Below are 115343 nucleotides of genomic sequence, written 5' to 3'. Positions count from 1 at the left end.
GGTTCGTACATCAGGCTCGCGGCCAGCGCGATCTGGTCACGCAGTCCGGCGGAGTCCCGGGCGTCGGCGAAACTCACCCGGATGTAGGCCCTGGTGAGTCGTCCCGGTGCCTCGGCCTCCGCGTCGGCGGCTCGCTCGACATCGGCGCGGAACTGGGCCATCAGGTCGGCGGCGAGTTCCTCGAGCAGACCCTCCTTGGCGGGGAAGTGATAGAGCAGCCCGCCTTTCGACACCCCGGCCGCGGCGGCGATCTCGGACACCGACACCGCGGCACCCTGCCGCGCGACGAGCCGGGCCGCGGCGTCGAGGATCGACCGTCGCGTATCGGCGGCGGTGCGTCCGGACGTGCGTGCCATGTCGGGCCCCCTTCGGATGTGAATCGGCAGGGCATTCGTTGACCTCACCTAATACTGTACCGTCCAGACGGTACAGTTTCAACCCCGGGGGAGTGCGAGGAACCTGGCGGCCTCGCGCCTTCCGTCGACTGTGCGGCCGATCGCGTCGAGTGTGCGTCGACATCAAAATCGACCGTGCACTGGAGAGGTGGGGTGGTGCTCAGCTGCCGGCGTGGACACCCAGCATCCGCGCGACCGAATCGGGCCAGCGGTATTGGGTGGCCCGGTGGCGGGCCGCTCGTTCGCGATCGAGCCGAGGGAGGCTGAGCACCTGCCGGATCGCGCTCGCGAAACCCGACCCGGAGTCCTCGGCGGCCGCGCCGCACGTGTCGTCGACCAGGCTCGCGACGGCTGACGACCGTGATCCGATGACCGGTGTGCCGGCGGCGAGCGATTCCAGCGCGGACAGGCAGAACGTCTCGTGCGGTCCGGGGGAGAGCGAGAGGTCAGCGCTGGCAAGGAGGGCGGCGACGTGTCTCCGCTCGGAGAGATGGCCCAAGAATGTCACCGGGAGTCCGCGGGCCAGGTGCTGCAGCGGTCCGCGCATCGGCCCGTCCCCCGCGATCACCAGACGCGCGGGCGTCCCGGACCGGTGGAGCCTGTGGAGCGCGGCGATGCTGCGGTCGGCACGCTTCTCCACCGAGAGGCGACCGCAGTGGGCGATGAGTGCCCCGGTGCCGTCGGACCACCGCGCACCCAGATCCGGGTCGAGGTGACGCGGGTCGAAGACGTCGAGGTCGACACCCAGCGGGGCGCGGACGACGTTGGTCGCCGCCACGCGGTCGAACTCGGCGGCCGCGAAGTCGGTGGTACACACGACGGTGTCGTAGTCGCGGGCGGTGGCAGCGTTGGCTCGGTCGGCGAGCGCGCGCGCCGTCGGACCCGGCATGACCTGGCCCAGCAAGCGGTCGAGGCGTTCATGGGACACCATCGTCGAATGGATGTCCCGGGCGCGCGCCCACCGGCCGAAGCCGCGGAGGGTCAGGCGGTCGGAGACCTCGAGGGCCTCGGGGCGGAGATGACTGAGTACGTCGGCGACCCGACGTGCAGACGCCAGGCGGTAACCGCCTGAGCCCGGAATGCGTGGTGCGGCGACCGCGATGCGGGTGACGCCGGAGGGCAGGGTCTCCTCGCCGCGGTCCGCACCGGGGACGATCAGGACGACGTCGTGACCTGCCTCCACATAGCCCGCGCCCCAGCGGTCCACCGCCGTGCGCAGACCGCCGGAGCGTCCGCCATAGAAGTTCGCGAGCTGGACGATCCGCACGGTGTCCAGTGAGCCGGACCCGGGTGAACGGACGTCCAGCGTGACCTGATCAGAGGTTGAACTGCGCCTTCACTTCCCGGGTGCGCTTGTGCTCGAACCAGAAGGACAGAAAGGGAATCGTGCCGGCGATCGCGGTGATGATGGTCTTGCCCGCGCTCCAACGGACCTTGATCGCGAGGTCGATGGCCATGATCAGGTAGACGAAGTAGACCCAGCCGTGCACGAACGGCACGAAGTCCAGGGCGTGGTTGTCGAAGCCGTATGTGAGGACGAGCTCGACGACGAGCAACAGCAGCCACACGCCGGTGATCCAGGCGAGGACGCGATACCGCAACAGCGCGCCGCGGACCTTCTCCACCGGGGCGGCGAGGGCGGGGGCGGTGGAATCGGTCTCGGTCACTGCTGGCCTTTCGATGAGGGGGTGGTTGTCGTGTCGGTCGGGTGGGCGTCGGCGTCGCGGAGTTCGGCCAGATAGCGGTTGTACTCGGCGAGGGCGACATCGTTCGCGGGGTCCGACGTGGTCAGTGAGGATGCGCTGGGGGTCGTCGGACGTTCGGGAAGGATTCCCTCGGGGATCTGGGCCACGGACGTGCCGGCGCCGACCCTGCGTGCCTCGTCGGGATCGTTCTCCAGGATGACGAACTTTCGGTAGGCATAGATCACTGCCGCCGCGAACGCCGGCCACTGCAGGGCGTAGCCGAGGTTCAGTCCGGAACCAGACGCCGACTCGTACCGCGACCACTGCCACCACGCGAGTACCAGGCACACGACGGCGGCGGATACGGCGAGCACCGTGAGCGCGGGCCGGTGGGTGCGGCGACGGGTGGAGGACATGCCTACGACGGTACCTGGCCTGCGATGATCAGAACGCGGCCGGTAGGGTGGTCGCCGTTACACCGCGTGACTCCCCGACTTCATGGGCGTCGCGCCCACGCGCGAGTGGCGGAATTGGCAGACGCGCTGGATTTAGGTTCCAGTGTCTCAGGACGTGGGGGTTCAAGTCCCCCCTCGCGCACTTGATCGTCCGGCGCGGTCCTGCGTTATGCGTCCGTCGACAGAAGGGGCGGCCGAGATGGCGCACGACGAGAATGCGACGCCGTCGACGCGGCCCTGGACCACCGCGCTGGTGCTCGTGTCGGTTGTCGCTCTCGGGTTCGTTGTCGCCGGGCTTGTGCTGCCGTCACCGGACCCCGAGCTCACGACAACGCCGCCGGCGTCGTCCGGCGCCGAGCAGGCCGATCCCGCTGCCACCGAGACGCCGATCGTGGTCGATGAGCCGGTCGACCACGACGCGCCCATTCCCGGATGCGAGGTCGTCGAGGTTCCCGACGAGTCGGGCTACACCGCGTTCGCCGGATCGGGGGAGCCGCCGACGTACGACAATCCGGAGTTCCCCTGGTTCAACGGACCGAAGGCGACCGCGATGTCAGCTGCGCTGGCCAGAGCGCTCCCGGCCCGGGCCGACATCACCTTCGCGAGCCCGCGGCAATCGTTCATCTTCCAACCGATCACCTCTTTCAATGCTCCGGCCCCGGAGCCCCGTGGGTCGACGTACGCCGGGGGTGAGCTGATCAACGGAGATGCCAGGGGCTCGGTGTCTGTCGATGTCGAACGCTCGTCACTACCGATTCCGCCTTGTGTGGCAGGGCAACTCGATGAACGCCGCACGCTTCGCGACGGCGTGGTGGTCGATCTCCACGACACCTGGCAAGAAGTGGACGGGATCCGGACGCTCACGCGGACTGCCCGCGCCTACGTGGCCGACGGATCCTGGATCACCGCGCGGGCCAGTGACGCGACCGGTGCGAACCAGCAAGACCACAGCGGCTCGGTGCCGTTGTCCATCGACGACCTGGTGCGCATCGTCGACGACCCGGGACTTCGCGTCAGCGCCCCGGTCGCCCCGGGTACGCCGACGCCGATCGAACACTGTGAGAGCCCTTTCGAGTCGTACAAGGGCACCCCGGTGACGCGCGAGGAGGCACGCAAACTCGACGCCGTACTCGCCACCGTCGATCTGGGCGGCGCGCGGTTGCCGCCGATGGTGCCGGTGGGTCCACCTGCGGAAGGCATGCTGTGCGCCGGCGTCGCGGATCTCGGAGATGGTGTGGCCATAGACATCACGATCATCGGTGGCCAGCCGAGGCCGTCCGGAGAACGCCCGGTCCCGGGCCGGGGTAGCCCGAAGACGCTGCGCGCCCTCCCCGATGGGACCGTGGTGCAGACCGACGTCGTGTGGCAGTCGAGGTCGTCGACGACCGACCCACGGGATCAGATCAGGGAGGCGACCCATTCCGTGGTGGTGACCCGACCGACGGGCACCCGCATCTCGGTCAGTTCCACGGCGGACTCGCCGGCCGAGCCGATGTCGGTGCAGGAGCTGGAACAGATCGCCCTGACACCAGGTTTGGAGCTCTGACCGATGCGGGCCCGGAGTACCTGGACGCTGGGTGTCGCCGCGGTGGTCGCGGTCGTGACGGTCTCCGCGGCGACCGTGGTGTGGGTGGACCGCGTTCCGTCGACGGTCAAGAAGATCACCGGAACCACGGCGGAGACGCCTGGTCTCGCCTGGTCGTTCGATCCGGCCGAGTCGCTGGGTCGTCCTTTCGCCGCGTTCGCCGACCCGCGCGGAGGAACCGCGTTCACCGCAGGCGAACCGGGGGTGATCCGGTCCGGCGACACGCTTCTCACCGTCGTCGGCACCCCGAATGAGGGCACAACCCTCGGTGATCCCGTGATGATCGGCATCGACGCGGGCAGCGGAGACGTGCGCTGGCAGGCTCCCGCGCACGATCTCGTCAGCTGCAGTGATGTTCCACTCCATGGCAAGATCTACTGCCACGCCCTTCGGAAGGGTTCCGAACTCGTCACCTACGACATCGACTCGGGGGAATCGGCGCGACGCACGGTGTCCGAGAGCATCTTCGCCATCACGACCACGTCTGACGCACTGTACGTCGCCGAGGGCAGCGTCGAGGAGAACGACGTGCGAGTCCACTCGGGCACCTTTGACGATGTGTCCGCCCACTGGACCCGCCGATTCGACGTCGGCGCCTCCTACGAGGAGGTGTACAGCAGCGAGGCGCTCACCGTGATCGACGGGGTCGGCCTGGTGCGCACCGGCGGCGACCTCGCCCTGTTCGATGCCGGATCGGGCGCCCAATTGTGGAGCAACGGAACACAATGCGTCGGAACCTCGACACTGCTGCCGGGCGGGTATCTCGTCCACACCGACACCGGCTGCGAGTCGGCCGGCAATGCGTCCGAGCAACTGCTCAGGGGGCCGGACGGGAAGGTGGTCGCGTCGAGCTCGAATCCCACCGTCCAACGACCGGGTTTCGAGGCCACGACCGACGCCGACCCCGTCCTACTCGGCGACTCGGCCTACGACCGTGCCACCGGCGACCGACTGTGGACCAACAGCGACCTCATATCGCGCGACAGCAACGCAACCGGAACCGTGACAGCGGTCGCCGGTGGCGTTGTGTACCTGCTCGACACGAACAGCAAGATCCGCAGCGAGAGTGGTATCGACCTCCACACAGGTGAACGTCTGTGGCACAAGGTGTGGAGCGAGTATGCGAACGCCACGGTGAGTCCAGATTCGTACCGTGACGGTCTATTGGCCGGCAGCGATGGCGTCGCCCTCACCGCAGTCGACGTGACCACCGGCGAGATCGCGTGGACGGCACCGTTCCTCGCCATCGATTCCGACCCGGAAGCATTCATCACCGGCAGAGCACTCGAGCCCTACGGCGACGGGTGGATCTTCTCGTCGGACCGTCGAATGATCAGGCTCGCGCCCCTCTGAGTCACAGCTGGGCCGAGATGACCTCGACCGCGTCGTCGTCGGCGAAGACGATGTCGTGATCGTCGGTCGAGATCGCCCAGCGGCGTAGGCGCGCGGTGTGCTCGTCGTCGATGCGGGTTTCGATGGTCGTGTCGCCGGCCAGGTCCGCGAAGTCGTCGACGACCTCGCCCTCCCTGGTCGAACCGTCGTCGAGCGTCACCCTGACGCGGGCCGCCACGGCGACCTCCTCTGGGGCCTCGCCGCCGGCGCCGTCGTGGTCGACCGGCTCGTTCTCCGTCGTGCTCATCCGATTGTCCTGTCCCCCTCGGGGTGGCCTTCGACGGTGAACTGCTCCGCACGCCGTTGGCACACCGTTCGTGTGCATCAGCGTACCAAATGAGGCCATTGACAGAGTGAATGTTGTGGGTGTGCTACCCGTGCGACGGAACCCGCCCGTCGTCTCGATTCGACGCCCCGGCAGTGGATTTCTGTTGCGTGTACCGAATGATCTGCGGCGCAGAGCGATACGTATTCATGACGACCGGCCCGGCGAAACGACAAATCGCCAGAGTCCGTGAAATCGGACTCTGGCGATCAATCAGACAAAACCGCCGACTGGATCAGTGGGCGGCGTTGTAGGCCTCGACGATGTCGTTCGGAATCCGGCCGCGGGCGGACACCTCGTAACCGTTGTCGGCCGCCCATTCTCGAATAGAAGCATTCACCGACGGGTTGGTCGCGCCAGAATTCGTCTTCGTTCGTGCTGATGGTGACCGCCGACGGCCGCCGACTCGGGTCGACGCCTTGAGCAATTTCGCTACGGTCACTTTTCCCTGCTCGATCTTGTCGAGATTGGTCGAGGACACGTCGAGTTCGTAGTCGACGCCGAGCCACGACCACGAAACCGTTTGTGCGTCTTGGGGATCGAGTTCACGACCGTCAAGGTCGTCGACAAAGGTCACCGTCTGAATTTTCGACACGCTGACCACGGTAGTCGATACCCGGACCGGAATCATGGACGTCTGCATTCCAGTGTCGAGACTCACTCCGGTTTATCGCGCGGCGAGTCCGTCGAATGCGGACTCAATTCAGGCCGGGAATGCTGAACCGAGGCGCTTCGGGACGCGGAATGGTGCTGGTGGCACGCGACGGTTTCGCTGTTCTCGACGCGGACGGCCGGGGTGATTCGCGTTTCCGGGTCACACCGACTTGCGGAGTGGAGTCCGTTGTCATCCGCCGGTTCGCCTCGGCGCCCAGCCCGCCACCCGTGGTGTCGTCGACGCGCAGGCACATCGATCGGATCACATGGTGTGCGGTCACCAGCCCATAGGTCATCGGCAGTCCCAGGACGGTCACCAGCAGGCGGGTCGGACGCAGTGGGCTGTCGCCGAGGATGGACGGCTCGACGACGTTGCCGACCTCCCGGATCAGGTGGAGGGCGAGTTTGTACGCGTAATGCGCCGCGGTGATCGGTTTGCTGACGGTGAGCTCGTCGAGGGACACGGTCTCCCAGGGATCCGCGCCGTGGCCGAGGTTGTGCCCGATGCCGAGCAGGATGTCCAGCGGGGCGCCGCCGAAGATCGGGATCAAGGAACCGAAGAGCGAGACGCCCAATTCCCCGACGGAGCGATCCTCCGCCGGATCGAGCGGGATCAGGTTGTGGTGGACGCGGATTCCGCGCATGACGCTCAGGATTCGCGTCGTCTCGGCGCGAATGCGGGCCGCATCGGCGGGGTTGTTCTCCTGTGCCTGTGCGGACACGTAGCGGACCAACCGACCGAGCGTGAGGGAGCCGATCGGCGTGCAGGTCTCGACGTCGGCCAGCGCGAGGTGATCGGCGATCTCCGCCACCATCGGCGGGATCGGGATGTCGAAGCGGACGGTGTCACTCGGGCGCCCGGCCTGGGCGCGCTGCTCGTCGGTCACCCGTGCGACGCACTGATCGAGAACGGTCTTCGCCGTGGCGCGCAAGAGTGCCTTCACCGCGAACTCGGAGGAGAAGACGAAGGCGGACAGCAGCCAGTTGTAGGTGACGAACTGTGCCAGGCCGTCGGCGTCGGTGCCCGCGAACGGACTACCGAGGTCGGGTGCCGACCCGACGAGGAGCCGGGCCGGGATCAGGACGGTGGTGAACATGTACAGCCACACCGTTTCGACGGCTTGGATCACGGTGATGTTCCCGAGCGGGATCGCCTCGGTGTGCCGGCCGTCGCGGATCTTGAGGAGGTTCGAGACGAGGAGCTGCGAGATCGGGTCGCGGTAGTCGAGGGCGGGGTCGTCGTCGTCGGCCCCGAGGGTGAGCGGGTGCTCGGTCACGGCGAGGGTCGAGATGTGCAGCCTGCGCATGTCGCGATGCGCGGCAACCCGGCTCGCGCGTGCCGACGCCTGCAATGAGGGCGGCAGGATGTCGTACACGGACTCGAAGATCGAGTCGTACACCACCGAAAGGGTCGTGAAATCGCCGCTCGCGCATCGTGTCTCGACACCGTCGAGGGCCTTCGGCGTCGGCAACAGTGGGCGGGTCAGGGTCTCGATCCGCTCGAGGCGTTCCGGGTAGGTCTCGGTTTCGGGATCGACGGTCGGGGTCAGCTCGTGGACCGGCGTGGCACGCAGCGGAGCTGCCGAGAACGGTGCCGTAGTGCCGACGATCGCGGCAGTGCCGGTCCCGGCCGCCAGAGTGGGAAACGACATCGTCACTGTGAACACCGCGACGAGTCGCAGTAGCCATGGCTGTACGCACCGTGCTGCATTGCCCCGACCTGAACTCATGCACCCACTACCCGAATAGTCGTCTGGTACCCCGGCGACAGTGTCGGCGCCCGCCGCCATCACGGCATCGTGCGCGACCAGAGCAGTCCGCGACGGGGAAGTTAGTCGAACGAATCTTAAGGTGCGCGGCGGAAGTCCGCGCACCGGGTGGACCAGAAGCGCTGTCGGTGCGTCGTGCAACGATCTCGAGGTGAGACGTCGAGCGGCATGGGTGTCGGTGATGATCGCCGCGGTGTCGGTCGTCGTCGGGTTCGGAGCCCTGTCCGTCGCCGGGACGGACACCGACGCCGGGTCGGGAGCGGGGCTTCGCACACCGACTCCGAGCGCCACCGCGTCGGCGCCTGCGCTGCCGTCGGGAGAGCTCCAGACGCGGGCGCCCGGCGTCGATCGTGCCGTGGCCGACCTGGCATCCCTCCCGGTGAAAGGTCGTGCGCCCAAGACCGGTTATGCCCGGGCGCGGTTCGGCAAGGCGTGGGACGACGCGGTCGACGTGCAGTTCGGCCGTAACGGATGCCGGACCCGGGAGGACATCCTCCGGCGAGACCTCACCGCGATTACGGTCCACGCCGACGGGTGTCGGGTCCTCGCCGGCACGCTGGCCGACCCCTACACCGGAACGATCATCCCGTTCACCCGAGGTGAGGACACGTCGGCACGCGTGCAGATCGATCACGTTGTCGCGCTGTCGGACGCATGGCAGAAGGGCGCTGCCGGGTTGACCGCGACCGAACGCATCGCGTTCGCGAACGATCCGCGAAATCTGCAGGCCGTCTCCGGGACCGTCAACCAGCGGAAGAGCGACGGCGACGCCGCCACGTGGCTCCCGCCGAACAAGGCCTACCGATGTACCTATGTCAGCCGGCAGATCGAGGTCAAGAAGTCCTACGGCCTGTGGGTGACCCCGGCCGAACGCGACGCCATGCGCCGGGTCCTCGCATCGTGCTGAACCCGTCGGGTGGCCGGCGCCGGTCTCGTCGGTAGCCTGACGACCGTGACCGCGGACCAGGGACGACCCCAGCCACTCGACGACGCCGCCGGCCATCCGCTGACCGACGACACCGTCGTCGCGGCGCTCGGTGCCGACCTGCGGTCGGCGGGGTACACGAACGACGGCGTCACCCGTCTGCTCGGTGGCGACGCCCACGATGCACTCGTCCGGGGTGTCTGGTGGCCGGCGCTCGCCGCCACGCGCGACGCCGCCGGCGAGGACGGTCGGCTGGCCACTCTCATCCGCCTGTTCCTGTTGGGCTCGGACGAGCCCGAAGACGCTGTTGCCGCGGCGTTCCCGACGACCGGAACGGACGCGCTGATGGCACAGGGGGTGCTGGCGCGAGTCGACGAATCGCGGCTCCGCGCCCGCCTGGACATCCGGCCGCACGCCGACGACACCCGCGACTACCTGGTGGTCGCCGATCAGGACGCCGCGATGCGGCCCGGACCCGTTGCCCGTGACCACGTCCTGGGGATCGGCGGCGCGTCGATCTCGCTGGCCCGAGCGGTCATCCGCGAGCCCGTCCGGCGTGCACTCGACATCGGTACCGGGTGCGGCATCCAGGCGCTGCATCTCGACGCGCACTGCGAGCAGATCGTGGCCACCGACACCAACGACCGAGCGCTGGCGCTGGCCGCCGCCACGGCCCGCCTCAACGGGATGTCGTGGGATCTGCGCGCGGGCAGCATGTTCGAGCCTGTCGCCGGGGAACGGTTCGATCTCATCGTGTCCAACCCGCCGTTCGTCGTCGGCGCCGGCGGGCAGGACTACATCTACCGCGACTCCGGTGTCGTCGGGGACGGGCTCTGCGAGCAACTCGTCCGCGAGCTGCCTGCGCATCTGAATCCTGGTGGCACCGCACAGATCTTGGCCAACTGGATCATCCGCGACAGCGAACCGTGGGCGGAGCGGGTCCGGTCGTGGCTCGCCGGCACCGGACTCGACGCGTGGGTCGTGCAGCGGGAGGTCGCCGACCCCATCAGCTACATCTCCCTGTGGCTGTCCGACGCCGGTGAGGACGAGTCCAGCGCCGCGCAGCGGGGAGCGGAGTGGCTCGAGTGGTTCGAGGCCAACGGCATCGTCGCGATCGGGATGGGCTCGATCACCGCCCGGCTTCCGATGCCGGCGGAGACCCGCGATCCCGACGTCGTGATCGAGGAGATCACCGGCGCCGGTGAAGAGGTGACCGGGTACGAGGCGCAGGCGTTCCTCGCGCGACGGCGCTATCTGCGGGAGACCTCCGACGGCCGGCTGCTCGCGCAGCGGCTGTCGGTGGCGCCGGTCATGCTCGAAGAGCACTCGCTCCCGGGCGACGAGGGCTGGCACCAGGTGTCGGCCGCGGTTCGCCGGCCCGGAGGTCCCGGCGCCGTTCTCGGCGTCGACGAGATCTCGCGCGCACTGCTCGCCGGTTGTCGCGGACAGGTTCCGCTGGGCGTCCTGCTCGAGCTCCTCGCCGACTTCCACGGCGTCGATACCGACGCCCTGGCCGAGGCCGCGCTGCCGGTCGTCCGGGAGGCGATCGGCCGGGGGATTCTGTACGAGGCGACCTGAAAGTGGTTGCGGGGGGAGCCGGCTCAACCAGCGGTGGAGGCCGGAAACGTCGCGTCCAGTGCGGCGGCGAGATCGGCGATCAGGTCGTCGGCGTCCTCGAGGCCCACCGAGAATCGCAGATGTCCCCACTCGCGGAAAGGCTCCGGGTATGCGGCAACCCGTGGCCCGTCGGCACCGACGTGCACGAGCAGCGACTCGTCGTGACCGAGTGACACCGCCGAGGTGATCGTCGTCAGGGCCGAGACGAAGCGATTCTGGGTGGCCGGATCGCCGCGGACCGCGAACGCCATCATGCCCCCGAAGCCGCGACCGCCGAATTGTCGCGCGGCGAGGTCGTGTTCGGGATGCGACTGCAGTCCCGGATATCGGACGTAGGCGATACGCGGGTCGTCGTCGAGGAAGGCCGCGACCCGCTCGGCGTTGCGTTGGTGCTGGGCGAACCGCAGCGGCAGGGTGATCGCGCCGCGGGCGATCAGCCACGCGTTGAACGGCGAGATCACGCCGCCGACGTCGACCATCGCCTGCTCCCGGACCTGCGCGATCAGGTCCGGCCGACCGAGCACGGCGCCACCCATCGCGTCGCCGTGACCGTTGATGTACTTGGTCAGCGAGTGGACGACGAGGTCGGCGCCGTCGGCGAGCGGGCGATACAACACCGGTGGGGTGAAGGTCGAGTCGACCAGTAGCAGGGCTCCGGCGTCGGAGGCGATCTGTGCGAGAGCGCCGATGTCGGCGACCTTGGTGGTCGGGTTGGCGATCGTCTCGGCGATCAGCATGCGGGTGGTGCCGGGACGCATGGCGGCGCGGGTGGCATCGAGGTCCCCGACGTCGACGAAGGTCGCCTCGATCCCGTACTTCCTCGGCAAGAGATCCGACCACAGTTTCCACGTGGCCTCGTACGTCGTGTCCGACACGACGACGTGGTCACCGGCGGACAGGAAGGTGAAGAACACGGCGTGCAGTGCGGCCACCCCCGAGGCGAGGACGACGGCGTCGTCGGCGTCTTCGAGTGCGGCGAGCTTGTCCTGCAAGGCGACCTGATTGGCGCCGGTGTTGCGTGTGTAGAACAGCTGCTCGGTGCCCGACCAGCTCATGGCCTCGGGATCGGGCGGCAGGTGATACGAATTCGCCATCGTGATGGGAGTCCGCACCGACGGACCCGACGCGTCGTTCCCGGCGTGGACGCTACGTGTCATCTCACCTGTCACGGATGAACTCCCATCGGTTCGTCGATGCGTGCCCCGGCCCGTTCGACCACGTCCCGATGATCTGCCCCGGACGGTTCGTCGGCCGGCAGGTCGCCGGCGGGCACCACACCGGCGGGCCGGGCGGCATCCGGTTCCTCGGAGGTGGGTACGCCGGGCCCGGGTCCGGGGGCGACCTCGGCTCGGCGTGGGCGGACGAGGGCGACCACGCGTACCGGGAGCTTGTGCAGTTTGTCGATGTGGGCGAGGTGGCGGAACTCCGCCCAACCCCAGCAGGCGGCGAACACCAGTAGCGCCACGGCGTCCATCGTGACCGAGTTCCACGGGCGGTGCGCGATGTGGATGGGAACCACGACGAGGGCGATCGCCTGGATCACATAGGAGTCGAGGCTGCGGGTCCCGGTCATGACCAGCGGCCGCAGCCAGTCGTGGTGCCACCACGTGAGCAACAGGCGGAAGAGCCCGTAGACGGCCGGGATGGCCAGGTATGCGCCGACGGCCCGGGCCGGGCGGAAGTCGAGTTTGTCCGCGACCGTCGGTTCGAGATGCGCCCACGGCCCGTGGTCGATGCCGAAGTGGAAGAACAGCGCCACGCCGAGGGCGACGACGACGATCGCGACGATCCACCGGTCGACGAACTCCGGGACCTTCCACGTCGACCAGTTCCAGCCGATGACCAGGGCCGGGACGAACATGATCTGCCATCCGGCGACGTTCTGGATGTGGGGCGCCGCCTGGTAGGCGCTGAGGTAGAACCAATCGGGGGAGTAGACCAGCGAGACCGCGTACAGGGCGAGCGATCCGGCGAGCACCCAGCGCCACCATCCCATGCGCAGCAGCGGGAAGAGTGCGAAGGCCGAGATCAGTAGGACCATGTAGAGCAACAGGATGTTGCCGCCGCTGGGTAGGTAGTCCATGGTCAGCGCGAGGCGCAGGCCGTCGCCCCAGCCGTCGACCGGTAGCAGGAGCGTCAGCCAGCGGTGGCCTTCCAGAGCGGCCGCGACCGCGACGAGCGCGATGACCAGCTGGCACAGGTAGAGCACGAGGATCCGCTTGGCCAGTCGCTTGTAGGCGAAGACCAGGCCGTGTCGCGTGACCCACCGCTGGTAGACGAGGCCGAGGACGATTCCCGACAGCATCACGAACGCCGACATGCCGTCGACGTAGGGAAAAGCGTGAGTCGGGGTGGCCAGCATCGATTCCTGCGCGAAGTGCGCCGTGATCATGCTCCAGATCGCCACACCACGGGTGGCATCGATGGCCAGGTCTCGTTTCATTGCCTTGCACGATAGACAGCGCCGCGGCCCGGGGGCATCCCGGGCCGCGGCGAGTCGTGCGGAGTTCTGCTCAGGTGTAGAGGTCGGCGATCGCTTCCTTGTGCGCGTCGTGGATCACGTTGCGCTTGAGCTTCATCGTCGGCGTGAGCTCACCGGTGTCGATCGTGAAGTCGGTGTCGAGGATCGAGAACTTCTTGATCGCCTCGGCGTTGGACACCTTGGTGTTCGCCTCCTTCACCGCGGCGTCGATCTCCGCCTTCAGGTCGGCGTTGTCGACAAGATCGGAGATCGGGGTGTCGGCGGGCAGGCCGTGGCGCTCCAGCCATCCGGGAACGGCTTCGGCGTCGATCGTGATGAGCGCCGCGATGAACGGCTTGTTGTCGCCGACGACGAGGCACTGGCTCACCAGCGGGTGCGCCCGGATGGTGTCCTCGAGCTGGGCGGGGGAGACGTTCTTGCCGCCGGCGGTGACGATCAGTTCCTTCTTACGGCCGGTGATGAACAGGTATCCGTCGTCGAGTGTGCCGATGTCACCGGTGTGGAACCAGCCGTCGCGGATGGCGTCATCGGTGGCGGCCTGGTTCTTCCAGTACCCGCCGAACACGACCGGTCCCTTGAGCAGGACCTCGCCGTCCTCGGCGATGGCGACGGTGACGCCGGGGATCGGTCGGCCGACCGAGCCGACCTTCTGGTTGTCCTCGTTGTTGGCCGTGACCGCAGCGGTGGTCTCCGACAGGCCGTAGCCCTCGTACACCGGGATGCCCACGCCGCGGAAGAAGTGGCCGAGGCGCGCGCCGAGCGGAGCGCCGCCGGAGATCGCGCCTTCGCACTGGCCGCCCAGGGCGTCGCGCAGCTTGCCGTAGACGAGCTTGTCGAAGACGGCGTGGCGGAGCTTCAGACCCAGCCCGACCTTGCCGGCCTCGGTCGCCTTGCTGTACTCGATCGCCGTGTCGGTGGCCTTGTCGAAGATCGACCCCTTGCCGCCGTCGTAGGCCTTCTGTTTGGCGGAGTTGTACACCTTCTCGAACACGCGGGGCACCGACAGCACGTAGTTCGGCTTGAACACGCCCAGGTCGGCCACGAGGTTCGTCAGGTCGTTGGTGTGTCCGAGGATCACGCCGTTCTCCACACAGCCGACGGTGACGACCCGGGCGAAGATGTGTGCCAGTGGGAGGAACAGCAGCGTCGACTTGCCCTCGCGCATCCCGGCGCCGACCGCGTCACGGGTGGCGGCGGTCTCGGCCAGGAAGTTCGCGTGCGTCAGGACGACGCCCTTCGGGCGTCCGGTGGTGCCCGACGTGTAGATCAGCGTGGCGGCGTCGGAGGACAACGCGTTCGCCTGCCGCTGGTCGAGATCCGCATCGGCGATCTTCGCGCCGCGCTTGGTGACCGTGGGAAGCGCATGGTCGTCGATGACCAGGGTTTCCTTGAGGGTGGGTGTCTCGTCGATCACCCGGAGGTGGCGGGTGTAGTGCTCGTGATCCTCGACGAACAGCAGCGTGGCGCCGGAATCCTCCAGGATCCACTGGACCTGGTCGGGGGCGGAGGTCTCGTAGATCGCGACGGTGCATGCCCCCGCACGCCAGATCGCATAGTCCAGGACGGTCCACTCGTAGCGGGTCGAGCAGAGGATGGCGACGCGGTCCCCGGCCTGCACGCCCGAGGCGATGAGGCCCTTGGCGACGGCGTCCACCTCGTCGGTGAAGTGCTTGGCGGTGACGTTGACCCATTGGTTGTGCGAGCGCTTGCGGAAGAGCGGCATCGTGGGGCGCTCCGCGCGGTAGCGCAGGATCGTGTCGACGGTCGTCGCCTTGTCGTCGATCGTGAGATCGGACGGGGTGGCGTACTGCTGCTGCATGGCACTCCTGAGACGGGAGAACAAATGGACATTCCGGACATCGGTATGCGTGTGACCGGGACCGATGGCCGGATGAGTGGCACTGACAGTACCAGTATTCGTGGGATGCATCACACCGGTCGACGATCGTGGTTCGCGCCCTGATCAGGGGGCTGTTGCGACCCCGCCCGGGCGCGATGCCGACATTCTGGTGCAGGGCCATTACAGTTGAGGGCGATGAATGAGACTTCCGCCGCATGAGTACTTCCGATCACGGCGAGCACGACGCCCCCGCCGACCCCACCGTCGGCACGTTTGACGACCTCGAGATCGATCCGCGCGTCCGCGCCGCCGTCACCGACGTCGGCTATGAGACGCCCTCACCGATCCAGGCGGCCACCATCCCGACCCTGATGTCGGGGCGCGACGTGGTCGGTCTGGCGCAGACCGGTACCGGTAAGACCGCGGCCTTCGCCATCCCCATCCTGTCCCGGCTGGACACCTCCGCACGGACGCCGCAGGCGCTGATCCTGGCACCGACTCGGGAACTGGCCCTCCAGGTGTCCGAGGCCTTCGGCCGATACTCGGCCCACATGCCCGAGGTGAAGGTCCTGCCCATCTACGGCGGGCAGTCCTACGGCGTCCAGCTCGCGGGTCTGCGTCGTGGCGCACAGGTCATCGTCGGCACCCCGGGGCGCGTCATCGACCACCTCGATCGCAAGACCCTCGACATCTCCGGGCTGGAGTTCCTCGTCCTCGACGAAGCCGACGAGATGCTGACCATGGGCTTCGCCGAAGACGTCGAGCGCATCCTCGCCGAGACCCCGGACACCAAGCAGGTCGCGCTGTTCTCGGCGACGATGCCCAGCGCCATCCGGCGTCTCGCGCAGCGGTACCTCAACTCGCCGCAGGAGATCACGGTCAAGGCGAAGACCGCGACCGCACAGAACATCACCCAGCGCTATCTGCAGGTCTCCCACCAGCGCAAGCTGGACGCGCTGACACGCTTCCTCGAGGTCGAGACCTTCGACGCGATGATCGTGTTCGTCCGCACCAAGCAGGCGACCGAAGAGCTGGCCGAGAAGTTGCGCTCCCGCGGCTTCTCCGCGGTGGCCATCAACGGTGACCTCGCCCAGGCGCAGCGCGAACGGACGATCAACCAGCTCAAGAACGGTTCGATCGACATCCTCGTCGCGACCGACGTCGCCGCGCGCGGACTCGACGTCGACCGCATCTCGCACGTGGTCAACTACGACATCCCGCACGACACCGAGTCGTACGTGCACCGCATCGGGCGCACGGGTCGCGCCGGCCGGTCGGGCAACGCGCTGCTGTTCGTCTCGCCGCGCGAGCGTCACCTCCTGCGCGCCATCGAACGTGCCACGCGACAGACGCTGACCGAGATCGGCCTGCCGAGTGTCGATGACGTCAACGCCCAGCGAGTGGCGAAGTTCGCCGACTCCATCACGCAGAACCTGTCGTCGGACAACCTCGACCTGTTCCGCGGCCTGATCGAGAACTACGCGCGGGACAACGACGTCGCGATGGCCGACATCGCGGCCGCGCTGGCGCTCGAGACGCGTGACGGCGGATTCCTCATGACCCCGGACCCGCCGCAGTCGGAGAGGCGTCCCGAGCGCGAGCGTGCTCCACGTCGCCCGGGCGCGAGCTTCGCGACGTACCGGATCGCCGTCGGACGCAAGCACAAGGTGTCACCCGGTGCGATCGTCGGTGCCATCGCCAACGAGGGCGGTCTGACCCGCGCCGACTTCGGCAACATCAGCATCCGCGACGACTTCAGCCTCGTGGAACTGCCCGACGACCTCGACAACGAGACCCTCTCGTCGCTGCGGCACACGAAGATCGGCAAGAACCCGATCGACATCCGCAAGGACATGGGGTCACCGCGGACACGAGGCGGCGCGAAGCGGGGGGCCGGCGGCCACGGTGGTGGACGCGACGGCCGTCGCGGCGACAGCTGGGGCAAACGTCCCTCGCCGCGCGTGGCCGGTCGCGGTCGTCATTCCTGACCCACCCCGACTGTCCCGCCCCCGAGGCGCCGGATACCAGAAACCGCGCACTTTCGCGCACTTCTGAGAGCTGCGTGAGAAAACTTGTCAATTCGAGATCGTTCCGTAACCTGGTCGACGGGGGTCATCCAGTCGCTGGATCACCGGATGGTGATCATCGCGACACACGATGCACACGGACGAATTCGAGCAACAGGATTGGTGAGTCACCGGTGTCAGTGGTGAATGCGATTTCAGCAGCAGAGGCAATGAATCACAGCCGCGAGGGGAACGCGGTGGTCGTCGATGCGCGGCCGCAGGTCGTGCGGCATCAGGGCAGCCTCCCCGGCGCTCTCGTGGTCGATCCGACCGAGGTGCCGACGCGGTTCACGCCCACGCCGTCGGGCACCTTTCCGGTCATCCGGGACCGCGACACCGAGATCGCCGTGGTGTCGGTCCGCTCGGAGGCGCCCCGGATCGCCGAACAGATCGCCGATTGCGGTTACACCAACGTCCGCTACGTCGACGGGGACTACCGGGCCCTGCGTTCGCGCACCGTCGGCTGAGCGGCCGGCAGAGAATCCGACGCCGTCCCGCGCGACCGCGCGGGTCCCTCTGACCAGCGTCTTGTAGCGTAGGAGTCGCCGGCGACGAGAGGAACACATCGGTATGCAGGATGACGCTCGCGAGATGCTGCGCGATCAGGTCACCCGGCTGATGACGTTTCTGGCCGATCTCGTCCGGTCCCGTTCAGGGGACGTCCACGACATCGCCGATCATCCCGGTCACGTCTGGGTCGGCCCCGCCACCTCCCTCTCCATACGCTCGAACGCAGCTCCGGGCCAGGTCGTCCTGGAGCTCCGCCCGGGGGACAGCGGTGCCGGGCGACCAGACTCCGCCGACTCGGTGACGGCTGACCCGGTCTCCGCCGACCCGGCCTCGGCCGTTGCCGATCTCGGCGCGCTCGTCGACGCGCTCGGCGACAATCCCGAGGAGCTCGAGCTCGTCGTCGCGTCCGCCCTGGTCACGGTCCGACGCGCGGCGGACGACGCGGGGGCGCCGCTCATCCGGGAGCACCTGCTCACCCAGGCTCTGGTAGCCGATCGCGGCGAGGACGACACGATCCGGTTGTCCCTGGGTGCGGGTTCGTCGCCGGCCGTGCGCGACACACATCTCCTGGCTGCGCTGGACGGTCTGGATCTTGCGGGAGCGGTCAAGATCCGCGGCAAGCTGGCCGCGCAGACCTCGGTGTTGTCGCCGAAGACCACCGAGCTGATGGCGGAGTGGCACGAGGCGATCGACGTCGACACCGAGCGCGTGACCCTGTCGGTCGAGACCCGGCCTGCGGTCGTGCTCCGCCGACGAGGCGTGGAGAGCTCGCTCGCGTTCTACGACGCGATCATCGACGACCTGCGGGACGAGAGTTCAGAGGTCCCGGTCGGACTCGCGCAGCTCGTCCGCCCACTCGAGGCGGACGAGCGACTCGCCGCCCTTCGGGGGCGCGGCGTCCTCGAACCCGCGGAGCTGGTCGCCGATGCACTGTTCCCGCTGCCGTCCAACGTCGAGCAGCGCGACGTGCTCGCCCGTCTCGGCGTCGACACGGGTGTGGTCGTCGAGGGTCCGCCCGGCACCGGGAAGACGCACACCATCGCCAACGTGACATCGGCGCTGCTGGCGAAAGGTCAGCGCGTCCTCGTCGTGAGCGAGAAAGCCCATGCGCTCCACGTGCTCCACGACATGCTGCCACCCGCGCTGCGGGCTCTCACGGTGTCGATCGCCGATGTGTCCCAGGACAGTGCCGAGGGCATCGTGGACGCGGTGAGCGAGCTCGCCGAACGCAAGGCGTCGTTCACTCCGGGGGTTGCCGACGCCGAGATCGCCGATCTCGCTGCTCGCCGGGATCACGCTCTGCGGCAACGGGATCAAACGCTCCGCGAACTCTGGGACCTGCGTGCGGAGGAGACCGAGATCCACGAATGGGTCGCGGGGGACTACCGCGGATCCCCGGCGGAGATCGTTCGGCAGGTGCGGGCCGACGCCGCCGCGTTCGACTGGCTGCCAGGCCCTGTCCACGGTGCCGTGCCGCCGCTGGATTCCGCCGAATTCGTCCGGCTCGCGGAGCTGCTCGCGAGTACCGGGGGCTCCACGTCGCGACTCGCACAGCGCTTCGTCGACCTCGACGATCACCTGCCCGGCCCCGGCGAGATGGACGCGATCTGCGATCGGATCGCCGCCCGGCCGGGTCAACAGCCGGCCGGTGCCGGGACCCTGCTGTCCGTGCTCGACGGCGTCGACAGCGCGCGGTTGGTCCGCATCAAGGACATCTGCGATGACCTGGCAGTGGCGTCCGGTGAGGTGGCCTCGTACCCGGATCCGATCATCGACATGGCCGACCGGCTGCTCGCCGGCCGGGCCGCGCACCTCTGGTCACGGGTGACGACGCTGTCCCCGGTGATCGCCGAAGCTGCTCGCCGGGACCGGGACCTCGGCGCGCACTCGGTGGTCGTGGAGGGCAACCGGCCCGGGGATGCCGCGTTGTTCGACGCCGCCGCCGACTTCCTACGGGACGGCGGTCAGTGGCGGGGAAGGCTGCGGCGCTCGCCGGAGCAGCGCGCCGTGGAGGACGCACCGGTGCGGGCCACCGTCGACGGCCGCCCGCCCCGAGACGAGGCGTCGCTGCGGCGGGTCGCCGACCACCTCACCGTCGTCGATGCCACTCACCAGGTGCATCGCATCCTCGCCGACCTGCACGTCCCGGTCGACGCCTCGGGCTCGCGGTCGGCACAGCTGGATCACCTCGTACGTCTCGACACCCAACTGGCGTGGATCTCGCGGCTCCTCACCGGGCGTGAACACCTGGTGCGCGAACTCGAGGCGATCAGCCCAGGCGGGCCACGGCCGTGCACGGTCGCCGAGGTGGCCGAGGTGGCGCATCAGGCCCGGTCGGTCGCCGCGGCCAACGACGCGGTCCTGGCCGAGCAGGAACTGGCCGACGGCGTGTACCGGCTGACGACCGAACTCGAGAAGGGGCCGTCGCCGGAGGGTGACGCGCTGCTCTCGGCGTTGGGTACGGCCGATCCCGCCGCGATCCGGGATGCGCGCCGTGCCTTCGCCGCAGCCGCGGCCGACGCCGACGAGCAGAATGTCCTGGAGCTGCTCGGACTCCGGTTACGAAGCCGCGCACCGGAACTCGCGAAGACCATGTGGGCGAGCGCGCAGGACCCGATCTGGACCGAACGCGCTCGGGACATGGGTGCGGCGTGGGCGTGGCGGTTCGCCCACACCTGGGCGCAGGACCGTAGCGACCCGTTCGCCGAGGACCGCCTGCAGTCGGCCCTCGACGCCATCGAGGTCGACATCGCGGCCCTGACCACTCGTCTCGCGTCCGCCCGCGCCATCCGAGAGCTGCTGACGCGCACCACGGCCGGCGAACTGCAGGCCGTCCAGTCCTACCGCGACCACATGATCAACCTCGGCAAGGGATCGGGCAAACACGCCAATCGCTTCCGGCGCGCGGCGCGCGAGGCCATGGTCGAGGCGCAGAACGCCGTCCCCGCCTGGATCATGTCGATCAGCCAGGTGGCCGAGACGTTGCCGCCGCGCCGCAACTCCTTCGACGTCGTGATCGTCGACGAGGCCTCGCAGGCCGACATCACGAGCGTCTTCCTCCTGTGGCTGGCCCCCCGGGTGATCGTCGTCGGCGACGACAAGCAGTGCGCGCCCGCCGGTCTCAGCGGCACGACACTCGATTCGGCGTTCGCCGAACTCGATGCCGCGCTGCCGGACCTACCGACGTATCTGCGCGACGGGCTGACGCCCCGGTCGAGTTTGTTCTCGTTGTTGCGCAGCCGCTTCGGTAACGTCGTCGGCCTGCGCGAGCACTTCCGTTCGATGCCCGAGATCATCGAGTTCTCGTCGCGCCAGTTCTACGGGTCGGCGCCGCTGATCCCGGTGCGCCAGTACGGTTCCGACCGGCTCGAGCCGTTGCGGGCGGTCGCGGTCGACGGGACGGCGACGGGAACGGGCAGCGGTGTCACCAACGACGCCGAGGTGGCCGCGATCATCGAGGCGCTGCGAGGGTGCCTGGCCGATCCGGCCTATGACGGGTTGGACTTCGGCGTGATCGCGCTGCAGGGCGTCAAGCAGATCGAGGCGATCGAGAAGGCGCTGCGCACCGAGATCGACACCGACACCTGGCGTGCCCGGCGGATTCGGGTCGGGTCACCGCCGGACTTCCAGGGCGATGAGCGACGCGTGGTCTTCCTGTCGATGGTCGTCTCGGACGCCGGAGCGATCTCGGCGTTGACCCGGGCGGAGTCGCAGCGCAGATTCAACGTGGCGGCGACCCGTGCCATGGACCAGCTGTGGCTGTTCCATTCGATCGGTCTCGACGAGTTGCGCCCCAACGACCTTCGCTACTCGTTGCTGTCCTATGTCACGGCCAACGAGGGACCGTCGATCGGGGCCATGCCGAGCGACGTCCCCGACGATCGTCGCGTGCCACCGTTCGACAACCTGCTCGAGCAGCGGGTGTTCAACCGGCTCGCGGCACTCGGCTATCACGTGACGCCGAAGGTCACCGTCAACAACCGGGTCGTCGACCTGGTGGTGCTGGGGGCCGACGCGCGCATGGCCGTCGAGTGTGATGCCGACGAGTTCGCCGGAACCGGACAGCAGGCTCGATCGGACCTCGAGCGCGAGCGCGAGTTGCGCCGGTGCGGTTGGCAATTCGTGCGAGTGCGTGAGTCGGAGTTCGAACTCGATCCCGACCGCGTCCTGGATCACGTCGCGACCGTGCTCGACGAGCGTGGATGCAAGCCGGGCTCCCTCGTCGCGGTTCCGACCCCGGACGGTGCCGGCCCGGACGCCGTTCGGTGGCAACCGATCGATCTCAGTGCGGGGGAGTGACCCCGGCGCGCCGGCCACGCCCGGGCGCCACCGGTCAGCGCACTGATGCGAGAAGCGCGGGCAGGCCGACCGCAGCGGGCATCCGCAGGCTGTGGGTCACGACGTCGGAGAGCGCGGACGGTGCCGGGTTGAATTCGATGACCGGGATGCCCGCCCGCACCGCTCGCTCCGGCAACGCGGCTGCCGGGTAGACGATCCCGCTGGTACCCACGACGAGCACCACCTCCGACGCGCGAAACGCCTGATCCGCACGCTGCCAATCCGATTCGGGCAGCGCTTCGCCGAACCAGACGATGCCGGGGCGCACGGCCCCACCGCAGCGCGGGCAGGTGGGCGGGTCGACTCGTGGGTCGGCGTCCGGCGTCGCATCGGGCTGGTGGTCGGCGGGGTCGGGGAACGCCCCGGGACCGTCGTAGGGAGTGCCGCAGATCGAACACCGGGGGGCGAACAGGCTGCCGTGCAGGTGGCTGACGACGTCGCTGCCCGCCCGCTCGTGGAGGTCGTCGACATTCTGCGTCACGACCATGACGGTGCGTGAGGTGGCGAGCTCGGCGAGTGCGAGGTGCCCGGCATTGGGCTGCGCGGCAAGCACTTCGCGTGCTCGCCAGCGGTACCACCCCCAGACCAGGGCCGGGTCGCGTGCCCACGCCTCCGGGGTGGCGAGTTCGGCGTGGTCGAACTTCTCCCACAACCCGGTCTGGGCGTCCCGGAAGGTCGCGATGCCGCTCTCGGCCGACATACCCGCTCCGCTGAACACGGTGATCCACTCCGCGCGACGCACGAGGTCGGCGACCGCGGGCGGGATGAGTGTCGGGGAGTCGGGATCGGGTGGCCCGGCCAGGCTCATCCGGCGGACTCGATGCAGGCGCGCACCTGGGCGGCGGTCTCGTCGGGATCGGGGTCCCGGCGGACGAGGAAGCCCTTGGCGAAGCTCAGCTTGTCGCCGTCGTGTCGGGGCACGACGTGCAGATGGGTGTGGAAGACGGTCTGGAAAGCAGCGCGGCCGTCATTGAGCGCCAGGTTCACGCCGTCGGCCGACACCGGCCCGGTCTTCATCGCGGCGGCCAGTCGCTGACCGGCGCGGAAGAGCGCGGCGCCGATCGCCGGGTCCAGGTCGTCGAGTCCGGAGGAGTGGACGCGGGGCACGAGGAGGGTGTGGCCGCGAGTGACCGGCCGGATGTCGAGGAAGCCCAGCACGTCGTCGTCGGCGTAGACGATGCGCCCCGGGGAGGTGCCGGCGACGATGCCGCAGAAGATGCAACTGCTCATGGGGCCGACTCTAGGGCACCCGGGTCGGCGGCCCTGTCGGGTCACGACGCGCGGTCGTGCTCCACATCACATAACGGTTTGGTAACGGTTGACCGAGCAAAGACTCGGGCACCGACGTACCTCTGAGTATGTTGCCTGGCCTGGCGCTTTTCCGACCCTTCTCATGGCGGTTGGCATGGTGCCCGAAGTTACCCGCGCGGTTACTCGTCGGTATACCGACAGGTCACCCGCAAACATGAGGGTTCCCTCACTTTCGTGTGTCATCATAGGAGTCACGTTCACGCCGACGCTGGCTCCCCATGGGTCGGTGCTCGTCAATGTTGTTGTGCAGCAGGCGTGTTCCTTTGTAGTACCAGCTAGCTCGACCCGGCAGTGTCGCCTTGGCGGCCGGTTGTGCGCGCGACGTCGACGAGACCGTTCACGGCAGCGCACGCCATACGCCGCTGCTGACAGCGCTTCTCGCAGCCACAGCGACCGCGCACCGGCCGCCCGCACAACACCCACAGACATCTACCGCACCGCACCTACGCACTCCGCAAATCCACACTCTGAGACCGACCACCACCGAGGAGTATCCGTGACCGTCGACCAGTTCCGCTCCGGCTCGCAGGGCGCCGCCAACGCAGAACGGCCCACCACCACGCTCATCGAACGGCTCACGCAGGGCGAGCCCTACGCGATCAGCTTCGGCGGGCAGGGCGGCGCATGGCTGCCCACGCTGACCGAGCTGGTCGTCGACGCCGATCTGGAGCACCGGGTCGCCAAGATCGTCGATTCCGCGGAACGGCTCGTCGAGCCGGTTGCCGACGAACTCGTCGTGGCACGGGTGGCCGAATTCCACCCGCTCACCTGGGTGCACGCGCACGACGCGGGCGACGACGTGCCCGCCGAGGCCACTCTCGCCGACTTCACCCTCTCCGGTCCGGGCGTGTTGCTCACGCAACTCGCGGCCGTGGAAGCCCTCCGCAAGCAGGGTCTGGACACCGCGGTGCTGCCGCCGAACGCCGTGGTCGGGCACTCCCAAGGATCGCTGGCGACCGACGCGGTCGGTGCCGACGGCCGGATCGCCGAATCCGGTCAGGGCCTGCTGCTGGCAGTCGCGCACCTCATCGGTGCCGCCGGATCGCTGACCGCGCGCCGCCGCGGACTCGGCGTCACCACCGACGGCACCCCGATGCTGGCCCTGACCAACATCAGCCCGGCCCGTGTCGACGAGATCCTGGCCCAGTACCGCGATGGTCTGCCCGACAACGATCTGACGACCGCGCCGGTCGTCGCCATCAAGAACAGCCGCACCGCGGTCGTGCTGTCCGGTGCGCCGCGGCACCTCGCCGCGTTCGCCGCCCTCTGTGAGCGGATCGCCGCGACCGAGGCCGACGAGCGCAAGCGCAAGGTCACCGGCGGGGCGCCGTTCGCGCCGAAGTTCGACCAGCTGCAGGTGTCGGTCGCCTTCCACCACCCGGCGATGGCCGAGGCCGTCGAGCTGGTCGGCCAGTGGGCCGATCGGTGCGGCATCGACCGTGACCTCGCCACCCGCCACGCCCACGACATCCTCGTCGGCCACGTCGACTGGGTCGCGTCGGTCGACCGGATCGTCGCCGGCGGCGCCAAGTGGGTCCTGGACTTCGGTCCGGGGGACATCGCGACCCGCCTCACCGCATCCCTCGTCCGCGGGCAGGGCGTCGGACTGGTTCCGGCCGCCCTGCGCGTCGGACAGCGCAACCTCTTCAGCCCGGGCGGCGTCCCCGAAGTCGCGACCCCGTGGTCCCAGTTCGCGCCGACCCTCGTCGAGCTGCCCGACGGTCGCACCGTCGTCGAGACCTCCTTCACCCGCCTCACGGGACGTTCGCCGATGCTGCTGGCCGGCATGACGCCGACGACCGTCGATCCCGCGATCGTCGCCGCCGCCGCCAATGCCGGGCACTGGGCGGAGCTGGCCGGCGGCGGCCAGGTCACCGAAGAGATCTTCGCGCGCAACATCGCCACGCTCACCGACCTGCTCGAGCCGGGCCGCGAAGCGCAGTTCAACGCGCTGTTCCTTGACCCCTACCTGTGGAAGCTGCAGCTCGGCGGTAAGCGCATCGTGCAGAAGGCTCGTGCGCAGGGCGCCCCGCTCGACGGCGTGATCGTCTCCGCAGGCATTCCCGAACTCGAGGACGCCGTCGCCCTCGTCGACGAGTTCGTCGAAGCCGGACTCCGGTTCGTCGCCTTCAAGCCCGGCACCGTCGAGCAGATCCGGTCCGTCGTGCGCATCGCGGCCGAAGTGCCGCATCACCCCATCATCGTGCAGATCGAGGGCGGTCGCGCCGGGGGTCACCACTCCTGGGAGGACCTCGACGACCTGCTGGTCGCGACCTACGGCGAGCTCCGCGCCCGCCCGAACGTCGTGATCTGTGTCGGTGGCGGCATCGGCACCCCCGAGCGCGCCAGTGAGTACCTCACCGGCACGTGGTCGGCCGCCCACGGCTACCCGGTCATGCCGCTGGACGGCATCCTCATCGGCACCGCGGCCATGGCGGCCAAGGAAGCCACGACCACCCCCGAGGTCAAGCAACTCCTCGTCGACACCGTCGGTATCGACGAGTGGATCGGTGCCGGGCACGCCACCGCCGGAATGGCCTCGGGCCGGTCCCAGCTCGGCGCGGACATCCACGAGGTCGACAACACCGCGTCGCGCTGCGGCCGCCTGCTCGACGAGGTCGCCGGTGACGCCGACGCCGTGGCCGCCCGTCGCGACGAGATCATCGCGGCGATGGCCGACACCGCGAAGCCGTACTTCGGCGACGTCGCCACCATGACCTACCGCGAGTGGCTCGACCGGTACGCCGGACTGGCCGTCGGCGATGCCCGTGGCGAACAGGTCCCGTGGGCCGACATCACCTGGCAGCAGCGCTTCGTGGAGATGTTGCAGCGCACCGAGGCGCGCATGCACCCCCAGGACTCCGGGCCCATCCCGACGATGTTCGCCGAGGCCACCGCCGCCGCCGATCCGCATGCCGCGATCGACGCGCTCGGCAGTGTGTACCCCGAGATCGACACCGATATCCTGCATCCCGCGGACGTCGCATTCTTCCTCGAGCTCTGCCGCACTCCCGGCAAGCCCGTCAACTTCGTGCCGGTCATCGACAAGGACGTGCGCCGGTGGTGGCGCAGTGACTCCCTGTGGCAGGCCCACGATCCGCGTTACGGCGCCGACGCCGTGTGCGTCATCCCGGGACCGGTCGCCGTCGCGGGCATCACCCGCGTCGACGAGCCCGTGGGTGAGTTGCTCGACCGCTTCGAGGCACGCGTCGCCGCCGACCTGCAGGCCGCGGGGGAGCGTCCGGCCGTCGTCGCCTCCCGGCATCGCGCCGGGCTGGCCGACGAGGCGGGCGTGCTGACCTCGGTGCTGGAATCCGATGACGTCAGCTGGGCCGGCCGGATCGTGGCGAGCCCGATCGCGCTGCTCGGTGATCGTGACGCCTGGACCGTGGTCGGACCCGAACGGGCCGAGCACACCGTCAGCGGAGCGGTTCTGGAACAGGTGGCCGCCGACGCCGTCATCCGTTTCGACCTGCTCGTCCCCATCTCGGGTGCTTCCGTGCGCATCCCGCTGCTGGCCGGTGACAGCCTGCGCGACGGTGGTTCACCTCTGGTGGGCCTCGACGACGCCTCGAACGCGATGCGCGAGATCCTCACCGTGGCCGCCGGCGGCAGCCTGGCCGAGGTGACCGACGGTGTCTCGGTCACGACTGTCTCCTGGGAGCCGGACTCGGTTGCCGACCACGCCGCGGTGACCGGTTTCTCCCTGCCGCCGCACCTGCGTCCGACCACGCCGACCGACCCGTTCGGTTTCGCCGTGCCCGACACGCTGGTCGGCGCCTGCTGGCCGAGCGTCTTCAGCGTCATCGGCGCCGCGCGCACCGATTCGGGTGACCCGGTGGTCGAGGGGTTGCTCGACCTGGTCCACCTGGACCACGCGATCGCACTGACCGGCGAGATCCCCTTCGCCGCTGCCGAACTCACCGTCACCGCCCGCGCCGGCGCGGTCCGTGACGCCGAGGTGGGCCGTGTCGTCGAGGTCTCGGTGGAGATCACCGGACCGGCCGGGCCGATCGCGACGCTCGACGAGCGCTTCGCGATCCGCGGGCGTCTGGGAGCGGCCGAACTCACCGACCCGGCCCGGGCCGGTGGCGCACTCGCGGCCGAGCAGTCGGCCACCCGGAAGCTGATCCGGACCGCCACCATCACCGCGCCGAACCGGATGAACGGCTTCGCCGTCGTGTCCGGTGATCGGAACCCCATCCACACCGACGCGGCCGCGGCCAAGCTCGCCGGTCTCGGTGACCCGATCGTGCACGGGATGTGGCTGTCCGCGGCCGCCCAGCAGGTCGTCACCGCGACCGACGCGAAGAATCCGACGCCGTCGCCTCGTCCGCTGATCGGCTGGACCGCACGCTATCTCGGCATGGTCCGGCTCGGTGATCGCATCACCGTCCGTGTCGACCGGGTGGGTCTCGACAACGGACGCGAGGTCGTCGAGGTGAGCGCCAAGGTCGGCGACAACCTGGTGATGAGCGCAACCGGCCTGCTCGCCGCGCCGCGTACCGTCTACGCCTTCCCCGGCCAGGGCATCCAGAGCAAGGGCATGGGACTCGACGCCCGCTCCCGCTCGAAGGCCGCCCGGAAGATCTGGGATCGCGCCGACAAGCACACCCGTGCGGCGCTCGGCTTCTCGATCCTGGCCGTCGTTCGCGACAACCCGACGACGCTCGTCGCCAACGGAACCACCTACAACCATCCCGACGGCGTGCTCTACCTGACGCAGTTCACCCAGGTCGCGATGGCGACCCTCGGTGTCGCGCAGATCGCCGAACTCAAGGAGTCCGGTGGCTTCGTCGAGGGTGCCATCACCTGTGGTCACTCGGTCGGTGAATACAACGCGCTGGCCGCATGTGCCGGCGTCCTCCCCCTCGAGGCGGTCCTCGAAGTCGTGTTCCAGCGTGGCGAGGCCATGCACCATCTCGTTCCCCGAGACGACAAGGGGCGCAGCGACTACCGGATGGCGGCCATCCGACCGAGTCAGTTCGGTCTGGCCGATGCCGAGGTCACCGCGTTCGTGTCCGGCGTGGGCGAGGAGGCCGGTGAATTCCTCGAGGTCGTCAACTTCAACCTGCTCGGTTCGCAGTACGCGATCGCCGGCACGGTTCGCGGTCTGGAACTCCTCGAAGCCGAGATCGACCGGCGCCGCGCGGAATTCGGCGGCAAGCGGGCGTTCATCCTGATCCCCGGGATCGACGTCCCGTTCCATTCCAGCGTGCTGCGTGCCGGCGTGCCGGAGTTCCGCGGCAAGCTCGCCGAACTGCTGCCGGCCGACATCGACATCGACATCCTGATCGGTCGGTACATCCCGAACCTGGTGCCGCGCCTGTTCAATCTCGGCCGTGACTTCGTCGAGGAGATCGCGGCACTCGTGCCGTCGGATCCGCTGAACGAGGTCCTGGCCGACTGGGATGCCTGGGAGGCGACCCCGAACGAACTCGCCCGCGTGATCCTGATCGAGTTGCTCGCCTGGCAGTTCGCCAGCCCGGTGCGGTGGATCGAGACCCAGGAGCTCCTGTTCAGCGGACCGGAGCGGAACGGGCTGGCAGTTCAGCGCTTCGTCGAGATCGGTCTGAAGGGCGCCCCGACGCTGTCGGGTCTGGCCACCAACACCCTCAAGCTCGACGACTACGCCGCGGCCACCACCGAGGTCCTCAACGTCGAGCGGGACACCGACACGATCCTGGCCAAGGACGCCGGCCACGAGCCCGACGAGGACGAGCTCGACGCTCCCGCCGAGTCCACGCCTGCGGCGGCGGACGCCGCTCCGGCTCCCGCCGCAGCTCCTGCCCCGGCCGCACCCGCGGCTCCCGCCGGCGGTCCGCGCCCCGATGACATCGCCTTCACCCCCTCGGACGCGGTGAAGTCCGTGATCGCGCTGTGGACCAAGATGCGCGTGGATCAGATCGGGTCCGCGGACACGATCGAGGCCCTGTGCGACGGTGTGTCGTCGCGTCGCAACCAGTTGCTCCTCGACATCGGCGGTGAGCTCGGGCTCGGGGCCATCGACGGTGCCGCGGAAGCCGACATGACGGCGCTGTCCTCGACCGTGGAGACCCTCGCCCGTGGGTACCGGCCGCTGGGAGCGGTGCTCACCGACGCGGTGAGCGATCAGGTGCGCAAGGTGCTCGGTCCGCTGGGCAAGCGCCAGAACTACATCACCGACCGCGTGTCGGGTGTCTGGCAGCTGGGCCCGGGTTGGGGTCTGCACACCACCGTCGCGCTGGCGCTGGGCACGCGGGACGGCGCGTCCGTCCGCGGTGAGGCGCTGGGCAATCTGCTCGACGGGCCGCTGACGAACACCGATTCCCTCGATGCCCTCATCGACAAGGCGGTGTCCGCGGTCGGTGCGGTCAAGGGCATCCCGGTCGGCAAGCCCGCCGCCGAGTCCGGCGGTGGCGCAACGGTCGACGCCGCGGCGCTGGGTGAGTTCACCGAGCAGATCACCGGTCGCTCCGGCGCGCTCGCCTCGGCCGCGTACACCCTGCTGGACAAGCTCGGACTCGCCGAGGTCACCGATCTCGCCGAGGCCGCGGCCGACCCGAACGCCGAACTCGCCGAGCTCGTCAGCGCCGAACTCGGTTCGGACTGGGCGCGGACCGTCGCACCGGCCTTCGACGCGGCCAAGGTCGTCCTCATCGACGACCGGTGGGCAACCGCCCGTGAGGATCTCGTCCGACTCTGGCTGACCGACGAGCACGATCTCGACGCCGACTTCGACACGATCGTCGGCGGTTTCGCCGGAGCCGGTGACACCGTCGCCGACCACGCCACCTGGTGGCAGGGCAAGGCCCTCGCGAACGGCAACGCCGTGCACGGCCGCGTCTTCGGGGCGATCGCGCACGCCGCGGAGAACCCGGAGAAGGGTGTCCACAGCCGCGAGATCGCCGTCGTCACCGGCGCGAGCAAGGGATCCATCGCCGCCGGCGTGGTCGCCGGGCTGCTCGCCGGCGGTGCGACCGTGATCGCGACGACGTCGCGTCTGAACTCCGACCGTCTCGCGTTCTACAAGAAGCTGTACCGGGAGAATGCCCGGGCCGGCGCCGCGCTGTGGATCGCCCCGGCGAACATGGCCTCCTACGCCGACGTCGACGACCTGGTCGGCTGGATCGCGGCCGAGCAGACCGAGAACCTCGGTGGCACAACGGCAGTGGTGAAGCCGGCGATGAAGCCGACGCTGCTGTTCCCGTTCGCCGCACCGCGGGTCGCCGGTGACCTCACCGACGCCGGTGGTCGCGCCGAGCTGGAGATGAAGGTGCTCCTCTGGTCGGTGGAGCGGCTCATCGGCGGTCTCGCCGACGTCCATTCCGATCACGACATCGCCGCCCGGGTGCACGTCGTGCTGCCCGGTTCGCCGAACCGCGGCATGTTCGGCGGCGACGGCGCCTACGGCGAGAGCAAGGCCTCGCTGGACGCGCTCGTGCAGCGCTGGTCGGCCGAGGAGTCCTGGGGCGCCAAGACGACGCTCGCCCACGCGCTGATCGGCTGGGTGCGCGGCACCGGGCTGATGGGTCACAACGACGGGATGGTCGACGCAGTCGAGGCGGTGGGTGTGCGCACCTGGAGCACGGCGGAGATGGCGGCGAACCTGCTGACCCTCTGCACGCCCGAGCAGCGCTCGGCCGCGGTGAGTGCGCCGATCCTGGCCGACTTCACCGGTGGCCTGGACAGCTCGACCGACCTCAAGGCGCTCGCGGCCACCGCGGCGGCGGCCACCGCGGCGGCGGCCGCCGAGGAGGAGTCCGCGGACACCGCGGAAGAGTCGGTGACGACCGTCGCGGCATTGCCCGCACCGGCGCGCGCGCCGAAGGCGATGCGTCCCGAGTGGCCGTCGATCGACGCCCGACCCGAGGACCTCGTGGTCATCGTGGGCGCCGGTGAACTCGGCCCGTTCGGTTCGGCCCGCACCCGCTTCGAAATGGAGGTCGACGAGAAGCTCTCGGCCGCTGGTGTTCTCGAGCTCGCCTGGAACACCGGACTGGTGCACTGGGATTCGGCGCCGAAGCCGGGCTGGTACGACACCGAATCCGGAGACCCGGTGCCGGAGAGCGAGATCGCCGAGCGCTATCACGACGAGGTCGTCGCGCGCTGCGGCATCCGCCGCTACGCCGACGACGGGGCGATGGTCGACAACACCTCGCCACTGCTGACCTCGGTCTTCGTCGACGAGGACCTGACCTTCACGGTCAACTCCGAGGCGGAGGCGCGGGCGTTCGCCAGTGCCAACCCGGAGAAGACCCGGGTCACGCAGAACGCCGATGGCGACTGGCAGGTCACCCGGCTGGCCGGTACCGAGATCCGCGTCCCGCGTCAGTTCGCGCTGACCCGGACCGTGGGCGGTCAGATCCCGACCGGCTTCGACCCGACCCGCTGGGGTGTCAGCCCCGACATGGTGGAGTCGATCGACCGGGTCGCCCTGTGGAACCTGGTGGCCACGGTCGACGCCTTCCTGTCGTCGGGTTTCACGCCGAGCGAACTGATGCGCTGGGTGCACCCCGGTCTGGTGGCCAACACACAGGGCACGGGTATGGGCGGCATGACCTCCATGCGCGACCTGTACGTCAACACCCTGCTCGGCGAGGCCAACGCGAACGACATCCTGCAGGAGGCGCTGCCGAACATCGTTGCGGCGCATGTGGTCCAGTCGTATGTCGGTAGCTACGGCGCAATGATCCACCCCGTGGCGGCGTGTGCGACCGCAGCGGTGTCGGTCGAGGAGGGCGTCGACAAGATCCGCCTCGGCAAGGCGCTGTTCGCGGTGGCGGGCGGCTTCGACGACCTGGGTATCGAGGGCATCGTCGGCTTCGGCGCGATGTCGGCGACCGCGGACTCGGCGAAGATGACCGCACGCGGCATCGACGACCGGCGATTCTCGCGGGCCAACGACCGCCGACGCGGTGGGTTCGTCGAATCGGCCGGCGGCGGCACGATCCTGCTCGCCCGCGGCGACGTCGCGGCCGAGATGGGTCTGCCGGTGCTCGGTGTGGTCGCGTGGGCACAGAGCTTCGGCGACGGCGTGCACACGTCGATCCCGGCTCCGGGTCTCGGTGCCCTGGGCGCGGCTCGCGGGTCGCTGTCCTCGCCGCTGGCCCGTGCGCTGGGTTCGCTCGGCGTCAGCGCCGACGACGTGGCGGTCGTGTCGAAGCACGACACCTCCACCAAGGCCAACGATCCCAACGAGTCGGAGCTGCACGAGCGGCTCGCGGCGGCGATCGGCCGCGGCAAGGGCGCACCGCTGTTCGTGGTGTCGCAGAAGTCGCTGACCGGTCACGCCAAGGGCGGCGCGGCGGCCTTCCAGCTCATCGGCCTGTGCCAGATCCTGCGCGACGGTGTCATCCCGCCGAACCGCAGCCTCGACTGCGTCGACGAGAAGATGGCGGAGTACCCCCACCTGGTGTGGCCGCGCGAGACGTTGCAGCTCGGCGAGCGGTTCCCGCTCAAGGCCGGCCTGCTGACCAGTCTCGGTTTCGGCCACGTGTCCGGGCTCATCGCGGTGGTGCACCCGGAGGCGTTCATCGCCTCGCTGAACCCGGAGGAGCGCGACGCCTATCGTCAGCGCGCCGACGAACGCACGCGTCTGGGCAGCCAGCGCTTCCTGCAGTCGATCTGCGGTGGCGAGCCTGCTTACCAGCGTCCGCCGAACCGTCGCTTCGACGAGTCGGTCGACGAGCACGACGCCGAGGCGGGCATGCTGCTCGATCCGCAGACGCGGCTCGACGGTGACGACGTGTACGGGACCGACGTCGAGCGCGCCGGTGTCCCGGTGGCGGGAAGCCGGTGACACCCGGTGAGTCCGACGGTGCCGGCGGATCCGAGGGCATGAGCGTCCTCGGTGTGGGGATCGACATCGTGTCGATCCCGGAGTTCGGCGAGCAACTCCGGCAGCCGGGTACGACATTCGCCGACCGGTTCACGGTCGGCGAGCGTCGGGACTCGGCGGCCGGGACCGGCGAGGACGCCCGGCATCTGGCCGCCCGCTGGGCCGCCAAGGAGGCCGTCGTGAAAGCGTGGTCGGTGAGCCGCTTCTCGCGTTCGCCCCTGCTGCCACTGATCCGGCACAGCGACATCGAGGTGGTGACCGACACCTGGGGACGCCCGGCCATCCGGTTGTCCGGTGAGATCGGCGAACACCTGCGCGACACGAATGTGCACGTGTCGCTGACCCACGACGGCGACACCGCCGCGGCGGTGGCGATCCTCGAGGGCAGGTGACCCGGCCGACCACTCAGACCGTCGTCGACTCTTCCAGGAGCAGATAGCCCGCGAGCATCCGCTTCAGCTCGGCGACGGTCTCGTCGTGGTCGTGGCCGTCCTGCACGGAGAAGCTGAGCAACGAGTAGGCGGTGTGCACGAGCACCTGCGACATCATCTCGCGTCGCTCACGCTGTGACGGCGTGAGCGGCGCGATGATCCGGGCGACCTGTTCGGCGAGGACCCGTTCGTTCAGCGATGCGGTGGCGCGGGTCGCGGGGGTCGACTGGACGGCCAGCCACACCGCGCGCCGCGACGGATCGGTGCGCCACAGTGCCGCGAGGTGGTCGAGGAACTTCTCGAGCAGGCTCGGCCATTCGAGGGACGGCACCTCCGAGGAGAACGCCGTGAGTTCCTCGCGTACGTCGACCGTGTCCTGGCGGTCCAGCTCGCACACGATGACGTACTTGTTCGCGAAGTACTGATAGAGCGTTCCGATGGGGACCTCGGCCCGCGTCGCGATCTCCTCGCACGTCAGCGACTCGAACCCCACGTCGATCAGCAGTTCCCGGGCCGCTTCGAGCATCGCCTGGAACTTGCGCTTGCTGCGCTCCTGGGTGGGCCGCTTACGCGGCACCAGCGGTTCGGCGGACTCGGACATCGGGGTCGGCTCAGACAGACAGGTCGCGACGCAGTTTGGCGACGTGTCCGGTGGCGCGGACGTTGTACTGCGCCAGTTCGATCGTGCCGTCGGCATCGACCAGGAACGTCGACCGGATCACGCCGGTGACGGTCTTGCCGTACATCTTCTTCTCCCCGAACGCGCCCCACTCGGTGAGCACCTTCTTCTCCGGGTCGCTGAGCAACGGGAACGTGAGCCCCTCGGCCTCGACGAACTTCGCGAGCTTCGCCGGCTTGTCGGGAGAGATGCCGAGGACGGCGATGCCCGCCTCGTTCAGCTCGCCCAGGTTGTCGCGGAAGTCGCAGGCCTGCTTGGTGCAGCCCGGGGTGGACGCCGCGGGATAGAAGTAGACGACGACTTTGCGTCCGGCATAGTCCGACAGCGAGACCGGCTCGCCGTGGGCGTCGGGCAGCGTGAACGGCGGGGCCTTGTCGCCCACGGACAATCGGGTGGTGGTCTCTCCCATGAGAGCCAGGCTAGTGCATGGCCACATGCCCGGATGCCGGGATGTCGTAGCATCGAGACGCTGCCATCTGGCGGTTCATCCCCGGCCCCGAGCGGTCGTTCGGCCGGCCGGGGAAGCGGAGAGACAATCGAGAAGCGCCGGAAGGATGCAACGTGGCCGGAGATACCGAACGTATCGAGCAGGACATCGCCAAGGCCCGTGAGGACCTCGCCAGCACGCTGGACGCGCTGGCCGAACGCACCAGCCCGCAGCGGCTCGCCGACGACGCCAAGTCCAAGGCGCTCGCCACGCTGCAGACGCCCGCGGTGAAGTACGCGATCGCCGGAGTCGGTGCGCTGGTGGTGCTCATCGTCGTCCGCAAGGTCGCCGCGAGGTGATCCACTGATCCGGCCGGTGGTCACGCGGAGTCGTCCGCGCAGGCCTCCCGGGTGGCAGAACCCGCGCCGACCAGGCGATTTCACTTCTGCCGCGCGGGTCCTGTAAGGTTCCATCTCGCACCGGCAAGCGCCATTAGCTCAATTGGCAGAGCAGCTGACTCTTAATCAGCGGGTTCGGGGTTCGAGTCCCTGATGGCGCACAGAGTCCCCAAGACGCCTCGCATTCAGCGGGGCGTCTTGTGGCATCTCAGCGGGTTTCGATCGCCGGCGGCGGTCGATGAACAGCAGATGAACGTCCGGCGTTTCGGGTGCGCAACACGCCACTCGAACGGATGACCGGCGAAGCGTTCGGTCGGATTTCTCGTACACTGGTCCGCGACATCGGGTTCGGAATGTCCGGTTCGGCGGTTCGGGGTCGAGGATGTCAGGTTTTCACAGGTTGCGGGGCAGCGTGACCGACCGGTTCGGGGTCGGGACGCCGACAGGCGGGAGTGAGATGGGGATCGGTCGTACTCGGCGGATGCCGCTGATCATCAGCGGAGTGATGCTGGCAATCGTCGCGCTGGTGACGTCGTGCACGCAGGAAGCGTCGTATTCCGACAACGTCAGCAGCTCCAGTCTTTTCGACGACCTCCTCAAGCCCGGTCTCGAGATCACCGAGTTGGCCGAGCGTCCCCTGAACGACAACGCCGTCGGCGTGCAGCCCGGCGCGCCCATCAAGGTGAAGACCAGTGAGGGCACCATCAGCCGGGTGCTGATCAAGAAGTCCGACGGCACCCCGGTGAAGGGCACCCTCGCGGACAACGACACCGTCTGGGTCAGCGACGAGGCCCTCGGCTACAACCGCACCTACACGCTGGAGACCGACGCCGTCGGCATCGGCGGAGCGGTCACCAAGAAGGTCACCTTCACGACCAGCAGTCCCAACAACCTCACGCAGGCATATCTGACACCGAGCCCCGGCGAGACCGTCGGCATCGGACAGCCGGTCGCGGTGAAGTTCGACGAGCCGATCGCGGATCGTCGTGCGGCGCAGCGCGCCATCCGGATCACCACCGACCCTCCGGTCGAGGGTGCCTTCTACTGGATCAGCCCGAGCGAGGTCCGGTGGCGGCCGGCGGAGTACTGGAAGCCGGGTACCAAGGTGCGCGTCGCGGTCAACACCTACGGCATCGATCTGGGTGACGGACTGTTCGGCCAGGAGAACGTGCGTACCAACTTCACCGTCGGACGCTCGATGGTCATCACGGCCGACGACAACACCAAGCAGGTCGTCTTCGAGCGCGAAGGCAAGGTCATCCGGACCATGCCGACGTCGATGGGCAAGGCCGGTGACGAGACCGACAACGGCATCTACCTGGTCGCGGACAAGCACGACCACATCATCATGGACTCCTCGACCTACGGTGTGCCGGTCAACTCGTCGAACGGCTATCGCACTCCGGTCGACTACGCGACCCGGATGTCCTACAGCGGCATCTTCTTCCACTCCGCACCGTGGTCGGTGTGGGCGCAGGGCAACACCAACACGAGTCACGGTTGTCTGAACCTGAGCCCGGAGAACGCGCTGTGGGTCATGGAGAACACTCTCCGCGGCGACCCGGTGGTCGTGAAGAACACGACGGGCGGAACGCTGTCGGGCACCGACGGACTCGGTGACTGGAACATCCCGTGGTCCGTCTGGCGTAAGGGCAACGCCGACAACGCCTGACGCTCAGCGTGCGGCGGTGACCAGAAACGTGCGGCTCGTGCCGGTGACGGGGCTCGTCGACCCGCTCGCGTCCCGGCGGTCCCCGAAGTAGCGGATGCGGTACACCCCGGACGCATCCGCGGGTGATCGCCAGGTGATGGTGATGCGCGAGGTGTCCGGGCTGCCGGCGGGTCGCGCCCACCGGAACTCCGTGGACCAGTCGTTGTCGTCGGCGGCCGTCGTCCACCCGTCTCTGGTGCGGCGGTGCACCTCCAGGTAGGTCCGGCCATGCCGGAAGTCGTTGTTGGGGTGTGCTCCGACGAACTGCACCGTCACCGCCGAGCCGGGGCGGTATGTGGCGTCGGGCTGACGCAGTACGTCGCCGTAGCCGTGTCCCGCCATGGGACGGTCGGCGGGGACCGGTGGCACCAGATCGGGCTGCAGACCCGATTTGTCGACCGGCGCCGGACCGCGCCCGTTCCCGCGACCGGCCGACATGGCCGCTGCGAGTGCGGCGAATTCCTGGAGATACGCCGACAGCGTGTACCGGCCGTACTGGGTTTCGCCGCCCTCGTACTGCTGCAGGTCGTATTCCTCGGGCGTCGTGACGTATTGGGTGTAGGCATTCGCGAACCCCTGCACGAGAACGTTGTCGAGGTCGATGCGCAGTTCGTCGGCGACCACCTGCCGAAGCCGCAGACCGGCCACGACGGTCACCTCGGCCGGCACGCCGACGAGCACGATCTCGCCGATCCGCATGAGTTGCAGCGGTACCACCGACGGAACCCAGCCCGACGGCGGCAACAGGCCGAGTGGGAATGCGATCAGCTTGGGCGCCTGCATGTCTCGCATCCACGGCGCGACCGGCGGGACGCGGTCACCACCCAGGGCGGTGACGAGGGGATTGGTCATGCCCTCGACGAGAAAGGGGAGCGGCTGCTCGTAGTTGTCCTCGCTGCTGGTCGCCACCGCGCCGGCACCCATCATCGCGGGAGTGGTCGAGGCCGGCCGCCCGTCGGGCGTGTAGGTGCCCGAGATCGAGACCGCCGACATGTCGACGTACCGCACGATCGAGTCGACGCCGCCCCGCGTCATCGGGCGGGCGGCGTCGAACGCCCGCCGGCCCGCGACGAACTGACGCTCGCCGATGAGTTCGCAGTTCCGTCGGTTGTTCGAGGTCGGGCCGCTCGGATGGAACCGGGTCAGCGCGAGGTTCGGTGTCATGTCACCGGAATTGGTCTGCGGGAACGCGGCGACGAATCCTGGTTGCGCACGCTCCCACAGGTGGCTCGCGTAGCCCTTGTTGTCGCCGGCGATGAGGACGTTGCGGTCGGTGAGGGACGTGCCGTGGGTCGGGAACCACGTGATCGCGCCGACGTCCCGGCCACCGGAACCGTCGTGCTGCCGCAGTCGGAGCACCGTGACCTGCGGGTCGATCGCGTTGGGGAAGTGGAGCTTGTCCGACGACGGGTTCGCGTCGAACGCGACTCGGGACCGGTTGCGGCTGGCGTCGTGCAGTTCCTCGCGGCCGATCGTGAGCGAGCCCGGCGCCAGATTGTCGTGCGCGCGGACGATGGCCGCGAACATGCCGTCGACCTCGGCGTCGTAGGAGTTCTTCTTGAAGCCGAACGCGGCCAGCGAGTAGGCGTAGTCCCAGGACGTGCCACCGCACGAGGCGTGGGTGTGTTGTGCGTTCAGGTTCACGTTCGACTCGGTGTAGAGCGACCCGAACCGCTTGCGCAGCTTCGCCATCAGGCCCATGTGGTGCGATTGGAAGAGGCAGGCGAGGTCGGCGGTGAGGAAGACGACACGCTTGCCGGTGGCACGGTCGACGACGATGTAGGCCCGCGCCCAGCAGCGCTGCAGGAGCCCGGCCGCCACCTGCTCGGGGTTGGAGTAGCCCATCATGCCCTGCCCGGCGATCGCGCCGGTGACATCGGCGATCCCGCAGCCGACGAGATGGTTCGTCGAGTCGGCAGGGGATGCGGTGGTCTGGCCCGCGGCGAGAGTGCCGCCGAGCGCTGCACCTGCGGCGGTCGTGGCGGCACCGGCGATCCACTGTCTGCGTGTGAGGTCCACGTGGCGTCCTTCCGGGCGTCGGATGACACCGCCAGACGTCCGGTGTCATCGCGGCACGCACCCCGACGGTGCGGCCGTGTGATCGTGCCTCGTCAGAGGCGTCCGACCTCAGTCCTTGTCGCCGCCGCCGGGGATTCCGAGAATGAACCCGATCCCGATGATGATGCACGAGATCAGCGCGACGGCAGGCATGACCCAGTAGGAAGGCATGGGGTGGACGTTACTGCGCCACATGCTCATGCGCCGGGCTTCGGGGACTTTTGAGGTCCAAGGTCCCCGGTCGGGTGCGACCAACGAGACGACGGGCCAGATGTAGCTCTTCGTTGCGCCAGGAGCAACGACGCACTACATCTGCGGGCTCGACCGGAGTCCGGCGAGTGCGTCGGCCAGATAATCGTCCTCGGCGACATTGCCGGGCAGGTCGAGTGCTCGGCGGTATGCGTCGGCCGCGCCGCCGTGGTCGCCCAGTTCGGCGAGCGTGAGCGCCCGGGCGATGTGGAACGGCCGGAACCGGTCGAGTTGTCTGTCCGACTGCAACCGGTCGAGCATCGCGATACCGCGTTCTGCGCCGTAGGCGCGACCGACGGCGACGGCCCGACCCACGCGCACCACCGGCCCGGGATCATGGTCCTCGAGCAGCCGGTACAGGACCGCGATCTGCGCCCAGTCGGTCTCGTCCGCCGTGCGTGCCTCGGCATGCACCGCGGCGATCGCCGCCTGGATCGTGTACGGACCTGCATCTGGCTGTGCCGCAGCGCTTTCGGCGAGCGCGACTCCCTCGGTGAGCAGGGTCTGATCCCAGAGCGCGCGCTCCTGGTCGGCCAGCGGAACGGGTCGACCGGCGGCGTCGAGTCGCGCCGGTCGGCGGGCCTGGGTGAGCAGCAGCAAGGCGAGCAACCCGGTCGTCTCGGCGCGGGGGAGCAGTGTGCGCAGGGTTCGCGCGAGGGTGACGGATTCGTCGGTGAGATCGTCGCGGACGTGTGCGTCTCCGGTCGAGCGGGCGAAACCCTCGGAGAACATCAGGTAGACCACGCGCAGAACCCCGCCGAGCCGGGTGGGGAGGTCATCGTCGCGCGGCGGGGTGAACGGAACTCCCAGCGCGCCGATCCGCTTCTTGGCGCGCACGATTCGCTGCTGGGCAGTCGGGACTCCGATCAGCAGGGCGTGCGCGACCTCCGCGGTGGTCAGCCCGGCGACGAACCGCAGGGTGAGCGCGATCCGGTCGTCGGCGCGTAACACCGGATGGGTGCAGGCGAAGAACATGCCGAGTCGTTCGTCGGGCAGTCCCGGCGGAGGGGAGTCGGCCGGGTCCGCGAAGTCCGGATGCGCCGGCGCGCGTTCGGCTTCGGCGTGCAGCCGGGCGAGCTTTCCGGCGAGGACGGACTCACGACGGATGACGTCGAGTGCCTTGCGCTTGGCCGTCGTCGTCAGCCACGCCTCGGGTGAGTCCGGGACGCCACTCCGGGGCCAGGTGGTCAGCGCCTGTGCGATCGCGTCCTGCACCGCGTCCTCCGCGAGATCGAGGTCGCCGAACTTTCTCGTGAGCGTCGCGAGTACACGCGCGCGGACGTCCCGATCGACGCCGGACGCCGTCCGGCGGGTCACGGACTCCGTGGACTCCGTGACCGCCGGACGATGCGGGGAACTCGTCATCGCTCAGTAGGGTGCGAGCGGCCGGATCTCGACGTGGCCGCCGCGCGCCGAGCCGGGGCTGCGTCGGGCCCACTCGATCGCCTCGTCGACGTTCGCGACGTCGATGACGTACACCCCGCCGACGAACTCTCGCACCTCCGCGAACGGTCCCGCCGACGCGACCACCCGCTCACCGCTGTCGTCGGTGTGCACGACCGCGCGCTCGTCCTCCAGCGCGAACGAGCTGACCACGACGCCGGCCTTGGTGATCTCCTCGTCGAAGGCGAAGAACTCCTCGGGACTGGCGCCGCCCTCCGCGCCGCACGCCGGATCGTTCACATGTCCCATGAGCAGCAATGCGTACTTCATCATTCCTCCAGTTCTCGACCCACTGCACGGCTGTGCCGAGGTGGCCACGGTGCCGAACCGGACCGGTCCGACACCATGGTGACGTATGGCGAGACCGGGTATCGACAGCACCGCGGGAAAAAGTTGCGGGCATGAAAAAGCCCCGCCTGCGGATCGCAGACGGGGCTTCGTCGGGGTGGATGACGGGACTCGAACCCGCGACAGCCAGGATCACAACCTGGTGCTCTACCAACTGAACTACATCCACCATCGGCGTCGGAAACCTGGGCGTCAGCGCCGGGTCTCAGAGCCATCAACACTCTAGCGGGTCGGTGCCGCAGAACTCCAATCGGTTACCCGACCAGCGTGTTCACGCGGGGCCGAGGTCCTTGACGATCTCGGCGAGGGCGTCGGTGTCCGGGCCGGGGGCGGGCACGAAGGCTGCCGCGCGGTAATAGCGCAGCTCGCGGATCGACTCGCGGATGTCGGCGAGCGCCCGGTGCGCGAGACCCTTCTCCGGCTGGCCGAAGTAGACCTTCGGATACCAGCGTCGGCACAGCTCCTTGATCGAGCTGACGTCCACCATGCGGTAGTGCAGGTAGGCGTCGAGTTCGGGCATGTCCCGGGTGATGAAGCCGCGGTCGGTGGCGATCGAGTTGCCGGCCAGGGGTACCGCTCCGGGGGTGGTGACGTGCGTGCGGATGTAGTCCAGGACCAGCTTCTCCGCCTCGGCGAGGGTCACGGTGGATGCCCGCACCTCCTCGGTGAGACCCGAGGCCGCATGCATCTTGGTCACCACGTCCGGCATCGACGCCAGGGCGGCATCGTCGGCGTGGATCACGACGTCGACGCCGTCGCCGAGGATGTTGAGGTCGCTGTCGGTCACGAGGGCCGCGATCTCGATGAGTTTGTCCGAGTCGAGACGGAGTCCGGTCATCTCGCAGTCGATCCACACCAGTTTGTCCTGCACCCGACAACCTTAGCCAACCTCGCGCGCGGAACCGCGGGAGATCGGTGCCCGCGGGCTATCGTGTGCTCGTGACCGAAGCCTCCAGTCCCGCCCAGGGCATCGCCGCCGGATACGCGTTCACCACCACCGCACTCGAACTGGGCGCCGTCTCGGTGTCGGGGCAGGTGGATCCCGCGGCGAAGGTCCGGATCCCGTTGTCGATGATGAACCGGCATGGTCTCGTCGCGGGCGCGACCGGGACCGGGAAGACCAAGACCCTGCAGCTGATCGCCGAGCAACTGTCGAGCAACGGCGTTCCCGTCGTGATGGCCGACATCAAGGGTGACCTGTCGGGACTCAGCCGGGCGGGCGTGGGCAACGACAAGATCGCCGAACGATCACAGCAGACCGGCGACGACTGGCAACCGGCAGCGCACCCCGTCGAATTCGTCTCGCTGGGTGCGGAGGGGATCGGGGTACCGATCCGCGCGACCATCACCTCGTTCGGACCCATTCTGCTCAGTAAGGTGTTGGGGCTCAACGCCACTCAGGAATCGACGCTGGGTCTGATCTTCCACTGGGCAGACAAGAAGGCCTTGCCGCTTCTCGATCTGAAGGATCTGCGGTCGGTCATCGCCTTCCTCACCAGCGACGAGGGCAAGGCCGAACTGAAGGGAATCGGCGGGGTGTCGCGGCAGACCGCCGGCGTGATCCTGCGTGCGCTGTCGAATCTCGAGGCCGACGGCGGTGACACGTTCTTCGGCGAACCCGAGATCGATCCCGCCGACCTCATCCGGACGGCGCCCGACGGGCGCGGCATCATCACGCTGTTCGAGCTCGGCACCCAGGCGGCCCGCCCCGCGCTCTTCTCCACCTTCCTCATGTGGATTCTGGCGGATCTGTTCGAGTTCCTGCCCGAGGTGGGCGACCTCGACAAACCCAAGCTGGTCTTCATCTTCGACGAATCGCATCTGTTGTTCGACGATGCGTCGAAAGCCTTCGTGGACCAGGTCGTCCAGACCGTCAAACTCATCCGGTCGAAGGGCATCGGCGTCTTCTTCTGTTCCCAGCTGCCGACGGACATCCCCAACGAGGTGCTGTCCCAGCTGGGTGCTCGGATCCAGCACGCGCTGCGGGCCTTCACCCCCGACGACCAGAAGGCGCTGCGCACGACCGTCAAGACCTACCCGGTGTCGGAGGTCTATGACCTCGAGCAGGCGCTGACCTCGCTCGGTACGGGTGAGGCGATCGTGACGGTGCTGTCCGAGCGCGGCGCGCCGACCCCGGTCGCGTGGACGGTGGTCCGCGCGCCCCGATCCGCGATGGAGGCGATCGGCGCCGATGCCGTCACCTCGGCGGCCAAGGCCGGACCGTTGTATACGAAGTACGGCACGCCCATCGACCGGGAATCTGCCTACGAGATCCTCGCTGCCAACACTTTGGCGCCGGGTGAGCCCGCCGATGCACCTGCGCCGACACCGACACCGGTGCCGACACCCGCGCCGCCGAAGCCGGCCCCGGAGGCGGAGGAGCCGGGACTCCTCACCGAGGTGCTGACGAGCAAACCGATGCAGAGTTTCCTACGCTCGGCGGCGAGCGCGGCCGGACGAGAGTTCAGCCGAGCGATCTTCGGCACGGGGCGTCGCCGGCGGCGCTGATTGGCGCCGGACCGACTCCTATTCGGCGCTGAACTTGCGGTAGAACCCGCCGACGATCGGTGCCACCACGCCGCGCGGTGTGTACCCGCCGGCGACCGACATCGCCTTCGACAGAGTGCCGGGAACGACGCGCATCTTGTTGTGCGCCAACGCGTCCAGACTCATCTCGGCGACCTTGGCCGAGGAGTGCCACAGGAAGTCCGGGACGACCTTGTCGACGACGGACGCCTCGTCGGGGGTGGGAGTGTGCGTGCGCACCGGTCCGGGCGCGAGCAGGGTGACGTGCACGCCCTGCGCGGACACCTCGCCGCGCAGGGACTCGCTGAAGCTGTTCACGAACGCCTTCGACGCCGCGTAGGTCGCGTTGTTGGGGATCGGCATGTTGCCCGCTGCGGACCCGACCATCAGGATGCCGCCCGAGCCACGCTTCACCATCTGCGGCAGCACCGCCAGCGTGAGGTCGTGGACGGCGTTGACGTTCAGCCGGACCTGCGCGCGTTCGTGGTCGGGGTCGAGGTCGGCGACCGGGCCGAATGTCGCGATGCCTGCGTTGTTGCAGAGGATCGAGACCTCGCGACCGGCGAACTCGGCCGCGAGTACCTCGACCTTCGTCGGGTCGGACAGGTCGACGGCACGCACCTCGACCGAGACGTCATGGGCCGTCCGCAGTTCGCCCGCGAGCTCTTCGAGGAGTTCACCGCGACGGGCGACGAGGATCACCGAATGGCCCCGAGCGGCCAACGCGCGGGCGAGTTCTCGTCCGATCCCGGACGAGGCGCCGGTGACGACGGCACGGGCGGTGGCGGAGGGCGGCGGTACCGGCATGTCGCAATGGTAACCGCCGCCTCTCACGCCGAGGCCGACCGTCAGTCGATACCCGCGGCGACCTCGGTGCCCTGGCGGATCGCACGCTTGGCGTCCAGCTCGCCCGCGTAGTCGGCGCCGCCGATGACGTGCGTGGTGACGCCGGCCAAGGTCAGCGGGTCGACGAGATCGCGAACCGACTCCTGGCCCGCGCAGATCACCACGTTGTCGACCTCGAGCACGCGGGTGTCGGTGACGTTGCCCTCGTCGTCGCGGAAGCTCAGGTGCAGTCCCTGGTCGTCGATCTTGTCGTAGGTCGCGCCGCTGATCTGCTCGACGCCCTTCATCTTCATCGTCGCGCGATGCACCCAGCCGGTGGTCTTGCCGAGCGACTTGCCCTGCTTGCCGGCCTTGCGCTGGACCAGATAGACCTGGCGCACCGGAGGGAGGGGCCGCGGTTTGGTGACGAATCCGGGCTTCTCCGGGTCCTCGGTGACACCCCACTCCTGTTCCCATTCCTTGAGATTCAGGGTCGGCGACTCGTCGGTCGTGAGGAACTCGCTGACGTCGAAACCGATACCGCCGGCTCCGATCACGGCCACCCGCTTGCCGATCTCCCGGTGCCCGAGCACGGCCTCGGCGTACGACATCGCCATCGGATGATCGACGCCGGGGAAGCTCGGGATGCGCGGCACGACGCCGGTCGCGACGATCACGTCGTCGAACCTCTCGGCGATGATCGTGTCGGCGTCGGCACGGGTGTTGAGCCGGACCTCGATGCCGAGCACCTCGATCTGGCGGGTGAAATAACGGATCGTCTCCTTGAACTCCTCCTTGCCGGGAATCCGTGCGGCGATGGAGAACTGGCCGCCGATCGAGTCACCGCCCTCGAACAAGGTGACCTTGTGGCCGCGCTGAGCACCGGCCACGGCGGCCGACAGGCCGGCCGGCCCCGCACCGATCACGGCCACGCGCTTGGCCTTTCGCGTCGGACCCAGGATCAACGTGGTCTCGCGGCCGGCGATCGGGTTCACCAGGCACGAGACGTGTTTGCCGACGAAGGCGTGGTCGAGGCAGGCCTGGTTGCAGCCGATGCAGGTGTTGATCTCGTCGGACCGGCCCTCTCGGGCCTTGTTCGCCAGGTGGGGATCGGCGAGGAACGGGCGGGCCATCTGGATGGCGTCGACCCGTCCGTTGGTGAGGATCTCCTCGCCGAGCTCGGGGGTGTTGATGCGGTTGGCCGCGATCAGCGGGATCGACACCTCGTCGCGGAGGCGTTCGGTGAACTTCACGAACGCGCCACGCGGCACCGAGGTGACGATCGTCGGGACCTGCGCCTCGTGCCAACCGATATCGGTGTTGATCGCGTCGACGCCGTACTGCTCGGCCTTGCGGGCCATCAGTGCGACCTCGTCCCAGGTCTGTCCCTTGCGGATCAGGTCGGCGATCGACTGGCGCAGGATGACGGGGTAGTCGCGGGGGACCTGTCGGCGGATCTCCTTGATGACCTCGACCAGGAAACGCTGGCGGTTCTCGGTGGTGCCGCCCCATTTGTCGGTGCGGTCGTTGGTGTGCGGGCAGAGGAACTGGTTGATGAGGTAGCCCTCGCCGCCCATGATCTCGATGGCGTCGTAACCGGCCTTGCGCGCGAGCTTGGCGGACTGGCCGAACGACTTGATGACGTGGCGGATGATCGGCTCGGTCATCTTGAGGTGCTTGAACGGATGGATCGGCGACGGATCGGTACCGGGTGCGACCTTGAACGGTGTGTAGCCGTAGCGCCCGGCGTGGATCAGCTGCATCGCGATCTTGCCGCCCTCGTCGTGCACGGCTTTGGTCACGCGCTTGTGGCGGGTCATGTCGACGACGTTGGTCATCTTGCCGCCGGCGAACGCGAGCAGGCCGGTCCGACTGGTACCGAATCCGCCGGTGATGATCAGTCCCGCACCACCTTTGGCCCGCTCGGCGAAGTACGCGGCCAGCTTGTCGGTGTCCCAGAACCGATCTTCGAGACCGGTGTGCATCGACCCCATGACCAATCGGTTCTCGATGGTCATGCCGCCGATCTGCAAGGGCGTGAAGAGGTGCGGATAGTGCTGGTTCGGTTGTGCCGTCGGGGCTGACATGGCGCGACCTTTCATCTCGGTGAACCTGGGTGGTCGGTGGGCGGTGTTCGTGGACCGGGGGAGTTGCGAAGTCAGCTCTCGGACAGTTCGCGTTCGAGACCGTGGATGACCTCGTCGCACCATTCGATGTAGCCCTGCTCCTGGCGGATACCGCCGCGGAGGACGAGATACTGGTGCAGTTTGCGGCCGGTGAGGGCGTCGGGATCGGGGTAGTAGTCGGCCTGGAAGCCGGTGTAGAGCGCGAGTTGCGCGAGATGTTCGTCGCGGTGTGCCTTGAGTTCGCCGATGATCGCGGCGAGGTCGCCGAACTCCGCGGCCCGCAACTTCACGCCGATGTCACTGCGAAGCGGTTGCAGCGGAGTCGGACTCATCGCCCAGTCGGCGAGTGCGTCACGACCGGCATCGGAGATCGTATAGACCTTCTTGTCCGGGCGACCGTCCTGGCTGATCGATTCGACGCTGACCAGCTCGTCGTCCAGGAGCTTCTTGAGCGTCCGGTAGATCTGCTGATGCGTGGCCGACCAGAAGTAGCCGATGCTGCGATCGAACTGCTGACCGATCTCATAGCCGGTTCCGGGTCGCTCGGCCAGCGACACCAGAATCGCGTGTTCGAGCGCCATGAGAGCAAGCTAACACTGCAACGACGCACTATGCAACAAGGTGTATATGAGTCGAGTTGCATATCGATCTCGAGTGAGCCCCGGGGGCGCGGACCCGAAGTGAGGCGTCGGTGACCTCCGTGCCGCACACTGTTCGGCATGAGTGAACCGGAGACGAGGTCTCTGAATCTGCTGTCGTGGAAGCTGACCGACAACGCGGTGGTGGCACCCGAGGAGCGATTGACCTGGCCTCGCACGATCAGCATCGGTCTGCAACATGTGGTCGCCATGTTCGGTGCGACGTTCCTGGTGCCGGTTCTGACCGGGTTCCCGCCGTCGACGACGCTCTTCTTCTCGGGCGTCGGCACGATCCTGTTCCTGCTGATCACCCGCAACCGCCTGCCCAGCTATCTGGGTTCGAGCTTCGCGATCATCGCGCCGGTGACGGCCGCAGTCGCCTCCGACGGTGCGTCCTCGGCGCTGGGCGGGCTCGTCGCGGTCGGCGCGATGCTCGTCGTCATCGGACTCATCAGTCATTTCGCCGGTGTCCGGTGGATCGAGACCTTGATGCCGCCGGTGGTGACCGGCGCGATCGTCGCTCTCATCGGTCTCAATCTCGCACCGGCGGCCAAGAACAACTTCGTCGAGGACCCCGTACTCGCCACAATCGTGCTGGTGCTGCTGGTGGCCTCCGCGGTCCTGTTCCGTGGGTTGCTCGGACGGCTCGCGATCTTCGTGAGCGTCGTGGTCGGTTATGTCCTCGCGCTGATCCTCGATCGGATCGACAGCGACAACGACTACATCGACACCTCCGGCATCGGCGACGCGGCGTGGGTCGGTCTGCCAGACTTCCAGACGCCCACTTTCGATCTGGGTGTTCTGCCACTGTTCCTTCCCGTCGTCCTGGTGCTCGTCGTCGAGAACATCGGCCACGTGAAGTCGGTGGCGATGATGACCGGCAAGGACTACGACGCCACCATGGGTCGCGCGCTGGCCGCGGACGGCGTCGCCACCATGCTGGCGGGCAGCGGCGGCGGCTCGGCCACGACGACCTATGCCGAGAACATCGGCGTCATGTCGGCGACCAAGGTCTACTCCACGGCGGCCTACTGGGTGGCCGGTGCCGCCGCGATCGTGCTCGGGCTGTCGCCCAAGGTCGGCGCCGTGATCGCCGCGATACCGCCCGGCGTGCTCGGCGGTGTCACGACCGCCCTCTACGGTCTGGTCGGCGTCATCGGTGTGCAGATCTGGGTGAGCAACAAGGTCGATTTCTCCAAGCCGATCAACCAGTTCACCGCGGCGATCCCGCTCATCATCGGCATCGCCGACTACACCTGGCAGGTCGGCGATCTCGTTTTCGCCGGCATCTCGCTGGGATCGGTCGCGGCGCTGGTCATCTACCACTCGATGCGCCTCATCGGCGGATGGCGGGGGACGGTCGACGTCGGCCGCGACGGGCAGTCACCACGGCAGCCGTAACGGGATGTCGGGGATCGGGCCCGGCAGATCGATGTCGCCGTCGGCATGATCGTTGAACAGATAGAGCCACCACAGCGGAGCGGGCGCACCGAGAGGCGGTGGAGGAAGCTCGGCGACATCGGGTTTACGCGGCACGTAGAGGTCGGGTTCGGCGCCGACGATGACCTTCACCATGTTCTGGAAGGCCGTGGACTCCGGATCGTTCCAGTAGGCGCCGTGGGTGACCAGGCCCCCGTCGACCGTGCGTCCACTTCCGTCGACTGTGCGTCCGTCTGCGTCGACTGGGTGTTCGTGGACGTCGACCGTGCCGGTGTCGAGCCTGATCACGCCGGGCGCGGTGTCGGGGTCGTGGCCGTGGGGGTTGCCGGGGAGGGACTGCACGTAGTGGATCGGGTCGCCGGGAAAGGTCAGTGAGAAGCGATCGACGCCCGCGGGATGCGGGGTGTCGTAGATTCCGGTGCCCGCCGACGACGCGTAGATGACCCGGTCCGGTGCCAGGCCCAGTTGTTCGGCCGAGCCCACGACCGACCCGCCGTAGCTGTGGCCGATGTAGGTGGTGGTCGTCCCGGGCGCGCGGCCCGCGATCTCGGTGTCGAGTTCGGAACCGAACAGTGCTAGACGGTGCGCCATCGCGGCGGCGAAGCCGGTACTCGCCGCGGTGCGCAGATCGGGAGGGAGGTCTCCGTCCAGGTAGAGAAACACCGGGCCGCCTGTACGGGTCGCGAGTTCGGTTGCCGCGGTGCGGTTGCGGCCGACCGCGGTGTCGAGGCTCGTGCCTGTGCCAGGAACGTAGACCGCGGTGTTCGCGGTGCCGGGCCCCAACGAACCGATCATCTCGACCATGCGCCCCCGCGGCGTGTTGACGAAGGTGATGAAGGTTCGCTCGACGAGGCCGTCGTCGCCGCGGCGTGTTGCGTCGACGTTCGGTTGGCGCACGGGCTCGAGTAGTCCTCGCAGAGTCCGAGCTCGGCGTCCCTGTCCGCGGCCGGCCCGGTTCTCGGCGGCGAGTGCGTTGCGGATGTTGATCTCGTTGGCTTGAGCCCGGATGGCGAACGGGACACCCGGCAGGTTCCCGACGACGTGTGGGTTCGCCTGGATGAGTCGCCGGACGTCGTCGGAACTCATCTGTTCGACGACGTCGCGGACTCGTGTCGGTGTCAGCGTCTCCAGCATGCGGACGACGGAGTCGGCGTCGGATGCCGTACCGCCCGGGAGCCGAACATCGGGCTGGCCGGTGATCATCGACGTGAGATCCGCGGCGAGACCCTCGAGCCGTTCGCCGTAGCGTTCGTCGAGGAAGTCGACGGTGTCGAGCGCATCGGAAACGGAGTCCGCGAGAAGGGCGGCCTGGCCCGCGAGTTCGGTGTCGGGGTGGGTGACCGTGCCGTCGTCGAAGACGGTGAAGCCCAGCCCCTCGGCTCCTCGGACGACGCCCAGCACGAAGGCGCGGGCGTGGCAGAGGTCGGCGCCGGCGTCGGTCGCTTCGTCGGCGACCATGTGCAGCACGTTGCGTACCTCGCCCGCGTGGTCGTGCTCCGCCCAGATGACCCGGTGCGCTGCATCATGGGCGACACCCGACCACGACGACGCGGAATCGAAGGCGCGAACCGCGGTGCCGATGCCGGTGTCGAGGGACTCCGCGACGGTGGCCGCCGCGGATCCGGTGTCAGCGAACGACTGCGGACTCCACGCGCGCAACTGCGAGATGGTCGGCCGCATCAGCGGTCCTCGAGCGCGTGGAAGAGTGCTCCGGAGCGGGCGTCGGTCGCGGCCGTCGTGGCGTCGAAGGTGCGCAGCATCCCACTCATCGCGGTCAGGCGTTCGCCGATCGAGTCGATCGCCAGGCGCGCGGGGCGGACTGTTGCAGAGAGCGCACGCACCACGCGACTCGACGGACCGATGACCGCGCCCATCGCCTCGACGTCGGCGGCGTGAATCGCGATCCCGGAAGCCCGCCAGGCACGCGCGATCTCCTGGATCTCGGCGGGGTCGACACCGAACAGTGAACTCTCCGAGTCGTTTTGGTCTCGACGACCAGGGGTCAGCGGCGGAAATCCGGACAGGGGGCCGGGGAGCGTCATGATCCTCCAGGGTGTCGCGACCCACCGAAGTGGTGGTGCAGGACTTTGACGCACGGGGTGCCCTCGACGGTTCCCGACCTGTTGCGAGGGGTCGGCGACCGGCACGTGGGTGCGCCCACGTAGATCTCTGTCCAATGCTGTGGGCGCACACCGGCCGGAGACCGGCAAGGCTGTCACAGTGCCCCCGGCAGGACTCGAACCTGCGACCTAGGGATTAGAAGGCCCTTGCTCTATCCACCTGAGCTACGGAGGCTGACCGGCGGGCGTGACATCGCACACCAGTTGCCGGGCAGAGAGAGTCTACGACACGGCCGCGGGTATGCCGTGCGCCACGGCGGGCCAGGTCGAATTGGGATCGCGTCAGCTGCCGGTCCTACAGTTGAGGGATGACCCGCACGTCGACGCCCGCCTCCGCGGAGCAGCATCGCGACGCGATGAACGAACCGCGCGGCGTCGTCACCGCGATCCTGTGGGCATCGGGTTGGCTCGCCGCGATCGTCGCTGTCGCCGTCACCGCGATCTCCGCCGCGTCGGCGCTCCGGCTGACCGGCGTACCCGATCCGGGGCCGCTGACCACCTACGGCGCACCGGCGCTGACCGCGGTCGGCGAGTTCGCGGCGGCGATCGCACTCGGTTCGGCCGTGTTCGCCGCGTTCTTCGTCCCGCCCCAGGCGAGTGGCGTCCTCGATGTCGGGGGTTACCGCGCCATCCGTATCGCCGCGGCGAGCGCGTTGACCTGGTCTGTCTGCGCCCTCTTGCTGATGCCGTTCTCGGCGTCGGAGGTCAGTGGGGCACCGCTCGCCGATGCGATCCGGCCCGCGAATCTCCTGAGCGCGTACAGCCAGGTCGCGGAGGTGCGCACCTGGTTCTGGACCGCGGTGTTCGCGCTGGTGGCGGCCATCATCGCGCGGATGACCCTGCATTGGGGCCCGACGATCGCGGTCATCGCCTTCGCCGTGTTCAGCCTGATGCCCTCGGCGCTCGCGGGCCACTCGTCGTCGGGCGGCAACCACGACGTGGCCACCAACAGCCTGATCCTGCACATCATCGGAGCGACCCTGTGGCTCGGCGGCCTCGCCGCCGTCGTGGTCTACGCCCTCGCCGACGGACGGTGGCGGGCACTCGCGGTCCGACGGTTCTCCCGTGTCGCGTTCTGGTGCATCCTCGTCGTCGGCGCCAGCGGCGTCGTCAACGCCTTGGTGCGGGTACCGCTGGGGGACCTGTTCACCGACACCTACGGCCGCCTCGTGGTGGCCAAGGTGGTCGCTCTCGTCGTCCTCGGCGGGTTGGGCGCCTGGCATCGACGCGTGACCATCGCACAACTGGATTCCGACGCCAAGCCGTCGCTGTTCGTCCGGTTCGGTCTGGTCGAGCTGGCGGTCTTCGCGGCGACCTTCGGGCTCGCCGTCGGTCTGGGCCGTACGCCGCCGCCCCTCGTCGACACCGCGGAGATCTCGGCGACCGAGAACGCGATCGGGTACGACCTCGACGGACCGCCGACGTTCGTCCGCCTTCTCACCGAGTGGCGCTTCGATCTGATCTTCGGTCTCGCGGCCATCGTCCTCGCCGTCGTGTACCTGCGCGGCGTCATCCGCCTGAAGCGCCGGGGCGACGCCTGGCCGGTCGGCCGTACCGTGGCGTGGGTTCTCGGGTGTCTGCTGCTGTTGCTGGCGACGTCGTCGGGATTCGGACGCTATGCGCCGGCGATGTTCAGCATCCACATGATCGCGCACATGCTGATGTCGATGATGGTGCCGGTACTGCTCGTGCTCGGCGGCCCGGTGACCCTTGCGTTGCGTGCGCTGCCGCCGGCGGGTCGGGGCAATCCGCCGGGACCGCGCGAGTGGATTCAGCTGGGCGTGCACTCGGCGCCGTCCCGGATCCTGACCCACCCGCTGATCGCCGCGGTCATGTTCGTCGGCAGCTTCTACGTGCTGTATCTGGGCGGTCTGTACGAGGCCGTCGTCCAGTACCACGCGGCTCACCTGCTGATGAATCTCCACTTCCTGATCAGCGGCTACCTGTTCTACTGGCTGGTGATCGGCATCGACCCGGCGCCGCGTCAGGTGTCACCGGTGGCAAAGCTGGGCCTCGTGATGGCCTCGATACCGTTCCACGCGTTCTTCGGCATCGCGCTGATGATGACCACCGCGGTCATCGCCGAGACCTATTACCGTGGACTGAACCTCCCGTGGAACTACAACCTGTTCGACGACCAGCGCGTCGGCGGCGGAATTGCTTGGGCCGCAGGCGAGATCCCGCTCGTGGTGGTCTTGCTCTCACTGTTCGTGCAGTGGCAGCGCAGCGACACCAGGCAGGCACGACGCTACGACCGCAACGCGGTGCGTGACCACGATGCCGACCTCGGCAGCTACAACGAGATGCTCAAGGAACTCAACAAGCGCGGTTGAGCCGCAACCGGCCTCAGTCGGACCCCGTCGACACCGTGCAGACCGACGACCCGGCCTGGGCCAGAGCGCCGATGTGGAGCGGATCGAAGCCGAACCCGGCAGCGGTGGAACCGGTCGCGGCGACCAGCTCCGGAGGGCACCGAAGGGTCGTCACGACTCCCCGTGCAGCGCCCAGCTCGTCGACGATCGCCACTGTGAACTCGTTGATCGCCGTCCGGACGGGGCCGAGATCCGTGGTCGCGGGCGGCGCCGTCTGACCGGGCAGTCGCCACCGGGCGAACAGCCCGCGCTGTACGGTCTTGCTCGCCTCGATCTGGTCGCGGAACACGCTGCGGACGTAGGCGGGATCGAGGTCGCGGGCGAGCGCCAGCTGCGACACCGTGTCGAGCACCACCTGTTCGCGTGCCGGGTCGTCGATGGCCGCGCCAGAGGCCCACTTGGTCGCGGCGACGGTGTCGGCCAGTGCGAGTCGGCCCGCGATCGCGTCGGTCAGGCCCGTCAACCCGGTCTGTGTGCCCGGCGCCGCGCCCGCGAGGGGCGGGGCCACCAGCATCATGGCTGCCGCGACCAGACCGACCAGGAACACTCGCATACGCATTCCGCGATCCTAGGACGCGAGCGCCCGGTTCACCGGCGATCTGTGGGTAACCCGCTCGGTTCTCCACAGCCGTAGAGCGTCACCGTTCGCGGGGGCCGTCGGGGGTGATGCTGGTGCGGCCACACCTTCCCGTGGCCGACACCCGTAGGAGACGACCATGTTTGAGACGTACACGACCGTCATCGGAACCGTAGTGTCCGATCCCCGCCGGCGGCAGACGACCACCGGCGAGGACGTGATCTCCTTCCGCGTGGCGTGCACCTCGCGCCGCATCGACAAGAGCACCGGCGAGTGGACGGACGGACCCACCCTGTATCTCACCGTCAGCTGCTGGCGGCGGCTGCTCACCGGCGTCGGTCTGGCGATCGCGAAGGGGCGGCCGGTGATGGCGCACGGCCAGATCAAGACCAACGAGTACCCGTCGGCCGACGGGTCGCGTCGTTCCGATCTCGAGATGACGGCGGTGGCCGTCGGACTCGATCTGAGCCGCTGTGTCGTCACCTATCGGGGCACACCCGCCCAGGGGCGTGCAGCCGACGCGCCGGCCATCGCTGCGACGCCGGCGACCCAGGAGTCGGCGGCATGACCTGACGGTCGTGGAGCGGGGTTCCCGTCGTCGGAGTAGCGGGCCTCGACCCGATCCGGTGCGACCTCGAGTTCGAGGCGCACCGTGACCGTGGACCTCGCCGGCGTGCTCGACGACGTTCGCGCCGATCTCCGATCCGCAGTTCGCCGCCGGCCCGGCGCGCCAAGCTGAAGCTGGAGACGATGCGCCGGGCCCCGACGAATGGGATGACCGGGTGCACCGAGTCCGGGACCTACGACGAGACGATGGCGGCGGGGGTCAGATATGGCGTCCGCCGGTGACCTCCGCGACGGTGCCCGTCATGTACGAGGAGAGGTTCGAGGCGTAGAAGAGCGCGACGGAAGCGACTTCTGCTGGGTCGCCCGCACGCTGCATAGGTATCTCACCCATCTTCCGTTCCCAGATCTCGGCCGGCAGTGTTTCGGTCATCGAGGTGCGGATGAGCCCCGGCTGGATTGCGTTCACGCGAACTCCAAGGTGTGCAACCTCTTTCGCCGCTGCCTTGGTCAGCCCGACGATCCCAGCTTTCGCCGCGGAGTAATTGGTTTGTCCGACGAACCCCACCTTGCCGGAGATCGACGACATGTTGATGATGGAGCCGCCCCCGTTCTCGCGCATGATCCCAGCCGCAAGTCGCGTACCGTTCCAGGTTCCGCGAAGGTGGACCGATATGACTTCGTCGAAGTCGTTCTCGGTCATCGTTCGCATGGTTGCATCGCGAACTATCCCGGCGTTGTTGACCATGATGTCGACGCTGCCGTACTGGGTGCGAGCACGCTCGAGGATGGAGGCGATACTGCGTGGGTCGACGACGTTGCACCCAACTCCTGTTGCGTCTCCGCGGAGACTTGTCGCAGTCTCTTGCGCCGCAGACTCGTCGAGGTCGCCGAGCACAACTCGCGCGCCGTGATCAACGAAGACGCGTGCGATCTCTGCGCCGATACCGCGTGCCCCGCCGGTAATTACAGCGGTCCTGTTTTCGAGCATGTCCGTATCTGTTCCAATCTGTCAGTAGGGCAATCCGAGGTCCCTTGGCTTGTTGGGGTGAGCCCAGCGCGTGACGCAAGGTCGCATCGTTCACGCAGGCGTCTGCTTTCTGGGTGTGTGACCACCCTGAGATAAGGGGGGGGCTCAGCCAGTAGGGCATTGGCTTACGCGGTTGCGGTCGGGGGCGATGCATCAGCTAGACGGGTGCTGTCGTGCGCTCCTGAATCACTGGGAAGAGGTCGACGCTTGAGGAGAACCCACGAGCATCCGGCGCTCAGGGCCACTTGGATCAGAGCGAAGACTGTGACGGATGCAATGGTGCCGGTCTGTTGAAGTAGAAATTCGGCGATCAGTGGGGTCGTCCCCACAAGTAGGGCTCCGCACAATTGGTATGAGAGAGAGATACCTGTGTAGCGGTAACGCGCGGGGAATGACTGGGCCAACAGGCCTGCCAGGATTCCGTAGAAGATTGCGTTGGGAATAGTCGCCAGTCCCATACCGATGGCCGCAAGGGGTACCGAGCCTGTCCCGATGAACGCGAACATCACCGGGAGCATGACCGCTTCGGAGACCAGGGCGGACATGATGACTCGAACGAGTCCGTAACGCTCCGCAACGAGTGCGCCGGCCGGCATCGCCACAATGGACACTACTGCCACGAGCACGCCGAGTGAGAGGAAGGTTGACCGATCGTAGTTGAGGTCCGTGGTTGCCCAGCTCAAGGCGAATGTTGTTTTGAACACGATTGATGTGGCCCCGATGGCGCAAGCGCCAATCGCAAGGGCGACGGTTCCGGCCTGGGAGCGGAGAAGGTCCGCAACTGGAAGGCGAGACGTCTTCCCCGACTCCTTCACCTCTTTCATGTCTGGCGACTCATCGATGCGCAGGCGAATCACAAGGCCGACTACGAGCAACAGCGCGGATGAGAGGAACGGTAGGCGCCATCCCCACGATGCGAACTGGCTGTCAGACAAGCCGGACAGAAGCACGAACACTGCCAGCGAGAGGCACAGTCCAAGAGGGGCACCCATCTGCGCCGCCGTCCCGTACAGCACTCGCCGGTTGGGTGCCGCGTGCTCGGTGGCGATAAGCACCGCTCCTCCCCACTCTCCGCCGAGTGCGAAGCCCTGGATGAGACGCAGTGCGATGAGGAGGAGGGGCGCAGCGATTCCTATCGCCGCCGCAGTGGGCAGGGCCCCGATCAGGGTTGTGGCCCCTCCTGTGAGGAGCAGTGTTGTGACCAGCACCTTGCGCCTACCGTATCGGTCGCCCAAATGACCGAAACAGATCGCTCCGATCGGTCGGCCGAGAAACCCGACCCAGAATGTGGTGAATGATGCCAATAGTCCGAGTCCGGCTGGCATTGATGGAAAGAACACTTGGTTGAAAACGAGGGCAGATGCAGTGGCATAGATGTAGAAGTCGTACCACTCGATTGTCGTACCAATGAGTGCGGCGCTGGCGGCTCTTTTCGCCATTTGATTGTTGTTGGGCCCGGTTTTGGGCATGGTTGAGCTCTCTTCCAATGGGCAGGGAATTCGGTTCTGACAGACAGAGAAGATCCCGTCAGAAGCGCGGCGGTATCAAACGGGGTGTCGTGCTAGGCGGAGATAGGGGTGCGGCGGGCGGCGAGTTTGGTTCCGCGGCGCCATACCCCGCGGATCGACAGCGTGTCGTCGATGGAGGTCGTCGGGTCGCCCTCGACGAGTACGAGGTCTGCTTGGAGTCCGGTGGCCACTCGGCCGCGATCAGAGAGCCCGTAGGCATCGGCGGGGCCGGAGGTTGCTGCGCGGAGGGCCTCGAGCGGTGTGAAGCCGGCGTCGACGAAGAGTCGCAGTTCGTCATGCATGCTGGCGCCGTGCGCAGTGCCGCGTGCAGCGACTGAGGCTGCGTCGGTTCCGACAAGGACTCGGGCGCCGGCCCGGTGGAGCGACAGAGCAGATGTCTGTGCGTTGTGTAGAGAACCGTGCGGGTTGTCAGGCCAGCCGCAACACAGGTTGGCCTTCCACTCCTCGGTGAGCAGGTGGGCTGATCGCGGGTCCTCGGTGAGCCACCGAGCGGTTCGGTCACCAGAGAAGGCGCCGAGTGTCACCAAGGTGGGGACAACGAACACGTCGCTGTCGACAATACGTTGGACGATGACGTCATCGGCTGGTTGGTCGAAGAAGAGATGGACAAGGGCATCGATGCCCGCGTCAAGGGCTCGGCGAGCACCGGCGATTGCGGTGACGTGAGCAAAAGCCTGGCGGTTGTGTGCGTGGGCAGCGTCCACCAGGGCTGTTGCGATGTCGAGCGGGAGAGCGGGTAGTGCCGGCCGGTTCAGTGCGGAGCCGTCTTCGATGATCATCTTGATGAAGTCTGCGCCCTCCGCGACGCGTTCCTCGACGAAAGGGCCGGCGTCGGCAACTGTTGAGACAGTAGGGAACGGATGTGGAAAGAATCTGCCGATCAAGTGGGATGGATGCCCGTTCGGAACGGTGGCACCGAAGGACGATGATCGGACATCAGCGACGTCGTCTCGTGTTCGAGCCGCGGCTCGTTGATCGTCCATCCAGAGCGGATCCGAACCGAGATCGATCTCCGTGGTGACTCCGAACGACAGTGCCATCTCCAGGGCGCCGGGCTTTGCGTGGGCATGCGAGTCGATGAGGCCGGGCATCAACGTGCACCCGCGACCATTGACCGTCTCAGCGTTGGTTGGGGATGAGGCGTAGTCGGTGACGGCGTCGATCTTCTGACCTCGAATGGTCACGAACGCATGATCGACAACTGACTCTCCGTCGAAGAGACGGACGTCTTCGAAGACGGTGGTGTGGGGCATGGTGACTCCTGACACATTCAACAAGGCTGCTGATTATCAAACAGTAGTGCTGAATCGCTGTCAATGGTCGGGCCGCGAGTGCTGGGGACGCCTCCGCGCGGAGGGTCGGTACTAGTCGTCGAGGGTTCTGAGTAGCAGGTCCAAGTCGTTCTTGATCAGTGCGACAACTGCTTCCGTGGATGAGCCATTGATCGCAAGTCCGGTCTCGCTGCGGGTCACTGCCGCGACAGCCATGTCGGCGAGCTGCTCGGCCACGCTCTCGACCGACCGGTTCCCGTCTGGATCGAACCACCAGGAGATCCAGTTCCACATCCCGATCAACGCCAGGGCTGCCACGTCTGGCTCGCCTTGACGAAACAGGCCGGCTCTCATGCCCTCGTCGAGGACGCTCGTGAGCTCGTCAAGAACCGCGCGTCGACCCTGGGCATGAGCTTCGGCCAGCTCCTCTGGGAGATCTGATTCCGATTTCAACACCATGCGAAGACGGTGCGGATGAAGTGCTTGCCGGGTCACGCTGCCGCGAGCTATGGCATGCAGTTTCTCGGCGGCATTGAGGTCTGTGCGAGAGGTGATCTCACGGATTGCCGCGGTGGCGTCGCCTGTCGCGGCCCGCACCAGAATGGCCAGAAGGTCGTCCTTGCGCTTGACGTAGTAGTACAGCGATCCGCGGTTGAGGCCCACCGCGTCGGCTATGTCGCCGAGGTTGGTGCCCGCGTATCCGTTGTCGGCGAAGAGTCGCGCGGCGGTTTCGTAGATCTCGTTCTCGACCATCTCGCGGCGCTTGCTCGATTCGCGGCGCGGGGGTGGGGGCGTTGCAGTCATGGCGATCAGGGTACTTGGCACGGCTCTTGACAATTCAGCTCAGAAGCTGAAAACTAAGCTCAAACGTTGAATTTCAAGAACGAGACCAAGAATGAGGTCGTACGTTGGAGCTTCGCAGGGTGGCCGTGATTGGTGGTGGACCCGGGGGGTTGTATGCCGCGCGCTTGTTGAAGCGTGCACGTCCGAGTTGCCAAGTTGTCGTGTACGAGCAGAGCCGACCGGGCGATACGTTCGGGTTCGGGGTGGGTCTGGCGGCGCGCACCAGGGAACGCCTCGCGGAGGCAGACGAGGAAACGCTCCGTGAGATCGAACTGGGAACTCGCCAGCATGCCATGCAAATGCGCGTCCGCGGCGAGGTGTCCAAGGTGGCGAGTAGAGCACAAATCGGAATCGCCCGACCTCGGTTGCTCGATGTCCTGCATCGCCACGCTGCAGAGGCCGGTGTTGATGTCAGGTTCGGGCAGCGGATGGCAGCCAGCGAGATCGATGCGGACCTCATCATCGCCGCTGATGGTGTCAGTAGCGCCACGCGGATCAACGAACCAGCGTTCGGCGGATCGGTCAGACTTGGTGCAGGACTGTATCTCTGGGCTGCGACGGACTTCGCGCTGGAGACGTCGTTGTTCGAGCCGGTAGAAACCGAGCACGGGGTCTTCGTCACTCATGCCTATCCCTATCAGTCCGACCGAAGCACGTTCCTCATCGAAACCGATCCCGCGACGTTGAAGCGCGCACGTCTCGATCGCCATGCTGAAGGCGACGAATCGGGCAGCGACAGCGACAGTCTGCGATATCTCGAAAGTGCATTCACTGAGGCCTTGCACGGCCATCGCCTGATCGGGAACCGCACAAGGTGGTCGCGTTTTCGCACTGTGCGCGCACAGAAATGGCACCACGGCAATGTGGTGCTTCTCGGCGACGCAGCCCACACAGCGCACTACTCCGTGGGGTCGGGAACCAAGATGGCGATGGAAGATGCGATCGAACTGGTGCGAGCGCTGACAGACTTCAACCGATTAGACGAAGCGTTGCGGCGGTACGAAGCAGTCCGTCGGCCGGCCGTCGAACGAATCCAGGACCTGGCACATCGCAGCCAACTCTGGTGGGAGAGTTTTCCTCAACGCCTCGACCTGCCGATCGCGCAGTTGATGAACTGCTACATGAGCCGCGCGGGCAACGTGCCGCCGGCCCGATTCGCCCGGTCCAATCCCGACGTCATGAGCACGGCGTTATCAGACTATGCCGGACGAAGGATCTCGGTCGCGGAGCTTCAGTCCGTGGACCTCAACACGTGGGTACTCGAGCAGCCTCTGGACGACGGACTGCTGACAACCCGGGCGAGCGGAAGGATTTTGCCTCAGGGAGATCCGGAAGCACACAAAGAACTGACGATCGTTGAACAGTGCGTCGAAGGGCCGTGGTCATCGGAGGCGGACGACCTGCTCGAGGACCTTTCGAAGAACAGACCGCAGGGCTTCCTGCTGGTAGGTCCTGCGGACCGTCCTGCCGTCCTGGATCGATTGGATTTCGGTGAGCGACTGCGCAAGCGAACCGGAGGCCTTGTGGCCCTCTCCCTACCGGAGGCCCTTGAAGACGACGCTGTTGCAGGACTGATCTCAGGTCGTATCGATCTCGTCCAGTTCGATCGCCCAGCGTCATCACCGCGGCACACGAACGTCGAGGCGTTCGCGCCAGGTTCTGCGAATGCCAACGCTTCCGTCGCCAATGCTGCCGCGGCTGCAATCTGACAGGAAACCGATATGAACTCACCAATCAGCAGCCGAGGGTTTGACCCCTCCCAAGCAGTGGCGAACTATCCACGTGACCTCGTTCAGCACTACCAGGACGTTGGGTACTGGGAGGATCGCACCATCGCCGAGCAGTTTCGGGCCGTTGCCGCTGCGTGGCCTGACAGGGATGCGGTCGCAACAGCCGATGCGGCCATCACGTTCGCAGAACTCGACAAGTGGGCAGACCGGGTGGCGTACGGCCTGAGCGAAACGGGAACGCCCGTTGGTTCTCCCGTTATTCTGCAGCTCACGAACCGGATCGAAACCATCGTGATGTGGTACGCCCTGCTCAAAGCGGGCCTCATTCCGGTGTGCACCCTGGCTGTTCACCGCGAACACGAACTCGGCCAGATCTCGAGACAGGTCGGCGCGGTCGGACATGTCGTCGACGGCGGGTACGGTTCGCTCGACCTGGTGCAATTCGGCCAGGACCTCGCTATCGGCCACCCAACGCTTCGCACGTTGGTCGTGGTGGGGGCACACACCGAGGTGGTGGATGGAGCACTCCGGTTCGAAGACCTCGGTTCCGGTGTCGAGGCCGGCGTGGCGCGGGCACGAGTGGACTCCATTCAATCCACGATCGACTTCACCGACGTTGCCGTGCTGCAGATCTCGGGTGGGACCACCGGCATACCGAAAGTGATCCCACGCCTACACGCGGAATACTGGTACAACGCGCAGTCGTATGCCGACGCATTCGGCTTCACCGAACAGACCCGCAACGGCCACGGTAGCCCGGTGATTCACAACGCGGGTGTGGTCTGCGCAGTTCACGGGCCACACAGTGTGGGTGGGTGTACGGTTCTCGCACCTTCGCCAGAACCTACCGGATACCTCCGAACCCTGCGTGATGCACGAGCGACACATGCACTGATCGGTACGTCGAATTTTCGCATCAACACACACCCCGACTTCGGGCGCACCGTCAGAGGTATGCAAGGCCTGGTACTTGCAGGAGCCACAGTCCCCTCCGCACTGTTCGATGCGATCGACCGTCTCGGAGTGCCCGCCGGCCAACTGTTTGGAATGGGCGAGGGGTTGTTCTCGGTATCGCGCTTCAGTGACCCACGACTTGCACGGGCCACTACGGTGGGCAATCCCCTTTCTCCCGACGACGTGATCGAGATTCTCAACGTGGGATCAGAAGTTCCCGTTCCCGACGGACAGACTGGAGAGTTGTGCACAGCCGGGCCGTACACGCTGCGCGGGTACGTCGAAGCCGGCGAAGCCAACGTCGCAGCCTTCACTTCGGCAGGGCTCTATCGGACTGGCGACATGGCGTCCTGGGTCACTATCGACGGCGCTCGATACCTCCAGATCAGGGGAAGGATCAAAGATCTCATCAATCGTGGCGGCGAAAAGGTGAATGCAGCCGAAGTGGAGTCCCTGCTCCTACGCCATCCCGCTGTCACTGATGCGGCCGTGGTCGCGATGCCCGATCCTAGGCTAGGCGAGCGCGCCTGTGCATTTCTCACCGGCCCAGGCGACCACGTCAACCTGGACCAGGTGCGCCAGCATCTGAGCGCTATCGGGGTCGCGAAATACAAATGGCCGGAACGGATTGAATGGGTCAGCCAACTGCCGAGAACCGCGGTCAACAAGATAGACAAGAAGCGATTACGGGTACTCGCCTCCGAACTCGCAGACGGAGAGTGGAACACCACAAGAGGAGATTCCGAATCAGACTCCAAGACGGGGGTATCGCAATGAACCGGCGCCGAATCGGTCTGATCGTTCCGAGCTCGAATACCACTGTAGAAACCGAACTCCCCGCTATTCTCACTCAACATCCCGACGTCGAATTCTCGTTCCACTCCTCACGTGTCGCTATGACGTCGGTCTCTCCTGACGGGCTCGCAGCAATGAACGCGCAGCGACAGCGTGCCAGCCAGGAGCTGGCCGACGCATCCACCGATCTCGTCCTCTATGCCTGCCTGGTCGCCCTGATGGCAGGAAGTTCTGGCGAACACAGACGCGCGGAAGGCGCAATCTCGGGTGACCTCGCGCAGCGGGATGCACACGATCATGCGCAAGTCCGGTCGAGCGCCGGCGCGCTCCTCGAGGCGCTGAGAGCACTCGACGCTCGCCGGGTCGCGCTCGTCACCCCGTACATGAGGCCACTGGCTCAACGAGTGGTCAGCTACCTCGAAGCCGAGGGCGTGGAAGTCGTGGACTGGCGCGCACTCGAAGTCGAGGACAACGCTGCTGTGGGACGTATTCCCGGCGACCAGGTCCTGGCTGCGGCGCGTTCGCTCGACCTCCGCGATGCAGACGCACTCATTCTGTCCTGCTGCGTGCAGATGCCGTCGCTGCCGCTGATCGGAGACGCGGAGCGAGAATTCGGGCTCCCCGTCCTGTCTGCTGCAACAGCGGGCGCATTCAGCATCCTGCGCGCGCTGCGACTCCCAACCACGATCGACGGATACGGCGCGCTGCTGAACTCGCCGGACGCCACAGCCGGATCGCAATAGCCCAAGGAGACGATATGGATACTGACAAACCGCACCTGGTTCGAGGGGTCGATCACGCTGCGTTCCCAACCTTCGACCCTGTGAGCACGGTGCACTTCTACAGAGACGTCCTCGGATTCCCTGTCGTGCATTCCATCTGTGCGGCAGGGTGGGGGCCTGACAATCATCCCGACTTCATTCACTTCTTTTTCGATATCGGCAACGATGACCGGATCGCATTCTTCTACTACTTCGGTCTCGAACCCCCGCACCGAGGGGCGAAGGGAGACGCGCACGGGCAATTTGCGAACGACGTACCAGACTTTTTCGTGAAGTCGCGACATCTTGCGATCCACGTTGACTCCGAAGTTGATCTGCTGGAATATCGCCGACGCCTCGACGACAGCGACTGGCCAGTTTACAGGCAGCTCAAGCACGAAACCATCGAGTCGATCTATACCACTGACCCCAACGGCTATATGTTCGAGATCACGCGCGCCTTGCGTCCGGTTACGCCGCAGGAAGACTTGGATGCAAATCTCACGATCGACGCTCTGCTCGACATCATGGCGGAACCGTCGCCGGATTTTGCCAAGCTCCTTGCGCGGAAAGCGGAGCTCATTGTTGAAAACGCGCCGACATGGGATGCGGCACACGCGACACCGGGAGCACGATAGTGGTGTTTTCGATGTACGTGCTCGATATCCCCGAAAATCTCGGAATCGTCGAGGTGTCAAATGAGGATTCATCCTTGCGTGTCGACAGGGTCGGTCCCTATTTTCGGATCTCGATCGGCAGTCGCGAATACAACCCGGAAATCTCTATCGATAGGCGTGAGTCAGGGTGTCGGCATGCAGTGTGGTATTCCTGCGTCGCAGGACTTGCAAACGCACAGATAATCCAACACGACAAGGATGCTCTTAGGGTGGTCGCCAGATGAGCCGCCTCGGCGCCGGACGTTACCCCACGAACGCGGAGATGCCCGCCGCAACAACGACGTCGGTACATCAACTCACCACGAGCGATGGAGCGAGGGTCCCTGGGGTCCTCAGGAACATCCCGGGTGCAACAACCGTAGCGGTGCTCATGCACCCGCGACAGGACCTTACGCATCACGGGCTCATCCCATACCTTGTGCGCGAGGGCTATGCGGTGTGGGCACAGCAACCGCGATCGGTGAACAATGACATAGCGCTACTGCATGAACAAGCGATTCTCGATGCCGCCGCAGGGCACCAATTCCTCCGGCGACATTTCGAGAACGTGGTCACAGTTGGCCATTCGGGCGGGGGAACGCTGTCGGCGCTCTACCATCAGCAGGCGAACTGTGATCCCGACGATCGGATTAGCACTACGGCCAGTGGCAGACCGGTACCGATGGCCGACGTTGACCTGCCGGCACCCGACGGCGCGATATTCCTCGCACCGCACCCGGGGCAGGGGCAACTCCTAGCCCGGTTGATCGACCCCTCGGTTGTCGATGAAAACGACCCGCTTTCGCGCGATCCCGACCTCGACCCATACTCGCCTGAGAACGGGTTCGACCCGGAACCCGGCCACACCCGCTATGCTCCCGACTTCGTCGCCCGCTATCGCGAAGCGCAGTTGGCCAGGATTGAACGCATCGATCGAGCAGCATGGGAAGCTGACAGTGCGACACGGCGCGCAAGGGAGACAGCGTTCCACTCCGGATTGCTTCGCGACCGCCAAGCTGCGCTGGCACCTCGAATCGTCACCGTCTACCGAACCGACGCGGACTTGCGATCGGTTGACCTGACGCTCGACCCCAACGAGCGCAAGTATGGGTCACTGTTCGGAAACCGCCCGGATCTCACAAACTACGGGCTCGTTGGATTTGGACGACTGTCGACACCCGGCGCCTGGCTGTCCACCTGGTCGCTGAATCACACTCGCGCAGATTTCGTCCGGTGTGCTCCGGGAGTTACCGCACCAACACTGTTTCTCGAGCTGACTGGCGACCAGGCGTGCTTTCCTCAGGATGTACAGAGAATGACCGCAGCGCTTGCGTCCTCAGATCTGACAACCGGGCAGATCAGAGGCACCCACTTCGGAGCGCCCCTGCATCCTGAAGATCCGTCTGGCTATGAATTGGCAGCTGAACGTATGGCGGAATGGTTGGGTCAGCGATACGGCGCACGCTCCGCGATCACCTGATTCGGCCCGGCGACCGCGGAACCTCGTGGTGGCGTCGATGTGCCCGTAGAGAGCGAGCGCGTTCGGTCGACACGTGTCGCCGACGGACTGTGCCCTCCGGTCCAGGCAAATCAATGCACCCGCTGCACTCACCGGGTCAGCAAACGTCGCGGGGGTTAATTCGTTTGTAGGACAGTCCATCACGACATCGACCGGACGTCGGTGGCGGAAGCTCCGCACGGGGACGGCGGAAGAGCCTAGACGTATACCGATCAGTCTAGTACCGTGGCCGACGGCCCACACTGGCCATCGAACCGGGGGGTGGCACGCCAGATGGACAAGCGTTCGCAGAAGGCATCAGTGAGGTCAGTTGATGCCGTGATCATCGGCTCCGGCTTGGCGGGCCTGACCACGGGCGCTGCGCTGGCTGCAGCCGGACGCCGGGCGGTCGTCCTCGAGCAGTACAGCGTTGTCGGCGGGACCACACACGTGTTTCGGCGTAAAGGCAAGTGGGAGTGGCAGGTAGGGGTGCACCACCTGGCCGACTGCGGTTTCGGGGGCGATATGCCGACGATGTTGCGCGGGCTCGGAATAGGCCGAGACCAACTGTCATTTCGACGGATGGATGACACCGGTTATGAGCGTATCGTTTTCCCGGACCTGACATTTGAGACACCCACGGATTGGGGGCTCTACGAGCAGCGACTCATTGATGCGTTCCCCGATCAGCGCCGTCAAATTAGCACGTTACTGCGGGCGGCACGTCACATCGGTCGTGCGATCGATCGGGGACCTTCGGTGTCTGGTGTCGGTGGTTTCGCGCGATCCGCACTGGCAATGGGTCCGTACGCATCGATCGCCCTGTTGCCGCTCAAGCGAGTTCTCGACCTGTTCGGCATCAGTTCGCAGTTGCAGGCTCTGATGACGGTGTCGCCGTGTGGAAGTCTGAACTGTCCACCCTCGCGCCTGCCCTTCGCGGCGTTCGGTGCCTACTACAGACTGTTCATCGAAGGGGGGTCCTGGTTTCCCGAAGGTGGTGGACAGATGTTGGCGGCATCGTTACTGGCAACACTGGAGCAGCATGGGGGAGAGGCGATCACCGGCGAGTTCGTCGACCAGATCATAGTCCGAGATGGAGTCGCCGCGGGAGTGCGCACCGCGAGCGGCGCCACCTATCACGCGCCGGTCGTGGTCTCGACCGCGGATCTGAAGAAGACGTACAACGATCTCCTTCCGACCGGGTCGGCGAAACGGTCAGACCTGCGAAGGGTCAACGCTTTCCGGATGTCGCATCCATTCTTCAACGCCTTCCTCGGTGTCGATGTCGACCTGACCCGGATCTACCCGAACCGCGACCATTTCTCAATGCCGACCTGGTCGACGCTGGACGATCTCAACGACATCAGCAGGCTGCGCGCAGATGACACCGTCGATAGTTGGCTGGACCGCGTCACACCTGTCATTCCCGCCTATGTCCACTGCTCGGACCTCAAGGACCCAGGCAACCGTCGGTACTCCCCGCCGGGTTCAAGCTCCCTGGAGGTGATGTTCCCCATGGAGGGCGACCATCGCATGTGGGGGGGGCCACGCCGATGACGACAAGAGATCACGACTATGCCGCCGACGAAACATACCAGCGCGTCAAGAAGTCGCTGACCGACGCCATGATCGACCGAGCAACAACAGTGCTGCCCGAGATCGAGGGGCGGGTGGTTCACCAAGAGGCTGCAACCCCGCTGACCCAGGAGCGTTACACCCAGTCCACACAAGGCGCGTCCTACGGGATCGAGATGAACACGCACCAGATGGCGCTGGCCCGCCCGGGCCCCAAAACATCAATTCGCGGACTGTACTTGGCCGGGGCCAGTTGTCGACCGGGCCCCACGACCGAGGGCGTTCTGCTCAGTGGAATTTACACTGCGGGAGCCATCTTGGGCCGCGATCTGCATCGTGATTTCCGGAACGGGCGCTATCTCGTCCCGGAAGGTACGTTGCCCAGCACGCGCAGTGACTTTGATCCATTGGCCTACTCTCGGGTTGGAGCCCGCAAACGTACCGACCCCGATGAGCTTCTGAGTTCACCCGCTGAGATCCGTACCCCGGCGGTGACCGACGGATAGGCCTGTTGGAGGGAGACTGGTATGAAGTCGCCTGTCGAAGATTATCTGGCCGAGGTCTTGGCCTCGGTGCGCGAGGACCGTAGTGGCGCTGTTGCCGACTACATCCCGGAGTTGGCCACGGCGCCGGCCGATCGGCTCGGGATCGCACTGTGCACACCCGATGGGCGGGTTTATGCCGCCGGTGATGCCGATACGACGTTCACCATCCAGTCCATTTCAAAACCGTTCGCCTACGCCGCAGCACTGATCGACCGCGGCCCCGAGGTGGTGCGTCGCTCGGTGGGCGTCGAACCCTCCGGGGAAGCGTTCAACGAACTATCACTCGAAAAGGAGTCGCGCCGGCCGAAGAATCCCATGATCAACGCCGGCGCTATCACGACCCACCAGTTGCTGGTCAGCGCCGACGCTGGCGGGGACGAGCGGGTACACCGGGTGCAGGCGTTCTTCTCGCAGCTGGCCAACCGAGAGTTGGTGATCGACGAAGACGTCTGCGCCTCCGAGCTTTCCAGTGCAGACCGCAATCTCGCCCTCGCGCACATGTTGCGCAACTACGGGATCATCGATGTCGAGCCGCACCGTGCGGTCGTCGGCTACATCCGGCAGTGCTCGGTGTCAGTGTCGGTGCGCGACCTGGCCGTCATGTGCGCAACGCTGGCCAACGCCGGACGGCACCCGCAGACCGGCGAGACCGTGATGGATGCAGCGGTGGCGCGACAGACCATGGCCGTCATGGCGGCTGCAGGCATGTATGACTCTGCAGGCGAATGGTTCACCACCGTAGGAATTCCAGCCAAGAGCGGTGTTGCCGGTGGGCTTATCGGAGCGCTTCCTGGGCAGTGCGGGATCGCAGTGTTCTCTCCTCGCCTGGACCCACACGGCAACAGTGTGCGCGGGACCAGGGTCTTCGCCAGGCTGTCCGACGACATGGGGATGCACCTGATGGGTGTCGAGCCTTCCGGTGCATCGGTTCTGCGTGATGTCGACGCCACTGACGCGGAAACGATCCTGATTCTCCGGGGCCCTGTGCAATTCAGTGGTGCCGAAGTCATTTTACGAGTCATGGAGACAACCCCGGCTGACCGAGGTGTGTTGCTCGACCTCTCCCGTGTGGACAGGTTCACCGACGTGGGCCGCCGAATGGTGTTGGAGGGGCTGCGTCGAGTCCGCCTCGAGGGGCGATCAACCGCCATCCACGACCCGGACAACACACTTCCCGACCCTGATCTGGGCGACGGGAGCTTCGCTGAGATCCGGCGCTCCGTCCATCCCTGACCATCTGAAAGCGAGAGAGGCACTTACATGGCCGGCGTCACCGCTGTTCGACACAACGACCATCTGCTCACCCCGGACAACTGCGCGCTGGCTGTCATCGACTACCAGCCAGAACAGGTCGACAGCGTGGGCTCCATCTCGCGCGACGAACTCATGCTCAACGTGACCGCCGTGGCCCGAGCCGCTGTGGCCTACAACCTTCCCGTCGTGCTGAGTACCGTTGGTGTCGAGCTCGGCGCCAACACTCCAACCATTCCCGAAGTCCGAGAACAGTTCTCCCAGGTGCCCGAGATCGATCGCACCACCCTCAACTCGTGGGAGGATCCCGACTTCCGCACCGCGATCGAAGCGACCGGTCGACGCAAAGTGATCATGACCGGCCTGTGGACTGAGGTGTGCGTGGCATTTCCCACCCTCGACATGATTGACGAGGGGTACGAGATCTACCCGGTCACCGACGCGATCGGTGGCATCAGCCCCACCGCTCACGACAGCGCCGTTCATCGCATGGTCCAGGCTGGGGCCCACCCCGTCACTGCAATCTCGTTAACCGCCGAGCTGCAGCGCGATTGGGGCCGCGACAACGCACAACAGCTCCGTGCGATCCTGCAGTGGTATTTTCCCGAACGGCAGCGTATGCGCGTACATACAACACCGCGCTGACCAGGCGCTGAGCGGCTGAATCATCAGATCATCTTGACCTGTCGGGCGGGCGATGTAGAGCGACCAGTTCATTGAGATGAGTCGCCGCCTCGTATAACGGTGTCGCGGACTTGGAGGCGATCGACATCACGACAGCCCCTTCGATCGTCATGACGATCGTCGCTGCGAGCGTGCCTGCGGTGTGCGGATCGATGTGATCTGATATCAGCCGCTGCGCGATCACCTCACGCCACTTGCCGAAGATCCCCACGGCAACCGCGGTCGCCTCGGGAGCTGTGTGCTGCCCTAGGGCAGCAGCCAATACGGGACAGCCGCCATCGAAATCAGACTCGGCGAGCATGGATGACCACATGTTGGCGAACGCGACAATTGGATCGTCTCGTTCCATCACCCCGCTGATCGCCGCGGTGATCGCCTCGCCCATGGCCATCGTTGTAGCGGTCACCAGTTCAGACTTTCCGCCCGGGAAGTTCAAGTAGATCGAGCGTCTGGCCACCCCGCTGTCTTCAAGGATGTCAGCGATGCTGGTTGCGGCAACCCCCTTACGACGCATCAACCCCGCCGTGGTCGTGATGAGCTGATCGCGAACCGCCATCGAGATCCTCCGTCCGCGTTGCGATCTCCTGAATGTGACCGCCACCTTGCTTGTAGACCGAGGATTCTACTACGCTAGTGAAGTAGACCATTAGGTCTACTGGCGCGGTGGAGTGTGGCCCCGGCCAGACCATCGACGAACCGGGATGAACCGCTGATGACATCAACAGAATTCGCCGCCGCTACTGTCACGGTTGAGCGAGACGGGCACGTTCTCCTCATCGGCCTCAATCGACCAGAGAAGCACAATGCATTCACTCGTGAGATGATCTCGGACCTGTCTCGCGCGTACGCGCTGCTGGAGTCGGATGACGACCTGCGGGTCGGAGTCCTGTACGGCCATGGCACCCACTTCACAGCCGGACTCGACCTCATCGATGTGGCACCGTTACTGACGAGCGGCGCCAGCCCTTTTGCTGCAGGGGGGCGTGACCCGTGGCGGTTGGACGGCACGTGGACGAAGCCGATCGTGGCCGTTGCGCACGGTTGGGCGATGACCTTGGGCATCGAGTTGCTGCTCGCTGCCGACATACGAGTTGCCGCTGGGAACGTGCGGTTCACCCAGATGGAAGTGCGCCGCGGGATTTATCCGTTCGGCGGTGCAACGTTTCGTTTTCCTCGCGAATGTGGTTGGGGTAATGCCATGCGCTGGATTCTCACCGGGGACGAATTCGGTGCGGAGGAAGCGCAGCGAATCGGACTCGTTCAAGAGGTCGCCGACGACTTCCGCCAGGCTCTCCAGCGCGCGAAGGACATTGCCACCACGATCGCGACCAGTGCCGCGCCCCGAAGCGTCCAGTCGGTGTTGGAGTCGGCGCATGTCGCGCGCCAGCGTGGTGACCAGGCCTCGATCGACCGGCTCCTGCCTACCCTGGGTGAGCTTTTGACCACCAGCGACGCAGCCGAAGGTGTGCAGTCGTTCGTGGAGCGACGCCCCGCGGTCTTCACCGGTCACTGACCGGGTGCCCGGCGCAGGTGTACCCCTATGATCAAAGCTCGAACAGTCCCGCTGCGCCCATACCACCGCCGACGCACATGGTGACGACGACATACTTGGCTGAGCGGCGACGGCCCTCGTGCAGCGCGTGGCCGACCATACGGGCGCCACTCATGCCGTAGGGGTGTCCGATCGCGATGGCGCCGCCGTTGACGTTGTATTTCGCCGGGTCGATTCCCAACGTGTCCCGGCAGTACACCGCCTGCGAGGCGAAGGCCTCATTGAGTTCCCACAGGTCCACGTCGTCTATCGATAGACCGTGCTGCATCAGCAGTTTCGGGATGGCGTGTATCGGACCGATACCCATCTCGTCGGGCTCGCATCCAGCTACCGCCATTCCCCGGTATACGCCGAGCGGCTCGAGGCCTCGCCTGGCGGCCTCAGCGCCTTCCATCAGCACCAGCGCCGCGCCACCGTCGGACAACTGCGAGGCGTTGCCCGCCGAGATGGTGGCAACGTGGCCGGGGCGATTCGGCAGTACCGCGCGGAGCCCAGCCAGTCCGTCGGCTGTGGTTGAGGGCCGGTTGCCTTCGTCGAGGGCGAGGGTGAACGTCTCGGCAATCGGGACGCCGTCGGCACCGGGGACCACCGTGGTTCCGGAGAAGGGCACGATCTCGTCGGCGAACAGTCCGGCGTGTTGGGCAGCTGCGGTTCGTCGTTGAGATTCGAGTGCGTACTCGTCCTGTGCTTCGCGTGAGATGCCACAGCGCTCGGCGACGTTCTCGGCGGTTTCGAGCATGGAAATGTATATGTCGTGCCCGTTCTCGATCAGCCACGGGTCCTGGGTCCGGAAGGTGTTGCGGTGCTTGTTCTGTACCAGGCTGATCGATTCGACGCCGCCTCCGACTGCGATTCGCAGACCGTCGGTCACGATTTCCTTGGCTGCGGTTGCAATGGCCATCAGCCCGGAGGCGCACTGGCGGTCAAGGCTCATTCCGGGCACAGTGACCGGAAGGCCGGCACGCAGAGCGGCTTGACGTGCCACGTTGTATCCGGTGGAACCTTCCTGCATGGCACAGCCGAGGATCACGTCGTCGACTTCGCCTGGTTCCAGGTCAGCACGTGCCACTGCGGCTTCGATGGCGTGGGCTGCGAGCGCCGGGCCCGAGGTGTCGTTGAAGACGCCTTTATGGGCGCGCCCGATGGGGGTTCGGGCGGTAGACACTATTACTGCTTCGCGCATTGGATTGCGCCTCCTTGGCGGACTTGTTCGGAAGGTGTGACGCCCTTCTTCGACGGAAGGGCCGCGTCGAGCGGGGCGACGACTGGTGAGCTACGAACTGCTTTGGGGCAGAAGGAAGGTGGGAGAGCATGGTTGCTAGCTGGTGAATGGGCATCCGTGCGCCGCACTGCCGATGTCGGTGTCGACGTGCTCGACACGGTATGTCGCGGGTGCCGCTGCCGGCAGTCATTGTGTCTCTGCCGAGAACTCCGGCGGCCGTGGGCGAACTGTCGACGCGATCACTGCGGCCGCGACTGCGGGAAGTGCAAATGCGGCCAACTGCCAGCTGTACCCGGCGCCGGCAGAAATTACGTATCCGCCGTAGGTGGGTCCGGCGATCGCGCCCAAGCGGCCGACCCCAAGTGCCAGGCCCACCCCTGCTGCACGGCACGTCGCCGGATAGCTCGAGGCCACCCAGGCGTTGAGCAGGATCTGCGTGCCCACGGTGCCCGAGCCGGCGACGACGACCAGAAGACAGGCGACCAGAGTCGGCGGTTTGCAGATCAAACCGAACAGGGCAAGTCCAGCGGCCAGAAATCCCGCGACAATGATCGCCTGCACGCCGAAGCGGTCGGCGAGCCAACCACCGGAGAGGGTTCCGATGAGCCCGCCGATGTTGAGCACCAACAGAAAGGTCAAAGCCGCTGCCACGGAGTACCCGGCACCCCCCATCAACTTCGGAAGCCAGGTGACGGTGCCGAAGATCAGTAGCAGGCAAATGACCATCAGTGCCCAATAGCTCAGCGTGGTGCGGGCGTTCGCCGCCTGGAACACCTGCGACAGAGCTATCTTTGGCGCTTGGTCGGGAGGCGTGACCATCGGCAGACCGCGGGGTGCACCTGCGGGAGCCTGTGGAAACAGCAACCACAGTGCAGGGATGAGCAGGATCGCCGGGAGCGCTCCCGCCCAGAACATCGCGTGAAATCCGAGCGTGGGAATGAGCCACACAGACAGCAGGCCGGCTGCGATTCCGCCGACAGAAGTGCCGGCGAAGCCCAGCGAGACCGCCCGGTTGCGCCATGCCGCTGGAGCGAACTCGACAATGGCTGCGGTAGCGGTCGGCATGAGGAACCCAATGCCGACGCCAACGGCAAACCGGGAGACGGCGAAGACCTCGTAGTCCCTGGTGGCCGCGCACACCGTCATCGCGGCCGAGAAGACTGTCACGGAGATCAGCAGCGTACGGCGTCGGCCCATCCGGTCGCCGAAGGAGGCCGCGAGCAGAGCACCAGCAAGCATCCCGAGTCCGAGGATCGAACCGAGCCAACCGATCTCCGAGGCGGTGAGACCCCACGGCTCGTACTCGAGGAGCGAAGGAACAACAGTCCCGTACATCACAACGTCGTAACCCTCGAGTACCAGTGTCAGCAAGCAGAGGATGGTCACGACGCGGGAGTTGTCGGCGGTCATCCGGGGAATCGCTCGTCGAGCCAGTCGCCGATGTCGACTGCAGCGAGGCCGGCGCCGGTGGGCTCACCGGGTCGGATCGGCCCGCCGAAATGTGTACCTGGCACGTGCTTGTGCACCACGTCGTCGGTTCCGAGCGCAGCGACCATTCGCCGCGCGTCGTCGGGGAAGCAAGCGACGTCGCCAGTGAACTCGACGAACAGTGTCGGTGAGTGCACGCCGGGCGCGCAGCGGAAGAAGTCGGCGTTCGTGTAATTGGCCGACCAGGTTGACAGCCATGCCTCGGGAGTGACCAACCGTGCAAAACCGATCAGGCCATAGTTCGTCACGTCGGGACGGTGACCGAACAGCGAACCGTACGGACGGTCGTTCGGATCGATCGACAAGTCTGTGAACCTCAGGTCAGCATCGGTGCGGTAGACGGTCAGCAACCGAGGTGCGAGTGAAGCACGGCGGTCGACGACGTCCCCGAATCGCTTGAAACGCGCGCGCGCCTGTGCGGCCAGTGCGACACGCGCCAGCGCCTTGTCGTCGATCCGGGAGATCCGCTCGGCCTGCGCGGCTCGATACTGCTCGATGAACGTGGCCGTGTATCGCGCTGAACTCGGTGGGGTGGCGAAACCATTGGTCGTCGAGAACGGATCGAGATCGGGCCTCACCGAGAGCGGGTCCGACTCGTCCGCGACGGAGGGGTCGATCACGCGGAGCAGTAGGTTTCCCTGCCCCGGGTGTGGAGCAAGGAAGATGGCACCATCGGGTGCTGGCATGTCCGCGGACGCCAGATCGATCTTGCGGCCGGCCGGGGTTGTCGAGATCCTGTCTGCGGCAACCAAATTAGCCTGCTGGTGATAGAATGCGAACAGAGTGCCGCCGCCCGACTGGCCGAGCGAGACGCGCCTGGAGAAGCCCATGTCCCGGAGAAAAACCTGACCGGCGGCGACATCGAGCAAGGCCTGCTCATGGATCAGATTGAGATCGTTGTTGGTCGAACGGGTCCCCTGAGTCCACACCGCGAAGCCGCGGGCGACCAACTCCGGCACAAGCACGTGATGACTTGTGTCCATGCGCGGGTGCATGATCGACACCACGGTGGTGGCATCGGGGAGCATGCGCAGCAGACCGTGGACCTTCGCGCCGTCGATGGTTGTCAACTCGTGCGCTGTGGTGACCGTGTTCGCCGGGAGGGCGGCGGATTCGATGAAACGCCCTGCCCCGAGACGCGTGGGAGTGGATGCACTCATCGCGACTCCAGGCGCAGTGCGTCCTTGTCCCATTGAGTGATCTTGGCGGATAGAAGACCCGCGATGCTGCTGTACCAGACGGCATGGCGGGCGTTGGTTGCGCGCCGATCGATCACGATCTCGCCCGGAGCACAGACTTTGAAGTACGGTCCCACGCGCTCGACTGTGACGGTGTTCGAGTCGGCAGCCACGGCTACGATCGGCCGGTTTTCTGGAACGTCGAGAAGGAGAACTGAAGTCATCGGGCCGGAACCTCCGTGGTCTCGGCAAGTGCGGGCTGCTCACTCGGCCACTTGTCGGCGCGTTCGACGATGAGTTCGGCTTTGCGCACCAGCAGGGCATCCATGGACGGGGTTGGACCGGCGACCACGTCGAGGAGAGCGTCGATGGTGAGATTCGCGTCGAGGTCTTCTTGTGGCGTGACCGGGCGCAGGGAACGGGTGATCTCGATCATGTAGCCGTTGGGATCGTGCGTGTAAATCGACTCGATGGTTTCGTGCTGGACCTTCATCTCCACCGGCCATTCGCTTGCGTCGAGTCGGCGATGGTACTCGTTGAGGTCGTCCTCGCTGTTGACGTGGATGGCGAGGTGGCGTGAGTGGATGAAGAAGCTCGGGACGTCTGCGGAGAATTTCGAGTACACGTCGCCCTGGGGGCCGCCTGCAAACTCGGTGAGTCCGAAGTAGTAAAAGAACGCGAGGCGGTCGTTGTTCCCGATGTCGAAAAAGAAGTGAATGAAGTCTGGATGGTTGTCTGGGCCCCACCCGGCGGCGCAGATCGAGTGCACCACAGGAAATCCGAGTGTGTCTCGGTAGAACCGCACGGTTTCTGCGGGATCAAAGGTGGGGTAGGCGACGTGGTCGACGCCTTGAACCAGGTGCTGGTGGCTGTCAGGCATAGCGGTGTTCCTTTCTAGGGTTGTACGGGCGTGGTCGTGCGAAGGAGACTGCCTGCGCCCTGGATGTTCACGTCGAGGCCGAGGCTGCGCAGGATGCTGTACGCGCCGGCAGTTGCGGCGGATATCACAGGTAGGCCGAACTCGTCCTCGGCAGGCTGTACAAGGCGCAGCGACGGCATCTGTACGCAGCAGCTGATTACGAGTGCGTCCAGGCCGGTTCGGTCGATCGAGCGGGCAGCCTTCATCACGTCGTCGCTCGCAATGCGTCCGACCTCGTTGTTGTCGGCCACCTCCAGCGCGCACCAGTCGGGGATGTCGAAGCCCTCAGCCTCTAGGTATCCAACGACCTGCCGGGCAAGCGGCCTCGTGTAGGGCATGACGAGGGCAATTCGCTTGGCGTCGAGCGCTTTCAGCGCCTCGACCAGGGCGCCCGCGCTGGAACGAACTCGTGCATCGGAGCCTCCGGCGGCCAGCTGCTCGGCGACGGCGGACTCCACGCGCTGGTGCTCGCCAGGCCCGCCCGCCATGATCGCTACCAAACACGCGTAGAGGATGACTTCGGGCGACGCGTCTCCGACCTCCAGAATGCAGCGTTCACGCTGGGCGTTCATCGCTGCGAGGCCAGCCGGAGAGACGGTGTTCATGCGCATCCGGGTGGCGTGGAAGGAAAACTCCGCTGTGGGATGGCGACTCAAGATGGCCGGCATCTCGGTCTCGACGGTGATGTTGCTGCTCGGCACGACGAGTCCGATCCGGTGAGTCCTCATGGCCGCCTTTCCTCTGCGTAGACGTCGAATATTAGGCATATATGTCGACAGTGTCAATCATTAATGCTGGTCAGCGGGTTTTAGCCTATCGCTTGACTTTATCGTCTCAGTAGACGAATAATCAGCGCAAGAGCCGAGTGGTGATGTCCGTCACCATGGGGTCCGCTCTAAGAAGGTGAAGGCACATGGCTTACGTAATCGGAGTGGACGTCGGCGGCACGTTCACTGACGCCGTCCTCGACAACGGCGAAGGGGTGATCGTGGCGGGGAAGACTCCCTCGACCCCTCAGGACTATTCCGAGGGAGTCATGGACGTGCTGGGCGTGCTCGCGGAGCAACTCGGTGTGCAAGTGTCGGAGATGTTGGCAGACACACACCACATCGCGCACGGAACCACGTCGTCGCTGAACGCGCTGGTGATGAACAACGTGCCGGATATCGGCTTCCTCACCACCAAGGGCCACCGGGATTCGGTGTTCATCATGAACGTCGAAGGCCGCTATCTGGGTCGTGCGCCTGAGGAACTGCAGAATCCTCTCAGCCAGAGCAAGTCTCACGGCCTCATCAAGAAGCGCCATGCGATCGAGGTCACCGAGCGCATCGATCGCGACGGCCGAGTCGTCGTCGCTCTCAACGAGGACGAGGTCCGTGAGGCCATCGGTGTTCTGGTCGCAGAAGGTGTTTCCGCACTTGCCGTGTCGCTGTTGTGGTCATTCCGCAATCCGGCGCACGAGAAGCGCATACGCGAGATCGCCCACGAGATAGACCCCAGCCTGTTCGTCGCGATTTCCAGCGAAGTGTCGCCTCGCATCCGGGAGTTCGCGCGCAACGCCACCACGATCATGAGCACTCAGATCGGGCCAGGGCTCCGCGACTACCTCGGCGAGTTGGAGGGCAAGCTACGAGCCGAGAAGCTCTCTGGGCCACTGTTGGTCATGCAGAGCAACGGTGGCGCCATCACCGCCTCCGAAGCCCCAGGGAACGCCATCTCGACCGTAGGCTCGGTCCTCACCGGTGGCGTGGTCGGTTCGGTGTCCCTCGGTCGACAGCTCGGCCATGAGAACATCATTGCCACGGACGCCGGCGGCACCACCTTTCTCGCGGGCCTCGTGGTCAACGGTGAGCCAGTCCGTTCGTCGACCACGATCATCAATCACCACCCGATCAACGTGCCTACCCTCAAAGTGCATGCGATCGGCTCCGGCGGCGGCGCAATCGCCTGGATCGACGCCGGCGGCAACCTGCAGATCGGCCCACACAGCGCTCAGGCCGTTCCCGGGCCCGCCTGCTATGGCAATGGTGGAACCGAGCCGACCAACACCGACGCAAACCTAGTGCTGGGCATCATTCCCGAGCGTGGATTGCTCGGCGGCAGACGCTCTCTTGACGTGACCCTGGCTCGCGCTGCGATCCGCACTCGCATCGCAGAGCCGCTGGGCCTCTCGGTGGAGGACGCGGCGGCCGCGATCTACGAGGTCCAGAACGCGCAGACCGGAGACCTCCTGCGCAAGACCGTGGTCGAGGCGGGACACGATCCGCGCGACTTCATCGTGTACGCGTTCGGCGGTTCCGGCCCTGCCCACTGCGGGCTGTACGCGCAAGAGATCGGCGCGACCGACGTAGTCGTTCCGTTGGGCCAGGTCGCCTCTGCGTTCTCCGCATACGGTCTGGCGTCGTCGGACATAGTACTGGCCAAGGAGCTGTCCGATCCGGCGACGCTTCCGCTTGACCCGGCGCGGGTACAGAAGAATTTCGAGGAGCTCGAGGCCGCTGTCCGCGAATTGTTGGACCGCCAGGGCATCCAGTTCTCGGCGGTCGAGATCGAGCGCGAAATCGACATGCGCTACTCGATGCAGCTCGCCGAGGTCGCGGCGGCGATCCCGGGCGGCGAACTGGGCGCCGAGGATGTCGCCGACGCTGCAACCCTTTTCGAGACCCGTTACGCCGAGCTCTACGGCAAAGACAGCGGCTTCCGGGAGGCGGGTATCCAGGCCATCACCTACCGCGTGCGTGGAACCGGCATCCTGCCGTTCACACCAACATTGCCCGAACTGAAACAGGCAGACTCGGCAGATCCGTCGGCAGCCCTGACAGGCATACGCAAAGTGTGCCTCGGCGCCGCCCGCGGCTACGTCGACACCCAGATCTATGACTACACCCAACTCCGCGCCGGTCACGTCCTCCGTGGCCCCGCGGTGATCGAGGTGCCGACCACCACTGTCGTGGTCCCAGACGACACCACCGGAACCGTGGATCGCCTCGGGAACCTGCATATCGCCATCGACCGGGCGTGAAGACTAAGGAGAAGCTTCAACCATGACCGCACCAATCCCCGGCTCCGATGTCTTCACCAGTCGGCCCCTCGACCCGGACGCGCTCAGTCGGGCCGTCGGCGCACACATCGAGTTGCACACCGTTACCCAAGAACAAATCGACTCCGTTGACCCGCTCACCTACGAAGTGATCCGCCACCGACTCTGGTCGGTGACCGACGAGATGGGCGAGGCCCTCAAGCGGATGTCGGGATCGCCGATCGTGACCGACGCCAACGACTTCGACTTCGCCGTGAGCGACGAGGTGGGCCAGGAAGTCCAGGTCGGCCTCTACAACACCATGCTCGTCGGAGCGGTTGACCTTGCGATTTACTGGACCCTCGAGAATCGGGCGCAGAACCCGGGCATCGGCGAGGGCGACATGTTCTTGTGCAACGATCCCTGGGTAGGCGGCGGATTGCACCAAAGCGACGTCATTGTCTACCAGCCGGTCTTCCATGACGGCAAGCTGTTTGCCTGGACCAGTGCCATTTGCCACGAGCCCGATCTCGGTGGCTCCGGTATCGGCTCCTACGATCCGGCGGCCAAGGACGTCTTCTCCGAGTCCGTGCCGACTCCTCCGATCAAGGTTGTTCGTGATGGCATCCTGCAGCGCGATGTGTCCGACGCCTGGGTTCGGCGTTCGCGTGTACCGATGCTGGTGGGCCTGGACCTCCGTGCCAAGATCGGTGCCAACACCGTGGGTCGCAATCGCCTCCTCGCGGTGATCGAGCAGTACGGCGCGGACACCGTCAAGGCAGTCATGAAGCGCATGATGAACGACGCCGAGTCGCGCCTTCGTGCCAAGCTTTCCGCGCTGCCCGATGGGACGTGGCGGGCTACTGGTTACCAGGATCAGGGGTCGCTCGGCGACCGCGGACTCCACAAGATCACCGTTGCGATGTCGAAGGACTCCGATCGCCTGTCCTTCGACTTCACCGGCACCGACCCGCAGACGGGCGTCATCAACTGCACCTACGCGGGCATGCGGGGCGGGGTGATGTTGGCACTGTTGCCGATCCTTGCAGGCGACATCCCATGGTCAGCCGGCGGTCTCATGCGCTGCTTCGATTTGATCGCCGAAGAGGGAACGATCAACAACGCCAGCTTCCCGGCTGCCGTGAGCCGCGGGCCGATCGGTCCGGCGTGGCTCACGGGCAACCTGGTCGCGGAGTGTCTGTCGCAGATGCTCGACCGCGACATCGAGTTGGGTACCAGCGTCCAGGCCTCGTGCTGTGGCACGTGGGACACCGCCGTCCTCGCCGGTCTCGACGAGCGTGGCCCGCAACCAGTCCCATTCCTCGACGTCGTGATGGAACCGATGGCCGGTGGGTACGGTGCCCGGCCGGTCGCTGACGGTATGGACACCGGTGGTCTGTTCTGCATCCCGATGGGTCGTATTCCCGACACTGAGATGACCGAGTTCCTCTATCCGCTGCTCACCTTGTGGCGACGCGAGGAGCCCGACTCCGGGGGGCCTGGTCGTCAGCGCGGCGGAGTGAGTGCCTCGATCGCTGTCACCCCGTACGGCAGCAGTATCCCGATGATGCTCGCCTTGGCCTCCGCAGGAAAAGCGGTGGCGCAGAACGGCGGATTGGCCGGCGGCCAGCCCGGTAACACCGGCGTCGAGGTACTGGTCCGCGATGCTGGCGTTGAGGAGCTTCTGGCCGACGGCAGGCTCCCTGGCAGGCTTGACGATCTGGTCGGCCGCTGCGAATACGGCACGAACTACGCCGAGACCTATCTGGCTCCGGGCGAAGTGCTGTACATGCACTGGCAGGGCGGGGGCGGCTACGGCGACCCCATTCGTCGCGAGCCCGCGGCGGTCGCCTACGACCTTGCCAACGGCAAGGTCACGATCGAGGGGGCGCGCATCAATTATGGCGTCGTGTTCCACGACGGGGAGGTCGACGAGGCCGCCACGGACTCCCTGCGCGCGCACATCATCGACCAGCGCCGCGAGCGCTCCGAGACACCGTCCGCGCCGGCGGACACAGTGGATCTACGGAGTTCGCGCCGCATCGACGACAATCTGGCCGAAGTGCGTGTGGGTGACGCTCGAGTCATTGCGTGCGCGCACTGCGGCCGGCGACTTGGCGACACCAAGTCCGGCCACCTCGCCCTGGCGAAATACGAGGGCCCGTCAAACCAGGCCGGCCCACAGGTGACGTCCGCGCCATCGGAGTACATCGACGCCAAAGTCGTGTTCCGGCAGCAATGCTGCCCCGGCTGCTGGTCGGCCGTCTACTCAGGCATCGTGCCGGCAGATCATCCCGATCACGCCGGCGAGCTGACCATGCTCCTTGCCGCCGCGCCGACCGAGTGAATCGAGGACAGAGAACGTGACTGCATCAAATTGGGGCGGACGTCTCATTCATCATCCCGCGGATCGCGCCGCCCAGTACCGTGCCAGCGGGGAGTGGAGCGATGTCCCGCTCGGCGCGCAATTGCACGAATCCGCCACCCGCCACGCGGACCGCGCCGCGCTGATCACCGTCGAAGGCGCCCTTACCTACCGCGAACTCGACACGCGCAGCGACCAGATCGCCGCCGGGCTCGGAGGACTAGGTCTCAAGCCGCTCGACCCAGTGCTGTTCCAGGCCACGAACCGCCAGTCAACCGTGCTGGCTTGGTACGGCGCCATCAAAGCTGGTCTGATTCCGGTGGCAACCCTGGCGCAACATCGCATGCACGAAATCGGCCACATCAGCCGTAAGGTCGGCGCGAAAGCGCACATCGCCGAGGCGGGTTTGAAATTCGACCTCGTCGAGTTCGCCAGAGACGTTGCCAAGAGTCACGACACACTCGGCACAATCCTCACCATCGGGGCGCAAGCGGCCACCGAGGACACGTACCGGATCGAAGACCTGGGGGGCGACATCCATCCCGACGCCGCGAGGGCATTCGTCGAGGACGTCGAGAGGGAAACCGATTCGGAGGACGTCGTCGTCTTCCAGCTATCGGGCGGGACAACCGGCCTGCCGAAGGTGATCCCCCGAATCCACGCCGAATACTGGAACAACGCCCGCATGTACGCAGAAGCACTGGGGTGGAATCAGTCCAACGTCCTCGCCCACATCACTCCAGTGATCCACAACGCCGGGATCACCTGTTCGCTGCACGGTGCGCATTCAGTGGGAGCCGCCTTGATATTGGCCAATCCTGATGTCGGACCGGCGTTCGCGCTGATGGCTGGCCACGGCGTCACCGATATCGGTATCGGTGTCGGCCACTATCAGGCGCTGCTCACGCCAGAGTTCGATCCCATCCTCCGTACGCTCAAGCGGTCAATCCTCTCCGGAGCGAAAGTGCCGCCAGAGGTCTTTCATCGAGTCGATGATGGTGCAAACCGTTGGGCCGGACAACTTTTCGGCATGTCCGAAGGTATGTTCCTCGTGAGTCGACCCAACGACCCGGAGTCGTTGCGAACTACGACGGTCGGTACACCGATCGGCCCATCGGACGAGTTCCGCATCCTCGAGCCGCACAGCGAGGCGGAAATGCCCGACGGCACCGTCGGAGAGCTGTGCTGCCGCGGCGCTTACACCATCCCCGGGTATTTCGACGCACCAGACCACAACAGAATCGCCTTCACCTCCGATGGCTTCTTCCGAACGGGCGACCTCGCCGCTGTGCACCTGGCTGATGGTCGGCGACACCTTTCCATCGAAGGACGGATCAAAGACCTCATCAACCGCGGCGGCGAGAAGATCAACGCCGAGGAGGTCGAAGTGCTGCTGATGAAGCACACCGACATCGCGGTCGCATCCGTGGTCGCCATGCCTGATGTGCGGCTAGGGGAGAAGGCGTGCGCCTTCCTCGTGTCGGCAACCGGTGCAACGCTGAGTGTCGCCGACGTGCAACAGCACATGAGCAGGTTGGGTGTCGCCAAGTACAAGTGGCCCGAACGCCTGGTGTGGGTGCCTGAACTGCCAAAGACCAATGTCGGCAAGATCGACAAAAAGCGACTACGTGCCGAGGTGGCAGCACAACAGGAAACAGAACTGACCGCTGAGGGAGTCGGGAAGTGAAGCTGGACAGCATCGCGGTTCTCGGCGGGGGACCCGGGGGACTGTACGCAGCCCGACTACTCAAGCTCAGCCATCCCGACGCGGTGGTGACGGTCTACGAGCAAAGCACGCCGGATAGCACTTTCGGCTTCGGAGTCGGCCTCGCCTCGCGGACACAGCACAACTTACGCCAGGCCGACCAAGACTCGCTCAACGGCATCGTCGCCGCGGCGTACGGACACGAGGCCTCCATGCGCGTCGGTGACAACGAGGTGCACCTGTCGTCGGGCGAAGTCCTGGCCATTGGACGTACCGAGCTGTTATCGGTTCTGCAGGCCTTCGCGCGTGGCGTCGGCGTCAACCTGCGTTTCAGTGATCGCCGCGCAGTAGCAGACCTCGACGCGGACCTCATCGTGGCCGCCGATGGTATATCGAGTCCCACCCGAACCGGCCTGACCGACGACTTCGATCCGTCGATCGCGAAAGGCGACGGGCTGTACCTGTGGTGCGGCACCGACTTTGCGCTTCCTCGCGCGATCTTCGTCCCGGTAACTACCGAACATGGCACGTTCGTGGCGCACGCCTACCCCTATGCCAAGGACCGCAGCACGTTCCTCATCGAAACCGACGAGGCGACGTGGAAGCGCGCCGGATTCGATATATCGACTGAGGAGACGCCGAACTCGCATAGTGATCAGGTGTCGCTCGACTATCTGCAAGAGGCGTTCAAAGAAACTCTGCAGGGGCATCCATTGATCGGCAATCGCACAAAGTGGACTCGATTCCGGACTATCCGGTGCCGCAGGTGGCACACGGGCAACGTGGTGCTCATCGGCGACGCGGCGCACACCGCGCACTACTCCATCGGCTCCGGGACCAAGCTGGCCATGGAGGATGCGATAGCACTCGACAGGTCTCTCCTCGAGGCGAGCGCACTAGACGAAGCCCTAGAAAACTATGAGACCGCGCGACGCCCCGCCGTTGAGCATCTGCAGGCCATCGCCGAACGGTCGATGGCCTGGTGGGACTCGTTCCCGGAACGACTGGACCTGCCAGTTGCACAATTGATGGTGGCCTACATGACACGCGCAGGCAAGGTTTCCGTAGAGCGTTTTGTCGAGTCGACGCCGGACGTCGCCAGGCCGGGCCTCGCCGCGTACGCGAACGTTGATGCTCTCGAGGTCCCGTCCGCGCCTGAAGTCACCGCGTGGGTCCTCGGCCGACCACTCGAGTCGAGTGGCCGGCGCTTCACTGATCGTCTGGCCCCGCCACGGTTGCGCACCGCCGCCGACACCGTGGCGGTCGAGGTCACGGTGCGCCCGTGGTCGGAAGACGCGAGAAAGCTGGTCGAAAACCTCCCGTCGGCGAGGGCGTACTGGCTTACCGGACCCGACGACCGCGAGACGGTCTACGACCGTTTCGACATCGGGGAGCGCATTCGACGCACGACTGGCGCGCTGGTGGTCGCGGAGGTACCGGTCGGCTTCGAAGGTGATGCTGCAGGTGCACTCGTCAGCGAGCGGATCGACCTCGTGGCGTTTTACAGGGCAGACTAGCGTTGGTAGTTATGACGCCGTCTTCCACCGACTCGGCCCCCTCTGCTCGCCGGCGCCGGGGGCGGCCGAATGTCCGCCGCGAACTGGTCGAGCGGGAGATCAAGGAGAACGCAGCACGCCTGTTCGCTGAGCGCGGATTTGCAGGCACGACGTTGCAGGACATCGCCGATGCCACTGGGCTCACCCGTCAGGCCGTCTATCACTACGTCGACAACAAGGACGACCTCTTCATCCAGTTGGTCACCGAGATCGCTGGGCAGCCTGCACAGCTGCTGCACGAGATCAATGCGATGTCTGATCTAAGTCCTGCCGACAAGCTACGGCGCATGGCGCGGTCGATGGCACTGCACCAGATGGCTCATGGAGATCGATTCCGGCTGCTGATTCGATCCGAGGGAGATCTGCCCGACCACCTGGCAAAGTCCTACGCCTCGAGCCGTCGCCGAGTGCTCAGGGAGCTGATCAAGCTGATCGAGGCTGGTGTCGACGATGGCACCTTTCGCGCCGTCAATGCCCGCACCGCTGCTCTCGGTGTGATTGGCATGCTGAACTGGATCGCTTGGTGGCATCTGGATGGCCGCGAGGATCAGGTCGCAGCGAACGACCTCGCCGAGATGGTGGTGAAGAGCGTCCTCGGCGACGATTCCCATCCGACTCCTCCGACAGTCGAAGGGATTCTCGCGAACGTCCACCTGGAGCTCGACTTGGTTCAAAAACTCGCGGACGCACAATCCGACCCGACCACAACGGCGTAGAGCGCCACTCCGGTCAAATCGCTGAAGCGATCATGGTCTCAACGTACTCTTCGCACGGCCTCCTCGTATCCGACCATCCGGAGGGCGAGTTCGACATAGCGCGCGGCCAGGGCTTCGGGATCGGCGTAGGTGTTCGATGGGAACCATCGGCTCACGTCGACGCCGAGGGAGGTGATTGCCAGTGTTGCCGCCTCAACATCCAACGGATCGAATTCGCCTGACTCCGAACCAGTTTCGATGATCAGACGGAATGCGCTCGATGTCGACCGGCGGAGGTCGGCGATGAGTGCGTGGTGCTCGGGAGACAGGGAACGTAGTTCGTACTGGACGACCCTGGCCAGCGCGTGGTTGTCCGCGTGCCACGCGACGTAAGCGGCGACGGTAGTGGAGAGGCGGGCGGCCGCAGCGGCACCAGGATCGTCGGCTCCGGTGACCGCGGCGAGTGCGGCGCGGTGGCCTTCGAGGCTGATCGCGAACAGCAGCGATTCTTTCGTCTTGTAGTGCGGATACACGGCGCCTGGGCTGAGCCCGAGCCGGGCTGCGATCTCCCGTGTGGTGGTGGCGCCGTAGCCCTTGGCGGCGAACGCCTCGGCGGCGGCCGCCCGAATTCGTGCGGCGGCTTTCGAGGGCCCCAGTGCCTCGACTGCGGGGGTGTGTTCGGCGCTCATTGTGACTCTTCCGTCGCTCGGGGTTGACAGGTTTCGGGCCGTAGGGCGACTATATGCGAGCGCATATAAATATGCGCTCGCATAGTTCGGTCTGAATCCGCGAGTCCCCGCTCGGGCTGAGCTTTCGACACCGGCCAGGTCCGCCGGTCACACCGGTTGGACTATCAGACAGGAATTCTGCATGGGCAACATAACCTTCGACTTCACCGGCAAGTCCGTCATCGTCACCGGCGCTGCTCGAGGTATCGGGCAGGCGCTTGCAGCGCACTTCGTCTCGGCCGGCGCGACGGTGTTCATGGTCGACTTCGACAAGGACGAACTGGAGTCGGCCGCTCGCGAGATCGGTGGCATCGCCGTCGCCGCCGATGTCGGCGCTACCGAGGACGTGGACCGGGTCGTGTCGACCGTGGTCGCCGAGACCGGACGGGTCGACATCCTGATCAACAACGCCGGAATACTTCGGGACAAGGTGCTGTGGAAGCTGACCGACGACGATTGGGACCAGGTGCTGCGGGTCCATGCGGGCGGCACGTTCAAGTTCATCCGGGCATGCGCACCACACTTCCGGGTCCAAGAGTTCGGTCGGATCGTGAACATCACCTCCTACACCGGACTGCACGGCAATCGCGGCCAGGCCAACTACGCCACCGCGAAGGCCGGGATCATCGGGCTGACGAAGACCGCCGCCAAGGAACTGGCCGCGTTCGGCGTCACGGTGAACGCCATCTCCCCGAACGCCGCGACACGGATGACGGCCTCCATCCCGGACGAGAAGATCGCCGAACTCACGGGCCCCATCTCCCGGTTCGCCGACCCCTCCGAGATGGCTGATGCCATCGCCTTTCTTGCTTCCGAGGAGGCCGGGTACATCACCGGCGTCGTTCTTCCGGTCGACGGTGGGGTGTCGATGTGAGCCGGCGAAGCCGTTCGGGGGCGCGCTCATGATCGATGTACTGTCCCGCCGCGACCTCGACTTCCTGCTGTACGAGTGGCTCGACGTGCCCGCGCTGACCGCCCGGAAACGCTTCGCCGAACACTCGCGAGAGACCTTCGACGCCGTCCTCGATCTGAGCGCCGAACTAGCACAACGGCTTTTCGCGCCGCATAACAAGATGGCCGACGCGCAGGAGCCGACAATGCGTCCGGACGGCTCTGTGGCCATGATCCCGGAGGTGAAAAAGGCACTCGATGCTTACGCGAGGTCGGGGTTGATCGCTGGGCCGTTCGACGAGCAGATCGGCGGAATGCAACTGCCGACCACGGTCGCGCGCGCCTCGATGGCCTGGTTCCAGGCAGCTAACGCCGGCACTGCCGCATATCCCTTCCTGACGACTGCGAACGCCAACCTGATCGCCGCGCATGGGACCGATGAGCAGGTCGAGACCTACGTTCGTCCGATGCTCGAGGGGCGGTGGTTCGGCACGATGTGTCTATCGGAGCCCGATGCCGGATCGTCGCTCGCCGACATCACCACCCGCGCGATCCGTGCCGACGACGGCAGCTATCGGATCACCGGGACGAAGATGTGGATCTCAGGCGGAGACCACGAGCTCACCGAGAACATCGTGCACCTCGTCCTGGCGAAGACGCCCGGTGGCGGACCGGGAGTCAAAGGCATCTCCCTGTTCATCGTCCCTAAGTTCCTGCCCGCGCCCGACGGCGGACTCGGCGAGCGCAACGACATCATCCTGGCCGGGCTCAACCACAAGATGGGCAACCGCGGAACGACCAACACGTTGCTCGTCTTCGGAGACGGAAACCATTCTCCAGGTGAGCAATCCGGGGCCGTCGGCTTTCTGGTCGGGGACGAGCACCGCGGTCTGTCGTACATGTTCCACATGATGAACGAGGCCCGGATCGGCGTCGGATTCCTCGCGACATCGCTCGGCTACGTCGGATACCGCAAATCGGTGGAGTACGCCCGTACCCGGACGCAGGGCCGCCCCGTCGGGGCCAAAGATCCGTCGGCGCCACCGGTTCCGATCATCGAACACGCCGATGTCCGCCGTCTGCTCCTTGCCCAGAAGGCGTACGTCGAAGGCGCACTCGCGCTCGGCCTCTACTGTGCGGCACTCGTCGACGAACAAGACACCGCCAGCGACGCCGCCTCGGCAGCCGAGGCGGCGTTGCTCCTCGACGTCCTGACGCCGATCGCGAAGAGCTGGCCGTCGCAGTGGTGCCTCGAGGCCAACAGCCTGGCGATCCAGGTGCATGGCGGGTACGGGTACACCCGCGACTACGACGTCGAACAGCACTACCGCGACAACCGCCTGAACCCGATTCACGAGGGAACACACGGAATTCAGGGACTCGACCTGCTCGGCCGGAAGGTCGTCATGCAGGGCGGCGCCGGATTGCGGCTGCTGGGCACGCGGATCGCGACGACCACGAGCCGTGCGCGTGGGGTCGGCGTAGATCATGCCGACGACCTCGACAAGGCCTGGCGTCGCATCCTCGACGTCACCGAGGCCCTGTGGGCCGACGGTGAGCCGACTGTCGCGCTGGCGAACTCGTCGGTGTACCTCGAGGCGTTCGGACACGTCGTCGTGGCCTGGATGTGGCTTGAGCAACTGCTCGTCGTCGGCGACCAGGCCGACGACTTCTACCAGGGCAAGCGAATGGCCGGACAGTACTTCTTCGCTCACGAACTGCCGAAGGTCGGACCCCAGCTCGACTTGCTGGCCAGTGGCGACCGGACCGCATCCGACATGAACCCACGCTGGTTCTAGAACAGGAAGTCTCATGACGAACGTGCTCGACAAGTTCCGGCTCGACGGCCGTGTGGCTTTGGTGACCGGCGCCTCGTCTGGCCTCGGAGTCGCCTTTGCCGAGTGCCTTGCGGAGGCCGGTGCCGACGTGGTGTTGGCAGCGAGGCGACTCGACAAACTCGACGAGACGGCGGCCCGGGTTCGGGCTGCCGGTCGCGCGGCGCTGCCGATCGCCACCGACATCGCTGACCCGGATCAGTGCACTGCCTTGGTCGCCGCGGCGATGGCCGAATACGGACGGATCGACATCCTCGTCAACAACGCCGGTGTCGCGACCGCTCACCCGGCGACCAGGGAGACTCCTGAACAATTTCGCTCGGTCGTCGACATCAACCTGAACGGAGCCTACTGGGCCGCTCAGGCATGCGGGCGGGTGATGGAGCCGGGAAGCGCCATCGTCAACATCGCCAGCATTCTTGGGATCACCACCGCGGGACTCCCGCAGGCCGCGTACAGCGCGAGCAAGGCCGGGCTGATGGGACTGACCCGTGACCTCGCCCAACAGTGGGGCGCACGCAAGGGCATTCGAGTGAATGCCCTCGCACCGGGGTTCTTCGCGTCAGAGATGACCGAGCAGTACCGCGACGGTTATCTCGACGGCCTCGCGCCCCGCATGTTGCTCGGGCGGCAGGGCGACCCGCGTGAACTGGCCGCTACCCTCATCTGGCTGGTCTCCGATGCCTCCGGATACGTCACAGGGCAGGCGATCACAGTCGACGGCGGTGTCACCATCACCTGAGAGCAATGAGTGTGATCGCGGCCGCTGTGGTCGCGGTCGACCGAAACCAGACGATGATGGGGATGGAGTGACAGCCGCACAGTTCGGAGGCGCGGTTGTACGTGGATAGGTGGGAGCGTGCGCCGCAAGCGCACCGGACCGTCGCCCGACATCCGGTGCCGACCATGCCCTGCAGCCGACGCGCCGGCCATCGCTGCGACGCCGGCGACCCAGGAGTCGGCGGCATGACCTGACAGTCGTGGAGCGGTGTCGGAAACGGTTCAGGCCGAACGGTTCCGCACCAGTCGCCAGTGATTCTTGCCGTCGGCGCGGCGATAGGCGAGCTCGTCGAGGACGTTGATCGCGATGGCCAGGCCGCGGCCGCGCTCGGCGAAGTCGTCGGGCAGGCTGATCGCGTCGAGATCGACACGGGCGGGGTTCCCGTCGTCGGAGTAGCGGGCCTCGACCCGATCCGGTGCGACCTCGAGTTCGAGGCGCACCGTGACCGTGGATCCCTCGCCGGCGTGCTCGACGACGTTCGCGCCGATCTCGGCGACCGCGAGCTCGAACTGCATGGCGTCCATGTCGTCGATCGGGCACTCGGCGAGCAGGTCGGCGAGCAGTGCGTGGATGTGATCCAACGTCTCGAGGGAGGTGGTCTCCTCGAGGGTGCGGGTCGCGGTGTTCTCGGTCATCGCCGTGGCCTCGATGTCTCGGTTGGCGGGCCTGGACCCGTCAGGCCCCGTCGAATGCGGAATCGGCGGACGGGTGAACGCGGAGAACACGATTGAGGTTGGTCAGCTCGAGCACGGTGACCACCTGCGGGGTGGGGGCGGCGATCCGCAGATCACCGCCGGCCTGGCGCGCCACCTTGAGGCCGGAGACGAGTGCGCCGAGCCCCGAGGAATCGATGAAATCGGTACCGGACAGGTCGACGACGATCCGGGACGAACCCGATCCGACCAACTCGTGCAACTGGTCTCGCAGTCGGGGGGCGGCAACCATGTTGAGCCGGCCTTCGGGCCGGATCACCACGGCACCGCCGTCCACACTGCGGGTCGCGAAGTTCGCCATCACTGCCTTTCCTCATCGGGACCGCGGTACCGCACCGCGGTGATGACAACGCTCAGGATCACCAGATCGAACAGTACCCAGAACAGGTTCACGCCCACACCGAGAACGGAGATGGCACCCCGATACAGCTGCACGATGCCGATCACCGATGCCACCACCAGCAGCGCCATCGCGATCAGCTGCGGCCGAACGATGTGCCATGGCAACGCATCCTGGGACTGTTTGGTCTTCGGGGTCACGGCGAAGCCGAGTGGGCGGTTCATGTACACGTTGCGGAATGCGGTGGTGCAGGCCTTGATCCACACCGGGAACAGCGCGAGGCTGTACTGCTGGCCGCGCCACGTCGGCGTGCCTCGGGCGACCACCAGGAACAGCAGTTGATTGATCACCAGGAACGGGATGAGTCGCAGGAAGAAGTCCCAGCTGTAGGCCTGGACAGGCAGGATGCCCAACACCAGGTAGACCACCGGGGCCGCGATGTAGGCGATGGCCGCGAACCCGGCGAGATAGCTCCACATGGTGGCCCAGTACATGAGGCGCTGGGTGAGCGTCAGGCCCTTCTGGACCAGCGGGTTCTCGCGCAGCATCACCTGGATCGTGCCCTGCGCCCACCGGAGCCGTTGCGTCACCATCGTTTTCAGGTCTTCCGGCGCCAGGCCGAAAGCGAGGTTCTCGTGATGATAGGCAGAGTTCCACCCGAGGGCGTGCAGACGCATGCAGGTCGCCATGTCCTCGGTCACCGAGATGGTGGCCAGCGGAAGCATCGGCTGGGCCTCGTCGGATCGCCCGACGTCGACGGCCTCGACCATCGCACGGATCGATTCGATCGCGCCCAGCGGAGACCATTCGCGCTCGGCGAGGACGGCGAGCGCGTCGTAGTCGACGGCGCCGGCCCCCGGCTCCTGCTCGCTCAGCTCGGTGAGCGCCTCGATCGCCTCCAGGTCGGCGCGCATGGCCTCGACGTCGGCATCGGCGAGACCGCGCGCCGCCTCGTCGACGCGGGTCTGGAACCGGTAGGTGATGTCGGCGAGCGGTTCCTTCTTCTTCAGTTGTGCCCGGGCGTCTCTGACCGCCGCGTCGACCGCGTCGAGGGCGGCCGAGGCGGTGGTGTTGTCGCGGCCCACCTGCTTGCGCGTCGACTTGAGGACCGACCGCGCGGTGCGCAGGGCGCGGTCGATGCCGTCGGAGACGGCCGAGACGTACTGGGTGATGCCGAGCTGCATCAACGCCTCCCGGCGCAACACGGCATTGGAGCCGCAGAAGAACGCGGCGTTCCACCCGTCCTTGCCCTGCTGGATCGGGCCGTAGAAGAGCGGCGCCTGGCTGCCGAGCGGGTCCGAGGGTTGCACGTTGACGAAGTACTGCGGGGTCTGGACCAGGGCCATCTTCTCGTCGTGGAAGTACCCGAGGGTCCGGTCGAGGATCTGCGGTTCAGGGATCTGGTCGGCATCGAGGATGAGCAGGAACTCGCCCTCGGTCTGCATCAGCGCGTTGTTGAGGTTGCCCGCCTTGGCGTGCCGGGGTTTGTCCAGCCAGTTCGACGATCTCGTGATGTACCCGATGCCCGCCTGTGCCGCGGCGTCGGCGATCTCGGGGCGATCACCGTCGTCGAGGATCCACGTGGTGTGCGGATAGGTGATCGCCTTCGCCGCGATCGCGGTCTTCATCACCAGGTCGAGCGGCTCGTTGTAGGTGGTGATGAAGACATCGACCGTGGCGCCCTCGGGTGGGGGAGGCGGGTCGGGGCGGTGCTGCAGCCGCCACATCGTCAGACCGAACAGCAGGGAGTCGATGAGGCTGTAGGTCTCGGCGACGACGAGCGGTACCGCGATCCACCACGCGTCCCAGTTCACCGAGGCGAGCCAGCGCCACACGATGTAGTTGAGCCCCAGGATCGCGGCGGCGACGATCAGCAGTCGCAACCACGGCGACGGGGCCGTCCGCGCGAGGGTGGCCTCCTCGACGCTCTCGCTCATGCGGTCTCGTCTCGCCGGATGGCCAGGACGGTCACATCGTCGATCGGCGGTCGAGAGGCCACGAGTTCGGTCACCATCGAGCACACGTCCGACGGTGTGGCGGTGTCGTCGAAGAGTGCGCGCAGCGCCGCGTCGTCGCCGGCGGGCAGCAGGTCGAGCAGTCCGTCGGAGGTGATGACCAGCATGTCGCCCGGGCCGAGGTCGACCCGAGCAGTGTCCCAGGTCTCGTCGCGCAGGATGCCGATCGGCAGACCGCCGCCGTTCAGCGACTCGACGCCGCCGGTGCTGCGGCGGACGACCGACAGACCGTGGCCGGCGTCGACGTACTCGAGCCTGCCGTCGTCGGTGTGCAGCCGTGCGTGGAATGCGGTCGCGAACGTCTCGGTGCCGGCGAAGTCGTCGGCGAGCTGATCGGCGACCGTGCCCACCACCTGTCCGAGGTCGGTGTCGGTCGCGTTCCGGGCCGCGGCGTCGAGGGCACGGGATGCCGCGCGGATCGCGGAGCGGACCGTCGCGGTGAGGATCGCCGCGCCGAGACCCTTGCCCATCACGTCGGCGACCGTGAACACCAGGCCGTCGGTCCAGGGATAGTGGTCGTAGAAGTCACCGCCGACGGCGAAGGCGGGCAGGCACATCGCGGCGATCGACCAGCCCGGCACGGTCCCGAGCGGCGGTGGCAGCAACTGGCGCTGCACGAGCGCGGCACGTTCCAGGTCGTCGGTGTTCGCGATCTCCCGCTGTGCCCATGCGGCGAGCTCCCGGAATGCCGCCTGCTGCTCGGTGGTGAGTTCGCGCGCCTGTGTGTCGTAGAGACAGAACGTCCCGACCGGATGGCCGCCGGGACCGTACAACGGGTACCCGGCGTAGAAGCGGATCCCGCCGTCGGCGGCGACTTGGGGGATCTCGGCGAAGGCCGGGACCTTCGAGACGTCCGGGATGATCAGGGCCGGATCCTCGGGATGATCGTAGGCGCGGGCCACGGTCACCTGGCACACCGTCTGTTCCCGCGGCAGGTTCTGCAGCTCGATGCCGTCGACCGCCTTGAACCACTGGCGATCCCGATCCAGCAGCGACACCGTCGACATCGGTACGCCGAACACCGCTTTCGCCATCCGGGTGATCTGCGCGAAGCGATCTTCCGGCGGTGAGTCGAGCACGTTGAGCTGCTGCACCGAATGCAGTCGTGCCTCTTCGAGGTCGGCATCGATGTGCGCGTCCACCAGGGTCACCTCAGTCCCGCTTTCTCGAGTGCGCGCGCCATCGCGGCGCCCGCTGCGGCCGTGCTGCCCAAGCCCCAGTCCGCTTCTTTGTCGTGGTCGAACCAGACGAAGCCCGTGACGTCGTCGGCCTCGTCGAGGTAGGTCACCAGGTCGGCGATCCACTCGGCCTTCGACCCGCCGACTTCCGCCGATCCGACCTCGGTGACGAGGATCGGCTTTTGCGGGGACAGGACGCGGAGCTGCTCCAGGGAGCCGGCGAACAGCTCGTCCGGGGAGGTCCATCGATGGCCGGGCACCGCGCCCCAGTTGTAGCCGTCGACTCCGAGGACGTCGACGTAGTCGTCACCCGGGTACCAGCGGGACAGGGGGGCATCGTCGGCGAGTGGGACGTTCGGGGCCCACACCCATTTCACGTTGCGCGCGCTCTTGGACGCGAAGAGATCGTGCACGTGCCGCCACGCGGCGATGTAGAGCTCGGGAGATGTCCCGCCCGCGGGGCTCCACGGATACCAGTCGCCGTTCGGTTCGTGCGCGAACCGCAGGTAGACGACCTGGCCCCAGGCGCGGAGTTCATCGGCCCAGCGGTACAGGTAGTCGTCGTGGACGCCGGCCACGATCGAGGACATCGAGAACGCACCCCGGTCGTAGTCGGCGCCACCGAGATGTCGCCAGGGCTCCCACGTGACCACGGGCTCGGCGCCTGCGGCGACCACCGCATCAAGCGCGGCGATCGGCGGGATGGCGGTGAAGTCCTCGAAGAACAGGTTGACGGTCGGCCGGACCCCGACCAGCTCGGTGACGGACGCGACCTCGGCCGGTCGGAGCGGGCCGCTCGGGGTGCTGACACCGAACCGCAGACAGTCGCCGGCCGGGCCGGACAGCGGCGAGATCGTCGGCGGGCACTCCCGTGGCGGTGGGGTGCAGGCGACGACCCCCATCGAGCCGACCATCACGCCCAGAACCACGGACACGATCGTCCATCTGGGTACCCCACCCATCGACCGCTCCCATCGCCATGCAGCCGTGCACCGGCACGGCGCCTCACCCGATTCCCCCTTCTATGCCCCACGACATTGTCCCGGTAAACCACCACGCCCGCCTGGCAACGCCGAAAAGTCGGCACATGCCGTGGCGAGCGCAAGCGCACCGGACCGTCGCCCGACATCCGGCGGCGACTAGGCTGGATTCCATGTGTGTGCGCTTTCGGCGCCCACCCCCGCGTCCGCGGCTGACAATCACACGGCATCGAGCAGGTCCGAAGGAGTTTTCACGTGGCTGAGTTCATCTACACGATGAAGAAGGTTCGCAAGGCGCACGGCGACAAAGTCATCCTCGACGACGTCACCATGTCCTTCTACCCGGGCGCCAAGATCGGCGTCGTGGGTCCCAACGGCGCGGGCAAGTCGTCGATCCTGAAGATCATGGCCGGTCTGGACCAGCCGTCGAACGGCGAGGCCTTCCTCGACCCCGACGCGACGGTCGGCATCCTGCTCCAGGAACCGCCTCTGAACGAGGAGAAGACGGTCAAGGAGAACGTCGAAGAGGGTATGGGCGAGATCAAGGTCAAGCTCGACCGCTTCAACGAGATCGCCGAGCAGCTCGCCACCGACTACTCCGACGAGCTGATGGAGGAGATGGGCAAACTCCAGGAAGACCTCGACAACAACGACGCCTGGGACCTCGACTCGCAGCTCGAGCAGGCCATGGACGCCCTGCGCTGCCCGCCCGCGGACTCGCCGGTCACCCACCTCTCCGGTGGTGAGCGCCGCCGCGTCGCGCTGTGCAAGCTGCTGCTGCAGAAGCCCGACCTCCTGCTGCTCGACGAGCCCACCAACCACCTCGATGCCGAGAGCGTGCTGTGGCTCGAGCAGTTCCTGGCGACCTACCCGGGTGCTGTCCTGGCCGTGACCCACGACCGGTACTTCCTCGACCATGTCGCGCAGTGGATCTGTGAGGTCGACCGCGGCAAGCTGCACCCCTACGAGGGCAACTACTCGACCTACCTGGAGAAGAAGGCCGAGCGTCTGGAGGTCCAGGGCAAGAAGGACCAGAAGCTGCAGCGTCGCCTCAAAGAGGAGCTCGCCTGGGTGCGGTCGGGTTCCAAGGCCCGCCAGACCAAGAACAAGGCGCGACTGTCCCGGTACGAGGAGATGGTCGCCGAGGCGGAGAAGACGCGCAAGCTCGACTTCGAGGAGATCCAGATCCCGACCCCGCCGCGTCTGGGCGACGTGGTGGTCGAGGTCAGTCACCTGGACAAGGGCTTCGACGGACGCGTCCTCATCAAGGACCTGTCGTTCACCCTGCCGCGTAACGGCATCGTCGGTGTGATCGGTCCCAACGGCGTCGGCAAGACCACGCTGTTCAAGACGATCGTCGGGCTCGAGGAGCCGGATTCGGGCACCGTCAAGGTCGGCGAGACGGTCAAGCTGAGCTACGTCGATCAGAGCCGAGCCAACATCGACCCCAAGAAGAACGTCTGGGAGGTCGTCTCCGATGGGCTCGACTACATCGAGGTCGGCCAGAACGAGATGCCGTCGCGCGCGTATGTCAGCGCCTTCGGCTTCAAGGGCCCGGACCAGCAGAAGAAGGCCGAGGTGCTCTCCGGTGGTGAGCGCAACCGCCTGAACCTGGCGTTGACCCTGAAAGAGGGCGGCAACCTGATCCTGCTCGACGAGCCGACCAACGACCTCGACGTGGAGACCCTCGGTTCGCTGGAGAACGCGCTCGAGAACTTCCCCGGCTGCGCCGTGGTCATCAGCCACGACCGCTGGTTCCTCGACCGGACCTGTACCCACATCCTGGCGTGGGAGGGCAACGTCGAAGAGGGCCAGTGGTTCTGGTTCGAGGGCAACTTCGAGGCCTACGAGGCGAACAAGGTCGACCGCCTCGGCGCCGACGCCGCCCGGCCCCATCGGGTCACCCACCGCAAACTCACTCGCGATTAATCCGGACCCCGTCCGGCACGGGTGACTAGCATCGGCAGATGTGACGTCACTCGTGCCGGACGCGGTGAACCGCTATTTCAGGACGCGCACCGATGGGTCGGCGGGCGAGTCGGCCGCCGACCAGGTGGCCAGACATCTCGACGCCGCTCGGGTACGCCGCCGTGGTCAGGCGCTCGTCGAGGTGACTGCGGGCGAGGGCGGGACCGTCGAGATCCTCGTCGTCAACGACGACATGCCGATGCTCGTCGAAGCCGTCCTGGCGACCGTCGAGGCCCACGATCTCACCGTCGACCACATGGATCATCCGGTGATGCCGGTACGACGCGACGCCGACGGCACGCTCGTCGCCGTGGACGCCGGCGAGGCGACCTCCGAGTCGTGGATCGTCGTCAGCGGTCTCGCGCGACATCCCGGCATCGATCCCGAACCGTTGCGCGACGATCTGCGCGACGTCGTCTCGCGGGTCATCGACGTCGATGCCGATGCACCGGAGATGCGCTCTCGCATGGTCGCGTGTGCCGGCGGGATGGCCGAAGCGCCGCGTGCGCAGACAGGCGTCTCCGATGCGGATCGAGACGAGTATGCCGCCCTGCTGGAGTGGTTCGCGGGCAACCACTTCCTTCTGCTGGGTTACTCGCGGGTGGGAGTCGACGGGTCCGCCGCGGACGCCGAGCGGTTCGGCGTGTGGCGGACCGGCTCCATCGACCGCGACTTCCCGTCGGTGACGGACCGTCCGCTGGTGCCCAGGGTGAGCCGAGTGTTCGTGGCGACCGGCGTGCAGCGTACCAATTTCCCTGTGCTCCTTCAGGTTCCGACGTTCGACGAGGATGGCGAACACGACGGGGAGCATCGGTTCCTGGGCACCCTGACCTCGGCGGGCAACCATCAGGCCGTCCTCGACGTCCCGGTGCTACGGCGCAAGGTGCACGACGTCCTCGCGCACGCGGGAGTCGAGGAGGACTCCTTTGCCGGGCAGTCGATGATCGAACTGTTGCAGAACTACCCACTGGTGGAGATGTTCTCGTCCACCGAAGACGAGCTCGAACGTCGGCTCACCGAGATGCTCGACGCGGTGGCGACGCGGTCGTTGCGCCTCTTCGTGCGCACCAACTTCGACGGACGCACCGCGGTCGCGCTCATCTACCTTCCCCGGGACCGCTACAACACCCACAGCCGGCTGGCCCTCGAACGCGCGCTGGTGGCCGAGGTCGACGGGACGGCACTGGAATACACGGCGCGCGTCAGTGAGATGCCACTGGCGCTGCTGCAGGTGCTGGTCTGCATCGATCCGGCGACCGCGGCCGAGCTCGGCTCCGTCGACACCGGATCGCCGGCGCATGCGCGGATGCAGGGCGCGCTGGTCGCCGCGATCCGCGGCTGGGACGAGCGGGTCCGTGAACTCGCCCTTGCCGAGGAGATCCCCGGACTCGACGGTGGTCCGGACGTGCTGCTGCGCCAGTTGTCCTCGTTGTCGGAGGATTACAAAGAACTTCGCGAACCCCGCGCTGCGCTGGCCGACCTCATCCGAGTCGTGGGCCTGCAGCCGGGTCAGATCGACGTGACCCTCGACGCCGCCGAGGCGGGCGCCGACGATCAGCAGGACCGGTGGATCTTCACGCTCTACCTCTGCGGTGCGTCGGCGACACTCACCGATGTCCTGCCGGTGTTGCACAGCCTCGGGCTCGACGTCCTCGAGGAGCATCCGTACGAGATCCATCGGCTCGACGACACCGTGTGCTGGGCATACGAATTCAGTGTGCAGCTCGCCGCCGGGATGACCGTCGACCTCGATCACTCCGACGATCTGGCGGACCGGTTCACCGAGGCCTTCCGGCGTATCTGGCTGGCCGGTGCGGATGTCGACGCCTACAACGAACTCGTCATCCGGTCGGGCCTGGACTGGCGGTCGGCGGCGATGTTGCGGGCCTACGGCCAGTACCTGCGCCAGTGTGGGTTCTCGTACAGTTCGGCCCACGTCGCCAGCGTCCTCGGTCAGCATCTGGCCATCACCCGTGGCCTCGTCGACCTGTTCGTGGCGTCGTTCGACCCCGAGACCGCCGACGAGGAGCGCCGACAGGAGCTGCGCGAACGGCTCGACGGGGAGATCGGGCTCGTGCTGAGCCTCGACGCCGACCGCATCGTCTCCGCCTTCGCGGCGGTCCTCATCGCGACCGATCGCACGAACTATTTCGTCGGCGGCCGGTCCGGCGACACCGACCACCGTCCGGTCATCTCGTTCAAACTCCGCCCGCGCGACATCCCGCAGACCCCCAAACCCCGTCCGCTGCATGAGATCTTCGTGTACTCGCCGCGCGTGGAGGGCGTTCATCTCCGATTCGGCTCGGTCGCCCGCGGCGGCCTGCGATGGTCGGATCGCCGGGAGGACTTCCGAACCGAGATCCTCGGACTGGCGAAGGCGCAGGCGGTGAAGAACGCGGTGATCGTGCCGCTCGGCGCAAAGGGCGGTTTCGTCGTCAAGCGACCGCCGCCACCCTCCGGGGACGCCGCGCGGGACCGGGAGGCGCAGCGGGAGGAGGGGATCGCGTGCTACCGGCAGTTCATCGCCGGGTTGCTCGACGTCACCGACAACATCGACCTGACGACCGGCGAGGTGATCCCGGCCCGCGGGGTCGTCCGGCTCGACTCCGACGACACGTATCTGGTAGTCGCGGCCGACAAGGGCACCGCCTCCTTCTCCGACATCGCCAACGAGGTGTCGAGGTCGTACGGGTTCTGGCTCGGCGATGCGTTCGCGTCCGGCGGTTCGGCCGGTTACGACCACAAGGCCATGGGCATCACCGCCCGCGGGGCCTGGGAGTCGGTCAAGCGTCACTTCCGCGAAATGGGCACCGACACCCAGTCCGAGGACTTCACCGTCGTCGGGATCGGCGACATGAGCGGGGACGTGTTCGGCAACGGCATGTTGCTCAGCGAGCACATCCGGCTCGTCGCCGCCTTCGATCATCGGCACATCTTCGTCGACCCCGACCCGCAGGCGGCCGAGTCGTTCGCCGAACGCGCACGTCTCTTCGGGCTGTCGCGGTCCTCGTGGGCCGACTACGACACGAGCCTGCTCAGCGCGGGCGGCGGCGTCTGGGCGCGCGATCGCAAGTCCATCCCGATCAGTCCCGAGATGGCGGCCGCGCTGGGCATCGAGGAGGGCGTCGACGAACTCTCGCCGCCGGAGCTGATCCGCGCGATCCTGCTCGCCCCGGTCGACCTGCTGTGGAACGGCGGCATCGGCACCTACGTCAAGGCCTCGACGGAATCGCACGGGAGCGTCGGTGACAAGTCCAACGACCTGATCCGCGTCGACGGAAACGAGGTGCGGGCCAAGGTGATCGGCGAAGGCGGCAATCTCGGGGTCACCGAGCGGGGGCGGATCGAATTCGACCTCGCCGGGGGGCGTATCAACACCGATGCCCTGGACAACTCGGCCGGGGTCGACTGTTCCGACCACGAGGTCAACATCAAGATCCTGCTCGACTCGGCGGTCTCCGCGGGTGAGCTCGACGTCGCCGACCGGGATCCGCTGCTGGAGTCGATGACCGACGAGGTCGCCGAACTCGTTCTCGCCGACAACATCTCACAGAACTCCGAGCTCGGCTTCTGCCGCACCTTCGAGCTGACGCGCGTCGAGGTCCACGCCCGCATGCTCGAGCACCTCGCAGCCAAGCGGGGCGTCGACCTACGCCTGGAAGCGCTGCCCGAGCCGCGCGAGCTGCGTCGGCGCGTCGGGGGCGAGCTCCACCGCGGTCTGACCTCACCGGAGTTCGCGACCCTCATGGCGCACGTCAAGCTCGAGTCCAAATCCGACCTGCTCGCCACCGACCTGCCCGACAACGACGTCTTCGCACCCCGCATCGCGCGCTACTTCCCGGACGCGGTGCGCACGACGTATCCCGACGCGATCAGCGGACACCGGCTGCGCCGCCAGATCGTGGCGACGACCCTCGTCAACGACGTCGTCGACCACGCCGGGATGACGCATCTGTTCCGGTTGAGCGAGGGGAGCAGCTGCACGACGGAGGAGGGCGTGCGCGCCTACGTGGTGTCCAACAAGGTCTTCGGCATGAACGAGGTGATCGAGGACATCCGACACGCGCCCGCCCCGGTCGAGGCCGTCGACGAGATGATGCTCTACGCGCGCCGTCTGCTGTTCCGGGCCTCACGGTGGTTGCTGGCCTTCCGGCCGCAACCCCTGGCCATGGCCGCCGAGATCACCCGCTACGGCGAGCGGGTGGCGGAGCTGTCCACCGTCGCCGACGACTGGTACGGCCCGACGTCGGTGCGCGACGTCGCCGAGCGGGCTCAGGGGTATGTCGATCTCGGTGTGCCCGAGGACCTCGCGCACACCGTCGCGGTGAGCCTGCACCGATTCTGCCTCCTCGACATCATCGACGCCGCCGAGATCGCGGACCGCGACGACGCCGAGGTCGGCGAGCTGTACTTCGCGGTGATGGAACATTTCGGGCTCGAGCAACTGCTGACGGCGGTGTCGGATCTCGACTACGGCGACCGGTGGCATGCGCTTGCGCGGCTGGCCGTGCGTGACGACATGCACGGCGCGCTGCGTGCTCTGACCCTGAAGATCCTCGAGGTCAGCGAGCCCGAGGAGAGCACGGCCGAGAAGATCGCCGAATGGGAGTCGTCCCAGTCCAACCGGCTGAGTCGGGTGCGCAGCGTGCTCCGGGAGATCGACGAGACCGGCACCGCGGACCTGGCCACCCTCTCGGTCGCCGCTCGCCAGCTGCGCAGCATGATCCGCTGACCGAACCGGCGCCCTCGGTCGGCTCGCGGCCGCCCCGGCCGATTCGCCGCGGGTCGGGGGCAGACGGGCCTAGCCTGGGCCCATGACCCGAACCGCACCGCGCATCTGCCCGCTCTGCGAGGCCACCTGCGGTCTGACCCTCAGCATCGACCGGGACCGCACGACGGGCCGCGAGACCGTCATCGCGGCACGCGGTGACGCCGACGACGTGTTCAGCGCCGGCTATCTCTGTCCGAAGGGTGCGAGTTTCGCACAGCTCGACAACGATCCCGATCGCCTCGACCGGCCGCTCATCCGGCGCGACGGCCGGCTCGTCGACACCGACTGGGACACAGCGCTCACAGCCGCCGTCGAGGGACTGAACGAGGTGATCGCGACGTCCGGGGGCGAGTCGATCGGCTTCTATCTCGGCAACCCGTCCGCCCATACCGTCGCCGGGACGATGTACGCGCCGTTGCTCATCCGGGCCCTCGGCACCCGGAACGTGTTCAGCGCCAGCACACTCGATCAGATGCCGAAGCAGGCGGCCACCGGCTATCTGGTCGGACATGCGGGGACCTTCGCCGTTCCCGATCTCGACCGCACGGACCACCTCGTGATCATCGGAGCGAATCCGGTGGTCTCCAACGGCAGTGTCACCACGACCGCCGACTTCCCGGGCAAACTCACCGCGCTGCGGCGGCGCGGTGGACGGCTCACCGTCATCGACCCGGCCCGTACCCGCACAGCCAAACTCGCCGACACCCACCTGGCGCCGCGGCCCGGCACCGACGCGGCGTTGTTGGCCGCGGTCGTGCAGTGCCTGTTCGACGACGACCTCGTCGCCGACGACCTGGGCGGGGCAGCCACCCACGTCCTTGGCGTCGAGGCGCTGCGGCGGGCGATGGATGCCTTCGCACCCGAACGTGTCGAGGCGTTCTGCGGCGTGGCGGCGGCAGACATCCGAGCGCTCGCGCGATCGATCGCCGCAGCCCCCTCGGCTGCTGTCTACGGCCGGATGGGCACCACCACAGTGCAATTCGGCACGCTGGGCAGCTGGCTCATCGACGTGGTGAACATCCTCACCGGCAATTTCGACCGGCCCGGGGGAGTGATGTTCCCGTTGGCCCCGACGGCGCCGTCGCCGCGCCCGGCCCGCGCCGGTCGCGGATTCCGCACCGGGCGCTGGCGAAGCCGGGTGTCCGGTCACGCGGAGGTCGGCGGCGAGCTGCCCGCCGTCGCGATGGCCGAGGAGTTCGAGACCCCCGGCGACGGCCGGCTGCGCGCGCTGGTGACGGTGTCGGGGAACCCGGTCCTGTCGGCACCCAACGGCGCACGGCTGGGGCGCGCACTCGACGACGCCCAGTTCGTGGTCTGTGTCGACCCGTACCTCAACGAGACGACGCGGCACGCGCACGTTCTGCTGCCGCCCCCGCGCCCGTCGCAGAGTCCGCATTTCGACGCCATCCTGAACAATCTGGCCGTTCGGGCCACCGCTCGCTACTCGCCGCCCGTACTGCCGCTCCCGCCGGGCCGTCCAGACGAGATCGAGATCGTCGCCCGACTGATCCTCGGCCTCTCCGGCGTCGGGGTCGATGCCGACCCCGGGCTCGTCGACGAACAGGTCATCGCCGCGACGCTGGCCAAGGAGGTCACCGACCCGCATTCGCCGGTCGCGGGTCGCGACGTCGAGTCCCTCGTCGCGATGCTGCCCGACGCACCGGGACATCAACGCCGCCTGGACATGCTGTTGCGCGTCGGCGCGTACGGCGACGCCTTCGGAACACGCGCGGGATTGACCTTCGCCGACCTGCTGGCCGCACCCCACGGGATCGACCTGGGACCCATGCGACCGCGACTGCCCGGGGTGGTGCGCACGGCATCCGGCAAGGTCGAACTCGCTCCCGATCCGCTCATCGGCGACCTCGCCCGGCTGTGGGCCGCGGTGTCCGCGGACGACAGCCCGGGTCCGGTCGCCGAGGGTGGCCTGCTGCTGGTCGGTCGCCGTCATCTGCGGTCCAACAACAGTTGGATGCACAACCTCCCCGCACTCACCGGCGGCACCAATCGCTGCACCCTCCACATGCACCCCGACGACGCCGACCGGCTCGGCATCTCCGACGTCGCCAAGATCCGAGGCGCGGGCGGGTCGCTGACCGTACCCGTCGAGATCACCACCGACATCCGGCCCGGCGTCGCCTCCCTGCCGCACGGCTGGGGTCACGATGTCGAGGGCGTCCGGCTGGGCGTCGCCGCCGCCGATCCAGGGGTGAACGTGAACGAGCTCAACGACGGCGCCGTGCTGGATCCGCTGTCGGGAACCGTCGTCCTCAACGGCCTCCCCGTGGAGATCGCGCCTGCCTGACCGGGTCGGGGAGTGCGTAGGGTTGGGCCGGGGCGGCCGCGAGGGTCGCCCGCCGACACCGATCTGACAGGGGATGACGCACGTGCTCAACGAGGACGCCGGGACCACGACCGCCGACGGATATGTGGTCCGGGTGCCGGTCCGGTGGTCGGACATGGATGTGTACGCGCACATCAACCATGCCCGGATGGTGACGCTGCTCGAGGAGGCCCGCATCCCCTGGCTGTTCTACGACGGGCGGCCGACGGCACCTCTCCGGGACGGTTGCCTCGTCGCCGACCTGCATGTGAGATATCAAGCGCAGCTGCGTCATTCCGAGGGGCCGATCGAGGTCACCATGTACGTGGAGCGTCTACGTGCCGTCGACTTCACCGTCGGTTACGAGGTGCGGGCGGCGGGCGCCGACCCCGCCTCGCGCCCCGCCGTCGTCGCCAGCACGCAGCTCGTCGCCTTTGACGTCGGGACGCAGCGGATCGCGCGACTCACCCCGGAGCAGAAGGAGTACCTCGCCGGATTCCGTCGTGCCACAGGGGAATCCGTCGATCGGTCCACGGGGCCCAGCTGATGGAGCGGTTCATCGAGATCGCGTCGTCCGACCGATCCAATGCCCTCGCATTCCTGGCCCACGCGGTGCGTCTCGACGACGCGGCGGTCGTCCGGGTGGTGGCGCGATCAGATGGACTGGTGGCCCTGTGGGCACACACCGGATTCGACGTCCTGGCCACGCGTTCGGTGACCGGACGGATCGCACCGGCCGACGTGGTGTGCGACGCGTCGACACTGCGATCGGCCGTGGAGGCGGCCGGCCCCGGCGATGCGGTCGATCCCGGCTTCTCGCTCGACAGTGCCTGGCGCGGGGCGCTTCCGGCAGTGGTCGGCTTCCGGCACATCGACGACGTCCCCGCCCGCAGCGTCGTCGAACTGTCCCGGGAGGGAGCGCGGGTCGCGCGCGAGGAAGGCAGCGGGCACGGTCCCGCAACGGGGCTGCTCGACCAGGACGTCCTGGAGGTCACGTCCGCGGACGGCGCACTGCGGGCCGCGGTGAACATGAGGTCGGTCTTTGCCCTCACCGGGATGGGGTTCATCCGCGACGAGGCCGGACGCGCGGTCACCGAGACCTCCGACACCGGTGCGATCGCGGCCGACGAGCCGGTGCGAATCAGGATGTCCGCGGCGTGGATTCGGATCGATGCGCGCTTCGGGTCGGTGTACCAGCGCCGTCACCGCGATCTCGCGGTCACCGTCCTGAACTAGACGGCCGGGCCCGTCACACCAGCCAGGCCGCCGCGTCCGGCGCGAGCAGGCCGTCGACCAGAGGTGAACTGACGAGCAGCAATTCGCCGGGTGGGAGGGGTACTGGCACCTCGCCCGCGTTCAGGGCACAGACCAGCCTGCCCTCGGAGCGACGGAATGCCAGGCACCCCTCGGGCGCGCCGTACCACTCGAGGTGGTCACCGGCGAACTCCGGGCGAGACACGCGCAGGTCGATGGCGGCGCGGTAGAGCGACAGCATCGACCCTACGTCCTCGAGCTGGGCTTCGACGGTGAGTGCCTGCCACGAGGCCGGGATCGGCAACCAGGTGTCGGTCGATGTGCTGAATCCGAACGGGGGCTCGGTCCCTTCCCAGGGAATCGGTACGCGACATCCGTCGCGTCCGCGTTCGGTGCGTCCGGAACGCTCCCACACCGGGTCCTGCAGGGCGTCGTCCGGCAGGTCATCGACGTTGGGCAGTCCCAGCTCGGCTCCGTTGTAGAGGAAGATCGTTCCGGGCAAGGCCATTTCGACGACGAGCATCGCGCGGGCACGCCGGGTGCCCCGCTCGAGATCGAGCGCGCCGGAGTCCGGATCGACGACCGCGTAGCGGGTGACCTCCCGGGCGACATCGTGATTGGACAGCGTCCACGTGGGAGTGCCCGACACCGACAGGACCGCGTCGAGCGAGTTCTCGATGGCCTCCCTGATCGCACCGGATTCGAACGGCGCCTTGGCGAGTCGGAAGTTGAACCCGAGATGGAGCTCGTCGGGCCGCAGATATTCGGCGAACCGCTCGTTGTCGCTCACCCAGATCTCGCCGACATTGGCCGCGCCGGGGTACTCGTCGAGGACCTTGCGGATCTTGCGGTGGATCTCGTGTACCGCATAGTTGTTGAAGCGCGGATCGTCATCGGAGTTCTGCAGGAGTTTGGTCGCCGACAGATCCATGTCCGGTAGATCGGCGGGCTTGGCCATGCCGTGCGCGACGTCGATGCGGAAACCGTCGACGCCCCGGTCGAGCCAGAAGCGCAGCGTCTTCTCCAGATCGGCGAAGACGTCGGGGTTCTCCCAGTTCAGGTCCGGCTGTTCCGTCGCGAAGATGTGCAGGTACCACTGTCCCGGCGAACCGTCGGCCTCGGTCACGCGCGTCCAGGCCGGTCCACCGAAGATGCTGTGCCAGTTGTTCGGCGGCTCGTCGCCGCCGTCACCGCGGCCGTCGCGGAAGATGTACCGCTCGCGCTCGGAACTGCCCGGTGCCGACGCGAGTGCGGCGACGAACCACTCGTGCTGATCGCTCGTGTGATTGGGGACGAGGTCCATCGTCACGCGGATGTCGCGCTCATGGGCCTCGGCGACGAGGTCGTCGAACACCTCGAGATCGCCGAAGAGGGGATCGATGTCGCGCGGATCGGAGACGTCGTAACCATGATCGGCCATGGGGGAGGCCATGATCGGACTGAGCCAGATCGCATCGACTCCGAGCAGTTCGAGATAGCCGAGTTTGTCGATGACCCCGGCGAGGTCGCCCACCCCGTCGCCGTCGAGATCGGAGAACGAGCGCGGATAGATCTGGTAGAAGACCGCGGACTTCCACCACGAGGTGTCGGACGGATCCAGCTGGGGCACAACGGGCCGTGCGACCGGTGTGTCCGCCGCCACGATCGCCGCGTCGGCGACCGACTCGGTCGGGGCCGGCTCGTCGAGCGCATCGACATCCGACTCGATCGCGCCGTCGTCGTACGGCGCGTCCTCGGGCTGACCCCCGCCAGTTGGCTCGGCGGGGACAACATCTGGTGTCTCGTCGCTCACCGTGGTCATTGTGCCCTACCTGAGTTTTCTCGGAGAAATCCAGGTCAGTCGGCGAGTCGGGCGGCGTGTCGGGAGGGAAACCGCACTCAGATGGGCGAATTCATCATCGATTGCGCCGCCATCTCCATGTAGTCGGTCAATGCCCGGCGATGCGGCGCGTCGAGGGTCTCGTCGTCGATGGAGGCGATCGCGGTGTGCATGCAGCGGAGCCAGGCGTCCCGCTCGATCGGCCCGACACGGAACGGGTTGTGACGCATGCGGAGTCGGGGGTGGCCGCGCTCATCGGAGTAGGTCCGGGGCCCGCCCCAGTACTGCTCGAGGAACATCCGCATACGACGCTCGGCAGGCCCGAGATCCTCCTCGGGATACAGCGGTCGCAGCACCTCGTCGCGCGCCACCTCGGCGTAGAACGCAGCGGTGAGGCGCCGGAACGTCTCGGCGCCGCCGACCTCGTCGTAGAAGGTCCGCGCCGGGGTCTCCGGCGCCGGTGGGGTCGGAGGGGATGTGTTGGGTTCGCCAGTCACCTCGACCATTGTCCTCACCCCGGCCGCGTGTCTCAACGTGGCGGCCGAGCCAGAGCTGTGAGCTGGCCCGACACCGTGACACCGGCGTCACGGGGAGCGTGGCCTGATGGACTCGGGCTCGTCGGGGGCGACCGATGATCCGGGTCGCGCTGATGCGCCGCGACCGGACGCACGGGCGGTTGCTCGCGACGATCGACGACGTCGATCCGGCCTGGCCGCGGTACATCGGCGCGGGCGCCGCGTGAGGCGTCCACCGGGCGCACGAGGTCGTCTCGCACGTCTACGACGCGCTGTAGGCCCCGGTGCGCCGGGCGGTGTCCGGTGGGTTAGATTGATGAACGATGACCTGCGCCGACAACCGGGCGGGTCCGGCACGACCATCGAAAGGGTGACATGGACGTCGACAGCCTGATCGTCCCCATCGGAGTGCCAGTCACGATCGTGACGGTGCTCTTCGTGCTGCTCTGTGTTGTCGCGATGGTGTTCTCCTCCGGGGTCAAGTACCCGAAGGTCAAGGAGTACACCCTCGACCAGCAGTGGGAGCATGCACCGCTTCTCTTCAGTGCCACCGACATCGAACCGATGGCACTTCCGCGGCATGCGGAGCCCAGCGACGTTGACGGGAGTTCGGCCAGTGGCAAGTGGTGAGGTTACGCACGCGAATGTGAGCGCCGAGGTCGCCGCCCGGTCGGCCGCCGAACTGCCCGTGGGCGCGGTGTTCACCAACAGTGGTCGCATCTCCGCGGCGCGCTATCCCGGTGACTCGCCGACGACGCCGCCGTTCAGCAAGCGCGATCTGATCGCGCTCGACGACACGCTGAAAGCCGCCAGCGAGAAGGCCCTCGTCCGGTTCTCGGTGTACATCGGCGATCTCGACGGCGACGTCGAGGCCAGTGCGCGCGCGATCCTCGCGAAGTCGCCGGAGCCCGCCTACGGCACCCTGATCGCCGTCTCGCCGAACACGCGCGACGTGGTCATCGTCTCCGGCAGCCTGGTGTCGAGCCGCGTGAACGACCGCGTGGCCGCCCTGGGCGTCACCGCCGCAGTCACCGGCTTCCGCCAGGGCAACCTGATCGACGGGCTGATCGCCGCACTGCGTGTGATGGCCACCGCCGCCGCCGCGAGCTGACCGCCCGCACCCGCACAGACCACGAGGCCGCCCCACCTTCCGGTGGGGCGGCCTCGTCGTTGCCGTGGCGTCTGCCTCAGTGGGTGAGGACCTTCTCGTGGGCGCCGCGCGGGGTCGTGGCGTCCCCGTCGAGTTCGTCATCGACCATGTTGGTCTCGTCGAACGGTTCACGGCCCGACAGCACGTCGTCGACGCGCTGCTTGTCGACCGTGCTGGTCCACGAGCCGACGAGCAGCGTCGCGACCGCGTTGCCGGAGAAGTTGGTGACCGCGCGGGCCTCCGACATGAACCGGTCGATACCGACGATGAGGCCGACCCCGTCGAGCATGTCGGGACGATGGGCCTGCAATCCACCGGCGAGCGTGGCCAGGCCCGCACCGCTGACACCCGCGGCGCCCTTGGAGGCGATGATCATGAAGGCGAGCAGGCCGATCTGTTCCCCGACCGACAGCGGGTCGCCCATCGCATCGGCGATGAAGATCGACGCCATGGTGAGGTAGATGGCGGTCCCGTCGAGATTGAACGAGTATCCGGTCGGCACCACGACGCCGACGGTTGTCTTCTCCACCCCGAGGTGTTCCATCTTCGCGATGAGGCGAGGCAGTGCGGACTCCGACGACGACGTCGCGAAGATGAGCAGGTATTCGCGGGCGAGGTAGCGAACGAGCTTGAAGATCGAGACACCCGACACCGTCCTCAGCATCACGCCGAGCACGCCGAAGACGAACACCAGACAGGTCAGGTAGAAGGCGAGCATCAGCGTCAGCAGCTGCTGGACCGCCGCCCAGCCGGTCTGTCCGACGACGCTGGCGATCGCGCCGAACGCGCCGATCGGGGCCACCCAGAGCACCATCGTCAGCACCTTGAAGACGAGCTTCTGGAAGTAGGAGACCGCGGTCAGGATCGGTTCGCCGGTGCGGCCCATGGCCTGGATCGCGAAACCGACGAGCAGAGCGACGAAGAGGGCCTGCAGCACGCTGCCCTCGGTCAGGGCGGACAGCATCGACTCCGGGATGATGCCCTGGATGAAGTCCAGCGTGCCGCCGGACTCGTGTGCGTCGTCGGCCAGTGCCTGGCCCTTGCCCGACACCGACTCGATGTTGAGGCCGTCGCCCGGCTGGATGATGTTGCCGACGACCAGGCCGATGGCCAGCGCGACGGTCGACATCGCGAGGAAATAGACGAAGGCGAGTCCGCCGACCTTGCCGACCGTCGCCGCCTTGCGGACCGAACCGATGCCGAGCACGATCGTGCAGAAGATGACCGGGGCGATCATCATCTTGATCAGGCTGACGAACATCGTGCCGAGCACCCCGAGGTCTTTGCCGACGCCGGGTGCGACCAGCCCCACCACGACACCCGCGACCACCGCGATGATGACGCCGATGTAGAGCCAATGGGTGCGATCCCGCTTGGCCGGCGTCGGCGCATCGGCCGTATCGTCAGGCGTGGTCGCGATCGGATCGGAACCTTCTCCGGCCGGTGAGCCGCCGGACCTGCCTCGAATGTTCATCGGTGATTCTCTCCTCGTACACCTCGGACAACAGTGATTAGGATTGTGGCCCGATGGGGTGACGCGGGTCACGATTGTGTTCATTACGTTCAGACAGGGAACGAGGTCGGCAGGAATGCGCTGGTACCCGCGAACGCTCGCCGGGCAGGTCGCGGCCCTCGCGCTGGCGGTGTTCGCGGTGGTCGTCGTGGCCGAGAGCGTCCTCGCGGCTGTCGACGCCCGGATCGACGGGAACCGCGCGGCGCGGGCCGAGGTCACCGCGGTGGCGGTCAGCCTCGCGGAGTCGCCGTCGACCGTCGCCGCACTCACCTCCGCGGACCCGAGTGCGGTGCTCCAGCCGGTCACCGAACGCGTTCGCGCGGCGACCGGGATCGCTTTCATCACCGTGCTCGCACCGGACCGGACCCGCTACACCCACACCGATCCCACCCGCATCGGTGAGCCGTACCTGGGCAGCATCGATGCCGCCCTGCGGGGGCAGACCGTCACCGAGAACTACACCGGCACCCTCGGGCCGTCCATCCGCACGATCGCGCCGGTCCGCACCCCGGACGGTCGCGTGGTGGGGATGGTCGCCGCCGGGATCACGCAGCGCACGCTGACCTCGGCCTGGCGTGGTCAGCTGCCCCTCATCGCACTCGCCGCGTTCGCCGCGCTGGCCACCGCAGTGGGCGGTGTGTGGTGGATTCGGCGACGCCTGCTGCGGCAGACCGGCGGTCTGGCGCCCGGGGAACTCCGGTTGATGTATGACCATCACGACGCCGTGCTGCGGTCCGTGCGGGAGGGGTTGGTCGTGGTGGAGGACGGGCGACCCGCCCTCGTCAACTCCGAGGCGCGTCGCCTGCTCGGGATCGAGGCCGACACGTCCCCCGACGACCTGCCGGCGTTCCTCACCGACGGCGACGAGGAGACGGACGTGACCTATGCCGACCGGGGCCGGGTGCTGCTGGTGAGCCGTTCCCCGGTGTCGGGCCGCCGCAGGTCGTCGGTGGTGACCATCCGCGACCGCACCGAGCTCGAGGAGGCGATGGGCGAACTCGACTCGATGACGCGCTTCGCCGAGGCTCTCCGATCGCAGGCACACGAGGCCGCCAACCGGTTGCACACGATCGTCGCGCTGGTCGAGATGGGCCGGCCCGACGAGGCGGTCCGACTCGCGACCACCGAGTTCGAGTTGTCCCAGCAGCTCATCGACCGGATGACCCAGGCGGTGGCCGAACCCGCGCTGGTCGCCCTGCTGCTGGGCAAGACCGCCCAGGCCGCCGAGCGCGGAATCCCGCTGTCGCTGACCGAGGAGTCGCAGGTGAGTGACGCCGCCACCCGGATTCTCACACCCGGCGAGATGATCACGGTCGTGGGCAACCTGATCGACAACGCCCTCGACGCCTGTGATCCGGCCGACCCGTGGGTCGAGGTGACCGTCGTCGGGGACGACCGCATGCTCGACATCGTCGTCGCCGACAGCGGAACCGGCATGGACGCCGAACTGTTCAAGCGCGCGACCACCCGGGGCTACTCGACCAAGGCGGGTGGCGACGCCGCCGGCCGCGGGCTCGGTCTCGCGCTCGTCGCCCAGGTCGTCGCGCGCCGGCACGGGACGATGAGCGCCGAGAACACCTACGGTTCGGTCATCACGGTGCGTATGCGCGCCGACGACCAGGGGGCGAGCCGATCATGATCCGCGTCCTGATCGTCGAGGACGAGCCGGTGATCGCCGAGGCGCACCGCGACTATCTCGTGCGACTGGGCGGGTTCGAGGTCGTGGGCGCGGTGTCCACGGCGCAGGAGGCTCTCCGGATGGCGACCGCCGGACCGGTGGACCTGGTTCTGCTCGACCTGGGTCTGCCCGACGCCCGCGGGGTCGACCTCGCCTCCGCACTGTCGGGTGTGCGCCCGGCGCCCGACGTCATCGCGATCACCGCCCAGCGCGACCTCGCGACGGTGCGCAGCGCGATGTCGCGCGGAGTGCTCCTCTACCTGCTGAAACCGTTCACCTTCGCCGCGTTCCGGGAGAAGATCGAGCAGTATCTGCGGTACCGCGAGGCGCTCACCGGGGACGCCGACGCGGTCAGCCAGCGAGATGTCGATCGGGCGCTCGCCGAACTGCGCACGAGCGACACCCGCCGGTCGGCGAAGAAGGGCGCCGCGCCGCAGACCGAGGACGCGGTGAGCCGGGCGGTCCGCGACAGCTCCGACGGGCTCACCGCCTCCGAGGTCGCCCGCGCCCTCGGATCGTCGCGGGTCACCGCATGGCGCTACCTCGAGCGGCTCGCCGACGACCACGTCCTCGAACGCGACACCGAATACGGCTCGGCGGGCCGCCCGCAGGTGCGCTACCGCTGGCGACGGCGCTGACCCAGGAGCCGGTTCAGCCCTCCTGGGCGTCGAAGGCGCGTGCTCGCAGCGACCGTGCCACGCCGTCGCGGCCCTCGGCGATCAGCCGCTTGAGCGCGGACGGGTGATCCCCGGACAGGAACTCCGCCGCGAGGTCGAGGGCGTGCTGCGACATCGCCCAGCTCGGGTACAGCCCGATGACGACCGTCTGCGCGACCTCGCTGGACCGCCGCGCCCACACCTGGGGAACGGCGTCGAAGTACTTATCGACGTAGGGCTCGAGGAGCTCGCCCTGCCCGGGGCGGGCGAACCCGCCGATCATGGTGCGGGTGTAGACGTTCGAGAGCGTGTCGTCCTCGACGGCGCGAGTCCACGTGTCCGCCTTGGCCTCCGCCAGTGGACGCGCTGCCCGGGCCAGGGCCGCTGACCGCGTGCCGGTCGCGGTGTTGTCACGCTCGGCCTCGGCATCGATGACCGGAGTCGATGCCGGATCGGTGTCGATGGCCCCGGCCGTGGCGAGCGCGGTCACCAGTTTCCACCGCAGGTCGGTGTCCACGGCGAGACCGTCGAGTCCGTGCTCGGCCGGGTCCGCGCCATCGAGGAGCGCGCGGGCCACGTCGGTCTGGTCGTCGTTGATCCGGCCGGCGAGCCAGGTGTTGACGAATGCGAGCTGATGGTCGGAGCCGGCGTCGGCGGTGCGGGCGAGTTCGAGCATGCGCGAACTGAACCCGGGACGGCCTGTCGTCGCCGCCCACTCGGGATCGGCGTAGGACTCGATGGCCGTCGTCGCCTGCAACAGGACTCGCTGCACCACACCGATTTCCGATTCGCCGGCGATTCCCCGGCGCACCAGCTCGACGAAGTCGCGGGCACGCATCTCGGTCTGACGGGTCATTTCCCACGCCGCCGACCACACCAGGGTGCGCGGCATCGGATCGCTGATGTCGCCGATCCGTGCGGTCGCGGTGGCCAGCGATTCCGGGTCGAGACGGACCGAGGCGTAGGTCAGGTCGCCGTCGTTGAGCAGCACCAGATCTCCGCGGTGCACACCGACGAGGTCGGCGACATCGGTGCGTTCACCCTCGATGTCGAGCTCGACGCTGTGCGTCTGCTCGATGGCGCCCGAGCCGTTGTCGGCGTAGACGCCCACGCGCAGGCGGTGGACCCTGGTCTCACCGGCGCCGGGAGCGGCGCCGTCCTGGACGATGGTGAACCGGGTGAAGGCGCCGGACTCGTCGACCTCGAAGTCGGGCCGGATGACGTTGATGCCCGTGGTGCGCAGCCATTGGTCGCCCCAGTCCGACAGGTCGCGTCCCGACGACTTCTCCAGTGCGCCCAACAGATCGGCGAACGTCGCGTTGCCGAACTCGTGCGCGGCGAAGTAGCTGCGCAGCCCGGCGAGGAAGTCGTCGAGACCCACGTAGGCGACGAGCTGCTTCAGTACCGATGCACCCTTGGCGTAGGTGATGCCGTCGAAGTTGACCTCGACCGCGGCGATGTCGGGGATGTCCGCGGCGACCGGGTGGGTCGAGGGCAGCTGGTCCTGGCGGTAGGCCCAGGACTTCTCGACGTTGGCGAACGTCGTCCAGGCGCTGGTGTACTCGGTCGCCTCGGATTGACACAGCACCGACGCGAAGGTGGCGAAGGACTCGTTGAGCCACAGGTCATCCCACCACTGCATGGTGACCAGGTCGCCGAACCACATGTGGGCCATCTCGTGCAGGACGGTCTCGGCCCGACGCTCGTAGAGGTATTTGGTCACGCGGGACCGGAAGACGTAATCCTCGAGGAAGGTGACGGCGCCGGCGTTCTCCATCGCGCCGGCGTTGAACTCGGGGACGAACAGCTGGTCGTACTTGCCGAAGGCGTAGGGGATGCCGAAGTTCTTGTGGTAGAACCCGAATCCCTGTTTGGTCTCGGTGAACAGTCGCTCGGCGTCCATGTACTCGGCCAGCGACGCGCGGCAATAGATGCCCAGCGGGATGTCACCGTGCTCGTCGGAGTAGACATCGGTCCACTCCGCGTACGGTCCTGCGATGAGGGCGACGAGATAGGTGCTCATCGGTGCGGTCTCCCGGAAGCGATGCACCACAGCGGAAGTGGCACCGTCCGGGTCGGCGGGGGCCTCCGCGTGCGCCGCGTTGGAGATGACCTTCCAGTCCGCCGGGGCGGTCACCGTCACGGTGTAGGTGGCCTTCAGGTCGGGCTGATCGAAGCACGCGAACATCCGCTTGGCGTCGGCGGTCTCGAACTGCGAGTAGAGATAGACCGAGTCGTCGGACTGGTCGACGAATCGGTGCAGACCCTCCCCGGTGTTGGAGTAGGCGCAGTCGGCGACCACCGTGAGCGTGTTGTCGGCGGCCAGGCCGGACAACGGGATACCGATCGACTCGTCGAAGCCGGACACGTCGAGGTCGGTGCCGTTGAGGGTCGCCGAGATCAGGGTGGGGGCGACGAGGTCGACGAACGTCTCACTGCCTTCCGTCGCCGAGAACCGCACCGTCGTCGTGGATCGGAAGGTCTCGGTCCCGGGAGCGCCGGAACCGTCGGTGAGGTCGAGCTCGATCTGATAGTTCGACACGTCGAGAATCGCTGCGCGGTCGCGGGCCTGGTCTCTGGTGAGGTTCGGAGCAGTCACGCAGGCCAGCTTATCCAGCTCAGGACGCGGGCGGCGCTCCACGCAACCCGGCGGGGTCCAGGATCGCCCAGGCGATCGCCGTGAGGTCGTCCGCGATGCCGGGCCGAGAGCGCAACTCCGGTGACTCGATGACCTCGCAGGTGAAGCCGAAGAGCGCCTGCGCGAGAGCATTCGCGTCGGCCGCCGTCAGCAGCGGGTTCCGGGATCGGATCGCGTCGATCCATTCGGCGCGGTAGTCCGCCTGCGCGTTCCGGAGTTGCGTCTGCTCGGCGTCGGGCAGGTACATCAGGTCGCTGGTGAAGACCGGCATGATGCGCCCGTGCGTGCCCAGGGAGTACTCGACGAACACCCGGATCAGCGCGTCGAGGGCATCGGGGGCGGCAGCGCGGGTGAGTGCATGACCGGACACGTAGAGGATTCCCTGCACACCGCGCCACAGGACCGCCCGGAGGAGGTCGGCCTTGCCGGAGACCTCTTGATACAGCGTGGTGATCGAGACGTCCGCGGCGCGTGCGATCTCGTCGATGCGGACGTCGGGGAAACCGCGCTCGGAGAACAGTTCGGTGGCGGCGTCGAGGATCCGCTCGCGACGGGAGGCGGGGAGGCGGCGCGTGGGTGAGGTCTCCCGGTCGGTCTCTGGGCGCGACGCGGCCGGCAGATCGCAGGTGATGATCGAGTCCGCCACCGCGCGCTGGATGAGCATGAGGCATGAGG

The 115343-nt window shown here is 66.9% G+C and carries 88 protein-coding genes and 4 tRNA genes (1 of these 92 running past the window's edge); 44 read left to right on the top strand and 48 right to left on the bottom strand.

Features of this window, described 5'->3' with window-relative positions:
- From CA982_RS14360 to CA982_RS14345, 4 genes are all read right to left on the bottom strand, one after another.
- Positions 1-356, bottom strand: partial view of a TetR/AcrR family transcriptional regulator gene (locus tag CA982_RS14360; protein WP_086535978.1) — the 5' portion only. The gene continues 262 nt to the left of window position 1, outside the view; only the first 356 of its 618 coding nucleotides appear in the window; the start codon lies at positions 354-356; its stop codon lies off the left edge, out of view.
- 199 nt (positions 357-555) lie between these two features.
- Positions 556-1662, bottom strand: coding sequence for a glycosyltransferase (locus CA982_RS14355; RefSeq protein ID WP_086535977.1), 1107 nt, complete (start codon positions 1660-1662; stop codon positions 556-558).
- Between the two features lie 49 nt (positions 1663-1711).
- On the bottom strand, positions 1712-2062 hold the full coding sequence (locus tag CA982_RS14350) for a DUF3817 domain-containing protein (RefSeq protein ID WP_086535976.1): 351 nt from the start codon (positions 2060-2062) through the stop codon (positions 1712-1714).
- Complete coding sequence (locus tag CA982_RS14345) at positions 2059-2496, bottom strand: transcriptional regulator (RefSeq protein WP_086535975.1); 438 nt, start codon at positions 2494-2496, stop codon at positions 2059-2061. The genes CA982_RS14350 and CA982_RS14345 overlap by 4 nt, the downstream gene beginning before the upstream one ends.
- Before the next feature lie 99 nt (positions 2497-2595).
- Here CA982_RS14345 and CA982_RS14340 point away from each other — a divergent pair.
- The 3 genes from CA982_RS14340 (at position 2596) to CA982_RS14330 (ending at position 5473) form a co-directional block, all read left to right on the top strand.
- Positions 2596-2677 (top strand) — tRNA-Leu (locus CA982_RS14340).
- Positions 2678-2734: 57 nt separating this feature from the next.
- Positions 2735-4081, top strand: coding sequence for a hypothetical protein (locus CA982_RS14335; protein ID WP_086535974.1), 1347 nt, complete (start codon positions 2735-2737; stop codon positions 4079-4081).
- Positions 4082-4084: 3 nt separating this feature from the next.
- Positions 4085-5473 carry an outer membrane protein assembly factor BamB family protein gene (locus CA982_RS14330; RefSeq protein ID WP_086535973.1) on the top strand — a complete coding sequence of 463 codons (1389 nt, stop codon included), beginning with the start codon at positions 4085-4087 and terminating at the stop codon, positions 5471-5473.
- Between the two features lies 1 nt (position 5474).
- Here the strand turns inward: CA982_RS14330 and CA982_RS14325 are convergent, their stop codons facing one another.
- From CA982_RS14325 to CA982_RS14315, 3 genes are all read right to left on the bottom strand, one after another.
- Positions 5475-5759 (bottom strand): hypothetical protein, encoded by a 285-nt coding sequence (locus tag CA982_RS14325; RefSeq protein ID WP_086535972.1) that lies wholly within the window; start codon positions 5757-5759, stop codon positions 5475-5477.
- Positions 5760-6072: 313 nt separating this feature from the next.
- Complete coding sequence (locus tag CA982_RS14320) at positions 6073-6432, bottom strand: histone-like nucleoid-structuring protein Lsr2 (protein WP_244176268.1); 360 nt, start codon at positions 6430-6432, stop codon at positions 6073-6075.
- Between the two features lie 103 nt (positions 6433-6535).
- Positions 6536-8143, bottom strand: coding sequence for a hypothetical protein (locus CA982_RS14315; RefSeq protein WP_086536012.1), 1608 nt, complete (start codon positions 8141-8143; stop codon positions 6536-6538).
- A 268-nt stretch (positions 8144-8411) separates the two neighbouring features.
- On the opposite strand from CA982_RS14315, the gene CA982_RS14310 reads away from it, so the two are divergent.
- Positions 8412-9167 carry an HNH endonuclease family protein gene (locus tag CA982_RS14310; protein ID WP_425269083.1) on the top strand — a complete coding sequence of 252 codons (756 nt, stop codon included), beginning with the start codon at positions 8412-8414 and terminating at the stop codon, positions 9165-9167.
- 45 nt (positions 9168-9212) lie between these two features.
- Positions 9213-10763 carry a DUF7782 domain-containing protein gene (locus CA982_RS14305; protein WP_086536010.1) on the top strand — a complete coding sequence of 517 codons (1551 nt, stop codon included), beginning with the start codon at positions 9213-9215 and terminating at the stop codon, positions 10761-10763.
- 23 nt (positions 10764-10786) lie between these two features.
- On the opposite strand, the gene CA982_RS14300 is transcribed toward CA982_RS14305, so the two are convergent.
- The 3 genes from CA982_RS14300 to CA982_RS14290 form a co-directional block, all read right to left on the bottom strand.
- The gene (locus CA982_RS14300; RefSeq protein WP_086535971.1) at positions 10787-11959 is read right to left on the bottom strand and encodes a trans-sulfuration enzyme family protein; all 1173 of its coding nucleotides are present in this window, start codon (positions 11957-11959) and stop codon (positions 10787-10789) included.
- A gap of 8 nt (positions 11960-11967) precedes the next feature.
- Positions 11968-13245 (bottom strand): OpgC domain-containing protein, encoded by a 1278-nt coding sequence (gene opgC / locus CA982_RS14295; protein ID WP_086535970.1) that lies wholly within the window; start codon positions 13243-13245, stop codon positions 11968-11970.
- Between the two features lie 70 nt (positions 13246-13315).
- A complete protein-coding gene (locus CA982_RS14290) occupies positions 13316-15103 on the bottom strand; it encodes an AMP-dependent synthetase/ligase (protein ID WP_086535969.1) in 1788 nt (595 codons plus the stop codon).
- A 236-nt stretch (positions 15104-15339) separates the two neighbouring features.
- Here CA982_RS14290 and CA982_RS14285 point away from each other — a divergent pair, with 236 nt between their 5' ends.
- From CA982_RS14285 to CA982_RS14275, 3 genes are all read left to right on the top strand, one after another.
- On the top strand, positions 15340-17112 hold the full coding sequence (locus CA982_RS14285) for a DEAD/DEAH box helicase (RefSeq protein ID WP_086535968.1): 1773 nt from the start codon (positions 15340-15342) through the stop codon (positions 17110-17112).
- 212 nt (positions 17113-17324) lie between these two features.
- On the top strand, positions 17325-17657 hold the full coding sequence (locus tag CA982_RS14280; RefSeq protein WP_086535967.1) for a rhodanese-like domain-containing protein: 333 nt from the start codon (positions 17325-17327) through the stop codon (positions 17655-17657).
- 103 nt (positions 17658-17760) lie between these two features.
- Positions 17761-21999 (top strand): AAA domain-containing protein, encoded by a 4239-nt coding sequence (locus CA982_RS14275; protein ID WP_086535966.1) that lies wholly within the window; start codon positions 17761-17763, stop codon positions 21997-21999.
- Between the two features lie 34 nt (positions 22000-22033).
- Here the strand turns inward: CA982_RS14275 and CA982_RS14270 are convergent, their stop codons facing one another.
- Together CA982_RS14270 and CA982_RS14265 are read right to left on the bottom strand one after the other, a co-directional pair.
- On the bottom strand, positions 22034-22846 hold the full coding sequence (locus CA982_RS14270; protein WP_086535965.1) for an SIR2 family NAD-dependent protein deacylase: 813 nt from the start codon (positions 22844-22846) through the stop codon (positions 22034-22036).
- Positions 22843-23268 (bottom strand): HIT family protein, encoded by a 426-nt coding sequence (locus CA982_RS14265; protein WP_086535964.1) that lies wholly within the window; start codon positions 23266-23268, stop codon positions 22843-22845. Before CA982_RS14265 ends, CA982_RS14270 begins: the two co-directional genes overlap by 4 nt.
- Before the next feature lie 577 nt (positions 23269-23845).
- On the opposite strand from CA982_RS14265, the gene CA982_RS14260 reads away from it, so the two are divergent.
- Together CA982_RS14260 and acpS are read left to right on the top strand one after the other, a co-directional pair.
- Positions 23846-33130: a type I polyketide synthase gene (locus CA982_RS14260; RefSeq protein ID WP_086535963.1), complete on the top strand. Its 9285-nt coding sequence runs from the start codon at positions 23846-23848 to the stop codon at positions 33128-33130.
- A gap of 38 nt (positions 33131-33168) precedes the next feature.
- Complete coding sequence (gene acpS / locus CA982_RS14255) at positions 33169-33561, top strand: holo-ACP synthase AcpS (protein ID WP_086536009.1); 393 nt, start codon at positions 33169-33171, stop codon at positions 33559-33561.
- A 13-nt stretch (positions 33562-33574) separates the two neighbouring features.
- Here the strand turns inward: acpS and CA982_RS14250 are convergent, their stop codons facing one another.
- Both CA982_RS14250 and bcp read right to left on the bottom strand, forming a co-directional pair.
- Positions 33575-34201, bottom strand: a complete 627-nt coding sequence (locus CA982_RS14250) for a TetR/AcrR family transcriptional regulator (protein ID WP_086535962.1) — start codon at positions 34199-34201, stop codon at positions 33575-33577.
- A gap of 10 nt (positions 34202-34211) precedes the next feature.
- Entirely contained in the window at positions 34212-34688 is a 477-nt protein-coding gene (gene bcp / locus CA982_RS14245) for a thioredoxin-dependent thiol peroxidase (RefSeq protein ID WP_086535961.1), read from the bottom strand.
- Between the two features lie 152 nt (positions 34689-34840).
- Here bcp and CA982_RS14240 point away from each other — a divergent pair, with 152 nt between their 5' ends.
- From CA982_RS14240 to CA982_RS14230, 3 genes are all read left to right on the top strand, one after another.
- The gene (locus CA982_RS14240) at positions 34841-35065 is read left to right on the top strand and encodes a DUF3618 domain-containing protein (protein ID WP_086535960.1); all 225 of its coding nucleotides are present in this window, start codon (positions 34841-34843) and stop codon (positions 35063-35065) included.
- Positions 35066-35192: 127 nt separating this feature from the next.
- Positions 35193-35265, top strand: a tRNA-Lys gene (locus tag CA982_RS14235).
- Positions 35266-35585: 320 nt separating this feature from the next.
- Positions 35586-36776, top strand: coding sequence for a L,D-transpeptidase (locus CA982_RS14230; RefSeq protein WP_086536008.1), 1191 nt, complete (start codon positions 35586-35588; stop codon positions 36774-36776).
- A 3-nt stretch (positions 36777-36779) separates the two neighbouring features.
- On the opposite strand, the gene CA982_RS14225 is transcribed toward CA982_RS14230, so the two are convergent.
- The 5 genes from CA982_RS14225 to orn all read right to left on the bottom strand — a co-directional run bounded on the left by CA982_RS14225 (position 36780) and on the right by orn (position 41784).
- Positions 36780-38834, bottom strand: a complete 2055-nt coding sequence (locus tag CA982_RS14225) for a neutral/alkaline ceramidase (protein ID WP_086535959.1) — start codon at positions 38832-38834, stop codon at positions 36780-36782.
- Between the two features lie 345 nt (positions 38835-39179).
- Complete coding sequence (locus CA982_RS14220) at positions 39180-40487, bottom strand: RNA polymerase sigma factor (protein ID WP_086535958.1); 1308 nt, start codon at positions 40485-40487, stop codon at positions 39180-39182.
- A gap of 3 nt (positions 40488-40490) precedes the next feature.
- The gene (locus CA982_RS14215) at positions 40491-40835 is read right to left on the bottom strand and encodes a YciI family protein (protein WP_086536007.1); all 345 of its coding nucleotides are present in this window, start codon (positions 40833-40835) and stop codon (positions 40491-40493) included.
- Positions 40836-41009: 174 nt separating this feature from the next.
- A tRNA-His gene (locus CA982_RS14210) sits at positions 41010-41082 on the bottom strand.
- 102 nt (positions 41083-41184) lie between these two features.
- Complete coding sequence (orn, locus tag CA982_RS14205; protein WP_086535957.1) at positions 41185-41784, bottom strand: oligoribonuclease; 600 nt, start codon at positions 41782-41784, stop codon at positions 41185-41187.
- Between the two features lie 62 nt (positions 41785-41846).
- Between orn and CA982_RS14200 the strand changes: the two genes are divergently transcribed.
- Positions 41847-43421: a helicase HerA-like domain-containing protein gene (locus CA982_RS14200; protein ID WP_425269084.1), complete on the top strand. Its 1575-nt coding sequence runs from the start codon at positions 41847-41849 to the stop codon at positions 43419-43421.
- 18 nt (positions 43422-43439) lie between these two features.
- On the opposite strand, the gene cmrA is transcribed toward CA982_RS14200, so the two are convergent.
- The 3 genes from cmrA to CA982_RS14185 all read right to left on the bottom strand — a co-directional run bounded on the left by cmrA (position 43440) and on the right by CA982_RS14185 (position 46971).
- Complete coding sequence (cmrA, locus tag CA982_RS14195; protein ID WP_086536005.1) at positions 43440-44246, bottom strand: mycolate reductase; 807 nt, start codon at positions 44244-44246, stop codon at positions 43440-43442.
- A gap of 41 nt (positions 44247-44287) precedes the next feature.
- Positions 44288-46351 (bottom strand): NADPH-dependent 2,4-dienoyl-CoA reductase, encoded by a 2064-nt coding sequence (locus tag CA982_RS14190; RefSeq protein ID WP_086535956.1) that lies wholly within the window; start codon positions 46349-46351, stop codon positions 44288-44290.
- Positions 46352-46422: 71 nt separating this feature from the next.
- Positions 46423-46971 (bottom strand): PadR family transcriptional regulator, encoded by a 549-nt coding sequence (locus tag CA982_RS14185; protein ID WP_086535955.1) that lies wholly within the window; start codon positions 46969-46971, stop codon positions 46423-46425.
- A 138-nt stretch (positions 46972-47109) separates the two neighbouring features.
- Between CA982_RS14185 and CA982_RS14180 the strand changes: the two genes are divergently transcribed.
- Positions 47110-48429 (top strand): uracil-xanthine permease family protein, encoded by a 1320-nt coding sequence (locus CA982_RS14180; RefSeq protein WP_086535954.1) that lies wholly within the window; start codon positions 47110-47112, stop codon positions 48427-48429.
- Here the strand turns inward: CA982_RS14180 and CA982_RS14175 are convergent.
- The 3 genes from CA982_RS14175 to CA982_RS14165 all read right to left on the bottom strand — a co-directional run bounded on the left by CA982_RS14175 (position 48412) and on the right by CA982_RS14165 (position 50763).
- Positions 48412-50148 carry an alpha/beta hydrolase gene (locus CA982_RS14175; protein ID WP_086535953.1) on the bottom strand — a complete coding sequence of 579 codons (1737 nt, stop codon included), beginning with the start codon at positions 50146-50148 and terminating at the stop codon, positions 48412-48414. The two genes, CA982_RS14180 and CA982_RS14175, sit on opposite strands and share 18 nt — an antisense overlap.
- A complete protein-coding gene (locus CA982_RS14170) occupies positions 50148-50510 on the bottom strand; it encodes a hypothetical protein (RefSeq protein ID WP_086535952.1) in 363 nt (120 codons plus the stop codon). Before CA982_RS14170 ends, CA982_RS14175 begins: the two co-directional genes overlap by 1 nt.
- 179 nt (positions 50511-50689) lie before the next feature.
- Positions 50690-50763, bottom strand: a tRNA-Arg gene (locus CA982_RS14165).
- A gap of 133 nt (positions 50764-50896) precedes the next feature.
- Here CA982_RS14165 and CA982_RS14160 point away from each other — a divergent pair.
- Positions 50897-52921 carry a bifunctional copper resistance protein CopD/cytochrome c oxidase assembly protein gene (locus CA982_RS14160; protein WP_086535951.1) on the top strand — a complete coding sequence of 675 codons (2025 nt, stop codon included), beginning with the start codon at positions 50897-50899 and terminating at the stop codon, positions 52919-52921.
- Between the two features lie 13 nt (positions 52922-52934).
- On the opposite strand, the gene aroQ is transcribed toward CA982_RS14160, so the two are convergent.
- Positions 52935-53519, bottom strand: coding sequence for a gamma subclass chorismate mutase AroQ (gene aroQ, locus CA982_RS14155; protein WP_086535950.1), 585 nt, complete (start codon positions 53517-53519; stop codon positions 52935-52937).
- 157 nt (positions 53520-53676) lie between these two features.
- On the opposite strand from aroQ, the gene CA982_RS14150 reads away from it, so the two are divergent.
- On the top strand, positions 53677-54105 hold the full coding sequence (locus CA982_RS14150) for a single-stranded DNA-binding protein (RefSeq protein WP_086535949.1): 429 nt from the start codon (positions 53677-53679) through the stop codon (positions 54103-54105).
- Between the two features lie 258 nt (positions 54106-54363).
- Here the strand turns inward: CA982_RS14150 and fabG are convergent, their stop codons facing one another.
- From fabG to CA982_RS14130, 4 genes are all read right to left on the bottom strand, one after another.
- Positions 54364-55092, bottom strand: coding sequence for a 3-oxoacyl-ACP reductase FabG (gene fabG / locus CA982_RS14145; RefSeq protein ID WP_086535948.1), 729 nt, complete (start codon positions 55090-55092; stop codon positions 54364-54366).
- Between the two features lie 164 nt (positions 55093-55256).
- Positions 55257-56600 carry an MFS transporter gene (locus CA982_RS14140; protein ID WP_208617949.1) on the bottom strand — a complete coding sequence of 448 codons (1344 nt, stop codon included), beginning with the start codon at positions 56598-56600 and terminating at the stop codon, positions 55257-55259.
- A 92-nt stretch (positions 56601-56692) separates the two neighbouring features.
- Positions 56693-57913 (bottom strand): amidohydrolase family protein, encoded by a 1221-nt coding sequence (locus CA982_RS14135; protein WP_086535947.1) that lies wholly within the window; start codon positions 57911-57913, stop codon positions 56693-56695.
- A 111-nt stretch (positions 57914-58024) separates the two neighbouring features.
- Complete coding sequence (locus CA982_RS14130; RefSeq protein WP_086535946.1) at positions 58025-58735, bottom strand: TetR/AcrR family transcriptional regulator; 711 nt, start codon at positions 58733-58735, stop codon at positions 58025-58027.
- Between the two features lie 119 nt (positions 58736-58854).
- Here CA982_RS14130 and CA982_RS14125 point away from each other — a divergent pair, with 119 nt between their 5' ends.
- The 9 genes from CA982_RS14125 to CA982_RS14080 all read left to right on the top strand — a co-directional run bounded on the left by CA982_RS14125 (position 58855) and on the right by CA982_RS14080 (position 69184).
- Positions 58855-60483 (top strand): FAD-dependent monooxygenase, encoded by a 1629-nt coding sequence (locus tag CA982_RS14125; RefSeq protein ID WP_341865034.1) that lies wholly within the window; start codon positions 58855-58857, stop codon positions 60481-60483.
- 12 nt (positions 60484-60495) lie between these two features.
- The gene (locus CA982_RS14120) at positions 60496-62235 is read left to right on the top strand and encodes an AMP-binding protein (RefSeq protein ID WP_086535944.1); all 1740 of its coding nucleotides are present in this window, start codon (positions 60496-60498) and stop codon (positions 62233-62235) included.
- Positions 62232-62996, top strand: coding sequence for a maleate cis-trans isomerase family protein (locus CA982_RS14115; protein ID WP_086535943.1), 765 nt, complete (start codon positions 62232-62234; stop codon positions 62994-62996). The genes CA982_RS14120 and CA982_RS14115 overlap by 4 nt, the downstream gene beginning before the upstream one ends.
- A gap of 14 nt (positions 62997-63010) precedes the next feature.
- On the top strand, positions 63011-63652 hold the full coding sequence (locus CA982_RS14110; RefSeq protein WP_086535942.1) for a VOC family protein: 642 nt from the start codon (positions 63011-63013) through the stop codon (positions 63650-63652).
- Between the two features lie 259 nt (positions 63653-63911).
- On the top strand, positions 63912-65150 hold the full coding sequence (locus tag CA982_RS14100) for an alpha/beta hydrolase family protein (RefSeq protein WP_086535941.1): 1239 nt from the start codon (positions 63912-63914) through the stop codon (positions 65148-65150).
- Positions 65151-65414: 264 nt separating this feature from the next.
- Positions 65415-66725, top strand: coding sequence for a phytoene desaturase family protein (locus CA982_RS14095; RefSeq protein WP_144066030.1), 1311 nt, complete (start codon positions 65415-65417; stop codon positions 66723-66725).
- The gene (locus tag CA982_RS14090; protein WP_144066029.1) at positions 66722-67249 is read left to right on the top strand and encodes a phytoene desaturase family protein; all 528 of its coding nucleotides are present in this window, start codon (positions 66722-66724) and stop codon (positions 67247-67249) included. Before CA982_RS14095 ends, CA982_RS14090 begins: the two co-directional genes overlap by 4 nt.
- A 21-nt stretch (positions 67250-67270) precedes the next feature.
- Positions 67271-68521 (top strand): glutaminase, encoded by a 1251-nt coding sequence (locus tag CA982_RS14085; protein WP_086535938.1) that lies wholly within the window; start codon positions 67271-67273, stop codon positions 68519-68521.
- Positions 68522-68548: 27 nt separating this feature from the next.
- Positions 68549-69184 (top strand): isochorismatase family protein, encoded by a 636-nt coding sequence (locus CA982_RS14080; RefSeq protein ID WP_086535937.1) that lies wholly within the window; start codon positions 68549-68551, stop codon positions 69182-69184.
- Between the two features lie 28 nt (positions 69185-69212).
- On the opposite strand, the gene CA982_RS14075 is transcribed toward CA982_RS14080, so the two are convergent.
- Positions 69213-69779, bottom strand: a complete 567-nt coding sequence (locus CA982_RS14075; RefSeq protein WP_086535936.1) for a TetR/AcrR family transcriptional regulator — start codon at positions 69777-69779, stop codon at positions 69213-69215.
- A gap of 156 nt (positions 69780-69935) precedes the next feature.
- Between CA982_RS14075 and CA982_RS14070 the strand changes: the two genes are divergently transcribed.
- Positions 69936-70736, top strand: coding sequence for a crotonase/enoyl-CoA hydratase family protein (locus tag CA982_RS14070; protein WP_086535935.1), 801 nt, complete (start codon positions 69936-69938; stop codon positions 70734-70736).
- A 31-nt stretch (positions 70737-70767) separates the two neighbouring features.
- Here CA982_RS14070 and CA982_RS14065 read toward each other — a convergent pair whose 3' ends face one another.
- The 6 genes from CA982_RS14065 to CA982_RS14040 form a co-directional block, all read right to left on the bottom strand.
- Positions 70768-71958: an acetyl-CoA C-acyltransferase gene (locus CA982_RS14065; protein ID WP_086535934.1), complete on the bottom strand. Its 1191-nt coding sequence runs from the start codon at positions 71956-71958 to the stop codon at positions 70768-70770.
- A 225-nt stretch (positions 71959-72183) separates the two neighbouring features.
- A complete protein-coding gene (locus CA982_RS14060; RefSeq protein WP_086535933.1) occupies positions 72184-73407 on the bottom strand; it encodes an MFS transporter in 1224 nt (407 codons plus the stop codon).
- Positions 73404-74645, bottom strand: coding sequence for an alpha/beta hydrolase (locus CA982_RS14055; RefSeq protein ID WP_086535932.1), 1242 nt, complete (start codon positions 74643-74645; stop codon positions 73404-73406). The genes CA982_RS14060 and CA982_RS14055 overlap by 4 nt, the downstream gene beginning before the upstream one ends.
- Positions 74642-74887, bottom strand: coding sequence for a hypothetical protein (locus tag CA982_RS14050; protein WP_086535931.1), 246 nt, complete (start codon positions 74885-74887; stop codon positions 74642-74644). Before CA982_RS14050 ends, CA982_RS14055 begins: the two co-directional genes overlap by 4 nt.
- Positions 74884-75543 (bottom strand): VOC family protein, encoded by a 660-nt coding sequence (locus CA982_RS14045; RefSeq protein WP_086535930.1) that lies wholly within the window; start codon positions 75541-75543, stop codon positions 74884-74886. Before CA982_RS14045 ends, CA982_RS14050 begins: the two co-directional genes overlap by 4 nt.
- Before the next feature lie 14 nt (positions 75544-75557).
- Positions 75558-76310, bottom strand: coding sequence for a maleate cis-trans isomerase family protein (locus CA982_RS14040; RefSeq protein ID WP_086535929.1), 753 nt, complete (start codon positions 76308-76310; stop codon positions 75558-75560).
- 185 nt (positions 76311-76495) lie between these two features.
- On the opposite strand from CA982_RS14040, the gene CA982_RS14035 reads away from it, so the two are divergent.
- From CA982_RS14035 to CA982_RS14015, 5 genes are read left to right on the top strand one after another with little or no spacing between them, the layout of a single operon-like run.
- The gene (locus CA982_RS14035) at positions 76496-78604 is read left to right on the top strand and encodes a hydantoinase/oxoprolinase family protein (protein ID WP_086535928.1); all 2109 of its coding nucleotides are present in this window, start codon (positions 76496-76498) and stop codon (positions 78602-78604) included.
- A 22-nt stretch (positions 78605-78626) separates the two neighbouring features.
- Positions 78627-80948 carry a hydantoinase B/oxoprolinase family protein gene (locus CA982_RS14030; RefSeq protein WP_086535927.1) on the top strand — a complete coding sequence of 774 codons (2322 nt, stop codon included), beginning with the start codon at positions 78627-78629 and terminating at the stop codon, positions 80946-80948.
- A 16-nt stretch (positions 80949-80964) separates the two neighbouring features.
- Positions 80965-82653, top strand: coding sequence for a (2,3-dihydroxybenzoyl)adenylate synthase (locus CA982_RS14025; protein ID WP_086535926.1), 1689 nt, complete (start codon positions 80965-80967; stop codon positions 82651-82653).
- Entirely contained in the window at positions 82650-84188 is a 1539-nt protein-coding gene (locus CA982_RS14020; RefSeq protein WP_086535925.1) for an FAD-dependent monooxygenase, read from the top strand. The genes CA982_RS14025 and CA982_RS14020 overlap by 4 nt, the downstream gene beginning before the upstream one ends.
- Before the next feature lie 11 nt (positions 84189-84199).
- Positions 84200-84943, top strand: a complete 744-nt coding sequence (locus CA982_RS14015) for a TetR/AcrR family transcriptional regulator (protein ID WP_086535924.1) — start codon at positions 84200-84202, stop codon at positions 84941-84943.
- Positions 84944-84981: 38 nt separating this feature from the next.
- On the opposite strand, the gene CA982_RS14010 is transcribed toward CA982_RS14015, so the two are convergent.
- Positions 84982-85611, bottom strand: coding sequence for a TetR/AcrR family transcriptional regulator (locus CA982_RS14010; RefSeq protein WP_086535923.1), 630 nt, complete (start codon positions 85609-85611; stop codon positions 84982-84984).
- Positions 85612-85792: 181 nt separating this feature from the next.
- Between CA982_RS14010 and CA982_RS14005 the strand changes: the two genes are divergently transcribed.
- The 3 genes from CA982_RS14005 to CA982_RS13995 are packed head-to-tail and all read left to right on the top strand — an operon-like array spanning position 85793 to position 89118.
- A complete protein-coding gene (locus CA982_RS14005; protein ID WP_086535922.1) occupies positions 85793-86524 on the top strand; it encodes an SDR family NAD(P)-dependent oxidoreductase in 732 nt (243 codons plus the stop codon).
- A gap of 28 nt (positions 86525-86552) precedes the next feature.
- Positions 86553-88340, top strand: coding sequence for an acyl-CoA dehydrogenase (locus tag CA982_RS14000; RefSeq protein ID WP_086535921.1), 1788 nt, complete (start codon positions 86553-86555; stop codon positions 88338-88340).
- A 13-nt stretch (positions 88341-88353) separates the two neighbouring features.
- Positions 88354-89118 carry an SDR family NAD(P)-dependent oxidoreductase gene (locus tag CA982_RS13995; RefSeq protein WP_086535920.1) on the top strand — a complete coding sequence of 255 codons (765 nt, stop codon included), beginning with the start codon at positions 88354-88356 and terminating at the stop codon, positions 89116-89118.
- 260 nt (positions 89119-89378) lie between these two features.
- Here the strand turns inward: CA982_RS13995 and CA982_RS13990 are convergent, their stop codons facing one another.
- Genes CA982_RS13990 through CA982_RS13970 form a run of 5 tightly spaced genes read right to left on the bottom strand, consistent with a single transcriptional unit; the run spans position 89379 to position 94365 of the window.
- Entirely contained in the window at positions 89379-89792 is a 414-nt protein-coding gene (locus tag CA982_RS13990; RefSeq protein WP_086535919.1) for an ATP-binding protein, read from the bottom strand.
- A 40-nt stretch (positions 89793-89832) separates the two neighbouring features.
- The gene (locus CA982_RS13985) at positions 89833-90171 is read right to left on the bottom strand and encodes an STAS domain-containing protein (protein ID WP_004019580.1); all 339 of its coding nucleotides are present in this window, start codon (positions 90169-90171) and stop codon (positions 89833-89835) included.
- On the bottom strand, positions 90171-92147 hold the full coding sequence (locus tag CA982_RS13980; RefSeq protein ID WP_086535918.1) for a glycosyltransferase family 2 protein: 1977 nt from the start codon (positions 92145-92147) through the stop codon (positions 90171-90173). The genes CA982_RS13985 and CA982_RS13980 overlap by 1 nt, the downstream gene beginning before the upstream one ends.
- Positions 92144-93376, bottom strand: coding sequence for a PP2C family protein-serine/threonine phosphatase (locus CA982_RS13975; RefSeq protein WP_086535917.1), 1233 nt, complete (start codon positions 93374-93376; stop codon positions 92144-92146). Before CA982_RS13975 ends, CA982_RS13980 begins: the two co-directional genes overlap by 4 nt.
- Entirely contained in the window at positions 93373-94365 is a 993-nt protein-coding gene (locus tag CA982_RS13970; RefSeq protein ID WP_086535916.1) for a glycoside hydrolase family 26 protein, read from the bottom strand. The genes CA982_RS13975 and CA982_RS13970 overlap by 4 nt, the downstream gene beginning before the upstream one ends.
- Before the next feature lie 273 nt (positions 94366-94638).
- Here CA982_RS13970 and ettA point away from each other — a divergent pair, with 273 nt between their 5' ends.
- The 5 genes from ettA to CA982_RS13945 all read left to right on the top strand — a co-directional run bounded on the left by ettA (position 94639) and on the right by CA982_RS13945 (position 104681).
- Positions 94639-96312: an energy-dependent translational throttle protein EttA gene (ettA, locus tag CA982_RS13965; protein WP_086535915.1), complete on the top strand. Its 1674-nt coding sequence runs from the start codon at positions 94639-94641 to the stop codon at positions 96310-96312.
- Positions 96313-96352: 40 nt separating this feature from the next.
- On the top strand, positions 96353-101083 hold the full coding sequence (locus CA982_RS13960; RefSeq protein WP_086535914.1) for an NAD-glutamate dehydrogenase: 4731 nt from the start codon (positions 96353-96355) through the stop codon (positions 101081-101083).
- 82 nt (positions 101084-101165) lie between these two features.
- A complete protein-coding gene (locus tag CA982_RS13955) occupies positions 101166-103427 on the top strand; it encodes a molybdopterin-dependent oxidoreductase (RefSeq protein ID WP_086535913.1) in 2262 nt (753 codons plus the stop codon).
- A gap of 73 nt (positions 103428-103500) precedes the next feature.
- On the top strand, positions 103501-103992 hold the full coding sequence (locus CA982_RS13950) for an acyl-CoA thioesterase (RefSeq protein WP_086535912.1): 492 nt from the start codon (positions 103501-103503) through the stop codon (positions 103990-103992).
- Positions 103992-104681, top strand: a complete 690-nt coding sequence (locus tag CA982_RS13945; RefSeq protein WP_086535911.1) for a DUF8010 domain-containing protein — start codon at positions 103992-103994, stop codon at positions 104679-104681. Before CA982_RS13950 ends, CA982_RS13945 begins: the two co-directional genes overlap by 1 nt.
- Positions 104682-104694: 13 nt before the next feature.
- On the opposite strand, the gene CA982_RS13940 is transcribed toward CA982_RS13945, so the two are convergent.
- Both CA982_RS13940 and CA982_RS13935 read right to left on the bottom strand, forming a co-directional pair.
- Positions 104695-106500, bottom strand: coding sequence for a glycoside hydrolase family 13 protein (locus CA982_RS13940; protein WP_086535910.1), 1806 nt, complete (start codon positions 106498-106500; stop codon positions 104695-104697).
- A 77-nt stretch (positions 106501-106577) separates the two neighbouring features.
- A complete protein-coding gene (locus tag CA982_RS13935) occupies positions 106578-107024 on the bottom strand; it encodes a globin (protein ID WP_244176267.1) in 447 nt (148 codons plus the stop codon).
- A gap of 384 nt (positions 107025-107408) precedes the next feature.
- Here CA982_RS13935 and ctaJ point away from each other — a divergent pair, with 384 nt between their 5' ends.
- Positions 107409-107663 carry an aa3-type cytochrome oxidase subunit CtaJ gene (gene ctaJ, locus CA982_RS13930; protein ID WP_004019594.1) on the top strand — a complete coding sequence of 85 codons (255 nt, stop codon included), beginning with the start codon at positions 107409-107411 and terminating at the stop codon, positions 107661-107663.
- Positions 107650-108144, top strand: coding sequence for a DUF5130 family protein (locus CA982_RS13925; protein WP_086535909.1), 495 nt, complete (start codon positions 107650-107652; stop codon positions 108142-108144). The genes ctaJ and CA982_RS13925 overlap by 14 nt, the downstream gene beginning before the upstream one ends.
- A 76-nt stretch (positions 108145-108220) precedes the next feature.
- On the opposite strand, the gene CA982_RS13920 is transcribed toward CA982_RS13925, so the two are convergent.
- Complete coding sequence (locus CA982_RS13920) at positions 108221-109657, bottom strand: cation:dicarboxylate symporter family transporter (protein ID WP_086535908.1); 1437 nt, start codon at positions 109655-109657, stop codon at positions 108221-108223.
- A 115-nt stretch (positions 109658-109772) separates the two neighbouring features.
- On the opposite strand from CA982_RS13920, the gene CA982_RS13915 reads away from it, so the two are divergent.
- Together CA982_RS13915 and CA982_RS13910 are read left to right on the top strand one after the other, a co-directional pair.
- Positions 109773-111335, top strand: a complete 1563-nt coding sequence (locus CA982_RS13915; RefSeq protein WP_086535907.1) for a sensor histidine kinase — start codon at positions 109773-109775, stop codon at positions 111333-111335.
- Positions 111332-112012 carry a response regulator gene (locus CA982_RS13910; RefSeq protein WP_086535906.1) on the top strand — a complete coding sequence of 227 codons (681 nt, stop codon included), beginning with the start codon at positions 111332-111334 and terminating at the stop codon, positions 112010-112012. The genes CA982_RS13915 and CA982_RS13910 overlap by 4 nt, the downstream gene beginning before the upstream one ends.
- A gap of 13 nt (positions 112013-112025) precedes the next feature.
- Here CA982_RS13910 and pepN read toward each other — a convergent pair whose 3' ends face one another.
- On the bottom strand, positions 112026-114629 hold the full coding sequence (gene pepN / locus CA982_RS13905) for an aminopeptidase N (protein ID WP_086535905.1): 2604 nt from the start codon (positions 114627-114629) through the stop codon (positions 112026-112028).
- 19 nt (positions 114630-114648) lie between these two features.
- A partial coding sequence (locus tag CA982_RS13900) for a TetR/AcrR family transcriptional regulator (protein ID WP_144066028.1) occupies positions 114649-115343 on the bottom strand: 695 nt, incomplete at its 5' end.

It is taken from the genome of Gordonia lacunae (assembly GCF_002149015.1).
In the GTDB taxonomy this organism is placed as follows: domain Bacteria; phylum Actinomycetota; class Actinomycetes; order Mycobacteriales; family Mycobacteriaceae; genus Gordonia; species Gordonia lacunae.
The sequence above is the reverse complement of the archived record's forward strand: the minus strand, read 5'-3'. Positions and strand labels throughout refer to the sequence as shown.

Bases quoted from the DNA above. Each gene is read 5' to 3' on its own strand.
- CA982_RS14000 (WP_086535921.1), top strand. From the start codon at position 86,553: ATGATCGATGTACTGTCCCGCCGCGACCTCGACTTCCTGCTGTACGAG.
- CA982_RS14290 (WP_086535969.1), bottom strand. From the start codon at position 15,103: ATGCAGCAGCAGTACGCCACCCCGTCCGATCTCACGATCGACGACAAG.
- CA982_RS14045 (WP_086535930.1), bottom strand. From the start codon at position 75,543: ATGCCTGACAGCCACCAGCACCTGGTTCAAGGCGTCGACCACGTCGCC.
- CA982_RS13920 (WP_086535908.1), bottom strand. From the start codon at position 109,657: ATGAACATTCGAGGCAGGTCCGGCGGCTCACCGGCCGGAGAAGGTTCC.
- CA982_RS13955 (WP_086535913.1), top strand. From the start codon at position 101,166: ATGACCCGAACCGCACCGCGCATCTGCCCGCTCTGCGAGGCCACCTGC.
- CA982_RS14015 (WP_086535924.1), top strand. From the start codon at position 84,200: ATGACGCCGTCTTCCACCGACTCGGCCCCCTCTGCTCGCCGGCGCCGG.
- CA982_RS14250 (WP_086535962.1), bottom strand. From the start codon at position 34,201: ATGTCCGAGTCCGCCGAACCGCTGGTGCCGCGTAAGCGGCCCACCCAG.
- CA982_RS14070 (WP_086535935.1), top strand. From the start codon at position 69,936: ATGACATCAACAGAATTCGCCGCCGCTACTGTCACGGTTGAGCGAGAC.
- CA982_RS14335 (WP_086535974.1), top strand. From the start codon at position 2,735: ATGGCGCACGACGAGAATGCGACGCCGTCGACGCGGCCCTGGACCACC.
- CA982_RS14065 (WP_086535934.1), bottom strand. From the start codon at position 71,958: ATGCGCGAAGCAGTAATAGTGTCTACCGCCCGAACCCCCATCGGGCGC.
- CA982_RS14110 (WP_086535942.1), top strand. From the start codon at position 63,011: ATGGATACTGACAAACCGCACCTGGTTCGAGGGGTCGATCACGCTGCG.
- opgC (WP_086535970.1), bottom strand. From the start codon at position 13,245: ATGAAACGAGACCTGGCCATCGATGCCACCCGTGGTGTGGCGATCTGG.
- CA982_RS14175 (WP_086535953.1), bottom strand. From the start codon at position 50,148: ATGCGGCCGACCATCTCGCAGTTGCGCGCGTGGAGTCCGCAGTCGTTC.
- CA982_RS14300 (WP_086535971.1), bottom strand. From the start codon at position 11,959: ATGACACGTAGCGTCCACGCCGGGAACGACGCGTCGGGTCCGTCGGTG.
- CA982_RS14075 (WP_086535936.1), bottom strand. From the start codon at position 69,779: ATGGCGGTTCGCGATCAGCTCATCACGACCACGGCGGGGTTGATGCGT.
- CA982_RS14060 (WP_086535933.1), bottom strand. From the start codon at position 73,407: ATGACCGCCGACAACTCCCGCGTCGTGACCATCCTCTGCTTGCTGACA.
- CA982_RS13935 (WP_244176267.1), bottom strand. From the start codon at position 107,024: ATGGTCGAGGTGACTGGCGAACCCAACACATCCCCTCCGACCCCACCG.
- CA982_RS14135 (WP_086535947.1), bottom strand. From the start codon at position 57,913: ATGCCCCACACCACCGTCTTCGAAGACGTCCGTCTCTTCGACGGAGAG.
- CA982_RS14230 (WP_086536008.1), top strand. From the start codon at position 35,586: ATGCCGCTGATCATCAGCGGAGTGATGCTGGCAATCGTCGCGCTGGTG.
- cmrA (WP_086536005.1), bottom strand. From the start codon at position 44,246: ATGCCGGTACCGCCGCCCTCCGCCACCGCCCGTGCCGTCGTCACCGGC.
- CA982_RS13945 (WP_086535911.1), top strand. From the start codon at position 103,992: ATGGAGCGGTTCATCGAGATCGCGTCGTCCGACCGATCCAATGCCCTC.
- aroQ (WP_086535950.1), bottom strand. From the start codon at position 53,519: ATGCGTATGCGAGTGTTCCTGGTCGGTCTGGTCGCGGCAGCCATGATG.
- CA982_RS14085 (WP_086535938.1), top strand. From the start codon at position 67,271: ATGAAGTCGCCTGTCGAAGATTATCTGGCCGAGGTCTTGGCCTCGGTG.
- CA982_RS14190 (WP_086535956.1), bottom strand. From the start codon at position 46,351: ATGTCAGCCCCGACGGCACAACCGAACCAGCACTATCCGCACCTCTTC.
- CA982_RS14150 (WP_086535949.1), top strand. From the start codon at position 53,677: ATGTTTGAGACGTACACGACCGTCATCGGAACCGTAGTGTCCGATCCC.
- CA982_RS14220 (WP_086535958.1), bottom strand. From the start codon at position 40,487: ATGACGAGTTCCCCGCATCGTCCGGCGGTCACGGAGTCCACGGAGTCC.
- CA982_RS14140 (WP_208617949.1), bottom strand. From the start codon at position 56,600: ATGCCCAAAACCGGGCCCAACAACAATCAAATGGCGAAAAGAGCCGCC.
- CA982_RS14345 (WP_086535975.1), bottom strand. From the start codon at position 2,496: ATGTCCTCCACCCGTCGCCGCACCCACCGGCCCGCGCTCACGGTGCTC.
- CA982_RS13980 (WP_086535918.1), bottom strand. From the start codon at position 92,147: ATGAGCGAGAGCGTCGAGGAGGCCACCCTCGCGCGGACGGCCCCGTCG.
- CA982_RS13910 (WP_086535906.1), top strand. From the start codon at position 111,332: ATGATCCGCGTCCTGATCGTCGAGGACGAGCCGGTGATCGCCGAGGCG.
- CA982_RS14180 (WP_086535954.1), top strand. From the start codon at position 47,110: ATGAGTGAACCGGAGACGAGGTCTCTGAATCTGCTGTCGTGGAAGCTG.
- CA982_RS14265 (WP_086535964.1), bottom strand. From the start codon at position 23,268: ATGAGCAGTTGCATCTTCTGCGGCATCGTCGCCGGCACCTCCCCGGGG.
- CA982_RS14100 (WP_086535941.1), top strand. From the start codon at position 63,912: ATGAGCCGCCTCGGCGCCGGACGTTACCCCACGAACGCGGAGATGCCC.
- CA982_RS14130 (WP_086535946.1), bottom strand. From the start codon at position 58,735: ATGACTGCAACGCCCCCACCCCCGCGCCGCGAATCGAGCAAGCGCCGC.
- CA982_RS14050 (WP_086535931.1), bottom strand. From the start codon at position 74,887: ATGACTTCAGTTCTCCTTCTCGACGTTCCAGAAAACCGGCCGATCGTA.
- CA982_RS14330 (WP_086535973.1), top strand. From the start codon at position 4,085: ATGCGGGCCCGGAGTACCTGGACGCTGGGTGTCGCCGCGGTGGTCGCG.
- CA982_RS14270 (WP_086535965.1), bottom strand. From the start codon at position 22,846: ATGAGCCTGGCCGGGCCACCCGATCCCGACTCCCCGACACTCATCCCG.
- CA982_RS13915 (WP_086535907.1), top strand. From the start codon at position 109,773: ATGCGCTGGTACCCGCGAACGCTCGCCGGGCAGGTCGCGGCCCTCGCG.
- CA982_RS13985 (WP_004019580.1), bottom strand. From the start codon at position 90,171: ATGGCGAACTTCGCGACCCGCAGTGTGGACGGCGGTGCCGTGGTGATC.
- CA982_RS14005 (WP_086535922.1), top strand. From the start codon at position 85,793: ATGGGCAACATAACCTTCGACTTCACCGGCAAGTCCGTCATCGTCACC.
- CA982_RS13995 (WP_086535920.1), top strand. From the start codon at position 88,354: ATGACGAACGTGCTCGACAAGTTCCGGCTCGACGGCCGTGTGGCTTTG.
- acpS (WP_086536009.1), top strand. From the start codon at position 33,169: ATGAGCGTCCTCGGTGTGGGGATCGACATCGTGTCGATCCCGGAGTTC.
- CA982_RS13970 (WP_086535916.1), bottom strand. From the start codon at position 94,365: ATGGGTGGGGTACCCAGATGGACGATCGTGTCCGTGGTTCTGGGCGTG.
- CA982_RS13990 (WP_086535919.1), bottom strand. From the start codon at position 89,792: ATGACCGAGAACACCGCGACCCGCACCCTCGAGGAGACCACCTCCCTC.
- CA982_RS14170 (WP_086535952.1), bottom strand. From the start codon at position 50,510: ATGACGCTCCCCGGCCCCCTGTCCGGATTTCCGCCGCTGACCCCTGGT.
- CA982_RS14010 (WP_086535923.1), bottom strand. From the start codon at position 85,611: ATGAGCGCCGAACACACCCCCGCAGTCGAGGCACTGGGGCCCTCGAAA.
- CA982_RS13950 (WP_086535912.1), top strand. From the start codon at position 103,501: ATGACGCACGTGCTCAACGAGGACGCCGGGACCACGACCGCCGACGGA.
- CA982_RS14285 (WP_086535968.1), top strand. From the start codon at position 15,340: ATGAGTACTTCCGATCACGGCGAGCACGACGCCCCCGCCGACCCCACC.
- CA982_RS14080 (WP_086535937.1), top strand. From the start codon at position 68,549: ATGGCCGGCGTCACCGCTGTTCGACACAACGACCATCTGCTCACCCCG.
- CA982_RS14115 (WP_086535943.1), top strand. From the start codon at position 62,232: ATGAACCGGCGCCGAATCGGTCTGATCGTTCCGAGCTCGAATACCACT.
- CA982_RS14090 (WP_144066029.1), top strand. From the start codon at position 66,722: ATGACGACAAGAGATCACGACTATGCCGCCGACGAAACATACCAGCGC.
- fabG (WP_086535948.1), bottom strand. From the start codon at position 55,092: ATGCTCGAAAACAGGACCGCTGTAATTACCGGCGGGGCACGCGGTATC.
- CA982_RS14035 (WP_086535928.1), top strand. From the start codon at position 76,496: ATGGCTTACGTAATCGGAGTGGACGTCGGCGGCACGTTCACTGACGCC.
- CA982_RS14040 (WP_086535929.1), bottom strand. From the start codon at position 76,310: ATGAGGACTCACCGGATCGGACTCGTCGTGCCGAGCAGCAACATCACC.
- bcp (WP_086535961.1), bottom strand. From the start codon at position 34,688: ATGGGAGAGACCACCACCCGATTGTCCGTGGGCGACAAGGCCCCGCCG.
- CA982_RS13940 (WP_086535910.1), bottom strand. From the start codon at position 106,500: ATGACCACGGTGAGCGACGAGACACCAGATGTTGTCCCCGCCGAGCCA.
- CA982_RS14030 (WP_086535927.1), top strand. From the start codon at position 78,627: ATGACCGCACCAATCCCCGGCTCCGATGTCTTCACCAGTCGGCCCCTC.
- CA982_RS14185 (WP_086535955.1), bottom strand. From the start codon at position 46,971: ATGGCGCTCGAACACGCGATTCTGGTGTCGCTGGCCGAGCGACCCGGA.
- CA982_RS14160 (WP_086535951.1), top strand. From the start codon at position 50,897: ATGACCCGCACGTCGACGCCCGCCTCCGCGGAGCAGCATCGCGACGCG.
- CA982_RS14215 (WP_086536007.1), bottom strand. From the start codon at position 40,835: ATGAAGTACGCATTGCTGCTCATGGGACATGTGAACGATCCGGCGTGC.
- CA982_RS14055 (WP_086535932.1), bottom strand. From the start codon at position 74,645: ATGAGTGCATCCACTCCCACGCGTCTCGGGGCAGGGCGTTTCATCGAA.
- CA982_RS14315 (WP_086536012.1), bottom strand. From the start codon at position 8,143: ATGTCGTTTCCCACTCTGGCGGCCGGGACCGGCACTGCCGCGATCGTC.
- CA982_RS14120 (WP_086535944.1), top strand. From the start codon at position 60,496: ATGAACTCACCAATCAGCAGCCGAGGGTTTGACCCCTCCCAAGCAGTG.
- CA982_RS14325 (WP_086535972.1), bottom strand. From the start codon at position 5,759: ATGAGCACGACGGAGAACGAGCCGGTCGACCACGACGGCGCCGGCGGC.
- CA982_RS14275 (WP_086535966.1), top strand. From the start codon at position 17,761: ATGCAGGATGACGCTCGCGAGATGCTGCGCGATCAGGTCACCCGGCTG.
- ctaJ (WP_004019594.1), top strand. From the start codon at position 107,409: ATGGACGTCGACAGCCTGATCGTCCCCATCGGAGTGCCAGTCACGATC.